The organism is Bacillus sp. MYb209 (assembly GCF_002975175.1).
Lineage (GTDB): Bacteria > Bacillota > Bacilli > Bacillales > Bacillaceae_G > Bacillus_A.
On sequence record NZ_PCNZ01000002.1, the window covers coordinates 279,244 to 390,892 of the forward strand.

At 36.1% G+C, this 111,649-nt stretch carries 135 protein-coding genes, 2 pseudogenes, 2 riboswitches and 1 other annotated feature (2 of these 140 running past the window's edge); of the genes and pseudogenes, 101 read left to right on the forward strand and 36 right to left on the reverse strand.

Features of this window, described 5'->3' with window-relative positions:
- From comGB to CQZ94_RS05040, 9 genes are all read left to right on the forward strand, one after another.
- Positions 1–59, forward strand: partial view of a competence type IV pilus assembly protein ComGB gene (gene comGB / locus CQZ94_RS05000; RefSeq protein ID WP_105584509.1) — the 3' portion only. The gene continues 979 nt to the left of window position 1, outside the view; the window shows 59 of its 1,038 coding nt (coding positions 980–1,038); its start codon lies beyond the left edge, outside the window; the stop codon is at positions 57–59.
- An 11-nt stretch (positions 60–70) separates the two neighbouring features.
- Complete coding sequence (gene comGC / locus CQZ94_RS05005; protein WP_002088623.1) at positions 71–370, forward strand: competence type IV pilus major pilin ComGC; 300 nt, start codon at positions 71–73, stop codon at positions 368–370.
- Positions 367–822: a competence type IV pilus minor pilin ComGD gene (comGD, locus tag CQZ94_RS05010; RefSeq protein ID WP_105584510.1), complete on the forward strand. Its 456-nt coding sequence runs from the start codon at positions 367–369 to the stop codon at positions 820–822. The genes comGC and comGD overlap by 4 nt, the downstream gene beginning before the upstream one ends.
- A complete protein-coding gene (locus CQZ94_RS05015; RefSeq protein WP_105584511.1) occupies positions 815–1,111 on the forward strand; it encodes a competence protein ComG in 297 nt (98 codons plus the stop codon). The genes comGD and CQZ94_RS05015 overlap by 8 nt, the downstream gene beginning before the upstream one ends.
- The gene (gene comGF, locus CQZ94_RS05020; RefSeq protein ID WP_105584512.1) at positions 1,095–1,556 is read left to right on the forward strand and encodes a competence type IV pilus minor pilin ComGF; all 462 of its coding nucleotides are present in this window, start codon (positions 1,095–1,097) and stop codon (positions 1,554–1,556) included. The genes CQZ94_RS05015 and comGF overlap by 17 nt, the downstream gene beginning before the upstream one ends.
- On the forward strand, positions 1,553–1,912 hold the full coding sequence (gene comGG / locus CQZ94_RS05025; RefSeq protein ID WP_105584513.1) for a competence type IV pilus minor pilin ComGG: 360 nt from the start codon (positions 1,553–1,555) through the stop codon (positions 1,910–1,912). The genes comGF and comGG overlap by 4 nt, the downstream gene beginning before the upstream one ends.
- A 184-nt stretch (positions 1,913–2,096) precedes the next feature.
- Complete coding sequence (locus CQZ94_RS05030) at positions 2,097–2,747, forward strand: 2OG-Fe(II) oxygenase (RefSeq protein WP_105584514.1); 651 nt, start codon at positions 2,097–2,099, stop codon at positions 2,745–2,747.
- Between the two features lie 151 nt (positions 2,748–2,898).
- On the forward strand, positions 2,899–3,396 hold the full coding sequence (locus CQZ94_RS05035; protein ID WP_105584515.1) for a shikimate kinase: 498 nt from the start codon (positions 2,899–2,901) through the stop codon (positions 3,394–3,396).
- A gap of 38 nt (positions 3,397–3,434) precedes the next feature.
- Positions 3,435–3,635 (forward strand): YqzE family protein, encoded by a 201-nt coding sequence (locus CQZ94_RS05040; protein WP_105584516.1) that lies wholly within the window; start codon positions 3,435–3,437, stop codon positions 3,633–3,635.
- Positions 3,636–3,701: 66 nt separating this feature from the next.
- Here the strand turns inward: CQZ94_RS05040 and CQZ94_RS05045 are convergent, their stop codons facing one another.
- Both CQZ94_RS05045 and CQZ94_RS05050 read right to left on the reverse strand, forming a co-directional pair.
- Positions 3,702–4,337 carry a VC0807 family protein gene (locus tag CQZ94_RS05045; protein ID WP_002015010.1) on the reverse strand — a complete coding sequence of 212 codons (636 nt, stop codon included), beginning with the start codon at positions 4,335–4,337 and terminating at the stop codon, positions 3,702–3,704.
- A gap of 128 nt (positions 4,338–4,465) precedes the next feature.
- The gene (locus CQZ94_RS05050; RefSeq protein ID WP_105584763.1) at positions 4,466–4,582 is read right to left on the reverse strand and encodes a GTP pyrophosphokinase; all 117 of its coding nucleotides are present in this window, start codon (positions 4,580–4,582) and stop codon (positions 4,466–4,468) included.
- Positions 4,583–4,654: 72 nt separating this feature from the next.
- On the opposite strand from CQZ94_RS05050, the gene CQZ94_RS05055 reads away from it, so the two are divergent.
- The gene (locus tag CQZ94_RS05055) at positions 4,655–4,882 is read left to right on the forward strand and encodes a hypothetical protein (RefSeq protein ID WP_105584517.1); all 228 of its coding nucleotides are present in this window, start codon (positions 4,655–4,657) and stop codon (positions 4,880–4,882) included.
- Between the two features lie 97 nt (positions 4,883–4,979).
- Positions 4,980–5,111 (forward strand): hypothetical protein, encoded by a 132-nt coding sequence (locus CQZ94_RS31630; RefSeq protein WP_000064671.1) that lies wholly within the window; start codon positions 4,980–4,982, stop codon positions 5,109–5,111.
- Between the two features lie 51 nt (positions 5,112–5,162).
- On the opposite strand, the gene CQZ94_RS05065 is transcribed toward CQZ94_RS31630, so the two are convergent.
- Together CQZ94_RS05065 and CQZ94_RS05070 are read right to left on the reverse strand one after the other, a co-directional pair.
- Complete coding sequence (locus CQZ94_RS05065; RefSeq protein ID WP_002088611.1) at positions 5,163–5,957, reverse strand: YqhG family protein; 795 nt, start codon at positions 5,955–5,957, stop codon at positions 5,163–5,165.
- Positions 5,944–7,626, reverse strand: coding sequence for a DEAD/DEAH box helicase (locus tag CQZ94_RS05070; protein ID WP_105584518.1), 1,683 nt, complete (start codon positions 7,624–7,626; stop codon positions 5,944–5,946). Before CQZ94_RS05070 ends, CQZ94_RS05065 begins: the two co-directional genes overlap by 14 nt.
- A gap of 543 nt (positions 7,627–8,169) precedes the next feature.
- Between CQZ94_RS05070 and gcvT the strand changes: the two genes are divergently transcribed.
- From gcvT to CQZ94_RS05135, 12 genes are all read left to right on the forward strand, one after another.
- Positions 8,170–9,270, forward strand: a complete 1,101-nt coding sequence (gene gcvT, locus CQZ94_RS05075; protein ID WP_105584519.1) for a glycine cleavage system aminomethyltransferase GcvT — start codon at positions 8,170–8,172, stop codon at positions 9,268–9,270.
- A gap of 20 nt (positions 9,271–9,290) precedes the next feature.
- Positions 9,291–10,634, forward strand: coding sequence for an aminomethyl-transferring glycine dehydrogenase subunit 1 (gene gcvPA / locus CQZ94_RS05080; RefSeq protein WP_105584520.1), 1,344 nt, complete (start codon positions 9,291–9,293; stop codon positions 10,632–10,634).
- Positions 10,631–12,106: an aminomethyl-transferring glycine dehydrogenase subunit 2 gene (gcvPB, locus tag CQZ94_RS05085; protein ID WP_002122485.1), complete on the forward strand. Its 1,476-nt coding sequence runs from the start codon at positions 10,631–10,633 to the stop codon at positions 12,104–12,106. The genes gcvPA and gcvPB overlap by 4 nt, the downstream gene beginning before the upstream one ends.
- Before the next feature lie 286 nt (positions 12,107–12,392).
- Positions 12,393–12,596 (forward strand): DUF3929 family protein, encoded by a 204-nt coding sequence (locus tag CQZ94_RS05090; protein WP_142395767.1) that lies wholly within the window; start codon positions 12,393–12,395, stop codon positions 12,594–12,596.
- Positions 12,597–12,666: 70 nt separating this feature from the next.
- The gene (locus CQZ94_RS05095) at positions 12,667–12,858 is read left to right on the forward strand and encodes a hypothetical protein (RefSeq protein ID WP_000535934.1); all 192 of its coding nucleotides are present in this window, start codon (positions 12,667–12,669) and stop codon (positions 12,856–12,858) included.
- 116 nt (positions 12,859–12,974) lie between these two features.
- Positions 12,975–13,349, forward strand: a complete 375-nt coding sequence (locus CQZ94_RS05100) for a GntR family transcriptional regulator (protein ID WP_078172820.1) — start codon at positions 12,975–12,977, stop codon at positions 13,347–13,349.
- Positions 13,350–13,354: 5 nt separating this feature from the next.
- Positions 13,355–14,227 carry an ABC transporter ATP-binding protein gene (locus CQZ94_RS05105; RefSeq protein WP_105584522.1) on the forward strand — a complete coding sequence of 291 codons (873 nt, stop codon included), beginning with the start codon at positions 13,355–13,357 and terminating at the stop codon, positions 14,225–14,227.
- Positions 14,208–14,876, forward strand: coding sequence for an ABC-2 transporter permease (locus CQZ94_RS05110; protein ID WP_105584523.1), 669 nt, complete (start codon positions 14,208–14,210; stop codon positions 14,874–14,876). Before CQZ94_RS05105 ends, CQZ94_RS05110 begins: the two co-directional genes overlap by 20 nt.
- A 14-nt stretch (positions 14,877–14,890) precedes the next feature.
- Positions 14,891–15,529, forward strand: a complete 639-nt coding sequence (locus CQZ94_RS05115; protein WP_105584524.1) for an ABC-2 transporter permease — start codon at positions 14,891–14,893, stop codon at positions 15,527–15,529.
- Positions 15,530–15,562: 33 nt separating this feature from the next.
- Positions 15,563–16,186 carry an ABC-2 transporter permease gene (locus CQZ94_RS05120; RefSeq protein WP_105584525.1) on the forward strand — a complete coding sequence of 208 codons (624 nt, stop codon included), beginning with the start codon at positions 15,563–15,565 and terminating at the stop codon, positions 16,184–16,186.
- A gap of 13 nt (positions 16,187–16,199) precedes the next feature.
- Complete coding sequence (locus CQZ94_RS05125; protein WP_142395751.1) at positions 16,200–16,796, forward strand: ABC-2 transporter permease; 597 nt, start codon at positions 16,200–16,202, stop codon at positions 16,794–16,796.
- A 247-nt stretch (positions 16,797–17,043) separates the two neighbouring features.
- A complete protein-coding gene (locus CQZ94_RS05135) occupies positions 17,044–17,229 on the forward strand; it encodes a hypothetical protein (protein ID WP_105584528.1) in 186 nt (61 codons plus the stop codon).
- Positions 17,230–17,244: 15 nt separating this feature from the next.
- Here the strand turns inward: CQZ94_RS05135 and CQZ94_RS05140 are convergent, their stop codons facing one another.
- The 5 genes from CQZ94_RS05140 to CQZ94_RS05160 all read right to left on the reverse strand — a co-directional run bounded on the left by CQZ94_RS05140 (position 17,245) and on the right by CQZ94_RS05160 (position 19,896).
- Positions 17,245–17,502, reverse strand: coding sequence for a DUF3975 family protein (locus CQZ94_RS05140; protein WP_105584529.1), 258 nt, complete (start codon positions 17,500–17,502; stop codon positions 17,245–17,247).
- 15 nt (positions 17,503–17,517) lie between these two features.
- On the reverse strand, positions 17,518–17,832 hold the full coding sequence (locus tag CQZ94_RS05145) for a DMT family transporter (RefSeq protein ID WP_105584530.1): 315 nt from the start codon (positions 17,830–17,832) through the stop codon (positions 17,518–17,520).
- Position 17,833: 1 nt separating this feature from the next.
- Entirely contained in the window at positions 17,834–18,166 is a 333-nt protein-coding gene (locus CQZ94_RS05150; protein ID WP_105584531.1) for a DMT family transporter, read from the reverse strand.
- Between the two features lie 71 nt (positions 18,167–18,237).
- The gene (locus CQZ94_RS05155; RefSeq protein ID WP_142395752.1) at positions 18,238–18,819 is read right to left on the reverse strand and encodes a TetR/AcrR family transcriptional regulator; all 582 of its coding nucleotides are present in this window, start codon (positions 18,817–18,819) and stop codon (positions 18,238–18,240) included.
- Between the two features lie 99 nt (positions 18,820–18,918).
- A complete protein-coding gene (locus CQZ94_RS05160) occupies positions 18,919–19,896 on the reverse strand; it encodes a LacI family DNA-binding transcriptional regulator (protein WP_105584533.1) in 978 nt (325 codons plus the stop codon).
- 317 nt (positions 19,897–20,213) lie between these two features.
- Between CQZ94_RS05160 and CQZ94_RS05165 the strand changes: the two genes are divergently transcribed.
- A complete protein-coding gene (locus tag CQZ94_RS05165; RefSeq protein WP_078181004.1) occupies positions 20,214–20,750 on the forward strand; it encodes a DNA polymerase III subunit delta in 537 nt (178 codons plus the stop codon).
- A gap of 35 nt (positions 20,751–20,785) precedes the next feature.
- Here the strand turns inward: CQZ94_RS05165 and CQZ94_RS05170 are convergent, their stop codons facing one another.
- Positions 20,786–21,169 (reverse strand): rhodanese-like domain-containing protein, encoded by a 384-nt coding sequence (locus tag CQZ94_RS05170; protein WP_071747101.1) that lies wholly within the window; start codon positions 21,167–21,169, stop codon positions 20,786–20,788.
- A 170-nt stretch (positions 21,170–21,339) separates the two neighbouring features.
- Between CQZ94_RS05170 and CQZ94_RS05175 the strand changes: the two genes are divergently transcribed.
- Complete coding sequence (locus CQZ94_RS05175) at positions 21,340–22,176, forward strand: lipoate--protein ligase family protein (protein ID WP_105584534.1); 837 nt, start codon at positions 21,340–21,342, stop codon at positions 22,174–22,176.
- Between the two features lie 28 nt (positions 22,177–22,204).
- Here CQZ94_RS05175 and CQZ94_RS05180 read toward each other — a convergent pair whose 3' ends face one another.
- From CQZ94_RS05180 to CQZ94_RS05195, 4 genes and pseudogenes are all read right to left on the reverse strand, one after another.
- Positions 22,205–23,047 (reverse strand): hypothetical protein, encoded by an 843-nt coding sequence (locus tag CQZ94_RS05180; RefSeq protein ID WP_105584535.1) that lies wholly within the window; start codon positions 23,045–23,047, stop codon positions 22,205–22,207.
- 200 nt (positions 23,048–23,247) lie between these two features.
- Entirely contained in the window at positions 23,248–23,916 is a 669-nt protein-coding gene (locus CQZ94_RS05185) for a DUF1048 domain-containing protein (RefSeq protein WP_105584536.1), read from the reverse strand.
- A gap of 7 nt (positions 23,917–23,923) precedes the next feature.
- Positions 23,924–24,082: pseudogene (locus CQZ94_RS05190) on the reverse strand (DUF1129 family protein); the annotation flags it as partial.
- On the reverse strand, positions 24,082–24,399 hold the full coding sequence (locus CQZ94_RS05195; RefSeq protein WP_000556081.1) for a PadR family transcriptional regulator: 318 nt from the start codon (positions 24,397–24,399) through the stop codon (positions 24,082–24,084). The gene CQZ94_RS05195 and the pseudogene CQZ94_RS05190, both read right to left, overlap by 1 nt.
- A 156-nt stretch (positions 24,400–24,555) precedes the next feature.
- Between CQZ94_RS05195 and splB the strand changes: the two genes are divergently transcribed.
- From splB to CQZ94_RS05210, 3 genes are all read left to right on the forward strand, one after another.
- Entirely contained in the window at positions 24,556–25,581 is a 1,026-nt protein-coding gene (gene splB / locus CQZ94_RS05200) for a spore photoproduct lyase (RefSeq protein ID WP_255832958.1), read from the forward strand.
- A gap of 133 nt (positions 25,582–25,714) precedes the next feature.
- Complete coding sequence (gene mntR, locus CQZ94_RS05205; RefSeq protein ID WP_001143080.1) at positions 25,715–26,143, forward strand: transcriptional regulator MntR; 429 nt, start codon at positions 25,715–25,717, stop codon at positions 26,141–26,143.
- Positions 26,144–26,196: 53 nt separating this feature from the next.
- On the forward strand, positions 26,197–26,844 hold the full coding sequence (locus CQZ94_RS05210; protein WP_142395753.1) for an HAD family hydrolase: 648 nt from the start codon (positions 26,197–26,199) through the stop codon (positions 26,842–26,844).
- Between the two features lie 80 nt (positions 26,845–26,924).
- Here CQZ94_RS05210 and CQZ94_RS05215 read toward each other — a convergent pair whose 3' ends face one another.
- Positions 26,925–27,326: an SA1362 family protein gene (locus CQZ94_RS05215; RefSeq protein ID WP_105584539.1), complete on the reverse strand. Its 402-nt coding sequence runs from the start codon at positions 27,324–27,326 to the stop codon at positions 26,925–26,927.
- A 79-nt stretch (positions 27,327–27,405) separates the two neighbouring features.
- A complete protein-coding gene (locus tag CQZ94_RS05220) occupies positions 27,406–28,326 on the reverse strand; it encodes a DUF1385 domain-containing protein (RefSeq protein WP_105584540.1) in 921 nt (306 codons plus the stop codon).
- A 244-nt stretch (positions 28,327–28,570) separates the two neighbouring features.
- Between CQZ94_RS05220 and CQZ94_RS05225 the strand changes: the two genes are divergently transcribed.
- Genes CQZ94_RS05225 through efp form a run of 4 tightly spaced genes read left to right on the forward strand, consistent with a single transcriptional unit; the run spans position 28,571 to position 31,197 of the window.
- The gene (locus CQZ94_RS05225) at positions 28,571–29,056 is read left to right on the forward strand and encodes a YqhR family membrane protein (protein WP_002122457.1); all 486 of its coding nucleotides are present in this window, start codon (positions 28,571–28,573) and stop codon (positions 29,054–29,056) included.
- Positions 29,057–29,111: 55 nt separating this feature from the next.
- A complete protein-coding gene (aroQ, locus tag CQZ94_RS05230; protein ID WP_105584541.1) occupies positions 29,112–29,552 on the forward strand; it encodes a type II 3-dehydroquinate dehydratase in 441 nt (146 codons plus the stop codon).
- 4 nt (positions 29,553–29,556) lie between these two features.
- Positions 29,557–30,618 carry a Xaa-Pro dipeptidase gene (pepQ, locus tag CQZ94_RS05235; protein WP_105584542.1) on the forward strand — a complete coding sequence of 354 codons (1,062 nt, stop codon included), beginning with the start codon at positions 29,557–29,559 and terminating at the stop codon, positions 30,616–30,618.
- Between the two features lie 21 nt (positions 30,619–30,639).
- Positions 30,640–31,197, forward strand: coding sequence for an elongation factor P (gene efp / locus CQZ94_RS05240; RefSeq protein WP_105584543.1), 558 nt, complete (start codon positions 30,640–30,642; stop codon positions 31,195–31,197).
- A gap of 184 nt (positions 31,198–31,381) precedes the next feature.
- Here the strand turns inward: efp and CQZ94_RS05245 are convergent, their stop codons facing one another.
- Both CQZ94_RS05245 and CQZ94_RS05250 read right to left on the reverse strand, forming a co-directional pair.
- Positions 31,382–31,702, reverse strand: a complete 321-nt coding sequence (locus tag CQZ94_RS05245; RefSeq protein ID WP_105584544.1) for a hypothetical protein — start codon at positions 31,700–31,702, stop codon at positions 31,382–31,384.
- Positions 31,683–32,261 carry a GNAT family N-acetyltransferase gene (locus CQZ94_RS05250; protein WP_105584545.1) on the reverse strand — a complete coding sequence of 193 codons (579 nt, stop codon included), beginning with the start codon at positions 32,259–32,261 and terminating at the stop codon, positions 31,683–31,685. Before CQZ94_RS05250 ends, CQZ94_RS05245 begins: the two co-directional genes overlap by 20 nt.
- A gap of 181 nt (positions 32,262–32,442) precedes the next feature.
- On the opposite strand from CQZ94_RS05250, the gene CQZ94_RS05255 reads away from it, so the two are divergent.
- The 9 genes from CQZ94_RS05255 to CQZ94_RS05295 are packed head-to-tail and all read left to right on the forward strand — an operon-like array spanning position 32,443 to position 37,964.
- On the forward strand, positions 32,443–32,724 hold the full coding sequence (locus CQZ94_RS05255; RefSeq protein ID WP_000816054.1) for a YqhV family protein: 282 nt from the start codon (positions 32,443–32,445) through the stop codon (positions 32,722–32,724).
- A gap of 27 nt (positions 32,725–32,751) precedes the next feature.
- Positions 32,752–33,678, forward strand: coding sequence for a stage III sporulation protein AA (gene spoIIIAA, locus CQZ94_RS05260; RefSeq protein WP_105584546.1), 927 nt, complete (start codon positions 32,752–32,754; stop codon positions 33,676–33,678).
- Positions 33,672–34,187: a stage III sporulation protein SpoIIIAB gene (gene spoIIIAB / locus CQZ94_RS05265; protein WP_002088574.1), complete on the forward strand. Its 516-nt coding sequence runs from the start codon at positions 33,672–33,674 to the stop codon at positions 34,185–34,187. Before spoIIIAA ends, spoIIIAB begins: the two co-directional genes overlap by 7 nt.
- A 14-nt stretch (positions 34,188–34,201) precedes the next feature.
- Positions 34,202–34,405, forward strand: coding sequence for a stage III sporulation protein AC (spoIIIAC, locus tag CQZ94_RS05270; RefSeq protein ID WP_000020914.1), 204 nt, complete (start codon positions 34,202–34,204; stop codon positions 34,403–34,405).
- A 23-nt stretch (positions 34,406–34,428) separates the two neighbouring features.
- The gene (gene spoIIIAD / locus CQZ94_RS05275; protein WP_078172833.1) at positions 34,429–34,812 is read left to right on the forward strand and encodes a stage III sporulation protein AD; all 384 of its coding nucleotides are present in this window, start codon (positions 34,429–34,431) and stop codon (positions 34,810–34,812) included.
- 10 nt (positions 34,813–34,822) lie between these two features.
- Entirely contained in the window at positions 34,823–35,995 is a 1,173-nt protein-coding gene (gene spoIIIAE / locus CQZ94_RS05280; RefSeq protein ID WP_105584547.1) for a stage III sporulation protein AE, read from the forward strand.
- Positions 35,996–36,007: 12 nt separating this feature from the next.
- The gene (gene spoIIIAF, locus CQZ94_RS05285) at positions 36,008–36,640 is read left to right on the forward strand and encodes a stage III sporulation protein AF (RefSeq protein WP_002015059.1); all 633 of its coding nucleotides are present in this window, start codon (positions 36,008–36,010) and stop codon (positions 36,638–36,640) included.
- A complete protein-coding gene (gene spoIIIAG, locus CQZ94_RS05290) occupies positions 36,630–37,292 on the forward strand; it encodes a stage III sporulation protein AG (protein ID WP_002088572.1) in 663 nt (220 codons plus the stop codon). The genes spoIIIAF and spoIIIAG overlap by 11 nt, the downstream gene beginning before the upstream one ends.
- A 15-nt stretch (positions 37,293–37,307) precedes the next feature.
- On the forward strand, positions 37,308–37,964 hold the full coding sequence (locus tag CQZ94_RS05295; RefSeq protein WP_105584548.1) for a SpoIIIAH-like family protein: 657 nt from the start codon (positions 37,308–37,310) through the stop codon (positions 37,962–37,964).
- 64 nt (positions 37,965–38,028) lie between these two features.
- Here CQZ94_RS05295 and CQZ94_RS05300 read toward each other — a convergent pair whose 3' ends face one another.
- Positions 38,029–38,226, reverse strand: a complete 198-nt coding sequence (locus tag CQZ94_RS05300) for a DNA recombination protein RecO (protein ID WP_105584549.1) — start codon at positions 38,224–38,226, stop codon at positions 38,029–38,031.
- A gap of 471 nt (positions 38,227–38,697) precedes the next feature.
- Here CQZ94_RS05300 and accB point away from each other — a divergent pair, with 471 nt between their 5' ends.
- From accB to spo0A, 14 genes are all read left to right on the forward strand, one after another.
- A complete protein-coding gene (gene accB, locus CQZ94_RS05305; protein WP_002199386.1) occupies positions 38,698–39,186 on the forward strand; it encodes an acetyl-CoA carboxylase biotin carboxyl carrier protein in 489 nt (162 codons plus the stop codon).
- Between the two features lie 16 nt (positions 39,187–39,202).
- A complete protein-coding gene (gene accC / locus CQZ94_RS05310; RefSeq protein WP_002122429.1) occupies positions 39,203–40,555 on the forward strand; it encodes an acetyl-CoA carboxylase biotin carboxylase subunit in 1,353 nt (450 codons plus the stop codon).
- A 22-nt stretch (positions 40,556–40,577) separates the two neighbouring features.
- On the forward strand, positions 40,578–40,970 hold the full coding sequence (locus tag CQZ94_RS05315) for an Asp23/Gls24 family envelope stress response protein (protein WP_000807630.1): 393 nt from the start codon (positions 40,578–40,580) through the stop codon (positions 40,968–40,970).
- A 349-nt stretch (positions 40,971–41,319) separates the two neighbouring features.
- The gene (gene nusB, locus CQZ94_RS05320) at positions 41,320–41,712 is read left to right on the forward strand and encodes a N utilization substance protein NusB (protein ID WP_002067080.1); all 393 of its coding nucleotides are present in this window, start codon (positions 41,320–41,322) and stop codon (positions 41,710–41,712) included.
- 23 nt (positions 41,713–41,735) lie between these two features.
- Entirely contained in the window at positions 41,736–42,596 is an 861-nt protein-coding gene (gene folD / locus CQZ94_RS05325; RefSeq protein ID WP_105584550.1) for a bifunctional methylenetetrahydrofolate dehydrogenase/methenyltetrahydrofolate cyclohydrolase FolD, read from the forward strand.
- A gap of 26 nt (positions 42,597–42,622) precedes the next feature.
- Positions 42,623–43,981: an exodeoxyribonuclease VII large subunit gene (gene xseA, locus CQZ94_RS05330; protein ID WP_002122424.1), complete on the forward strand. Its 1,359-nt coding sequence runs from the start codon at positions 42,623–42,625 to the stop codon at positions 43,979–43,981.
- A complete protein-coding gene (gene xseB / locus CQZ94_RS05335) occupies positions 43,971–44,201 on the forward strand; it encodes an exodeoxyribonuclease VII small subunit (protein WP_000428422.1) in 231 nt (76 codons plus the stop codon). The genes xseA and xseB overlap by 11 nt, the downstream gene beginning before the upstream one ends.
- Positions 44,201–45,094: a (2E,6E)-farnesyl diphosphate synthase gene (gene ispA, locus CQZ94_RS05340; RefSeq protein ID WP_105584551.1), complete on the forward strand. Its 894-nt coding sequence runs from the start codon at positions 44,201–44,203 to the stop codon at positions 45,092–45,094. The genes xseB and ispA overlap by 1 nt, the downstream gene beginning before the upstream one ends.
- A gap of 308 nt (positions 45,095–45,402) precedes the next feature.
- Positions 45,403–47,295 carry a 1-deoxy-D-xylulose-5-phosphate synthase gene (dxs, locus tag CQZ94_RS05345; protein ID WP_105584552.1) on the forward strand — a complete coding sequence of 631 codons (1,893 nt, stop codon included), beginning with the start codon at positions 45,403–45,405 and terminating at the stop codon, positions 47,293–47,295.
- A gap of 3 nt (positions 47,296–47,298) precedes the next feature.
- Positions 47,299–48,138, forward strand: coding sequence for a TlyA family RNA methyltransferase (locus CQZ94_RS05350; RefSeq protein ID WP_105584553.1), 840 nt, complete (start codon positions 47,299–47,301; stop codon positions 48,136–48,138).
- Between the two features lie 154 nt (positions 48,139–48,292).
- Positions 48,293–48,742, forward strand: coding sequence for an arginine repressor ArgR (gene argR, locus CQZ94_RS05355; RefSeq protein WP_002015076.1), 450 nt, complete (start codon positions 48,293–48,295; stop codon positions 48,740–48,742).
- 270 nt (positions 48,743–49,012) lie between these two features.
- Positions 49,013–50,752, forward strand: a complete 1,740-nt coding sequence (gene recN, locus CQZ94_RS05360; RefSeq protein ID WP_105584554.1) for a DNA repair protein RecN — start codon at positions 49,013–49,015, stop codon at positions 50,750–50,752.
- A 118-nt stretch (positions 50,753–50,870) separates the two neighbouring features.
- Positions 50,871–52,163 carry a SpoIVB peptidase gene (spoIVB, locus tag CQZ94_RS05365; RefSeq protein WP_105584555.1) on the forward strand — a complete coding sequence of 431 codons (1,293 nt, stop codon included), beginning with the start codon at positions 50,871–50,873 and terminating at the stop codon, positions 52,161–52,163.
- A gap of 286 nt (positions 52,164–52,449) precedes the next feature.
- Positions 52,450–53,244 (forward strand): sporulation transcription factor Spo0A, encoded by a 795-nt coding sequence (gene spo0A, locus CQZ94_RS05375; protein WP_105584556.1) that lies wholly within the window; start codon positions 52,450–52,452, stop codon positions 53,242–53,244.
- 158 nt (positions 53,245–53,402) lie between these two features.
- Here spo0A and CQZ94_RS05380 read toward each other — a convergent pair whose 3' ends face one another.
- Positions 53,403–53,549 carry a YycC family protein gene (locus tag CQZ94_RS05380; protein ID WP_001247671.1) on the reverse strand — a complete coding sequence of 49 codons (147 nt, stop codon included), beginning with the start codon at positions 53,547–53,549 and terminating at the stop codon, positions 53,403–53,405.
- A gap of 50 nt (positions 53,550–53,599) precedes the next feature.
- Between CQZ94_RS05380 and CQZ94_RS05385 the strand changes: the two genes are divergently transcribed.
- Positions 53,600–54,334, forward strand: a complete 735-nt coding sequence (locus CQZ94_RS05385) for a glycerophosphodiester phosphodiesterase (RefSeq protein WP_105584557.1) — start codon at positions 53,600–53,602, stop codon at positions 54,332–54,334.
- A gap of 42 nt (positions 54,335–54,376) precedes the next feature.
- Here CQZ94_RS05385 and CQZ94_RS05390 read toward each other — a convergent pair whose 3' ends face one another.
- Complete coding sequence (locus tag CQZ94_RS05390) at positions 54,377–54,610, reverse strand: DUF2627 domain-containing protein (RefSeq protein WP_001190193.1); 234 nt, start codon at positions 54,608–54,610, stop codon at positions 54,377–54,379.
- A gap of 137 nt (positions 54,611–54,747) precedes the next feature.
- Between CQZ94_RS05390 and CQZ94_RS05395 the strand changes: the two genes are divergently transcribed.
- The 19 genes from CQZ94_RS05395 to CQZ94_RS05495 all read left to right on the forward strand — a co-directional run bounded on the left by CQZ94_RS05395 (position 54,748) and on the right by CQZ94_RS05495 (position 73,366).
- Positions 54,748–56,820: a sigma-54 interaction domain-containing protein gene (locus CQZ94_RS05395; RefSeq protein ID WP_105584558.1), complete on the forward strand. Its 2,073-nt coding sequence runs from the start codon at positions 54,748–54,750 to the stop codon at positions 56,818–56,820.
- A 195-nt stretch (positions 56,821–57,015) separates the two neighbouring features.
- Complete coding sequence (gene yqiS / locus CQZ94_RS05405) at positions 57,016–57,915, forward strand: phosphate butyryltransferase (protein ID WP_105584560.1); 900 nt, start codon at positions 57,016–57,018, stop codon at positions 57,913–57,915.
- 35 nt (positions 57,916–57,950) lie between these two features.
- The gene (locus CQZ94_RS05410) at positions 57,951–59,051 is read left to right on the forward strand and encodes a leucine dehydrogenase (RefSeq protein ID WP_002145827.1); all 1,101 of its coding nucleotides are present in this window, start codon (positions 57,951–57,953) and stop codon (positions 59,049–59,051) included.
- Between the two features lie 87 nt (positions 59,052–59,138).
- Positions 59,139–60,242: a butyrate kinase gene (gene buk, locus CQZ94_RS05415; RefSeq protein WP_105584561.1), complete on the forward strand. Its 1,104-nt coding sequence runs from the start codon at positions 59,139–59,141 to the stop codon at positions 60,240–60,242.
- Positions 60,243–60,246: 4 nt separating this feature from the next.
- A complete protein-coding gene (lpdA, locus tag CQZ94_RS05420) occupies positions 60,247–61,668 on the forward strand; it encodes a dihydrolipoyl dehydrogenase (RefSeq protein WP_105584562.1) in 1,422 nt (473 codons plus the stop codon).
- Between the two features lie 27 nt (positions 61,669–61,695).
- Positions 61,696–62,697: a 3-methyl-2-oxobutanoate dehydrogenase subunit alpha gene (gene bfmBAA, locus CQZ94_RS05425; RefSeq protein ID WP_000852549.1), complete on the forward strand. Its 1,002-nt coding sequence runs from the start codon at positions 61,696–61,698 to the stop codon at positions 62,695–62,697.
- Between the two features lie 13 nt (positions 62,698–62,710).
- Positions 62,711–63,694, forward strand: a complete 984-nt coding sequence (gene bfmBAB / locus CQZ94_RS05430) for a 3-methyl-2-oxobutanoate dehydrogenase subunit beta (RefSeq protein WP_000290071.1) — start codon at positions 62,711–62,713, stop codon at positions 63,692–63,694.
- A 15-nt stretch (positions 63,695–63,709) separates the two neighbouring features.
- Positions 63,710–65,029: a dihydrolipoamide acetyltransferase family protein gene (locus CQZ94_RS05435; RefSeq protein ID WP_105584563.1), complete on the forward strand. Its 1,320-nt coding sequence runs from the start codon at positions 63,710–63,712 to the stop codon at positions 65,027–65,029.
- A 340-nt stretch (positions 65,030–65,369) separates the two neighbouring features.
- Positions 65,370–66,548 carry an FtsW/RodA/SpoVE family cell cycle protein gene (locus CQZ94_RS05445; RefSeq protein WP_105584565.1) on the forward strand — a complete coding sequence of 393 codons (1,179 nt, stop codon included), beginning with the start codon at positions 65,370–65,372 and terminating at the stop codon, positions 66,546–66,548.
- 108 nt (positions 66,549–66,656) lie between these two features.
- The gene (locus CQZ94_RS05450; RefSeq protein ID WP_105584566.1) at positions 66,657–67,355 is read left to right on the forward strand and encodes a DUF421 domain-containing protein; all 699 of its coding nucleotides are present in this window, start codon (positions 66,657–66,659) and stop codon (positions 67,353–67,355) included.
- A gap of 70 nt (positions 67,356–67,425) precedes the next feature.
- Complete coding sequence (locus tag CQZ94_RS05455; protein ID WP_105584567.1) at positions 67,426–67,884, forward strand: NUDIX hydrolase; 459 nt, start codon at positions 67,426–67,428, stop codon at positions 67,882–67,884.
- 126 nt (positions 67,885–68,010) lie between these two features.
- The gene (locus tag CQZ94_RS05460) at positions 68,011–68,418 is read left to right on the forward strand and encodes a YjdF family protein (protein ID WP_105584568.1); all 408 of its coding nucleotides are present in this window, start codon (positions 68,011–68,013) and stop codon (positions 68,416–68,418) included.
- Positions 68,419–68,561: 143 nt separating this feature from the next.
- A complete protein-coding gene (locus CQZ94_RS05465; RefSeq protein WP_002015097.1) occupies positions 68,562–68,975 on the forward strand; it encodes a BrxA/BrxB family bacilliredoxin in 414 nt (137 codons plus the stop codon).
- Positions 68,976–69,225: 250 nt separating this feature from the next.
- Positions 69,226–70,005, forward strand: a complete 780-nt coding sequence (locus CQZ94_RS05470; protein ID WP_105584569.1) for a transporter substrate-binding domain-containing protein — start codon at positions 69,226–69,228, stop codon at positions 70,003–70,005.
- Positions 70,006–70,041: 36 nt separating this feature from the next.
- On the forward strand, positions 70,042–70,701 hold the full coding sequence (locus CQZ94_RS05475; protein ID WP_105584570.1) for an amino acid ABC transporter permease: 660 nt from the start codon (positions 70,042–70,044) through the stop codon (positions 70,699–70,701).
- A complete protein-coding gene (locus CQZ94_RS05480; protein ID WP_002160561.1) occupies positions 70,694–71,416 on the forward strand; it encodes an amino acid ABC transporter ATP-binding protein in 723 nt (240 codons plus the stop codon). Before CQZ94_RS05475 ends, CQZ94_RS05480 begins: the two co-directional genes overlap by 8 nt.
- Positions 71,417–71,516: 100 nt before the next feature.
- Complete coding sequence (locus tag CQZ94_RS05485; protein ID WP_002111713.1) at positions 71,517–72,485, forward strand: aromatic acid exporter family protein; 969 nt, start codon at positions 71,517–71,519, stop codon at positions 72,483–72,485.
- Between the two features lie 16 nt (positions 72,486–72,501).
- Positions 72,502–73,062: a L,D-transpeptidase gene (locus CQZ94_RS05490; protein ID WP_105584571.1), complete on the forward strand. Its 561-nt coding sequence runs from the start codon at positions 72,502–72,504 to the stop codon at positions 73,060–73,062.
- Between the two features lie 64 nt (positions 73,063–73,126).
- Entirely contained in the window at positions 73,127–73,366 is a 240-nt protein-coding gene (locus CQZ94_RS05495; RefSeq protein ID WP_002088543.1) for a DUF3894 domain-containing protein, read from the forward strand.
- 90 nt (positions 73,367–73,456) lie between these two features.
- Here the strand turns inward: CQZ94_RS05495 and prli42 are convergent, their stop codons facing one another.
- A complete protein-coding gene (gene prli42 / locus CQZ94_RS31110) occupies positions 73,457–73,549 on the reverse strand; it encodes a stressosome-associated protein Prli42 (protein ID WP_000549036.1) in 93 nt (30 codons plus the stop codon).
- 188 nt (positions 73,550–73,737) lie between these two features.
- On the opposite strand from prli42, the gene CQZ94_RS05505 reads away from it, so the two are divergent.
- Both CQZ94_RS05505 and CQZ94_RS05510 read left to right on the forward strand, forming a co-directional pair.
- On the forward strand, positions 73,738–74,283 hold the full coding sequence (locus CQZ94_RS05505) for a GNAT family N-acetyltransferase (protein ID WP_142395768.1): 546 nt from the start codon (positions 73,738–73,740) through the stop codon (positions 74,281–74,283).
- Positions 74,284–74,410: 127 nt separating this feature from the next.
- Positions 74,411–75,529: a tripeptidase T gene (locus CQZ94_RS05510; RefSeq protein ID WP_105584573.1), complete on the forward strand. Its 1,119-nt coding sequence runs from the start codon at positions 74,411–74,413 to the stop codon at positions 75,527–75,529.
- A 51-nt stretch (positions 75,530–75,580) separates the two neighbouring features.
- Here CQZ94_RS05510 and CQZ94_RS05515 read toward each other — a convergent pair whose 3' ends face one another.
- Positions 75,581–75,781 (reverse strand): hypothetical protein, encoded by a 201-nt coding sequence (locus CQZ94_RS05515; protein ID WP_105584574.1) that lies wholly within the window; start codon positions 75,779–75,781, stop codon positions 75,581–75,583.
- 142 nt (positions 75,782–75,923) lie between these two features.
- On the opposite strand from CQZ94_RS05515, the gene CQZ94_RS05520 reads away from it, so the two are divergent.
- Complete coding sequence (locus tag CQZ94_RS05520; RefSeq protein ID WP_105584575.1) at positions 75,924–77,162, forward strand: DNA polymerase IV; 1,239 nt, start codon at positions 75,924–75,926, stop codon at positions 77,160–77,162.
- Positions 77,163–77,203: 41 nt separating this feature from the next.
- On the opposite strand, the gene CQZ94_RS05525 is transcribed toward CQZ94_RS05520, so the two are convergent.
- From CQZ94_RS05525 to CQZ94_RS05535, 3 genes are all read right to left on the reverse strand, one after another.
- A complete protein-coding gene (locus CQZ94_RS05525; RefSeq protein WP_142395754.1) occupies positions 77,204–77,905 on the reverse strand; it encodes an MgtC/SapB family protein in 702 nt (233 codons plus the stop codon).
- Positions 77,906–77,981: 76 nt separating this feature from the next.
- Positions 77,982–80,687 (reverse strand): magnesium-translocating P-type ATPase, encoded by a 2,706-nt coding sequence (gene mgtA, locus CQZ94_RS05530; RefSeq protein ID WP_142395755.1) that lies wholly within the window; start codon positions 80,685–80,687, stop codon positions 77,982–77,984.
- Positions 80,688–81,018: 331 nt separating this feature from the next.
- A riboswitch (M-box (ykoK) riboswitch) is annotated at positions 81,019–81,186 on the reverse strand.
- A gap of 195 nt (positions 81,187–81,381) precedes the next feature.
- Complete coding sequence (locus tag CQZ94_RS05535; RefSeq protein WP_002111702.1) at positions 81,382–81,633, reverse strand: DUF3932 family protein; 252 nt, start codon at positions 81,631–81,633, stop codon at positions 81,382–81,384.
- 188 nt (positions 81,634–81,821) lie between these two features.
- Here CQZ94_RS05535 and rnz point away from each other — a divergent pair, with 188 nt between their 5' ends.
- From rnz to sdaAA, 5 genes and pseudogenes are all read left to right on the forward strand, one after another.
- Positions 81,822–82,745 (forward strand): ribonuclease Z, encoded by a 924-nt coding sequence (rnz, locus tag CQZ94_RS05540; protein WP_105584578.1) that lies wholly within the window; start codon positions 81,822–81,824, stop codon positions 82,743–82,745.
- A 364-nt stretch (positions 82,746–83,109) separates the two neighbouring features.
- Positions 83,110–83,456, forward strand: a pseudogene (locus tag CQZ94_RS32340) (PTS sugar transporter subunit IIC); the annotation flags it as partial.
- A gap of 12 nt (positions 83,457–83,468) precedes the next feature.
- Positions 83,469–83,606 carry a hypothetical protein gene (locus tag CQZ94_RS31635; RefSeq protein ID WP_181149437.1) on the forward strand — a complete coding sequence of 46 codons (138 nt, stop codon included), beginning with the start codon at positions 83,469–83,471 and terminating at the stop codon, positions 83,604–83,606.
- Between the two features lie 47 nt (positions 83,607–83,653).
- Positions 83,654–84,313 (forward strand): L-serine ammonia-lyase, iron-sulfur-dependent subunit beta, encoded by a 660-nt coding sequence (sdaAB, locus tag CQZ94_RS05550; protein ID WP_105584580.1) that lies wholly within the window; start codon positions 83,654–83,656, stop codon positions 84,311–84,313.
- A gap of 18 nt (positions 84,314–84,331) precedes the next feature.
- Positions 84,332–85,210, forward strand: a complete 879-nt coding sequence (sdaAA, locus tag CQZ94_RS05555; RefSeq protein WP_105584581.1) for an L-serine ammonia-lyase, iron-sulfur-dependent, subunit alpha — start codon at positions 84,332–84,334, stop codon at positions 85,208–85,210.
- Between the two features lie 57 nt (positions 85,211–85,267).
- On the opposite strand, the gene proI is transcribed toward sdaAA, so the two are convergent.
- Positions 85,268–86,107: a pyrroline-5-carboxylate reductase ProI gene (proI, locus tag CQZ94_RS05560; protein WP_105584582.1), complete on the reverse strand. Its 840-nt coding sequence runs from the start codon at positions 86,105–86,107 to the stop codon at positions 85,268–85,270.
- A gap of 167 nt (positions 86,108–86,274) precedes the next feature.
- On the opposite strand from proI, the gene CQZ94_RS05565 reads away from it, so the two are divergent.
- Both CQZ94_RS05565 and CQZ94_RS05570 read left to right on the forward strand, forming a co-directional pair.
- On the forward strand, positions 86,275–87,228 hold the full coding sequence (locus CQZ94_RS05565; protein WP_105584583.1) for an MBL fold metallo-hydrolase: 954 nt from the start codon (positions 86,275–86,277) through the stop codon (positions 87,226–87,228).
- Between the two features lie 9 nt (positions 87,229–87,237).
- Positions 87,238–88,032 (forward strand): SDR family oxidoreductase, encoded by a 795-nt coding sequence (locus CQZ94_RS05570; RefSeq protein ID WP_070144786.1) that lies wholly within the window; start codon positions 87,238–87,240, stop codon positions 88,030–88,032.
- Positions 88,033–88,063: 31 nt separating this feature from the next.
- On the opposite strand, the gene CQZ94_RS05575 is transcribed toward CQZ94_RS05570, so the two are convergent.
- Entirely contained in the window at positions 88,064–88,249 is a 186-nt protein-coding gene (locus CQZ94_RS05575; RefSeq protein ID WP_002160569.1) for a YqzH family protein, read from the reverse strand.
- Positions 88,250–88,566: 317 nt separating this feature from the next.
- Here CQZ94_RS05575 and argC point away from each other — a divergent pair, with 317 nt between their 5' ends.
- From argC to CQZ94_RS05610, 7 genes are all read left to right on the forward strand, one after another.
- Positions 88,567–89,604: an N-acetyl-gamma-glutamyl-phosphate reductase gene (argC, locus tag CQZ94_RS05580; protein WP_105584584.1), complete on the forward strand. Its 1,038-nt coding sequence runs from the start codon at positions 88,567–88,569 to the stop codon at positions 89,602–89,604.
- Positions 89,605–89,614: 10 nt separating this feature from the next.
- Complete coding sequence (argJ, locus tag CQZ94_RS05585) at positions 89,615–90,838, forward strand: bifunctional glutamate N-acetyltransferase/amino-acid acetyltransferase ArgJ (protein ID WP_142395756.1); 1,224 nt, start codon at positions 89,615–89,617, stop codon at positions 90,836–90,838.
- A gap of 11 nt (positions 90,839–90,849) precedes the next feature.
- Entirely contained in the window at positions 90,850–91,617 is a 768-nt protein-coding gene (argB, locus tag CQZ94_RS05590; protein ID WP_105584586.1) for an acetylglutamate kinase, read from the forward strand.
- Entirely contained in the window at positions 91,614–92,774 is a 1,161-nt protein-coding gene (locus CQZ94_RS05595; protein ID WP_105584587.1) for an acetylornithine transaminase, read from the forward strand. Before argB ends, CQZ94_RS05595 begins: the two co-directional genes overlap by 4 nt.
- A gap of 12 nt (positions 92,775–92,786) precedes the next feature.
- Entirely contained in the window at positions 92,787–93,737 is a 951-nt protein-coding gene (argF, locus tag CQZ94_RS05600; protein ID WP_105584588.1) for an ornithine carbamoyltransferase, read from the forward strand.
- 150 nt (positions 93,738–93,887) lie between these two features.
- Entirely contained in the window at positions 93,888–94,439 is a 552-nt protein-coding gene (locus CQZ94_RS05605) for a DUF2062 domain-containing protein (RefSeq protein ID WP_105584764.1), read from the forward strand.
- A 57-nt stretch (positions 94,440–94,496) separates the two neighbouring features.
- Entirely contained in the window at positions 94,497–94,703 is a 207-nt protein-coding gene (locus tag CQZ94_RS05610; protein WP_105584589.1) for a hypothetical protein, read from the forward strand.
- 24 nt (positions 94,704–94,727) lie between these two features.
- On the opposite strand, the gene CQZ94_RS05615 is transcribed toward CQZ94_RS05610, so the two are convergent.
- Complete coding sequence (locus tag CQZ94_RS05615) at positions 94,728–95,174, reverse strand: MarR family winged helix-turn-helix transcriptional regulator (RefSeq protein ID WP_105584590.1); 447 nt, start codon at positions 95,172–95,174, stop codon at positions 94,728–94,730.
- Between the two features lie 72 nt (positions 95,175–95,246).
- Complete coding sequence (locus tag CQZ94_RS05620; protein WP_105584591.1) at positions 95,247–96,026, reverse strand: GDSL-type esterase/lipase family protein; 780 nt, start codon at positions 96,024–96,026, stop codon at positions 95,247–95,249.
- Positions 96,027–96,297: 271 nt separating this feature from the next.
- Between CQZ94_RS05620 and cpdB the strand changes: the two genes are divergently transcribed.
- On the forward strand, positions 96,298–98,700 hold the full coding sequence (gene cpdB / locus CQZ94_RS05625) for a bifunctional 2',3'-cyclic-nucleotide 2'-phosphodiesterase/3'-nucleotidase (protein WP_105584592.1): 2,403 nt from the start codon (positions 96,298–96,300) through the stop codon (positions 98,698–98,700).
- 57 nt (positions 98,701–98,757) lie between these two features.
- On the opposite strand, the gene nhaC is transcribed toward cpdB, so the two are convergent.
- On the reverse strand, positions 98,758–100,131 hold the full coding sequence (gene nhaC, locus CQZ94_RS05630; protein ID WP_105584593.1) for a Na+/H+ antiporter NhaC: 1,374 nt from the start codon (positions 100,129–100,131) through the stop codon (positions 98,758–98,760).
- A 276-nt stretch (positions 100,132–100,407) separates the two neighbouring features.
- Positions 100,408–100,628, reverse strand: a binding site (T-box leader).
- Positions 100,629–100,769: 141 nt separating this feature from the next.
- Between nhaC and CQZ94_RS05640 the strand changes: the two genes are divergently transcribed.
- From CQZ94_RS05640 to CQZ94_RS05675, 8 genes are all read left to right on the forward strand, one after another.
- Positions 100,770–101,126, forward strand: a complete 357-nt coding sequence (locus CQZ94_RS05640) for a hypothetical protein (RefSeq protein WP_142395757.1) — start codon at positions 100,770–100,772, stop codon at positions 101,124–101,126.
- 122 nt (positions 101,127–101,248) lie between these two features.
- On the forward strand, positions 101,249–102,637 hold the full coding sequence (gene bioA / locus CQZ94_RS05645) for an adenosylmethionine--8-amino-7-oxononanoate transaminase (RefSeq protein ID WP_105584595.1): 1,389 nt from the start codon (positions 101,249–101,251) through the stop codon (positions 102,635–102,637).
- Positions 102,637–103,365: a dethiobiotin synthase gene (gene bioD, locus CQZ94_RS05650; protein WP_105584596.1), complete on the forward strand. Its 729-nt coding sequence runs from the start codon at positions 102,637–102,639 to the stop codon at positions 103,363–103,365. Before bioA ends, bioD begins: the two co-directional genes overlap by 1 nt.
- A complete protein-coding gene (gene bioF / locus CQZ94_RS05655) occupies positions 103,331–104,518 on the forward strand; it encodes an 8-amino-7-oxononanoate synthase (RefSeq protein ID WP_105584597.1) in 1,188 nt (395 codons plus the stop codon). Before bioD ends, bioF begins: the two co-directional genes overlap by 35 nt.
- A complete protein-coding gene (locus CQZ94_RS05660) occupies positions 104,515–105,255 on the forward strand; it encodes an alpha/beta fold hydrolase (protein ID WP_105584598.1) in 741 nt (246 codons plus the stop codon). Before bioF ends, CQZ94_RS05660 begins: the two co-directional genes overlap by 4 nt.
- The gene (gene bioC / locus CQZ94_RS05665; RefSeq protein ID WP_105584599.1) at positions 105,221–106,030 is read left to right on the forward strand and encodes a malonyl-ACP O-methyltransferase BioC; all 810 of its coding nucleotides are present in this window, start codon (positions 105,221–105,223) and stop codon (positions 106,028–106,030) included. Before CQZ94_RS05660 ends, bioC begins: the two co-directional genes overlap by 35 nt.
- Position 106,031: 1 nt before the next feature.
- Positions 106,032–107,030 carry a biotin synthase gene (gene bioB, locus CQZ94_RS05670; protein WP_105584600.1) on the forward strand — a complete coding sequence of 333 codons (999 nt, stop codon included), beginning with the start codon at positions 106,032–106,034 and terminating at the stop codon, positions 107,028–107,030.
- Between the two features lie 179 nt (positions 107,031–107,209).
- Entirely contained in the window at positions 107,210–107,530 is a 321-nt protein-coding gene (locus CQZ94_RS05675; RefSeq protein ID WP_105584601.1) for a hypothetical protein, read from the forward strand.
- A 26-nt stretch (positions 107,531–107,556) separates the two neighbouring features.
- On the opposite strand, the gene ribH is transcribed toward CQZ94_RS05675, so the two are convergent.
- The 5 genes from ribH to CQZ94_RS30840 form a co-directional block, all read right to left on the reverse strand.
- Complete coding sequence (gene ribH, locus CQZ94_RS05680; protein WP_000230892.1) at positions 107,557–108,018, reverse strand: 6,7-dimethyl-8-ribityllumazine synthase; 462 nt, start codon at positions 108,016–108,018, stop codon at positions 107,557–107,559.
- Positions 108,019–108,036: 18 nt separating this feature from the next.
- Complete coding sequence (gene ribBA, locus CQZ94_RS05685; protein WP_105584602.1) at positions 108,037–109,230, reverse strand: bifunctional 3,4-dihydroxy-2-butanone 4-phosphate synthase/GTP cyclohydrolase II; 1,194 nt, start codon at positions 109,228–109,230, stop codon at positions 108,037–108,039.
- A 12-nt stretch (positions 109,231–109,242) separates the two neighbouring features.
- On the reverse strand, positions 109,243–109,887 hold the full coding sequence (ribE, locus tag CQZ94_RS05690; protein WP_105584603.1) for a riboflavin synthase: 645 nt from the start codon (positions 109,885–109,887) through the stop codon (positions 109,243–109,245).
- The gene (gene ribD, locus CQZ94_RS05695) at positions 109,869–110,981 is read right to left on the reverse strand and encodes a bifunctional diaminohydroxyphosphoribosylaminopyrimidine deaminase/5-amino-6-(5-phosphoribosylamino)uracil reductase RibD (RefSeq protein ID WP_105584604.1); all 1,113 of its coding nucleotides are present in this window, start codon (positions 110,979–110,981) and stop codon (positions 109,869–109,871) included. The genes ribE and ribD overlap by 19 nt, the downstream gene beginning before the upstream one ends.
- Positions 110,982–111,290: 309 nt before the next feature.
- A riboswitch (FMN riboswitch) is annotated at positions 111,291–111,434 on the reverse strand.
- A gap of 190 nt (positions 111,435–111,624) precedes the next feature.
- Positions 111,625–111,649: the 3' end of a CDGSH iron-sulfur domain-containing protein gene (locus CQZ94_RS30840; protein ID WP_001151582.1), read on the reverse strand. The gene runs 182 nt beyond the window's last position; the window shows 25 of its 207 coding nt (coding positions 183–207); its start codon lies off the right edge, out of view; it ends in the stop codon at positions 111,625–111,627.

Here is a 111,649-nt window from a genome sequence, read left to right on the forward strand (position 1 = left end):
TCATTTTGATGTACTTAGCGATGATTATGCCGATGTTTCAAATGATGAATTCTATTTAGGGGGCATTTACATGCAGAATGAGGAGGGTTTTACTCTTTTAGAAATGTTATTAGTTATGGTTGTCATAACTGTATTATTACTATTAATTATTCCAAATGTAGTTACACAGCGCTCATCCGTCCAAGGAAAAGGATGTGCAGCCTATGTGAAATCTATAGAAGCACAAATACAAGCATATCACTTGCAACATAATAAGATTCCATCAATAGAGGAACTTGAAACAGGAAAGTATATTACTTCTAAAACTTGCCCGAAAGGTGAACCAATCCATATTTCCGATGATGGTACGGTATCAGCTGGGAAATCGTGAAGCAAAAAGGTTTTACACTTTTAGAAATGCTACTTGTCTTATTTGCTATTTCTGTACTGAGTGTTGTTACGCATTTTAACGTTACTTCATTACATGAAAAGCAAAAAGTTGAGCAGCTTTTGAAACAGTTTTCAAATGATATTTTATATATGCAGCAGTTAGCGATTAAGCGTCAAAAACATTATACGTTACGCTGGCTTAAAGAAAAACATATGTATTATATCTCGGAATCGGAGACCGGATTTTTAATTGCTAAGAGAGAATATGATAAAGATTTCCAAATTGATCTGCATACCTTTCCAAATCCAATGACATATAATCCGAGTGGAAATATTAATAGAGGTGGTACGATTTTACTTTCTTATCGGGGGTATAAATATGAGATTGTATTTCAGCTTGGAAGAGGGAGATTTACGTATCGTGAAGTGTCAAAAAGGATCAGTAATGGTTGAAATGGTTGTAGCGTTAAGTTTAATAATGATGGCGGTATCGTTATTGCTCCCGCAAACATTATTAATTATGCAAGAAAGAAAAAATATAAAAATGAGCTATAAAGCATTAATATTATTAAAAAAAGAAGCGGCCGTATTTATGTATGAGAATGAGGAAAAGCGAGTAAAAGAGCAAGTCATAAAAGGAATTGTATATTACACATATTGGAGAGGAGATGAAGTTTGTACGATGTGGAAAGATATGAGAGGAAAAGCGATGGAGCAATGCCTTTATGCAAAGGAAAAATAAAAAAGAAGCGGGATTTACATTAATAGAAATGATTGCATGTTTGTTGCTTTTATCAATGTTCTTTTTACTTTTACCACGTCTTCATATTATGGGGATAGAAAATACACATTCAAAAGGGTTAAATGACTGGGAGTGGGATGTGTTTTTAGGACAAATGCAATTAGAGTTTCGTGAAGTATCAAGTGGGAGGAAGATAGCACTAGAAAATGGTGGGAATATTTTGCGCTTCCAACTTCGTAATGGTGATCAGGTGACGTATGAAAAGGTGAATAGTAATTTAATAAGAAAAGTAAATATACGCGGAAGGGAATTTATATTACAAAGGATTGAAGCGATTTCGTATAAATTAACACCTCATTTGTTATATATATATGTGAAAGATATAAGTGGTGAAATATATGAAGGCGTGGCTGTGCGCTATAGTGAAATTGAGATAGAAACATGAGAAAACAAGATGGATTTGCAATGCCAGGAACAATTATTTTTCTTATTTTATTCATTTCTTTTTTGATGTACGAAACGAATATGTTACTTTCGGATAAAAAATTTTATTCTGAAATAGAACAAAGTTTTTTCATGGAGGAACTTGTTGATCGAGCTATTTCAGATATAAAAAGAGACTTACAGCAAAAAGAAAAAGAGGATGTTTTTTTATTTCAGTATGAAAGAGGAGAAGTGAGTGGAAAGTACGTCTTTGCAAATGATGGTATTATCATTTCGTTGCAATGTGTTACAAAAAAGAGAGTTTTCTACACAGTGAGCTTTCGCTATAGGAAACAGGATAATAAAATATTGGATTAGGTAGAAGGATAATGTGTAAAATAAGCGGGAGAAAACCATTAATTCCCATTGTGGAGTGAGTCAATTTCTTTGTGGAAAGGGATAAAAAGGATGAATAAAAGTTTGAATTTTCTCAAAAAGATAAAGGTTGAAAGAATATGATATATTCATGCTATCCAAACATTTTTTCTAGGGAGATTAGGAAATGACAAATAACAATCAAATAGGTGAAAATAAGGAACAAACTATTTTTGATCATAAAGGAAATACGATTATGACAGAGGATAGGGAAATACAAATTATTTCAAAATTCGAAGAACCTCTTATTGTCGTATTAGCAAATGTATTAAGTGATGAAGAGTGCGATGAATTGATTGAATTGTCTAAAGATAATATGAAACGTTCTAAAGTTGGTTCATCACGTGATGTAAATGATATTCGAACAAGTAGTGGTGCATTTTTGGAAGAGAATGAACTTACTTCGAAGGTTGAAAAACGAATTTCATCTATCACGAATGTTCCTGTAGCGCATGGAGAAGGATTGCACATTTTAAATTATGAAGTGGATCAAGAATATAAAGCGCACTATGATTATTTTGCAGAACATAGCAGGTCAGCTGCTAATAATCGTATAAGTACTCTTGTGATGTACTTAAATGATGTAGAAGAAGGCGGGGAAACATTCTTTCCGAAATTAAATCTTTCTGTACACCCTAGAAAGGGAATGGCAGTATACTTTGAGTATTTTTATCAAGATCAATCACTAAATGAGCTTACGTTACATGGAGGAGCACCTGTAACGAAAGGTGAGAAATGGATTGCAACGCAGTGGGTGAGAAGAGGTACTTATAAGTAAAAGTGAGCCAGCTTGTTTGATTGCGAGAAAATAGTGAGTATGTTACGTTTTGTTCTTCATAGCATAAGAAGAACAAAACGTTTTTTTATTAAATAAAGTAACATCTTTCGTTATAATAACAAATAATAACGGATGATTGAGAGGAACGAAAATGAAATCTATATACATAACCGGCTATATGGGAGCTGGGAAAACAACAATTGGAAAAGCGTTAAGTAAAGAACTTTATATGGAAGTTGTAGATACAGATCAAAAAATCGAAGAGCAGAAAGAGAAAGCGATTCGGAATATTTTTGCAGAAGAAGGCGAAATGGTTTTTCGGGAATATGAAAGTGAAATGTTACGTTCACTACCGGTTCAGAATGTAATTATTACAACTGGTGGAGGGATTATTGAACGAGAGGAAAATCGAAAGTGGATGAGGGAAAATGGAACTGTTGTGTATTTATATTGTGATCCGCATGTAATTGCAGACAGGCTTCGTGAAGATACGACACGTCCACTATTTCAGAAGAAAGATATAGATGAATTTGTAACGAAATTTGAATTGCGCCGAGCTTATTATGAAGAGGCTGATATTCATATCGATACGACAAATAAGTCGGTAAAGCAGATTATGAATGAATTAAAGCAAAAGATTAATGAATAAAAAAGTGGACATACTAATCAAGTAGAGGTGATGATAATATGTCTACTAATGATTATGTACGCTTTGTGACACAGCAATTTGTGTCATATATGGATGCTCCAAAAGAGGATCGAAAACAACAGAAACAACAACGTCGTGCGGAGAAAGAGCCATTCTTAAATAAATGGTTTGGTGTTATGCCACTGAGCGCTACTTTGTTTTATCGAAATGTAAAAAATAAAAGAAAAAAATCAAGCTAACTTTTTGGTAGTATGTCTAGCAAAATAAAGATCCCCTAGTGCAACAAGCTGCTAGGGGATCTTTATTTATTGTTGCACAGATTCTTTTTCTTCAGTAACCGCATGTATCTTATTATTTACCCATACAAACCCTATTCCGATACAAATAGAAATCCCCCAGCCAACAGCGGTCATAATAGCTCTCATTTCACCATATCCATCTACACCGAAAACAGAGATGAAATAGATTTTCAAGAAGCTTTTTAATATAAATTGAAGACCGAAAAATAGTGTTAAATATTGCAGTGCTGGATATATACGACTATCACGATAAAGTTCACGACTTTTATCACGATCATGACCTTGCAGTGCTGAAATGTCCGCTGCGAAATATAACATGAGTGGCTTTTTTATAAAGATTGTACATATAACGATGCAGCCAAGTACGATATGATAATATGCATCATTCCATAGCATTCGTTCCGCTGATCCAGATATTAAGTCTACCGTTGTATTAGAAATGAGTGTAATTAAAATAAAGAACCCTGTAACGTTAAACTGTTTTTCTTTTTTAAAGGTATACAGTGTATAAATAATTCCCGGAACAGAGGAAATTAACATTGCGTAATAAGGATCGATATAAGGCTTTGCAAATTTCCAAATGAGGAATGGGAATACGAGATAAAAGACAAGATCTAATATAGCTTTTTTATTTTGATTCATACAAATCCTCCTTAAGTCATACATATATTTTATAATATAATTTCTGAAAATTGTATAAGGTTTAATAAAAAAAAGAAAAGTAGATGATTAGTAGATTAAAAAAATTGTCCCTAGCGTAGTAAGTTTTTTTAGTGTACAATAAAGGAAACGCTTTCATTTTTGGTTTGTTCACAAAATGGACGGAAAATCACATATTTACTATTGATATGTTGCTTTATAATGAAACTAATTAAATATACATGCATACAATATTGTGAAATAAATAACATAAATAATCTATATAAATGTAAACGTTATCAAAGAGAGAGGTGGAGACAATGAGTAAATTTTTCTTCAATCATAATCCAGCAACATTAGAGGATGGAAGACTTGTTAAGTATGCTGAAACTATTTATGGAGAAGGTGGCCGTTCTGTATTAGAAAATTTAATGGTGAAGGCATCTATCAGATTGCGTGATCGTTATCCAAATAAATCTGACGAACAGATCTCGAACCTCGTAAATCAAGGCATCCATGATATGTTTCAAAAATACGTGAATGAGTAAGAGCAGCTAATGGCTGCTCTTATTTTTTTGTATAAGGATTGTGCTTTTAGCTGAAAATAAAGGTGCATTTTGAAGTGTGTAAAAAGGAGGGAAAAAGATGAGCAATGGAATTGGTCGTTCAAAAGAAAATCTTCCAACTGATGCAAATCATGTAAGCGCGAAGGATCGTGCATATCAAAAACGTATGACAGAGAAAAAACAACAAGAGCGTAATGACGATAGAGAATAGGATGGAAAAACATCTTAAAGAAAGCTCCTTCAACAGTTGAAGGAGCTTTCTTTAAGATAGAAAATGATTTGCGGTAACATAAAAGAGACCGCCGTTTATAATTTGTATTGTAATGCGTGGTTCGTATTGTTCTTGTAATGCTTGCTTTTCAATTTCATAGCTTTCTGGAAGTTCATCGCTATCTTCGTAAAAGCGATTTAAAAGGTCTAAATCGTGATTCCAACGCACTCTCGCTTCTTTTGCCCACGTGTGGTCATCTTCAGCGATTATACTTTTTAAAGCATCCTCTATACGTTGTAAGCCACTTTGTGGCTTAATGATAGGTGAGAGCGTAAAACAAAAATCAGGTATTTTCGGTGTGAGTTTGATCTCTGCTAAAGTGTCATGAAAGTTTGCAATCATTGTCCCGGAAATAAGATGAATACCGATGGAATGAAGTATGTCTTTTTTTCGATCGCATTGATAAGATACTTTTATATTTACACCAAGCCAAGGATGAAGGGGGGTATGAGTTGCCCCGCTATGTTTCACTTCCTCATATAAACGTATATATGAGCCTAGTTCTTTTGTCGTTTCAAATATTTGATGCAAACGTGGTGAACCGTAATGAATAAGTTCACCGTCGTTTTCTTCGTTTTCTGGATTTGTAATAAGAGTAAGGCGCATCGGGTTCGGAACGCCTCCTGTTTTTTCAAGATAGTGCCAATAGAAAGGGCGGTTCATTAATAATTTATCCATTTCAATTGTTAACTGCACGTCTAATAGGTGGGGGGAACGTTCTAAAATTTCGCAGTTATTCGCCTCAAAAAAGTTGTATAAGTAATTATGAATTTCATTTTGCTGCATAGTCCTGCACCTCTGCTTCATTGCGCTTCGCAAAATCGATAATAGATGTTAAATTTTCCATCTTGATTCGAATTTCACCTTCGCTTTTTGACTGAGCGAAAATTTCTTGAATATGCGCATCAATATTTTTCATGTTGATTCTCGTTAAAATTTCATCGAGTTCACCGATTACACGTTCAAATAAATTAATTTTTTCATATAGTAGTTTTAAAATGTGCTCTTCAACAGTATGCTTTGTTGCTAAGTTATAAATATGAACATCATTTTTTTGTCCAAGGCGGTGAATACGTCCAATCCTTTGCTCAAGTCGCATTGGATTCCACGGTAAGTCGTAATTAATCATATGGCTACAAAATTGTAAGTTAATTCCTTCACCACCAGCTTCGGTCGCAATTAATACTTGGGCATGAGTTTGGAAAAGCTCCTTCATCCAATCTTTTTTTCCGCGCTTAAATCCACCGCGAAATGGGACAGAGGAAATGCCATGTTGTTGTAAGAACCATTGTAAATACATTTGTGAAGCTCTATATTCAGTGAAAATAATGACTTTATCGTCAATTTCTTTTATAAGCTCTAGTGCTTTATTTGCTTTGGAGTTGAACGGAATATGATTAACTTTATCCATAAGCACATCAATATGTGGGTCCTTTATGTAATGCTCATTTTCTTTCTGCCGTTTTTCTACATGTTTTTTTAATGAATAGTAAACAGCTTCACGACTACTACATGCTTCCCGTTTTAAAGTTAAGGATGAGAAAGCAGATGTGAAGGCATTTTGTCCACGCCAATTTTCAATTTCATTATACAAAGCTTGTTCTTCTTCATTAAATTCAATGAAGATTGTTCGTACATGCCTCTTCGGCCAATCAATTCCAGTGTTATGGCGTCTATTTCGAACCATTACTTTATTGATAAGAGCTTTTAAATCTTCATCGGATTCAGTGGAACGATTTTTGGAAGCATAATATTCTTCAAAATTAGATTGATTGCCTAAATGACCTGGTTTTAATAAAGAAACGAGGTTGAAGATTTCATCAATTTTATTTTGAACAGGAGTTGCAGTTAGTAATAAACAAAACTTCTTTTTTAATCGCTGTGCAAATTCATAGTTTTTTGTTTTATTATTTTTTAGTTTATGTGCTTCATCGATAATAATAAGGTCATACTCTAGGTTTAAAACGATATCGCGATGCGGTGAACGTTTCGCAGTATCAATTGATGAAACGATGACATCAGCTTGTTCCCAAGAATAACTTTTCTTTTGAGCGACCGCAGGAATAAAAAATTTTGTGTTTAGTTCATACGCCCACTGAGATACGAGAGAAGCTGGAACGAGAATGAGTACCTTTTTTACAAGTCCTCGAACCATATATTCTTTTAAAATAAGTCCAGCTTCAATCGTTTTTCCAAGTCCAACTTCATCTGCTAGAATCGCTTTACCATTCATTTGTTCAATGACATTTTGAGCAACCTCTAATTGATGTGGAAGCGGCGTGAAATGTGATAAATGTTTCGGTGCTTGCAATCCATCAAAAGTAGGGACGAGTAATGATTTCTCTGTTTTATAAGCTAAATGATATAAATCCCAATTTGTCCAAGGACCATCTTCATCAATTCTTTTTAAAAAATTGTTTTGCCACGTTCGATCTACGGAAATATCGACATTCATTAAGACTCTCCCACCTTTTATAAACTAAAGTGATTATTTAAAAAATCTTTATTACAAGCCTCGTAATAAGGCACTATCACAATTACTAAAAGTTAAAGAATAAGCAATGATAAAGTGAAACTTTAATCATTGGGGGTTTTGTCCATCCCAAAATGATTATTAGCCTTCACCAATCGGGCATTAACGGGCAGTTATCTCCCACCTAACTTCCTCGCATTCGCTGAATTTTGAAGTGGGAGTTTTACTGCCCGTTAATGCGGGATAAAGGGCTAAATTTCAAAAGTTGTATTTAATAAGATTAAGAATAAAAAATTCTAAATTATTTTTTATGCTAGAATATTGATGAAATATAGCGAATGATGTTAGGATAATGGTGTGAAATGTGTGGAATCTTTCGTATTTTATCCAAGAAAGTAACTTTTTATTTACGCTTTCATAAAAAAATATACTGAGATTCCGTATAACCTTATCTTTTCAGAATGAAAATGTTTAGATATGGGAAGCAACTTTTATTGATTTGTCAGAGCATAAGGGGGAAAGAGCATGATTACATTACAACGTACACCGTTATTTGATGTATACGCGAAGTATGGTGGGAAAACAATCGACTTCGGTGGTTGGGAATTACCAGTTCAATTTTCAAGCATTAAAGAAGAGCATGAAGCTGTACGTACAGAAGCAGGTTTGTTCGATGTATCTCATATGGGAGAAGTAGAGGTAAAGGGTGTAGATAGTTTAGCATTTTTACAACGTGTTGTTACAAATGACGTTTCTACCTTAAAGGTAGGAGGCGCACAATATACAGCTATGTGCTATGAAAATGGTGGCACAGTAGATGATTTATTAATCTACAAACGTGGTGAAGAAGACTATTTATTAGTAATCAATGCATCAAATATCGAGAAAGATTACGAATGGTTAGCAAGTCATGTAATAGGCGATGCAAAGGTAGTCAATGTTTCTAGTGAAATTGCGCAACTTGCAATTCAAGGACCAAAAGCACAAGACATTTTACAAAAAGTTGTGTCAGAAGATTTGAAAGAAATTAAGTTCTTTAAATTTAAAAACGATATTCATGTAGATGGAATTCCTGCACTTGTATCTCGTACAGGTTATACAGGTGAAGATGGATTCGAAATTTACTGTAAGAGTGAAGATGCTGCAAAACTTTGGGTGAAACTTCTTGAAGTTGGAGAAGAAGAGGGGTTAAAACCATGTGGCTTAGGTGCTCGTGATACACTTCGCTTCGAAGCAACACTTCCGTTATACGGACAAGAGTTATCAAAAGATATTACACCGATTGAAGCGGGAATTGGCTTTGCGGTAAAACCAAATAAAGAAGCAGATTTCTTTGGAAAAGAAACGTTAAAAGAGCAAAAAGAAAACGGTGCATCTCGTAAATTAGTCGGCATCGAAGTAATCGAACGCGGTATTCCTCGTACGCATTACCCTGTATTTATAGGAGAAGAAAAAATCGGGGAAGTAACGAGTGGTACACAATCTCCAACGTTAAAGAAAAGCATTGGTTTAGCACTAATTGATGTAAAATACGCAGCAGTTGATACAGAAGTAGAAATTGAAATTCGTAATAAACGCGTCAAAGCAGTAGTTGTTCCAACACCATTTTATAAACGTTCAAAGTAACGGGGAGAGGGGTAGATTTCATGTTGCATCGTTATCTTCCAATGACAGAAGAAGACAAAAAAGAAATGTTACAAACAATCGGTGTTCAAACGATTGATGAATTATTCTCTGATATTCCAGAGAGTATTCGTTTTAAAGGGGATTTAAAAATTAAAGAAGCAAAATCAGAGCCAGAGCTTTTAAAAGAGCTATCTCAAATGGCTAGCAAAAATGCGAACTTAAAAGAATATGCTTCTTTCTTAGGAGCAGGTGTATACGATCATTACGCTCCAGTAATTGTTGATCATGTTATTTCTCGTTCAGAATTTTATACAGCTTACACACCATACCAACCAGAAATTTCACAAGGGGAATTACAAGCAATTTTTGAATTTCAAACAATGATTTGTGAATTAACAGGAATGGACGTAGCAAACTCTTCTATGTATGACGGAGGTACAGCTTTGGCTGAAGCGGCAATGCTAGCGGCTGGTCATACTCGCAAAAAGAAAATTCTTGTGTCTAATGCAGTTCATCCAGAATCAAGAGCAGTACTTGAAACATATGCAAAAGGTCAAAATCTTGAAGTTGTTGAAATTGATCATAAAAACGGTGTAACAGATTTAGATGTATTACAAAGTGAAGTAGATGATACAGTTGCTTGCGTAATCGTTCAATATCCAAACTTCTTCGGACAAGTGGAAAAGTTAGCTGATATCGAAAAAATCGTTCATCAACAAAAATCATTATTTATCGTTTCTTCAAATCCATTATCATTAGGCGCATTAACACCGCCAGGAAAATTTGGCGCTGATATTGTAATCGGTGATGCACAACCATTTGGTATCCCAACGCAGTTTGGTGGACCTCATTGTGGTTACTTTGCAACAACGAAAGCATTTATGCGTAAAATTCCAGGACGTCTTGTCGGACAAACTGTAGATTCAGATGGTAAACGTGGATTTGTATTAACGTTACAAGCACGTGAACAGCATATTCGCCGTGATAAAGCGACGTCTAACATTTGTTCAAACCAAGCGTTAAATGCATTAGCAGCATCAGTTGCAATGACTGCACTTGGAAAACAAGGTGTGAAAGATATGGCACGTCAAAATATTTCTAAAGCACAATATGCAAAACGTCAATTCGAAGCGAAAGGCTTCACTGTAACGTTCACTGGACCATTCTTTAATGAATTTGTTGTAGATTGCAAACGTCCAGTTAAAGAAATAAATGATGTATTAATACAAAAGAATATTATCGGTGGTTACGACCTAGGCCGTGATTATAAAGAGCATGAAAATCATATGCTTGTAGCAGTAACAGAGCTTCGTACAAAAGAAGAAATTGACACACTTGTAAACGAAATGGGGGCTATCCAATGAAGAACCAAGACCAAGCACTTATTTTTGAAGTGACTAAAGAAGGACGCGTAGGATATAGCTTACCCAAATTAGATGTAGAAGAAGTAAAATTAGAAGATGTATTTGAGAGCGATTATATTCGCGTTGAAGATGCAGAGCTTCCAGAAGTATCTGAACTTGATATTATGCGCCATTACACAGCGCTTTCAAACCGTAACCACGGCGTGGATTCTGGATTCTACCCACTTGGATCTTGTACGATGAAATATAATCCGAAAATTAATGAAAACGTAGCTCGCTTCGCAGGCTTTGCAAATATTCATCCACTTCAAGATGAAAAAACAGTGCAAGGTGCAATGGAATTAATGTACGATTTACAAGAACATTTAATTGAAATTACAGGTATGGATACTGTTACATTACAACCAGCAGCTGGTGCACACGGAGAATGGACAGGTTTAATGTTAATTCGTGCATACCATGAAGCAAATGGTGACTTTAACCGTACGAAAGTAATTGTTCCTGACTCTGCCCACGGAACAAACCCAGCATCTGCAACAGTAGCTGGTTTTGAAACAATTACGGTAAAATCAAATGAACATGGTCTTGTTGACTTAGATGATTTAAAACGTGTTGTAAACGAAGAAACAGCAGCACTTATGTTAACAAATCCAAATACATTAGGTCTATTCGAAGAAAATATTTTAGAAATGGCAGAAATTGTCCATAACGCAGGCGGTAAATTATACTATGATGGTGCAAACTTAAATGCTGTATTAAGCCAAGCACGCCCAGGAGATATGGGATTTGACGTTGTGCATTTAAACCTTCATAAAACATTTACAGGTCCGCATGGCGGCGGTGGCCCAGGTTCTGGTCCAGTAGGTGTGAAAGCTGATTTAATTCCGTACTTACCAAAACCGATTTTAGAGAAAACGGAAAATGGCTATCACTTCAACTATGATCGTCCAGAAGCAATTGGGCGTGTGAAACCATTCTATGGTAACTTCGGAATTAACGTTCGTGCATACACATATATTCGTTCTATGGGTCCAGATGGACTACGTGCAGTAACTGAGTACGCTGTATTAAATGCGAACTATATGATGAGAAGATTAGCACCATTCTATGATCTTCCGTTCGACAGACATTGCAAGCATGAATTTGTATTATCAGGTCGTCGTCAAAAGAAACTTGGTGTGCGTACATTAGATATTGCAAAACGTCTGCTTGATTTCGGTTACCATCCACCAACAATTTACTTCCCATTAAATGTGGAAGAATGTATTATGATTGAGCCAACAGAAACAGAATCAAAAGAAACATTAGATGGTTTCATTGATAAGATGATTCAAATTGCTAAAGAGGTAGAAGAAAACCCAGAAGTTGTACAAGAAGCACCACATACAACGGTAATAAAACGTTTGGATGAAACATTGGCTGCTCGTAAACCAGTTTTACGTTATGAAAAGCTAGCACCTGTACAAGTGTGATTGGAATAAAAAGAACTCGCTACATGCGAGTTCTTTTTTTTTTGCAACATTGGTGCGGATAGAATGAAAAAAATGTTATAAATTTTTATTTTTTGTTTCATATTGCTGTAATGATGCAGTTTCATAGGTGATTTTGTTGGAAAAGTCGGTTTGATAAAAGTATTTATTTTTGTTAGAATTTTATTGAAATTAAGAAGATGTGATGAGGCAAAAATTACTCATTTTTATGTATATGTGAAAAAACGAGCAAGACGGGGGTGGAAGTGTGGGATATCGATGTTATAGAATGGTATACCATTTAGAAAACGGAGAAACAATTAAAGATGTAAAAGAATTTTGTTATCGAGACCAAGGAAAAGTGTTAGAAAGAGTAGCACATCGTGTAATGGACAATAGAGAATTGACGGCGATTGATAAACAAGGAACGATCATTTCAATAGCGTGTGAGGACATTGTAAAGGTAGAACTTGATTACATAACAGAAAGTTAGCCTTGAGTCATATCGAATTATTCGATAAAATATACTGTTGAATGGTGAAGAGAGCAGAGAGGAGTTTATCATGGGTAGTACAAGACACTTTTATATGTTTATTTTAGCGTTTGTTCTTGTTGTGGCGTTAACAATTTATTTAATTGTTGATAGCAGCTGGTACAATACAGTTCATCCAGCATTCCTTCTATTTATGTATGTAGGAATTGCGGTTGTGAGTTTCGGAATGAGAGACGAAATGTTAGATCGCTTTGAAAAGTGATACATATACGAAAGACCAACAGGAAAATGTTGGTCTTTTTTTCTTGCCAAAAATAGGGAGTTGTGTATATACTGTGCATATAAGGTATACACAGTATATACACACTGGAGGGAAACATGAATATTATTATTTCGAATTCTTCCCAAGACCCTATTTATGTGCAAATAAGGAAACAATTAAGCCAGCTTATTTTAAATGGTGGTTTAAAGGGGGGAGACCAATTACCGTCAATTCGTAGCTTAGCGAAGGAGTTACAAATTAGTGTAATTACAACGAAGCGTGCGTACGAGGAGCTTGAAAAAGAAGGATATATAGAAACTGTTGCTGGGAAGGGGACTTATGTTTCACGTAAAAATAATGAACTATTAAAAGAACAGCGGCTACGTCTATTGGAAAGTAAAGCTGAAGAGATTGTGAATGAAAGTAAAGTGTTACAGCTTTCACTTGAAGATTTGCAACAGATGATTGCGTGTTTATACGAGGGGGAATGAGAAAGATGTTGGAGCTAAAAAACGTTTGTAAAACTTATCAAGATTTCTCAGTGAAAAATATAAGTTTTATATTGCCACGTGGATATATTATGGGATTTATCGGACCGAATGGAGCCGGGAAAAGTACGACAATCAAAATGATTATGAATTTAATTAGAAAAGATAGTGGAGATATAAAAATTTTTGGTAAGGACAATAAGAAAGCCGAAAAGGAAATAAAACAAAATATTGGTTTTGTATATGATGAAAATCATTATTACGAAGATTTAACGTGTGAGCAAATGAAGCGTATAATTGCACCGTTATATAAAAAGTGGGATGAAAATCAGTATCAATCGTATATGCAGAGATTACAAGTTCCAAAGTATAAAAAGATTAAAGAGTTATCCAAAGGGATGAAAATGAAGTTTGCGATTGCAATCGCACTTTCACATCATGCGGAATTCATTATTATGGATGAACCGACAGCAGGATTAGATCCGGTTGTTCGAAGTGAATTACTTGATATGTTGCAAGAAATTGTAATGGAAGATGAAGTGTCTGTCTTATTTTCCACACACATTACTACAGACTTAGAACGCATCGCAGATTATATTACGTTCATCAATGATGGAGAAATTATATTTACTGGTGAGAAAGACGAATTAATGGAGAACTACGTAATCGTAAAGGGAAGTAATGATTTATTAGATCAAGAAGGAAAAGAGCTATTTGTTGGATTACGAAAAAATAAGTTTGGTTTCGGAGGTTTAGCGAAGGATAAAAACGCAATTATAGATTGGTTTGGAAATGAGGTCGTACTAGAAAATCCTAAATTAGATGATATCATCGTATACACTGCGAAAGGGAGAGGTGCCTATGCGTCAGCTCGTATATAAAGATTTATTCTTTTTTCGGGTAACTTGGTTAGTGAATTTTGTTGTGCCTCTTGTGTTATTTATGTTAGATCCAAGTGGTGAATTGTTATTTTCGATGAGTTGTCTATTTATAACCCTTTCCTCCGTTATGACGTTAATCTTTATGGATGAAAGGAATAAAAGTGACATTATTATAAATAGTTTACCGGTAAGTCGAAAGGATATCATAATTGCTAGATATATTTCCTGTGCAATATTTATTGTAGGTGGCATGCTCTCTACGATGTTAGTTGTTTTTCTTATAAGAGGCATTGTGGTCATTGGTGATATCGGTGCATATCATCCTAATCTATATATTGAAATTCCATGGTATGAAGTAATAAATGGAGTTGTTTACGCCGTATTTTTGGTTGTCACGTTTTTCCCTAGTTATTATGGTACAAAATCGAAGGTAGTAAGAAGTATAGTATCAGCAGCATCAATAGGAGTGGGGGGAATCCTTTGGATATTTATTAGTGATGGGCTGAATGAAACAACACCTTCATTCATTGGTTGGCTTATGAATCCAATGCATATTGGTGTATTTATAGTTGGAGGAATTATATTAGCTAGTGTCTATATCATTTCTATGTTTCTTACAATTAAAATTTATGAAACGCGTGATTTATAGAGAGGAGAATTCATATGCAACAGTTGATTTTGAAGGAGTTTTTCTTACAGAAGAAGATGCTTCCTTTCTATTTTTTAATACCTATTTTATCTATTTTTAGGAATTCCGTAGAACCAATGGGGATTGCAATAGGATTATTTATAACATGTAGTATGATTATATATATTTCTTTTTATTATGAAGAGAAAAGTAAAACAGAAAAAGTATTAGTGAGTTTGCCTATAACGAGAAAAGAGATAGTTATAGCTAAATATATTTCAACCACATTATTTATTATAGTCGGTTTGAGTGCAACTTTTATAGTCGTAATATTAGGAAATATTTTGTTGAACAGAGATATAGTTATTCCTGGATATGCAATGTTTTCAGCAATATTAGCAACTTTGATTTATTGTGCAGTAACGATACCTACTAATTACATCGGAGGATATAAAGCTACTACTGTCTTGAATGTTATAATGATTTTTCCTTTAATGAGTATGATTGGCCTTATGTGCAATGTTTTTGGTGATAAAACAATTATGTTAAAAGTACTTCACTCTGAGGATGCTACATTTTCGATGAGTGTTCTTGGTATCGGGTCGCTAGTAGTTATAGTTATAGTTATATCCATGTTTTTCTCAATAAAAATGTTTCAGAAGGCAGAATTATAGAAGAGGATCTTTTAATACTAGGAGGTGTAACAAATGATCAAGCAACTAGTCTTAAAAGATATGATGTTGCAAAGAAAGTTAGGATTTGTGTATCTTATATCTTTGTTTTTTCTTGTCATTGTTGATTTCCGTAGCGATAGCTTCCTTATGACTTTTAGCATATCTATACCTATTCTTGGCATGATACTGTCAATGAGTTATGAGGGGAAAAATAAAAGTGAAATGATAGTAAATAGTTTACCGTTTCGGCGTAAAGAAATTGTCATAGCAAAATACATATTTGTAAGCATTTTAATTGCTTTAGGTGGCATTTTCTCACTTGTAGTTGGTTTAATCCAGTTACAAAATGAACATATAACTGTATTTATGCTGTGGGGAGCGATTCTCGGAGGAATAACAGGTGGTTTTGTTTATAGCGTAATCGTACTTCCGATTGAATTTTCAGTAGGGTATAGCAGTGCAAAACAAATTGCTCCTTTTATCGGAATTGCATTTGGATATTTAAGTGGACTGATTGTAAGTAACGTATGGTTAGATGTAGAGAATGCTTGGAACACGAGTATAGTCATAAATATTTGTTTCATAGCCGGGCTGCTTCTTTTATATGTCATGTCGATGGTACTCTCAATTAATTTGTATAATGAGCGTGATTTGTGAGGGGAGGGGAATGTTGTTGAAACAACTAATTTTAAAAGATTTCATCGTCCATTGGAAATTTTTAATTTGGTACATGCTGTATCCTATTTTCTTTTATATGGCTTTAACAGATACGAAAAATTTATTCATAATTATGTCAGTCATTTTTACAGTCGGGGCAACAGTAAAAATATTTGAAGCAGATAGTAAAAATGAGAGTGAAGTTATATTAAATAGTTTACCAATATTGAGAAAACAAATTGTGTTTGCGAAATATATAGTGGCAATTATTATTCTTTTCATAAGCGTAACGATTGGTTGTTTCACGATGGGAATGAAGAATGGAGCTAATGTATTTGAATTTATTGAAACGACAGTGGTTGCTAGTATTAGCTTTACTTTAGTGTATTTAAGCTTTGTTTTACCGATATCATTTTGGCTAGCATATAAAAAAACTGTTTTTATTACGATATTCATATTTATAGCACCGATTGTTATTGTAGAGACGTTCTTTCAAATCAACCTGGAACAAATTCAACTATATAATAGCATATTGTTCGTTAGTTCAATATGCATGTTCACAGTATCGGTCTTCATTTCAGTAAGAGTATATGAAAAAAGAGAATTTTAAAAGGTGCCTCGTAAAAGGCACCTTCTTCAATAACGACAATACGAGAGCAAAAGTTTATACAAAGAAACGCTATTAGGTACATCTTTCGGAGTATGTAATATAAAGCTGAAAACGATAACGAGAATGAGAAAGAGGAAAAATAAAAATAGGATTTGCTTATGTATAGAATTCTGCATACTATCCACTCCTTTTTTAGGTAGTATGTCCAAAAGAAAAAAGGGTATGAAAAATTTTAGGAGGGAGAATGATGAAAAAAAGAAAATGGTTATATAGAATAGGAGTACTTTTATTTTCAATTGGTCTCATATTAGCAAATTTTTACTCGGATATACCACCGCTATTTCCTAATTTGCATAAAGGGCTTGGTATGAGTGTTGTCATAGTTGGTCTGTTTTGTCTTATCACATCAAATTTCTATAGAAAATCTAAATAAATATAAAAAGGACAGTTACTTCTTTTCAGAAGAACTGTCCTTTTTATATAGTTTGTTCCAAAGCTTGGCGATACTCCATATAATTACGATTGCAATGGAGGCAATAATTGACCAAGCGATAGATGCAATTTCAAGTGCCATGTTGGGAAGGAATGTAAGAATGGATATTACTTTATGAAACAACCATTCTATTATATGAAAACTTATTTGCAATAGAATGACGATCCCAAGTGTGATCCATGTTAAGATTTGTTTTCCTTTTTCTTTCCACATGACATTCACCTCACGTTAGCCTAATAGTTTTAAGCCAACAGCGCCGCATAGAATGCAGCTTAAGAAGGCAAGGCGGCGCCAATCCGCTGATTCACGGAAAATAAGAATACCTAGAAGTGCACTTCCGGCAGTTCCGATTCCAGTCCAAATTGCGTAAGCAGTTCCCATCGGTAATGTATCCATTGCAAGAGATAAGAAGAAGAAGCTTACGCCGAAGTTAGCGATTAAAATAACTTTTGGTGCCCAGCCTTTCTTTTCAGTGGCTACTTTCATAAAGAGTACACCAATAATTTCACAAATACCAGCTAGAATTAAAAATACCCAAGCCATTTTATGCAGCCTCCTTCGCTTCTTTTTCTTCTGTTACTCGTTTTAAACCAATTACTCCGAAGAAGATTAAACCGATTAATAATACTTTTACGATAGAGAAAGGTTCTCCGAAGACGAAAATCTCTGTCAGAACGATACCACCTGCACCGATTCCAGTAAAGACTGCGTACACAGTACCGACAGGTAAATCTTTATAAGCTCTAAATAATAAGACGAAACTTACTGTAATTAATAGAGCGACACCTAGCCACTCGAGTGGTGTCTCCGCGTGTTTTAGTCCAATCACCCAAAAAATTTCAATAATACCAGCTAAGATAACATAAATCCATGCCATATGTTATTTCTCCTTCCTACCAGTCGTTAGGTAAAGGGCTTAAAAACGACGCATTGCAAAGGAGCAATCCGTCAGTTTGAAAGTCCGCGCCAAAATACTTTCCAAGAAGCTTCTAAACGTGTCTCAAAACGATTTAAACCTGCGTATAGTAGTTCAACCATAAGGCCGTCAAGTAAGCATAAAAAAGCCTCCAAAGCGTCTTTTACTTCAATGTTATGCAGTTCATCTTGTTCGCTTGCTCTTTTAAACACAGGGAATAAAAGTTTTCCGACATTTTCAATGTGTACATTCGCTTTATCAATAATTTGTTCGCGAAATGCATCCGGCGGAAAATAAGAAGTTCGTAACCAAAACATTGATTCTTCACTTTCACCAAATCGTTTTGCATAGCCTTTTAATAAATGTAAGAGCAATTCTTCAGTAGACGATTTTGAAAAAAATTCGATATCGTCTGTGAAGCTCTGCAAATCTTTTTGAAGAGCGGATTCCAAGCATGTAAAATATAGCTCTTCTTTTCCTTTAAAGTGTGCGTAAATCGATGGTTTTTTAATCCCAACTTCTTGAGCAATATTTGCTAATGAAGTTCCTTCGTAGCCGTAACGTGCGAAATGAGAAAGTGCTACAGCTTTAATGCGGTTTGCTGTCATTTTCATCCCCTACCTACCGTTCGTTAGGTTAATTGTATGGGATGAAAAATATAAAGTCAATAGGTGAAGAGTTGAAAAAAGAGCGCTGTAATTAACGCTCCTTTTTCAGACTGTTTTTCGCTCAATTAAATGGAATGAAAGTTCTTCTGAGTTCCCAATAATTTGTTCGTTTTGCATCTGTTTATGGAATAAAGAAAAAGCACGTGATCCCATCGTGAGACCGGGATGTTCAATAGTTGTAATTTCTAATGCTTTTGAAATTTCGTGGTTATCAAATCCCAGGATAGCGAGGTCTTCAGGTATGCGAATGCCATGTTTTTTTGCCTCTGTTAATAAACCAGCAGCTACTTGATCGTTCGCTGTGAAAATAGCGGTTGGACGATTTTTCATGTTTAAAATACGATGAAGTATTTTTGCCCCGTCCTGCATCGTATAACATTGATGGAAAATCCAATCAGGGTGCACTGTTTTTCCTTCGTGACGAAGAGTATCGGCGAAAGCTTTTTCACGCTCGATTGAATTAACACTTGTTTTTCTTGCTAAACAAATGCCGATTTTTTCATGACCTTTACTTAGTAAAAATGCAGTACCGAGACGGAATCCTTCATAATGATCTACATAGACAGATGAAATGAGGGGATGGTTCATTTTTTCACATGAAATAATAGGGGCGAATTTTGCGAATGGTTCAATTTGTTCCCATGAACTCGTTCGAGAGCAAATAATCATCCCGTCGAATTGTTTCATTTTCATCATTTCAAGAACGCGAATTTCTTCAATACTATCGTAATTCGTTTGGCATAAATTAATATGATATCCAGCTAATAATGCTTCGTTTCCGATTCCTTCAATGATTGTGCTAAAGTACGGAAGATTAATAAAAGGTAGCATAACGCCAATTGTATATGTTTTGCCTTTTATTAAATGGATAGCATTAATATTTTTTGCATAGTTCAATTCTTCAACTGCATCTAGAACACGCTTACGTTTTTCTTCTTTTACGTAAGGATGATTATTAAGGACACGGGAAACCGTTGATATGGATACACCAGCAGTTTTTGCAATTTGTTTTATATTGGCCATATGTATCACCTCTTTACTTAATTATAGGGGGAAAATAATAAGAATGAAAAAATCTTGACCTGAAAAGCTTTTCACAATCTATGTTATAAGCATGACTTTTGTTATTCGCGTAACCTTTTTATTTGGGCGTAAGAATAGCGGGGTCTTTTTTTATATGTCTGCAAAGAATTTTTGTCAAAATGTGTGAGAATAACGTGGAAAGTTTTCGGAGGAGGCGTTTGATAACGAAGCGAATAGAAGAGAGTATAAACGCTTCGCTCGTTAAGAGAGCGGTATGAAAGGGCGGAAACAAATTGAAAAAAGGAATCATTTGTTTCGTGTTTTCTAGTGTAATACTTAGCTCATGTTCATTTCAGCAAACGATGCAAGAAGAAAAAACATTTGTAGGAACAACAGGAGGGGCTAAGGACCGTGTTACTGATCCGATTCCCCTAAAGGAACTTCCAAAATATTTTCCAGCGAAGTTTAAAGTTCCAACATTTTTACCTTATGACATTACGAGTGATGTGAAGGGAGAGGTAAGAACGATGGGAAAGAAGAATGCTGTCTTAACGATCAAATATAAGCAACAAGAGAAAGGAAGGCACGATTATATAGAATTAACAGTGGCCAACTTTTCTTACAGTTTTCCATACCTCGTAGAAGAGAATCGATTTCAAGAACAAATGAAATTGAATAATGGAGCACCTGCTTATTTTAAAAATAAGGATGATTACGAGCGAGGGGACGAATTTGCTACGCTTATATGGAAAGAGAAGGGGATTGAATATCAGCTATTATATCGTAATGTGGATGAGAAAGATGAAGATGTGATTAAACAAAATCTACTGTACATTGCGAACAATATGGAATAAAAAACTAGCTGAATTATACAGCTAGTTTTTGTATGTTATTTCTTTTTAATTTTGCCTGACCAAGATTTAAATCCACCTTTTAATTGGTAGAAATCTTTGTAGCCTTGTTTTTTTAAGTATTGAGCTGCACGACCTGTACGGAATCCGCTTTGGCAATATAAATAAACAGGTTGATCTTCGCGAAGTTCTTTGTAGCGAAGGCGAATTTGTGATAATGGAATGTTACGCGCACCTAAAATATGTCCCGCGTTAAATTCATCTGCTTCGCGAATATCGATAAGCTGTGCTTTACGGTAGCCAGCGCGAAATTCTTCTTCTGAAAGTGTTTTAATTAATTTTTTCTGATAGAAATACATCCATACAGTGTAGCCGATGAATGCTGCAATTGCGGCTAGTATAATAATCAAGTTTGTTGACACGATTCTATCGCTCCCTTTTTTCTTATCCTACTTTCAATATTATAATGCCCATATGTATTTATGCAACAGATTCGTTTGTATATAAGAAGAAATTTCGTATTCTTTCACAAATTTTGTCGAATTTGGTAGACTAGAGAATGTGAAAAATAATTGGTTATATGAGGTGTAGGATGGGAAAAGAAAAATGGTGTTATATTAACTCTGGTCAATGTTCACCAGCATTTAATATGGCGTTAGATGAATGTTTATTAAATTGGCAAAGTGAAAAGAAAATGCCACCAACAATTCGTTTTTATGAATGGGAAGTACCAACATTAACAGTCGGGTATTTCCAGCGTGTTGAAAAAGATATAAATATGGATGTAGTTAACGAAAAGAAATATGGATTCGTTCGTCGTCAAACAGGCGGCAGGGGTGTACTACATGACAAAGAATTAACGTACAGTGTTATTGTGTCTGAAGATCATCCGGAAATGCCAAAAACAGTTACAGAAGCATACCGCGTTATTTCGCAAGGCTTATTAGACGGTTTTAAGGCATTAGGATTAGAAGCGTATTATGCAGTTCCGAAAACAGAAGCGGATCGTGAGAATTTAAAAAATCCGCGTTCAGGAGTATGTTTTGATGCACCATCTTGGTATGAAATTGTAGTTGAAGGAAGAAAAATCGCAGGTAGTGCTCAAACACGTCAAAAAGGTGTTATCTTACAGCACGGTTCTATTCCGTTAGAAATAGATTTAGATGAGTTATACGATCTATTTTTATTCCCGAATGAACGTGTAAAAGAGCGTATGAAAAACATGTTTTCTTCTAAAGCGGTAGCGATTAATGAGTTGACAGACCGTACATTTACGATTGAACAGTTAATTAAAGCGTTTGAAACTGGATTTGAAAAAGGTTTAGATATAGAGCTTGTGCCGTATGAGCTAACAGAAGAACAGCTTCATGAAGTTCAAACTTTAGCAAAAGAGAAGTATGAAAGTAATGAATGGAATTATAAAAAATAAGGAGATGGCGACCGCCATCTCCTTATTTTTATAGTAAATTAAGTACTTTTTCTACTTTGATTCCTTTATCTTGTAAAGAACGAAGGCGATTTACAACGTCCATAATTTCTTTGTCGAATGTAACGCTAATACCTTGGCTTTGTAGCTCTTTTTTTAATCCTTCAATAGAATCATCTATGTCGATGCCAAGCTCGTAATCTTGACAAACTTCAATTGTCTTTTTCACAAGTTTAACATAATTTTCTTGTAGTTTTGTATTTGTTTCAGTCAAAGCAGGTTGCTTCGGTTTTGTAGGAGTAACCGGTGCTGTCTCTTGCTTTGTAACTGGAGTAGGTACTGCTTTTTTCACAGGTGCTGGAGTAGATAGTTCTACAGCTGCTTCAACACTTACTGACTTCGGCGTTGGTACCGGAGTAGGCTTAGGTGCTATAGCAGGTGTTTCTACACGCATAACAGGTTTTGGAGCGGGTGTAACTGCTTTAGGAGCTTCTACAACTACTTCTTTTTTAGGAGTAGCTTCTACAACTGTTTCTTCTTGCTCAGCAGCTTCTTTATTTTCTTTGCTCCACATAACGCGTTCAATCTCTAGAGAAACATTGTTTTTATTCATCGCTGTTAATGTAACTTTACCAACTTCCGCGTTCCCAGTGAAATCAACAATTTTATAAATAACACTCTTGTTCCAATCCACGTTTCCGCTCAAAAATAATTCTTCGTTACATTTCGGCGTTAAGCCCTCGATTTTAATTTCTGCGTTTACACCGTTTTCACTATATACCATAATTAGCGAAGCATTTACATCTTCGTCTGCTAACATTAGTTCACGTACCATTTTGCCGGTGCGTACTTGCGTTTTCTTCTTAACTGACATCAAATTTCTCCTCTCAAAAACTCAGTAATAATAAAAAAATCGTATAACGAAAAATAATTGCTCACGAAGATTTATGATACCGATAATAAAAGCATCACGTCAACAATTAACTTTAATTATTTTGCATTTTTCTTATTTTCTTTATGAAATTTTTCAATTTGTAAAATTAGACAGAAGAAAAACAGCCTTTTGAAAGGCTGTTAAAATTTAGATGTTTTATATAAAAATTTGTATAGGATATAAAAAGAAAGTGTGACAAGAGCACCTTGCCAAATAGATAAATTATAAAATAAGTACGGTTGTGTTTTGAAAAATACGTTTGAAAAAACTGATAAGACAAAAGGTATGAACACTGATAGTATGAGGAGTACTTTTTGTTGCCAAGATACTAGTATTGTAAAAGAAAAACGTCTGAATAACGAGAAGGTTATGAAAGAACCAATTGTTAAAACGATAGCAGATAATATTGTTCCAGGAATACTAAATGGAATTCCTAAGTGATTTGTATCTGTAAATAGTTTTTGCATAAGAGTAGTAAATGTATCGTATCCAATTTGAATAGCTAACAATAAACTAACTGCAAATCCAATAACGGCGGCTTGTTGGAAAGAATTTTGATGTTCTGAAGAGGTAATTAATTCATCACAGTAAGCTTTTAAATCTTCTCCGAAAATATCATGTGCATTTTTACCATCTTCTTGTGCTTCTAAAAGATGGTCTAATATCTCTAATAGCAGTTCTTCCATTTGCTTTTGCGGAACGCTAGTAAAGCGTAAATAAATAAGCATATCACCGTAAGCAGATTCGTTTTCAGGTGTTAATAACTTTCGTTTTTTATTGTTTAACTTAACCATTTCTTTTTCGGTCATAACCTCATTACTCCTTTTTAAATTCTAGGTATTCTTTTTTGAAAAAAATTTTATATAGTGCATAGCAAGAGACGGCGAGTAAAGTGCCAATCCAAGGTGAGATTTGTAAAGTAGTATAGGGCTTTTTTATAAATAAAAAGGAAATGCCGATTAGTAGTATCCCTATCACTCCCCTTGTAATAAGTTGTTTACCGTCGTTGAAACCATTCCCCAGCTTTTTTTAAATTCTTCAAGTTGTTCTAATCCTTTATCGGTTACGTGATAATATTTTCGCTTTGGTCCGAGAGAAGAAGCTTTTAACGTTCCTTCAATCAGCTTTTCTTTCTGCATGCGTAACAATAAAGGATATATGCTGCCTTCACTTACAAATGTAAAGCCGTGTTTATTTAATTTTGTACTTAGTTCATATCCGTACACTTCTTCTTGTGAAATGATGTATAGAATGCAACCTTCTAGTACGCCTTTTAACATTTGGCTGTGCATGATTTCACCACCTTTTATTCAGGTAACTTGCCTTGCAAGGTAGCTGATATCCAAATTATAACATTCAGTAACTTGCTTTACAAGTTACTGAAGTGGAAAACTTTAATCTGTGTTAATTTTTTTGTGCTTCCCATACTAACGAGAGGAGGGAAGCACATGAAACCATTTATGCCAAAACTCGTTTACTTTGAACCGAGGGCACTCGAATATCCGCTTGGAAAAGAGCTTTATGAGAAGTTTACGAAGATAGGATTAGAAATTCGTGAAACGACATCACACAATCAAATTAGAAATTTGCCAGGCGAAAATGAATTGCAAAAGTATCGTAATGCAAAAGCGACACTTGTCGTTGGGGTGAGGAAGACGTTAAAGTTCGATACATCAAAGCCATCAGCTGAATATGCAATCCCGCTTGCAACAGGGTGTATGGGACATTGTCATTATTGTTATTTGCAAACGACACTGGGGAGTAAACCTTACGTAAGGGTGTATGTGAATCTAGATGAAATATTTGAGAAGGCAAAGCAATATATGGATGAAAGGGCACCTGAAATAACAAGATTTGAAGCGGCGTGTACATCAGACATCGTTGGAATTGATCATTTAACACATGCATTAAAGCGGGCGATAGAGTTTATCGGAGAAAGTGAACATGGACGTTTACGTTTCGTTACGAAATATTCGCACGTTGATCATTTATTAGATGCAAAGCATAATGGGAAAACGCGTTTTCGATTTAGCATTAATTCACGTTATGTAATTAAAAATTTTGAACCAGGGACATCGCCGTTTGAAGAGCGAATTAAGGCTGCTCGTAAAGTAGCGGGGGCTAATTATCCGCTTGGCTTTATAGTTGCGCCAATTTATATGCATGAAGGGTGGGAAGAAGGATACCGCGAATTATTTGAGCGATTGTACAATGCGTTGAAAGATATGGCGATACCAAATTTAACATTTGAATTAATTCAACATCGCTTTACGAAACCGGCAAAAAAGGTCATTCAAGAGCGTTATCCAAATACAAAGCTTGAAATGGATGAAGAGAAGCGTAAATATAAATGGGGACGATACGGGATTGGTAAATATGTATATCAAAAGGATGATGCAGAAACATTGGAAGAAACAATACGAGGTTATATATATGAGTATTTTCCTGATGCAGAAATTCAATATTTTACATAAAGGGAATCTGTATTCTTTTTTTGTTTTATATATTTAGGCTCGTTTCCACCTTGTCACGTTATTCTTTCTGGTGTATCATTTTATTGATTGCTTCGTACGGAATAAGCAAAATGAAATTGGATGGAGGAAACCGATGCCTACCCCTAGTATGGAAGATTATATTGAACAAATTTATTTGTTGATTGATGAAAAGGGTTATGCCCGTGTATCTGATATTGCTGAAGCGCTTAGTGTACATCCATCCTCTGTAACAAAAATGGTACAAAAATTAGACAAAGACGAATATCTAATTTATGAAAAATATAGAGGGCTTGTATTAACATCAAAAGGTAAAAAAATCGGAGAACGTCTCGTATATCGTCATGAATTGTTAGAACAGTTTATGCGCATTATCGGTGTGGATGAAAGCAAAATTTATAATGATGTAGAAGGAATTGAACATCATTTAAGTTGGGAATCAATTGACCGTATCGGTGATTTAGTACAATACTTTGAACAAGATGAAGTTCGAGTAGAAACACTTCGTGGTGTTCAAAAAGCAAATGAAGAGAAAAGTAATTAAGGGGAACGTTTGGCGTTTCCTTTTTTAGTTAAATCGAAAAGGGCGGGAGAATAATGAAAGCCATTATTTTTGATTTTGATGGATTAATTGTGGACACAGAAACAATATGGTTTCACTCTTTCAGAGATGCTGTTCGTGAATACGGCGGAGAGTTACCTTTAGAGGGATTTGCAAAATGTATTGGAACGACAGATGAAGTGCTTTATGCATATTTAAAAGAGCAATTAAAAGAAAAATTTAACGAGCATGCATTAAAGGAAAAAGTAACAACTTTACATAAAGAGAAAATGAAAATACCAAAAGCGCGTGACGGGGTAAAAGAATATTTAGAAGAAGCGAAAGAACTTGGATTGAAAATCGCATTAGCCTCTAGCTCATCTAGGGAGTGGGTCGTTCGTTTTTTAGAAGAGCTACAAATTAGAGATTATTTTGAAGTGATTAAAACGAGAGAAGATGTAGAGAAGGTAAAACCAGATCCAGCTCTTTATAAAGTTGCGATAGAAGAATTAGGAATTGAACTGTCAGAAGCTGTTGTATTTGAAGATTCATTAAATGGATTGAAAGCAGCGGTTGCAGCAGGATTAAAATGTGTCGTCGTGCCTAATGATGTGACAAGAAATTTGCAATTTGAAAACCATCACCTTCGTATCGAAAGTATGAAAGAAAAAAGTTTGAAAGAAGTGCTTCAACATATAAAGTGAAACTTTAATCAGTAGGGTTTTTCTCATCTTCCACTGATTATTAGCACCGCACCAACCGGGATAAAAAAAGGCCGTATTTCCTAAAAGGAAGCACGGTCTTTCTTTTTGTTTTTTTTACCTTCAATGACAGTTAAATGAGATTGTTTTCTTTTTCTTTTCAACGATGGAGAATTACCCTTTTTCCCCTTGTCATCAGAAGCATTTCGTTTCACGAAAGAATTGCTTAGGGGTGCTACATTTTGTTTCCCGTGTTTGCGGTTCGATTGTTTCGCTGCACGCTTATATGAGCTTTGCGAATTTGCAGAACCACTAGAGTTTGTAAACATTTTGTAGAGTAAGTAAAAGATACCGACGACAGCCAACATGATACCAATGTTTTTCAATACTCCCATTGGATCTGTAATAACAGATGAAACAAGGCCGAATATTGCTAATCCGATAATAAGCACAAATATAGCGAATGTAAACGAACGACCGTTCATAAGGGACACCTCCTAAAAACATATATTAAAATTAGTATATTAACGATGAGGAAAGGAGTTGAACACCATTTTTAAATAATTATTGTTTGTTTTCTAAACGTAATAATTCTTCAAACGATGCGATTGCAACTTCCGCTTGATCATCTGTTGGTTCTTTCGTTGTTAATAGTTGCAGCCATAATCCTGGATATCCAAGTACTCGTAAAACAGGGACATCTCGTAATCGATTGGTAAATTGTAATACTTCAAAAGAAATACCGAGAACAACTGGAATTAATAAAATTCGGTTTACTACCCTTGCCCAAAGCGGATCTGTAGGGACGAGGAAATAAACAAACATTCCAATAATGACCGTAAATATAATAAAGCTACTGCCACAGCGATAATGGAGGCGAGTTTGCTTTTGAACATTTTCTACAGTCAGTGGAAGATTATTCTCATAAGCATTGATTACTTTATGTTCCGCACCGTGGTACTGAAATACCCGCTTAATAAGTGGGGTTAAAGAAATGAAGTATATATAGCTCAATAATAGCATGAGCTTAATGACACTTTCGACAATGATTTGCCCTGTATGAGATGGGAAAATCGGTCTCGTTAATTCAGCTAAAAGTGCAGGAACTGCTGTGAAAATTACTTTACCGAATATGAACGATAAAACACCAACTGCTGCAACTCCTAATACCATCGTTAATTTTGAATGTTCTTCTTTTTTATTTGCAAATTGTTCATCTTCTTCTGGGTGGACATCAAATCGTTCTGAAGCAAAGTTTAAATGTTTCGCTCCATTCGCACTTGCATCCACAATAGCGGCAATACCTCGTAAAACTGGAATTTTTTTTAGTAGAGACAATGCTTTATTACGAACGCGTGGTAAACGATAAAATTCAATCGATTTATCTTTACGACGAACCGCTGTAACAGTATATTCTCTACCGCCAAACATAACTCCTTCTATGACTGCCTGCCCGCCATATATTTGTTTTGACTCTTCTGCCATGTTAACACCAACCTGTATTTGTTTCTCTCTTATGTAGAAAAAGAGGCAATTGTCATACTTGGTTTTGTCATCTTGAAATAAGACAATCACCGAGTTTCCTTTATTTTATCGACAAATACAGGCAGATGACAAGGGAAAATGTTACGAGAGTCGGACATTTCTTATTCTTTTTATAGACAAATTTTGCAGGATTTAAACATGCTTCAAAATAGTTTCGGGCATACTATTGAGCGGAGGTGTCAATGTGAATCAAGAACAATCAACAATAAGAAACTTTGTACAAATTGGTTTATTTGGTGGCTTATTTTGGGGAGGTATATGGTATTTCCTTCATATATTCTCATTTACAGAAGCTGGCCCTAACTATTTACTTTTACCGTTTGCATTTGGAGATTGGAAAGAAGGGGTTTGGGGAAATGTACTAGGTATCGTTTGTATGGGACTTCTTTCAATTTTAGTGGCATTTCTCTATAAAGCTCTTTTTAAAAAGTTTGAAGGAGTATTACCTGGCGTACTATACGGTTTATTTTGGTGGGCATTATTATTTTTGGGGATGGGGCTAATGGCACCTGTTATTAAAAGTGCACTCCATTTACCGAAAGAAACAATTGTAACGACAGTATGTATCTTTATATTATATGGTGTTTTTATTTCGTATTCTGTAGCATTCGAATCGAATAATACAAATAGAGGAGAAGGGCTCGAGAAGACAAACTATTCAAATAAGTGATTCCTATGTTAAAATGTCGTATAGACATTCTTTAATATTAAGGAGTTTTAAGAAAATGAAAAAGTTACTCCTCGTAAACGGTCCTAACCTAAATCGCCTTGGCGTTAGGGAAGTAAATGTATACGGAAAAGGAACGTTAGAGACGCTTGAAACAGATATGAAACAAGAAGCAGAGAAAATGGGAGTGGAGTTAGAATGTTTTCAATCGAATCATGAAGGAGCTATTATTGATATTATTCATGAGGCTGATGACATATATGAAGGAATCATTCTAAATCCGGGTGCATTTACGCATTATAGCTACGCGATTCGGGATGCTATCGCAAGTGTTTCGATTCCAGTTATTGAAGTACATATTTCTAACATTCACGGGCGTGAGTCGTTTCGTCATGAATCTGTGACAGCGGCTGTTTGTGCGGGACAAATTGTTGGATTTGGTTTTTATGGTTATAAGCTAGCGTTATTTGCATTAATGGAGAAATTGAGGGAGGCATAAAGTAATGGAAAAGATCGAGAGATTAAGAAGTGCGTTTGATGAGGCTGGTATTGACGGTATCGTATTAACGAATGAACATAGCCGTAGATATATGGCGAATTTCACAGGAACAGCTGGTGTTGTACTAATTTCAAAAGAGCGTGCTCTATTTATTACAGATTTCCGTTATGTAGAGCAAGCTAGTAAACAAGCGGTTGGATACGAAATAGTGCAGCATTCAGGATTAATTCTTGATGAAGTTGCGAAACAAGTTAAAGAACTTGGAATTCAAAAGCTAGGCTTTGAGCAAGATACTCTTACATATAGCTCTTACGTAACGCATAATGAAGCGATCGAAGCTGAATTCATCCCAACTTCTGGGCTTGTAGAAAAGTTACGCTTGATAAAGACTGATTCAGAGATTAAGATATTAAAGGAAGCTGCACAGATTGCAGATGCTGCCTTTGAGCATATTCTATCATTCATTCGCCCGGGAGTATCTGAAATTGAAGTGTCAAATGAACTTGAATTTTTCATGAGAAAACAAGGAGCAACATCTTCTTCGTTTGATATTATCGTTGCTTCAGGTCTTCGTTCGGCATTACCGCACGGCGTGGCATCTGAAAAAGTGATAGAAAAAGGAGATTTCGTTACATTAGACTTCGGCGCTTATTACAAAGGATATTGCTCTGATATTACTCGTACGATTGCAGTCGGTGAACCATCTGATAAATTAAAAGAAATTTATAATATCGTTTTAGAAGCACAACTACGTGGTGTGAACGGTATTAAAGCTGGTTTAACGGGTCGTGAGGCTGATGCATTAACGCGTGATTACATAACGGAAAAAGGATATGGTGAATACTTCGGACACTCTACTGGTCATGGAATCGGTCTTGAAATCCATGAAGCACCAGGTTTAGCGTTCCGTTCTGATACAGTACTTGAACCAGGTATGGCTGTAACAGTAGAACCAGGTATTTATATTCCAGGTGTTGGCGGGGTACGTATTGAAGATGATATCATTGTAACAAGTGAAGGTAATGAAGTAATAACGAAATCACCAAAAGAACTTATTATTTTGTAATACACAGGAGGATTTTTTTACATGATTTCAGTAAACGATTTTCGTACAGGTTTAACAATTTCAGTGGACAATGCCCTTTGGCAAGTAATGGATTTCCAACACGTAAAGCCAGGTAAAGGTGCTGCATTCGTTCGCTCTAAACTACGTAACCTTCGCACAGGATCTGTTCAAGAGAAAACATTCCGTGCAGGTGAAAAAGTAGAAAAAGCACACATCGAAAACCGTCGTATGCAATACTTATACGCGAGCGGTGAGTCTCACGTATTTATGGATAACGAAACTTATGAGCAAATCGAACTTGGCGAAAACCAAATCGAGCGCGAATTAAAATTCTTAAAAGAAAACATGGGAGTATCTATTATGACATACCAAGATGAAGTACTTGGTGTTGAACTTCCGAACACAGTTGAATTAAAAGTATCAGAAACAGAGCCAGGTATTAAAGGTGACACAGCTTCTAACGTAACAAAACCAGCTACATTAGAAACTGGTCTTGTTGTACAAGTACCAATCTTCATCAACGAAAGCGAAATGCTTATCATCAACACTGGTGAAGGTAAATACGTTTCTCGTGCATAGTAGAAAAGCACTCGTGATTATCACGAGTGCTTTTTTTATCCCGCTATTTGCGGGCAGTAAAACTCCCACCTCAAAATTCGGCTGGAGCAAAGAAGTTAGGTGGGAGATAAACTGCCCGTAAACGCCCGATTGGTTCAACTAATAATCAGTGGGGGGATGCCCCCACACTGATTATAGTTTCACTTTATAGGAAATAGGGAAGATAGTAAATTGCGGTTATAACAAAACTAACTGTGACGAGTGAAAGGGTACCCATAATATATGGAGTCAAAACAATTTGAAACGGGCGTATTTCACCAGTTCCAACACCGGTAAAAGTTTTATTCGTTACATGATCCATATTGTTATTTCTAAAGTTACTCATAATAATTAACCACGTAATTGCAAATATTGCTAGACTGCCAAGGAAAAAGCTCTCCATAAATGACCAGCCGACCATTTTTGAAAAAAGATAAATAATAGCTAATTCTACTACAATTGTTAAACTAATTTTCAATCCCTTCATATTTTCCCCCCTCATTTTGTACTTCCAACCAATTTGAAAATTTTTCGCATGATACAACATGCAGTACGCAAGGTGATTTTACTTCTTTCTCCAAAGCGACATGTTCGTCTGGAAATTGTTTTTCCACATGTAATGAAATGTAAGGTAGTTTCTCTTGTGCTTTTAAAGAGCGAATGTTATTCGTTTTAGCACCGGCAAATACGTATGTAAGTTGCAAGTCTAAAAAAGCGATTTTAAAGATCTCTTTTTTAGCAGCTTCGTTATATCCTCTTCCCCAATATTGATAGCCGAGCCAACTTCCAATATGTGAGTGCTTTTGTTCGTAATTAATATGTTTAAGTGTCGTGAGGCCAATTATTTCATTTTCCTCACTTACAATCACTCTTGATAAGGAGTGTTTTTTTCGTTCCTCTCCAATTGCAAAAAGAATGAATGCCTTTGTATCTTCCACTGATTCTACTTTTATCCCCAATGCATTTTTTACATGTGGATTGCTTGATAGTTCAAAAATCACATTTGCATATCGTAAATCGAGCGGTAATAAAGTAACTTGCTTCATCGTCTATGCTCCTTTTCTATTAAATATATCATAAATTAATGAGAATATTCAGATCTTAATAAAGTCGATAGAGAAAAATTATGTTTTTACTTCTGAAATAGACAACCCCTGCATATGGTTGTACAAATATATTCTTTTTCAGAATAAGGAAATAGTAACTGTTACGGGAGAAGGTGGGAGAATGAAACAGTGGCTAGCGGCAATGGAAACATCCGTGCTTGTGATGGGGTTACTTCGGTTGTTTTCAGGTAGCGCGGAAATATTCGCCGCTTTGCTTATGCTTTACGTGAATGATGCGAAGAAAGCATTGTTTATAAATGGTATGTTGGCGTTTGTTGGACCGACCGTATTAATTTTAACAATGACAATTGGCATAGCGAGTGTAGCAAGTGAGATTTCTTTCTTGAAACTCTTTTTTCTAGCACTTGGAATCGGCTGTATTTTTATCGCGTTGTTGAAATAGTAAGTCGAGTATAGTGGGGAGAAGCATATGAAAGAAGTATTAGAAGTTTTACCGAAAACGATGAAACAGTTAGTGGAAGGTTGTAAGCAATACGATACTTTAGAGGAAATTCGTGTTCGAATTGGAAGACCGCTAGAGTGTATTGCGCATGGAGAAGTGTTTTTTTATGACTATATTGCTACAGCGGAAGATGCAATCCATTTATTGAATAAATTAAGTCAATTCTCAATTTACACGATGGAAGAAGAATTGAAACGTGGATATGTGACATTACGAGGGGGACATAGAATTGGCCTGGCGGGAAAAGTCATTACAGAAAAAAGTGAAGTGAAAATGATTCGAGATGTCTCTTCTTTTAATATTCGTATTGCCCGTCAAAAAATAGGGATTGCTGAGCCGCTTCTGCCATATCTTTATGAATCACGATGGTTAAACACGATGGTAATTGGCCCACCGCAAACTGGGAAAACAACACTTTTAAGAGATGTAGCACGCTGTATGAGTCAAGGAGTAAGTGCTTCGAAAATTCCTTCATGTAAAGTGGGGATTGTTGATGAACGATCAGAAATTGCGGGCTGTGTGAAAGGAATCCCGCAATATGACTTTGGCGTGCGAGTAGATGTATTAGACGCTTGCCCAAAAGCTGAAGGAATGATGATGATGATTCGTTCTATGAGCCCAGATATTTTGATCGTAGATGAAATTGGACGTAAAGAAGATAGTGAAGCGATTATGGAGGCGGTGCATGCAGGCGTTCAGCTTTTTATAAGTGCACACGGATTTTCTTATGATGATGTTGTGAAACGTCCATCGCTGCAGGCGGTGTTGGAACTTGGTGTATTTGATAGGTTTGTGGAATTGTCAAAGGCGAGAGGACCAGGAACGGTTATGCAAGTGAAAGATAAATATGGCAAGCCAGTATTACCGCATAGAAAGGCTCAAGGCGTATGGTGAAAATATTTGGTGCGGTATTAATAGTTGCGGTCAGCACCTTTTTCGGATTTTCATACGCTAAAAGGTACAGTGAGAGACCGCGGCAGCTTAGGTTATTGAAGGCTGCATTGCAATCATTAGAAGCTGAAATTATGTATGGACACACGCCGTTATCTGAGGCTGCAGAGCGTTTAGTCAAACAAATGCCGAAGCCGTTAAATTGGATATTTCAAAGCTTTTCGAAACGGCTAGAGGACGGGGAGCAAACAGTTAGAGAAGCTTGGATTGATAGTTTGAAGGAGAACTGGACGTTAACGGCATTTAAACAAACCGAGTATGAAATACTACAACAATTTGGTGAAACACTTGGACAACATGATCGTGAATCACAGCAAAAACATATTCGCTTATGTATTACACATTTGGAGAGAGAAGAAGGAGAAGCGAAAGCATTACAACTACAATATGAAAAAATGATAAAGAGTTTAGGGGTACTAGCAGGGCTACTTATCGTAATTTTACTGCTATAGGGGGGAGAAAGGCGATGTCCATTGATGTTGGATTAATATTTCAAATCGCCGGAATCGGCATTGTTTTAGCTTTCATTCATACTGTACTAAAAGAATTAAAGCGAGAGGATATTGCAAATTGGGTTATCCTTGTCGGTTTTGTCGTTATTTTGTTTCATGTTGCATTTTTAATTAATACTCTATTCGACAAGATTAAAAGTGTCTTTCTCTTTCAGTAAAGGAGGCGGTTCGAATCGAAATTATACAAATTGTCGGATTAGGCCTCGTTGCTACATTTTTAGCTGCTGTTTTAAATCAGCATAAGTCTAGTATTACATCGTTATTTATTGTGTTCATTGGTAGCATGATGTTTCTTCTCTTAATCGATCAAATTCATTCTATTTTACAAATGATTGAGAGAGTGGCGAGTGAAGCGAAGGTTAGCAACGTATATGTAGAAACGTTATTGAAAATTATAGGGATTGCTTATATCGCTGAGTTTGGTGCGCAAATTACAAAGGATGCTGGTCAAGGTGCAATCGCTTCGAAAATTGAATTAGCTGGGAAAATCTTAATTCTCGTCATGGCAATTCCTATTTTGACGGTTGTAATTGAAACAATTCTCGGTTTTTTACCTACGGGATAAGGGGGAGTGAATGTTGAGGAAGTTTGGAGCTAAGCTATTATTTGCTTGCTTCCTTTTCTTTTCTTTACCGATTGTTGTACAAGCTTCTCCTATAGAAACAAACGTCGTTGATCAACAATTGGATAAGCTCGGAATTGAAGATGTGAAGCAATTTTGGGACGGGCTTGTTACAAAGTATGGAGGCTATTTACCAGAGAGTCAAAAAGGAAGCTTTATGGAGTTTGTAAAGGGAGAAAAAGAGTTCTCCATAAAAGAGTGGATGATAGGTCTACTAAAATATTTATTTCACGAGCTTGTTGCAAATGGAAAGTTACTTGGAACGCTCATTATGCTAACGATTTTCAGTGCATTGTTGCAATCGTTGCAATCTGCTTTTTCAAAGAGTAGCGTGGGTAAAATCGCTGATGCAGTCGTATACATGGTACTTATTATTTTCGCTTTAAATAGTTTTTATGTCGTCATGACATATGCAAGAGAGACGATACAAACAATGGTAGATTTCATACTAGCGTTATTACCAATATTACTTGCACTCATAGCAACAGGCGGCGGTGTTGTTTCTGTATCGTTTTTTCACCCAATCATCATTTTCTTAATGAATACGAGTGGGCTTCTTATGAACTATATCGTTTTACCACTTTTATTACTTGCAACTATATTAAGTATTGTAAGCACGATGAGTGATCAATATAAAGTTACGAAATTGTCCAAGCTTTTGCAAAACGTTAGTGTTGGGATTATTGGTATCTTTTTGACGATTTTTTTAGGCGTATTATCTGTACAGGGAACAGCGTCAGCCGTTGCTGATGGGATAGCTGTGAAAACGGCTAAATTTGTAACAGGAAACTTCATTCCTGTAGTAGGAAGGATGTTTACTGAGGCAGCGGATACTGTTATTAGTGCATCTGGATTATTAAAAAACACAGTGGGAATTATCGGGCTCGTTATTTTATGCTTAATTGTCGCTTTCCCAGCGATTCAAATTTTTTGTATCGCGTTTATTTATAAATTCGCAGCAGCAGTATTGCAACCAGTAGGCGGAGGAGCAATTATTCAATGTTTAGATATCATTGGACGAAGTATCATTTACGTATTTGCTTGCTTAGCTATCGTATCATTTATGTTCTTTTTAAGTATCACAATTATTATTGCTGCCGGGAACATTACTCTCATGATGCGGTAGGAGGTGAAGAGTGTGCAATTTGTTACAGAGTGGATTAGAAATATTATCGTTTTTTTACTCTTAGCGACAATGCTTCATCTTATTCTTCCAAATTCAAATTTGCAAAAGTACGTTAAATTCGTTGTAAGTCTACTGTTAGTCGTATTAATTTTAACGCCTCTATTTAAGTTATTACAAACAGATGTAAATGAAGTTATCGCAAATTTCAATGAAGAAAAGTACGTAGCAGATGGATCTGTAAAAAATTCGATAGATTCGAAGAAAAAAGAAATACAAGCTCTAACACGTGCATATAGTTTAGAAGAGATGGCTACCAAAATGAAAAAAGACGTGGGAAAAGAGTTTGAGAAAAAGTATGGTATGACAGTCTCTGAAATACAAATAGTTGCAGTGGAACATGCAGAAGAAGTAAAGTCAGCGAAAGATATTCAATCTGTTGTTGTGACGTTGAAAGAAAAAGAACGCAGTAAAAATGATGCAATCGAAACAGTAAAGCCAATTGAAATTAATATGAAAGAACCTCCAAAAAAAATAGAAGAAACGAATGTAGAAATGAAAGATTTCTTTTCAAGCAGGTGGCAACTAGAGGATAAACAAATCCAAGTTCAGATGGAAGGGAGGACAGGTAGCGTAAATGGACAATAAAGATAAAAATTCGAGGTTCTCATTTTTTCGAAACCTATTAAATGGGGATGGAAAAGAAAGTAATGAGAAGGGGAAAAAGGTAACACCTAAGTTTTTGCTTGTCCTACTCATACTTGGAATTGCGCTTATGTTTTCTAGTAATTTCTTATCACCTAAAAAAGAAGAAGTGCCTGTGTTTAAAGAAAAGACAAGTCAAAGCCAGGATAAAGATGTACCAACTTTCGGTCAAAAAAACAATGATAATATGTCAAATGTAGAAAAATACGAAAAAGCGTATGAACAAGAATTGAAAGCTTCTTTAGAAGAGATAGCCGGAGTAAAAGACGTAACTATTAAAGTGAACTTAGATTCATCTGAAGAAAAAATACTCGAGAAAAATACAGTAAAACGTTCACAAACGACAGGTGAAACTGATAAAGCAGGCGGTAAAAGGGAAGTAGAAGACGAGTCTCTTGATGAAAAGACAGTCATTATACGTGAAGGTGATAAAGAAACTCCAATTGTTTTGCGAACAGAGAAACCGAAAGTACGGGGTGTTCTGGTCGTAGCAAAGGGAGTGGATAATATACAAATAAAAGCAATGGTAAAAGAAGCTGTGACGCGATTATTAGATGTACCAGCTCATCGCGTTTCAGTATCACCGAAAAATTGATAGGGAGGAAATAAAGTGTTAAAAAAACAAACGGTTTGGCTATTAACGATGTTAAGTTTAGTGGTTGTACTATCTGTTTATTACGTAACAACTCCTGATAAAATGAATACAGCAGCACCGGCAACGAGTGAAAAGATGGGACAAGAAAAGCAAGGTGCTGATAAAGCAGTTACAAAAGAAACAACGAAAGAAACTACAAATAAAGAGACAACAAAAGAAAATACAAGCAAGGAAACTACAAATAAAGAAACAGACAAAAAAGAGAATGACAAAAAAGAAACAAGTAAAAAAGAGGCTAGCGTAACAGTTCAATCAAGCGATGAGAATTTCACAGCGTTACGTATGCAAATGGAAGATCAGCGTAGTGTAGAGAAAGAAAAGTTACAAAATGTAATGAAGTCATCAAAATCTTCAGCAGTAGAAAAGAGTAAAGCGAAAGATAATCTGGATGCAATCACTACAATGGAAACGAAGCAACAATTACTTGAGACAGTGATTAAATCTCAAGGTGGATATAAGGATGCTCTTGTAAGAGCTGATGGAACGGACATTAAAGTAACGGTTAAATCGGCAAAGCATTCACAAAAAGAAGCGAATAAAATTATTCAGCTCGTAAGAAGTGAAGGTGGTTCAAAAGATGTAGGTGTGAAATTTGATCCATCAGTAAAATAAAGTGGTATATTCATTATAATGGGTGTTTTTGCGTCAAATTAGATAAAAGAATAATAGAAAAAAGCTATCGTTTTCGATAGCTTTTTTCTATTTCATCTTTGCAGTTGTATTTAGTATTTTCAATTGGAAACGGGGAAATACGCTGTGAGTAAAAGATTAATGGTTCATGATGATGGTGATTACTTTTTCCAGATTTGACGTGAATGAAGAGGACCAATGCCCAAATCACTACGGCAGGCAAGAACAGGATGAGCCATATCATATGTCCGCACCTCACTACAATAAATTTTCTACACTTTGAACATACTATTCTTTTATGAAGGAAGAATGAACGGCACGTAAACAAAAAAATAATATTTGGTAAAAATATGTTTTTTCAACGTAGATAAAATGAAGAATGCTGAGGGAATTACGTTTTTACACTTTACAGTTTTGAAAAAGTAAAGAATGTTTTTTAGGAAGTGGTCTTGCCAATTTTGTGTGAAACTTGGTATTATTACTAGGTAATAATTTTTTGGTGGAATAATATTTTTACAGGAATTTCGATTTATAATAGAGAAATATAAATTGGAATGTTTAAAAAATTTAGCGTAAGATGGAAATAGTAAATATTTCTATTAGTAAATGTCATAGGAATAAATTTTCTAATAGAATACATCGTATTTTTACAGTAAATCAGTTTGATGCCAATCTGTAAAAACGGGACAAACAAGAGTATGGGAGTGGATTTTACATGTTTAAAATTCAAGAAGTTCGTGAATTAATTAAATTAATTGATAGCTCTAATATTGATGAATTTGAATACAAAAAAGACGGTACAACAATCAAAATGAAAAAACGTGGTAATGAAGTTGTTGCTGTGCAAGCACCGGTAACGAAACAGGTAGTACAACCAGCAGCATCTGTTGAAGTAGAAACAACAGTAGCGGCAGCGCAAGTAGAAGTGCAAAAACAAGAAGAGAAGAAAGCTGTTCAAAATGAAAACCTACATAAAATCACATCACCGATGGTAGGGACATTTTATTCCTCTTCTTCGCCTGATACACCTCAATATGTAAGTGTTGGGGACAGAGTATCGAAAGATTCTATCGTATGTATTGTTGAAGCTATGAAATTATTTAACGAAATTGACGCAGATGTAGAGGGCGAAATTGTTGAAATTCTTGTTAATAACGGACAGCTTGTTGAGTATGGACAACCGCTATTTCTTGTAAAAGCGTAATAAGGGAGTCTTTGTGATGATAAAAAAAGTATTAATAGCCAATCGTGGGGAAATAGCTGTACGAATTATTCGTGCTTGTAAAGAAATGGATATTGAAACAGTTGCAATTTATTCAGAAGCAGACAAAGAGTCACTTCATGTGCAAATTGCAGATGAAGCGTATTGTGTTGGACCAACGATTTCAAAAGAAAGCTATTTAAATTTGACGAACATTATTAGTGTTGCGAAATTAACAGGTTGTGATGCAATTCATCCGGGCTATGGATTTTTAGCAGAGAATGCAGATTTTGCAGAATTATGCCGAGAGTGTAACTTGATTTTTATCGGTCCAAGCCCAGAAGCGATTTCAAAGATGGGCACAAAAGACGTTGCACGTGATACAATGAAAGAAGCAGGGGTTCCGATTGTACCAGGTTCACAAGGGATTATTAAAAATACCGAAGAAGCGATCGAGCTTGCTAATCAAATTGGATATCCCGTTATCATTAAAGCGACTGCAGGTGGCGGCGGAAAAGGTATTCGAGTTGCGCGCCATGAAGAAGAGCTTGTAAAAGGAATTCAAATTACACAGCAAGAAGCCAGTACCGCTTTCGGGAACCCTGGTGTATACTTGGAGAAGTACGTTGAAGATTTCCGCCATGTTGAGATTCAAATAATGGCAGATACACATGGAAATGCCATTCATTTAGGAGAGCGTGATTGTACAATTCAGCGCCGTCTGCAAAAACTATTAGAAGAAAGTCCATCACCTGCACTTGATGAGAATATTCGCAAGCAAATGGGTGACGCAGCAGTTAAAGCGGCGGTAGCGGTTGATTATACAGGTGCTGGTACGGTTGAGTTTATTTATGAATATAAAACGAAAAGCTTTTATTTCATGGAGATGAATACGAGAATCCAAGTTGAACATCCGGTTACTGAAATGGTAACAGGGATGGATTTAATTAAAGAACAAATTCTTGTTGCTTCTGGAGAAAAGTTATCGTTACAGCAAGAAGAAGTACAATTTAATGGTTGGGCAATGGAATGTCGAATTAATGCGGAAAACCCTGCCAAAAAATTTATGCCATCTCCAGGTAAAGTAGAAATGTACTTACCACCAGGCGGATTTGGTATTCGCGTCGATTCAGCTGTATATCCGGGATATTCAATACCACCTTTCTATGATTCGATGGTTGCTAAATTAATTGTTCACGGAAAAACACGTGAAGAGGCAATTGCAAAAATGAAGCGAGCGCTCAGTGAGTTTGTCATTGAAGGCGTACATACAACAATCCCGTTCCATTTGCAATTGCTAGATCATCCTGATTTTGTAAAAGGTGAGTTTAACACGAAATTTTTGGAAGAGCATGAACTTGTGACGCAGTGATACATTAAAGGAGGTTTTTTTCATGGCTGAACATATGTTAGATATGGGTCAAGATACAACTCTTGGAAAAGTAGAAATTGCACCAGAAGTAATCGAAGTAATTGCAGGTATTGCAGCTGCTGAAGTAGAAGGTGTAGCGGCAATGCGTGGTAATTTTGCTACAGATGTTGTTGAGAAGTTAGGTAAGAAAAATCATGGTAAAGGTGTAAAGGTTGAATTAGCAAACGAAGATATTATTGTTGACCTTTATGTTGTGATGTATTTTGGTGTAGCAATTCCGGTTGTTGCACAAAAAATTCAAGACAATATTCGCCAAGCGCTCTTTACAATGACAGGACTTGAGCCAAAAGAAGTGAACGTTCACATCGTTGGCGTAACATTCGAAACACAAAAAACAGAAATCGAACCAGTGTAAGGGTGAAAAAAAGGTGCCTAGTAAAATAGGCATCTTTTTTATCGTTTCATTTCTTCACAAATTAAAACCCTCTAATTATTATACTATTTCAAAAAATGAGAAACATAAAAGAGAATGTTTCATTTTTCCAAAAAACGTACATTGTGATAAGATATGGAACTTGAAGTTAATCTTTTTATTATTTTTCAGCCTTGTACCCCGTGTGTGAAACGATAAATTGTGTTATTATCATTGTATTATAAGGTTGGAAAATCAATGAAAACTGCAAGAGTAAGTGAATTGACGGCTTATAAATTATAATAATATAACAAAGCATAAGGAAAGACTTGAAGTATAAAGGAGAGTTACAATGAAACGTAGGACGGCTAGAGAAAGAGCAATGCAAGCATTATATCAAATGGATATTACAGGAGAATTAGAACCGAAAGTAGCGGTGGAAAATACGCTAGATGAAGGTGAAGAAACAAATGAGTTTCTAGAATCACTTGTTGTAGGATTTGTAGACAACAAAGAAGAGATTGACGCAGCAATTCGTCAAAATTTAAAAAAGTGGAAGTTGGAACGTATTAGTATTGTTGATCGCAGTATTTTACGTGTAGCTGTGTGTGAGATGAAATACATGGAAGAAATTCCGCACAATGTAACAATTAACGAAGCAATTGAAATCGCAAAAACATTTGGGGATGAGGAATCTCGTCGTTTTATTAACGGCGTTTTATCTAATATAAAAGATACACTGTAATTTCTTTAAGGGGGAAACTTAAAATGGTAGCAGTAATCATCAAAGGAAATGAAGTTGCGGAGAAAAAACGAGCACAATTAAAAGAAGAAGTTGTGAAGTTAAAAGAGCAAGGGATTGTACCAGGATTAGCAGTTATTTTAGTTGGAGAAGATCCAGCATCGCGTTCTTATGTAAAAGGAAAAGAAAAAGGCTGTGAGCAAGTGGGAATCTATTCAGAGCTAATTGAACTTCCTGAAACGATTACTGAGGAGCGTTTGGTTGCTGAAATCGATCGCTTAAATGGAGACGACCGCATTAATGGCATATTGGTACAATTACCTTTACCAAAACATATTGAAGAAAAAGCTATCATTGAAAGAATTTCACCGGAAAAGGATGTAGATGGATTTCACCCAATCAGCGTAGGACGTATGATGACGGGACAAGACACATTCCTTCCATGTACACCGCATGGCATTTTAGAATTAGTAAAAGAAACGAATCTTGATATTTCTGGAAAGCATGTTGTTGTAATTGGAAGAAGTAATATTGTTGGTAAACCAGTGGGACAACTGTTTTTAAATGAAAATGCAACTGTCACATATTGTCATTCTAAGACGCAAAATATAAAAGAATTATCGAAGTTAGCTGATATTTTAATCGTAGCCGTTGGACGACCGAAAATGGTAACAGCTGACTATATTAAAGAAGGTGCGGTTGTAATTGATGTTGGTGTTAACCGTTTAGAAACAGGCAAACTTTGTGGTGATGTTGATTTTGACAATGTATTAGACGTTGCAGGTTACATTACGCCTGTGCCAAAAGGGGTCGGCCCAATGACTATTACAATGCTTCTTCACAACACTGTGGAGTCTGCAAAGCGTGCAGGTGTTGTTTGTCAATAATTTGAATCGGCTATGAGGAGAGAGAAATGGAGAAACAATATTTAACCGTTACAGCATTAACACGCTATATTAAAACAAAAATAGAGTATGATCCGCATTTACAGTCTGTTTGGTTAAAAGGAGAAATTTCCAACTTTAAATATCATAGTCGTGGTCATATGTATTTTACATTGAAAGATGAAAATGCAAGAATTGCAGCGGTTATGTTTGCGGGTCATAATCGTAACATTAAATTCAGACCGGAAAATGGAATGAAAGTACTTGTAAAAGGAAAGATTTCTGTTTACGAGGCGAGTGGTTCTTATCAAATTTATATTCAAGACATGCAGCCTGATGGAATTGGAAACTTACATTTAGCTTATGAGCAATTAAAAGTTCGTTTAGAGGAAGAGGGCTTGTTTTCTCAAGTTTATAAAAAAATAATTCCTCCGTATGCTAAAACAATAGGTGTAATCACGTCGCCAACAGGAGCAGCAATTCGCGATATTATAACAACAATTAAACGTCGTTATCCAATTGGAAATGTTATTGTGTTTCCTGTACTTGTACAAGGGGAGTCAGCAGCTCCCTCGATTGTACAAGCAATTCGTACAGCGAATGAAATGGGAGATATTGATGTTTTAATTGTTGGACGTGGTGGAGGCTCTATTGAAGAATTATGGGCCTTTAATGAGGAAGTAGTTGCAAGAGCAATTTTTACAAGTGAGATTCCGATTATTTCGGCTGTAGGCCATGAAACAGATTTTACAATCGCAGATTTTGTCGCGGATTTACGTGCACCAACACCGACTGCAGCAGCTGAGCTGGCGGTACCTAATACTATAGAGTTACAAGAAAAGGTATTACAAAGAACTCTGAGATTGCAAAGAGCAATGAGAGAGAGAGTACATAAAAAAGAAGAAAAACTGCAAGTGTTACAAAAATCTTACGCGTTCCGTTATCCAAGGCAAGTGTACGAGCAAAAAGAAGAGCAGTTAGACAGGGCTCTTGAACAACTTGTTTTAGCGAAAGAGCGTTATATAGATAAAAAAGTAAATCAATTAAAGCAACTTTCATTTTATTTAGAAAAGCACCACCCATCTCAAAAAATTATACAAACGAAAACGGCAATTGAAACGTTGCAAAAGCAGTTGCAACGTGAAATGCAAACATTACTTCAAACGAAGGAGTTCGTATTTGTGAGAGCGGCTCAAAAGCTTGAGGTATTAAGCCCGCTTAAAGTAATGATGAGAGGGTATGGGCTTGTATACGATGAAGAGAAACAAGTATTAAAAAGCGTGAAAGATGTTAGCCTTGGAGATGCTGTTTCGGTTCAATTACAAGATGGAATACTAGATTGTAGCGTATCAAGCATAGAGGAGCGTGAATTGAATAATGGAAAATAAGTTAAGCTTTGAAGAAGCAATTTCGCAGCTTGAGCATCTCGTTTCTAAGCTTGAACAAGGTGATGTACCTTTAGAGGAAGCGATTTCTTACTTTAAGGAAGGCATGGAATTATCTAAGCTTTGTGATGAGAAATTGAAAGATGTACAAGAACAAATGGCAGTTATCCTTGGGGAAGATGGAGAGCTTAAACCGTTTACTGCTTTAGGAGATGAAGCATAGTGACACATATAGCTTTTGATGCTTTTTTGAAAGAGAGTAAAACTTTCGTAGAAGAAAAGCTTGTAAGCTATGCAAATGAATTACAATGTCCAAATGTGCTTCGTGAAGCGATGGCATATTCTTTGGAAGCGGGTGGGAAACGTCTCCGCCCGTTACTTTTATTTGCAACGTTACAAGCGTTTGGGAAAGAAAGAAATCTTGGAGTGGGTGCAGCTTGTGCCCTTGAAATGATTCATACATATTCGTTAATTCATGATGATTTACCTTGTATGGATGATGATGATCTAAGACGAGGAATGCCTACAAATCATAAAGTATTTGGTGAAGCAATGGCAGTTTTAGCAGGAGATGGTTTGTTGACATATGCTTTTCAAGTTATTATGGCATATGAGCAAAAAGAAATCTCTGCTGAAAAAAAAGTAAGACTTGTACTTGAGCTTGCGAAAGCAGCAGGACCTGAAGGAATGGTTGCTGGACAAGTGGCAGATATGGAAGCTGAAGGAAAACGACTTACAATTAATAAATTAGAGTACATCCATAAGCATAAGACAGGTAAACTGCTTGAGTTTGCTGTACTTGCAGGAGCGATACTTTCTGATGCTACAGAAGAGCAAGAAGAGAAGTTACTTGCATTTGCGAAATATATCGGTCTAGCTTTCCAAATTAGAGATGATATTTTGGATGTAGAAGGAACAGAAGAAGAGATTGGAAAACCGATTGGTAGTGATGCTTCCAATGAAAAGAGCACATATACGACGTTATTTACTGTAGATAGAGCAAAATCTATTTTAGAGGAGAAAATTGCAAAAGCAAAAGATTCTATTAGCTCCTTACAATTACAAGATGAATATTTACTATCAATTTGTGATTTAATCGCAAAACGTAATAACTAATATAACAGCGTTTTCATTTGTTGAGTCATTCATCATTTTATGATATAAATGTAGGAAAAGGTTTTTCTTTTCTTGTTATTGGCAAAAATATATGTAGATTACATTGCCGTTATCACTTCGTGTTAGCGGCTGTTTTTTTCATCACGTAAAGAAATATGATGTATAATATGATAAGTGAAAAAATGGAAGTGTTTTCTGAAAGCAGGACAAGATAAGAAGAATAGAAAAGATAATTTCTTGTGTTGTTTAAATGTTTCTTATAATATTTGACATGTTGACAGATTATGAAATGAAAGTGAGTGATCCATGTGGATCTAACGCAAATTCAAAACCCTAGTTTTTTGAAAGATATGTCTATCAGTGAACTAGAGGGGTTGAGTGAGGATATTCGTAAGTTTTTAATTGAAGAGCTCTCTCAAACAGGTGGACATATTGCACCTAATTTAGGTGTAGTAGAACTCACAATTGCTCTGCATAAATTATTTGATAGTCCGAAAGATAAGTTTTTATGGGACGTAGGACATCAATCCTATGTACATAAAATTTTAACAGGGCGTGCGAAAGAATTCGGCACATTAAGGCAATACCAAGGTCTATGTGGTTTTCCAAAACGCTGCGAGAGTGAGCATGATGTTTGGGAAACTGGTCATAGTTCGACGTCGTTATCTGCTGCAATGGGAATGGCTCTAGCACGTGATTTAAAGAAAACGGAAGAATACGTTATACCAATCATTGGCGATGGTGCATTAACAGGCGGAATGGCTTTAGAGGCATTGAACCATATTGGGCATGAAAAAACGGACATGATTGTTATTTTGAATGACAATGAAATGTCAATTGCACCAAACGTCGGTGCACTTCATAATGTACTTGGTCGTTTACGTACCGCAGGGAAGTACCATTGGGTAAAAGATGAACTAGAGTATATATTGAAGAAAATCCCAGCAGTCGGCGGGAAAGTTGCTGCGACAGCAGAGAAAATAAAAGATAGTCTAAAATATTTACTAGTATCAGGCGTCTTTTTTGAAGAATTAGGCTTTACATATTTAGGTCCGGTCGATGGGCATGATTATGAAAAGTTATTCGAAACGTTGCAATATGCAAAGAAAACAAAAGGCCCAGTACTTGTTCATGTTATTACGAAAAAAGGAAAAGGTTATAAACCAGCTGAGAGTGACGTTATTGGAACTTGGCATGGAACAGGACCGTATAAAATTGAGTCAGGTGACTTCGTTAAACCGAAGGAAGTTGCACCAGCATGGAGTGCTGTTGTTAGTGAAACAGTGCTTAAGCTAGCGAGAACGGATGAACGTATCGTTGCAATTACGCCTGCAATGCCTGTTGGATCGAAACTTGAGAAATTCCAAAAAGAATTTCCGAATCGTATGATTGATGTAGGTATTGCAGAGCAGCATGCTACAACAATGGCTGCTGGTATGGCAACGCAAGGAATGAAGCCATTCTTAGCAATTTATTCAACGTTTTTACAAAGAGCATATGACCAAGTTGTTCATGATATTTGTCGCCAAAATTTAAATGTTTTCATTGGAATAGATCGTTCTGGATTAGTTGGAGCAGACGGTGAAACGCATCAAGGTGTATTTGACATCTCGTTTTTACGTCATTTGCCGAATATGGTACTTATGATGCCGAAAGATGAAAATGAAGGACAACATTTAGTATATACAGCGATGCAATACGAAGATGGACCGATTGCTTTACGTTATGCACGCGGCAATGGACTTGGAGTTCAAATGGATGAAGAATTAAAGGCGATTCCAATTGGTACATGGGAAACGTTAAAAGAAGGCACACAAGCAGCAATTTTAACGTTTGGTACGACAATCTCGATGGCAATGGAAGCAGCTGAGCGTCTTGAACAAGCTGGAGTATCAGTGAAAGTAGTGAATGCTCGCTTTATTAAGCCGATGGACGAAGCATACTTACATGAGCTTTTAGGGAAAAATATACCGATTTTAACGATTGAAGAGGCTTGTTTAATCGGTGGCTTTGGAACGGGAGTAGTTGAATTTGCTTCTGAGAACGGATACCATAGTGCTTTAATTGAACGAATGGGTATTCCTGATCGCTTCATAGAGCATGGTAGTGTAACAAAACTGTTAGAAGAAATTGGTTTAACGACAGATGCTGTTGTAGACCGTATTCATACAATGATTCCATCAAAACAAAAAAGGGCGTAACAAATGAGCGTAAAAAAAGAAAGAGTAGATGTACTATTAGTAGAGCGAGGACTTATAGAAACGCGTGAGAAGGCTAAACGTGCTGTTATGGCAGGTCTTGTATATGCGAATGAAATGAGACTCGATAAGCCAGGGGAGAAAATCTCGCAAGATACGGAGATTACGGTGAAAGGGCAAGTTATGCCGTATGTAAGCCGTGGTGGTTATAAGCTTGAAAAGGCATTAGAAACATTTCAACTTGATTTACAAGATAAAGTTATGATAGATATTGGTTCATCAACTGGTGGTTTTACAGACTGTGCGCTTCAAAATGGGGCGAAGTTATCCTACGCATTAGATGTAGGATATAATCAACTTGCGTGGAAATTGCGTCAAGATGAGCGTGTTGTTGTGATGGAACGAACGAACTTCCGTTACGTGACACCGGCAGATTTAGAGCGTGGTTTACCGCAGTTTGCAAGTATTGATGTTTCATTTATATCATTAAGGCTTATATTGCCGGTTTTAAAAACAATGCTTATGCCAAATGGTGATGTAGCTGCATTGATTAAACCTCAGTTTGAAGCTGGACGAGAACAAGTCGGGAAAAAAGGCATTGTTCGTGATAGAAAGGTACATGAAGCTGTCGTGGAAATGATTGTCGATTTTGCTCTTAAGGAAGGCTATAATGTCGAAGGTTTAACATTCTCACCAATTACGGGTGGAGATGGAAATATTGAATTTTTAATTCATCTAAAGTGGCACGGTGAGCGTGAGAATGGCGAAAATCATTCTCCAGTTTCTATTGAGCAAGTTGTTACAGAAGCGCATGATGTTCTAAAACAAAAAGGGAAAGGGGAATAACATATGTTGTTCCTCTTTTTGTTGTAATCCTATAATGATTGTTTTTATAATTGTAAAAACAATTGTGTACAAGTAACGGATTATACGTTAACATAAATAAATGAAGTATACCAATGTTTAAACTATGGTAAGAGATAGTGTGAGGTGCAAATGTATGAATAAAGGTCAGCGCCATATTAAAATCAGGGAAATTATTGCGAACAAAGAAATTGAAACACAAGATGAACTAGTTGATATTTTACGTAATGTGGGGTTTAATGTAACGCAAGCAACAGTATCGCGCGATATTAAAGAACTGCACTTAGTGAAGGTGCCGTTACATGATGGTCGCTATAAATATAGCTTGCCAGCAGATCAACGATTTAATCCGTTGCAAAAATTAAAACGAAATCTAGTGGATTCATTTGTAAAATTAGACACGGCAGGACATATGCTTGTGCTAAAAACATTGCCTGGTAACGCTCATTCACTTGGTGCACTTATTGATCATTTAGAGTGGGATGAGATCGTCGGAACCATTTGTGGTGATGATACTTGCTTAATTATTTGCCGTACACCTGAAGATACAGGTGTTGTCTCTGATCGTTTCTTAAATATGCTGTAACAGAAAAATCTTGTTTACTTTCCTCTGTAAAGTGGAAAGTAAACAAGATATTTTTATTGGCGAAAAATACGGATTTTCAAATACAATACAGTATTTTTTTTGAATGAAGTTAGAAAATAGGTGGATTGACCCGTAAAACGAATGTTTGGTACAATGGAGCGGGTTAGAAGAGTAATTTATACATACAAACATACAGTATAACTATTTGAATGAAGAATACTGAGAAAAGCCCTTAATAGGGGATTAGTTTATAACGAGGTGAATGGGGCATTGTTATCGGAATTATCGATCAGAAACTTTGCTATTATTGAGGCATTAAATATTTCTTTTCAAAAAGGTTTAACCGTTTTAAGTGGTGAAACAGGAGCTGGAAAATCTATTATTATTGATGCAATTAGTTTGCTTGTTGGTGGCCGTGGTTCAGCAGAATTTGTTCGATATGGAACAGAAAAGGCTGAGATAGAAGGATTATTCTATGTAGAAGATGACAAGCATCCATGTATCGCAAAGGCAGAAGAGTTAGATATAGAAATAGAAGATGGCATGATTATTTTGAAGCGTGACATCGCTGCGAACGGAAAAAGTGTCTGTCGTGTAAATGGGAAACTTGTTACACTCAGCATATTAAAAGAGATTGGAAAAACGCTAGTTGATATTCATGGGCAGCATGAAACACAAGATTTAATGAATGAAGAGCGTCATATGTTTATGCTTGATCATTTTGATGGAAATCGCATTGTTAAACAATTGAACATATATCAAAATGTATATACAGACTATGAGAAGTTAAAAAAACAGCTGAAATCTTTAAGTGAAAATGAACAACAAATGGCCCATCGTCTAGATTTAATTCAATTCCAACATGAAGAAATTCGTAAGGCAGATTTAAAAATGGATGAAGAATATGAATTGACTGAGGAACGATTAAAAATCTCCAATTTTGAAAAGATTTATAAAGCATTAGGAGATGCGTATCGTTCGTTAAGTGGAGACGGACAGGGATTAGATCACGTAAGAAATGCAATGGGACAAATGGAGAGTATTACGCACTTAGATGAAGCGTATCAAGAAAATCATGATTCAATTGCAAATAGTTATTACTTATTAGAAGAAGTTGCATACCAGCTTAGAGAAAAGTTAGATATGATGGAATATGATCCGAAACGTCTAGATGAAATTGAAACACGTTTGAATGAAATCCGTATGTTAAAGAGAAAGTATGGAAATACTGTAGAAGAGATTTTAGCGTATGCTGATAAAATCGAACAAGAAATTTTTACGATTGAAAATAAAGACGTACATATTGAAACGACGAGAAAGCAATTAACGAAATTAGAAGGTGTTATTGTAAAAGAAGCAACGTTGTTAAGTACTATGCGTCATGAGCTTGCAGATCATCTTACAAGCGCTATTCATAAAGAATTAAAAGAACTATATATGGAAAAAACGAAATTTGAAGTGAGAATTATGAAGAGGGTAGGAAATGTAGAAGAACCCCTCGTGGAAGGAACACCGGTAAAACTTACGGCGGATGGCTACGATCATGTGGAATTTTATATTTCAACGAATCCGGGTGAACCGTTAAAGCCACTTTCAAAGGTCGCTTCTGGCGGAGAGTTATCTCGTATTATTTTAGCTTTAAAAAGCATTTTTTCTAAGCATCAAGGTGTTGCATCTGTTATTTTTGATGAAGTGGATACGGGTGTGAGTGGTCGGGTTGCACAGGCTATTGCGGAAAAAATTTATCGTGTATCAGTAAACTCGCAAGTACTTTGTATTACGCACTTACCTCAAGTAGCTTCAATGGCGGACTCGCATTTATTTATTAGAAAACAAGTGGCTAATGATCGGACGATTACATCGGTTACTGTGTTAAGTACGGATGAAAAAGTAACAGAAATTGCTCGAATGATTTCTGGTGTTGAAATTACAGATTTAACGACAGAGCATGCGAAAGAGCTACTTACGCAAGCGCATCATTTCAAACAGACAGCAGAGGCTATCCAGTAATGGATAGCTTTTTTTCTCAAATGACGATTTCTTAATTCTTCCGGTTATAAATAAAGCACTGCAAGGAGAGATTAAAAAGTGAAGCCAAGAGGCTGAATGTGGGGTAGGAGCGAGGAGAGTGAACAAATTGAAATTAGAAAGATTTCGAAAAATAATAGGTCTTTGTCTCCTTGTTTCTCTAGTTTTTATTGGATGTTTTAAACCGCTTCGAACGTTTATTTCATCGCCGAAGCAACTTGTTGTTTTTGAAGGACAACAATCAGAAATAGCATCATTACCAGTTTTTAAGGCTGCATCTACAAATCGTAATGTATTTACTGTAAGTTCAAATGAACAAGAACTTATGGTAAATTCTCACCAAAATGGTGAAGCTGATATGGTGTTTCAACTTGCTGGTTTTCCAGTGAAAAAAGTAAATGTGAAAGTATTAAAAGATTTTAAAGTTATTCCAGGTGGACAATCAATTGGTGTAAAATTGAACACAAAAGGTGTACTTGTTGTAGGCCATCATTTAATTCAAACTGAAAAGGGTAAAGTATCTCCTGGTGAAACAGCTGGTGTACAGATTGGAGATATGATTACTGAAATCAATGGTAAAACAATTGAAAGAATGAGTGATGTAGCACCATTTATTCATAATAGTGGAGAAACAGGTGAACCGCTTAATCTTGTTTTATTAAGAGATGGAAAATATATTCGTGCTAAGCTAACACCACAAAAAGACAATGGTGAATCCTCTTACCGAATTGGACTGTATATTCGTGATTCAGCAGCTGGTATCGGAACGATGACATTTGTACATCCAGATTCTATGAAATATGGAGCGCTTGGTCATGTAATTTCCGATAATGATACAAAAAAGCCAATTCAAGTAGAAGATGGACAAATTATGCGTTCGACAGTAACGTCTATTGAAAGAGGAAGTCACGGGAACCCGGGAGAAAAATTAGCAAGATTTTCACCGGATCGTGAAGTGATTGGTAATATTACAATAAATAGCCCGTATGGTATTTTTGGGAAATTAAACACAAATATGACAAACGGCATAATGGATAAAGCAATGCCTATCGCCTTATCCCATCAAGTAAAAGAAGGGCCAGCGAAAATATTAACAGTTATTGATCAAGATAAGGTGGAAGCGTTTGATATTGAAGTTGTTAGTACGGTACCACAAAAGTTCCCGGCAACAAAAGGTATGGTTATAAAAGTGACAGATAAACGTTTACTAGCAAAAACGGGTGGTATTGTACAAGGAATGAGTGGAAGTCCGATTGTACAAAATGGGAAAGTAATTGGTGCGGTTACACATGTATTTATAAATGATCCAACGTCAGGATACGGTGTTCATATTGAATGGATGTTACATGAGGCTGGAATTAATATTTATGATCAAGAGAAAAAAGCGAGCTAATACATATTAGCTCGCTTTTCTTTTGAAAAATTCGTTGAAATTTTGTAAAAGCTCCGCAAGAGCTGTTTTTTGTTGTAAGATATAAGCAAAGGGTTGAACGTTTCGCTGTAATTCTATGATGGAATGTGTTGCGAAAGTAAAAAAATGAACGATAAACATATTTTTTTGTGATTTTATCGGAAAGTAAGAAACTTTAAAGGGAATTTTCACACAATTGTCGAACAATTCATGTAGCCTAGAAGCTTACACATGTCGGAAGAATCGATTCGGTAAGGGAGGAAAAACTGTGGAGAAAATTAAAGTATGTCTTGTGGATGATAATAAAGAATTGGTATCGATGCTAGAGAGTTATGTTGCTGCCCAAGATGATATGGAAGTTATCGGAACTGCTTACAATGGTCAAGAATGTTTAAACTTATTGAAAGAAAAGCAGCCGGATATACTCGTTTTAGACATTATTATGCCACATCTAGATGGTCTAGCTGTGCTAGAGAAAATGCGACATATTGAAAGGTTAAGACAACCTAGCGTTATTATGTTGACAGCATTCGGACAAGAAGATGTGACGAAAAAAGCGGTTGATTTAGGGGCATCATATTTCATATTAAAACCATTTGATATGGAGAATTTAACAAGTCATATTCGTCAAGTTAGTGGTAAGGAAAGTGCTACTATTAAACGTCCATTACCATCTTTCCGATCAGCAACAACGATCGATGGAAAACCGAAAAACTTAGATGCGAGTATTACAAGTATCATTCATGAAATTGGTGTACCAGCTCATATTAAAGGGTACATGTACTTACGAGAAGCAATCTCTATGGTGTACAATGATATCGAATTACTAGGATCTATTACGAAAGTATTATATCCAGATATCGCAAAGAAATATAATACAACAGCAAGTCGTGTCGAGCGCGCAATCCGTCACGCAATTGAAGTAGCTTGGAGCCGTGGGAATATTGATTCTATTTCGTCCTTATTTGGTTATACTGTATCGATGTCCAAAGCAAAACCTACGAATTCCGAGTTCATCGCAATGGTTGCGGATAAGCTAAGACTTGAACATAAGGCTAGCTGAGATTAGTATATTCAAAATAAATTTTTTTATAAAAGATCAATGAGTTTAAAACACTCGTTGATCTTTTATTTTGTTGTTCCATGCATTCATAATTTTAGTGGGTAAGTTATCCGTGATATAATGGGTGATAATAAAAAGCCCTGCAAAACAGGACTATATTATTCTTCGTCTTTATTTTGTTTTTCTAATTCAACTAACTTTTGTATTAAAATATGCTGTGGCATATGCATAAGTTGTTCAAGTGGAACACCTAACGCTTTTGATAGGCGGACTGCAGTGTCTGGAGAAATTTGTAATGGTCTCATAGAAGTACCTCCTTTTTCGTATAGTATAGCATAAGATTGGGGGAGTGAGGATGACTCTTATATTTGCACATCGTGGTGCGGCGGGAACGTATCCGGAAAATACAATGATTTCATTTGAAGCAGCGGAGGCTTTCGGGGCAGACGGAATTGAACTCGATGTTCAATTAACGAAAGATGGAAAAGTTGTCGTCATTCATGATGAAACTGTGAATCGAACGACGAATGGAAAAGGTGCTGTTCGAAATTATTTATACGAAGATTTATGTAAGTTAGATGCAAGTTATAAATTTAGTGAAAAAGTAGGTTTTTGTAAAATCCCTCTTTTAGAAGAGGTACTGGAATGGCTTGGAAAAACGCAATTGCTACTTAATATTGAACTGAAAAATAATATAATTCCATATAGAGGCTTAGAGGAAGAAGTAATAACGCTTGTACGTAAGTTTAGTTTAGAGAATCGGACTATTTTTTCTTCCTTTAATCACTACAGTATGAAGAGGTGCCATATGATAGCTCCTGATATTCAAACAGCTATTTTGTATCGTGAAGGTTTGCATAGCCCGTGGGCATATGCAAAAAAGATGGGTGCTACTGCAGTTCATCCGAATTATCGTTATCTTCAAGATGCCATCGCTGAATTAACGATGGAAAGTGGTGTAGAGGTTCGTCCTTACACGATAAATGAAGAAACGCTTATGCGTAAATATTTTGATATGAACATATCGGCGATTATTACTGATTATCCTGAAACAGCAAGAACTTTATTACCGATAAAAAATGAGACCTAATATAATGGTCTCATTTTTTTATCGGTATGTGAAAACTTTGTTCTATCTTCTGAAGCGGGCTTGTACTTTATTTCTCTTACGATCTCTGTGTAAGACGAAGCCGCCGAAAATATAAAACCCGAGTGCAAAGCAAAGAGCGCCGATTAAAAATTGTAACCATAATATAGGGATTGGGGAGAATAAAATCCCAAATACAGTATCTCTCATTAGTTTAATACCAAGCACGGCTAATGAAATCGGGATGAGTGCTAATAATAGAGCGAGGTAACGCTGCATACATAACGCTCCTTTTCAGATTATTTTGTTTATTTTAATGATGTTATATGAAAAGGGGGTTTGTCAAGAGGTTGTTGAACGAGTAAGATAAGGATGTGAAAAATTTTGCAGAGATACTTCGAGAGGAAGTGTAATGTATGAAACAAAAAGTTTTAATTGTTGGAGCGGGTGAAGGTGGAAGTACACTGCTGAGTCTGTTACAAAATTCGAATATATTTCAAATTATAGGGATTATTGATAGTAATCCAATGGCGAAAGGACTACAAATTGCAAAGGAATATGGGATTCTGATTGGTGATAGTGTAACTCCGTTTCTTTCTATGCATATTGATGTAATGTTTGATATGACAGGTGATTATGATTTACATAAAGTTTTATTGGGAAGCAAGCATAAAGACACCCTTCTTATACCAGGGGATATTGCAAAAATTGTTACGAGACTAGCGCATGAGAAGGAAAGCTTAATTGGGAAGCTAGAAGAACAGACACAACAAGGGAATTTAATTTTAAATTCAACGCATGACGGTATGATTGTTATAGATCAAGAGGGACAAGTTCGTCTGTTTAATAAAAGTGCAGAGCGTATTATCGGATATAAGAAAGAAGAGGCGATAGGAAAATATATTTTAGAAGTTATTCCAACGAGTAAGTTGCTTCGTATTATACGCACGAAAAAAATAGAAGTGAATCATGAACTGACGTTAGAGAATGAAAATAAGATCATTACAACGCGTATCCCGATATTAAAAGAAGATGGAGAAGTTCAAGGCGCATTTGCGATTTTTAAAGACATTACAGAAGTTGTAGATTTAGCGGAAGAAGTTACAGATTTAAAAGAAATTCAAACGCTACTTGAGGCGATTATTAACTCATCTGAGGAAGCGATTTCGGTTGTTGATGAGAAAGGAAGAGGATTAGTTATAAACCCTGCTTATACGAAGTTAACGGGTTTAACCGAAGAGGATATTATAGGAAAGCCGGCTACAACTGATATTGTAGAAGGTGAAAGTATGCATATGAAAGTACTTCGGACGCGCCGAGCGGTACGAGGAATACATATGAAGATTGGGCAAAAGAAGCGGGATGTAATTGTAAATGTAGCACCAGTTATTGTTGATGGAATATTGAAAGGAAGCGTAGGGGTAATTCGCGATGTATCAGAAATTCAAAAGTTAACAAATGAATTGAATAGGGCAAGACAAATCATTCGAACGTTAGAAGCGAAATATTCATTTGATGATATTGTTGGCGATTCAGATGAAACGACGGCAGCTATTGAACAGGCAAAACTTGGAGCGAATACACCAGCCACAGTATTACTTAGAGGCGAATCTGGTACGGGGAAAGAGTTATTTGCGCACGCTATTCATAACAGTAGTAATCGAAAATACAATAAGTTTGTACGAGTAAACTGTGCTGCTATTTCTGAGACCTTATTAGAAAGTGAATTATTCGGTTATGAGGAAGGCGCGTTTTCTGGAGCGAAAAGAGGCGGGAAACGAGGATTCTTTGAAGAAGCGAATAATGGAAGTGTTTTTTTAGATGAAATCGGAGAGTTATCTGCAAATACGCAAGCGAAGCTCCTTCGTGTATTACAAGAAAAAGAAATTGTGAAAGTAGGGGGAACGAAAGCGATACCTATTAATGTTCGAGTGATTGCTGCGACGCATGTGAATTTAGAAAAAGCTATTTTAGAAGGGAAGTTCAGAGAGGACTTATATTATCGTTTAAATAAAATCCCGATTCAAATTCCTTCCCTTCGTCAGCGTAAAGGAGATATACCAGCGATTGCAGAAAGGTTAATTCAAAAAATTAATCAAGATTATGGTCGTAATGTAGAAGGACTCACCGATTCAGCCGTTTCGTATTTACAATCATATGAATGGACAGGAAATGTTAGGGAACTTGAAAATATTTTAGGACGAGCTATTATCTTTATGAATTATAACGAGATATATATTGATGTACATCATTTACCGCCTTTGCATAAAGAAGAACAAGTAGAGACGAAACAAAATAATTTATTACCTGAATTAGAAGAGAAGGCCCTTGAACACCTGGTGACAGAATTTGAGGGGAATATTATCCGTGAATATTTAGAGAAATTTGATGGGAACAAAACGAAGACTGCAAAAGCGTTAGGAATTTCAGTTCGAAACTTATATTACAAGCTAGAAAAGTACGACTGTGCAAAAAATAGCATGCAATAAATTGCGTACCGTGCAATTTATTGCATGGTATACAAAAAATGACAAAACGAGACAGAATATTTCGTTGTTTTCCAAAGTATTGATTTTACTGCGTTTTGAATGCGTTTTCATTATTGGTAGGACCACTTTCGGAAGTTGGCACGATATTTGCTTAATGAATAGACAAGGGACGACGGAAAGGGTTGATTACAAAATATGAAGTTAGAACACTTAATTGATCAAGCAGCAGGACAGCCTAAAAAAACTGTGGCTGTAGCAGTAGCTGAAGATCATGAAGTAATTGAAGCTGTAGCGAAAGCAATCCAATTACAGCTAGCTCAATTTCGTCTATATGGAAATCAAGAGAAAATAATAGGGATGCTACAAGAGCATGGGTTACAAACTTCAGAATATATTGAAGTGATTGCAGCAACGTCAAGTGCTGAGGCTGCAGAACTTTCTGTTAAAGCTGTAAAAAATGGCGAAGCAGATGTGCTAATGAAGGGGAACATCCCAACAGCAAATATTTTGAAAGCTGTATTAAATAAAGAGTGGGGACTTCGTAAGGGCAGCGTACTTTCACATGTTGCAGCGTTTGAAGTTCCAAATTACGATCGTCTTATTTTTGTTACAGACGCAGCGATGAACATTGCACCTGATGTAACACAAAAAGCTGCTATTATACAAAATACTGTAGAAGTTGCCCAGGCAATAGGAATTGATTTGCCAAAGGTAGCGCCAATTGCAGCGGTAGAGGTTGTTAATCCTGCGATGCAAGCGACAATTGATGCAGCGATGTTAACTCAAATGAATCGCCGCGGACAAATTAAAAATTGTGTCGTTGATGGACCACTTGCTTTAGATAATGCAGTATCACAAATTGCAGCAGAACATAAAGGCATAGTAAGTGATGTAGCAGGTAAGGCAGACATTTTACTCGTCCCAACGATTGAAGCTGGAAATGTGCTATATAAATCACTCGTTTATTTTGCAAATGCAAAGGTAGGAGCGATGATTGCTGGCGCTAAAGCACCGATTGTTTTAACATCACGTGCTGATTCAGCAGAAACAAAAGTATATTCATTAGCATTGGCAGTTGCGACTGCTTCAAAATAAACCAAATAGGGTAAAACAATTAGGGGGAAACGACAATGACATTAGAAATCTTCGAATACTTAGAAAAATATGATTATGAGCAAGTGGTATTTTGTCAAGATAAAGAATCTGGTTTAAAAGCAATCATTGCAATCCATGATACAACACTTGGACCAGCCCTTGGTGGAACAAGAATGTGGACATATGATTCTGAAGAAGCGGCGATTGAAGATGCATTGCGTCTTGCAAAAGGGATGACATACAAAAATGCAGCAGCTGGTTTAAACTTAGGTGGTGCAAAAACAGTAATTATCGGTGATCCACGTAAAGATAAAAGCGAAGCGATGTTCCGTGCATTAGGACGCTACATTCAAGGACTAAACGGACGATACATTACAGCTGAAGATGTTGGTACAACAGTAGATGATATGGATATTATCCATGAAGAAACTGATTTTGTAACAGGGATTTCACCATCATTCGGTTCTTCTGGTAACCCATCTCCAGTAACTGCATACGGTGTTTACCGTGGTATGAAAGCAGCTGCAAAAGAAGCATTTGGTACAGATAACCTAGAAGGAAGAGTAATTTCTATTCAAGGTGTTGGTAACGTAGCGTATCACCTATGCAAACATTTACACGCTGAAGGAGCAAAATTAATCGTTACAGATATTAATAAAGAAGCTGTACAACGTGCAGTAGAAGAATTCGGTGCAACAGCAGTTGAGCCAAATGAAATTTACGGTGTTGAATGTGATATTTACGCACCATGTGCATTAGGCGCAACAGTTAATGATGAAACTATTCCACAACTTAAAGCAAAAGTAATCGCAGGTTCTGCAAATAACCAATTAAAAGAAGATCGTCACGGTGACATCATTCATGAAATGGGTATTGTATACGCACCAGACTATGTTATTAATGCAGGTGGCGTAATTAACGTAGCAGACGAATTATATGGATACAATAGAGAACGTGCATTAAAACGTGTTGAGTCTATTTATGACACAATTGCAAAAGTAATCGAAATTTCAAAACGCGATGGCATAGCAACTTATGTAGCGGCAGATCGTCTAGCTGAAGAGCGCATTGCAAGCTTGAAAAACACTCGTAGCACATACTTACGCAACGGTCACGACATTATTAGCCGTCGCTAATCATTCATATACAACTTTTACGAAAGGTGTGGTTACCTCTTATGAGGTTTCCACTTCCTTTTAAATTTATTAGTGGAGGTAGCAACATTGTCCTTAAATCGAATTCTTGTTATTAATCCGGGTAGTACATCCACAAAAATTGGTGTTTTTGATAATGAAAGACCCGTTTTAGAAGAAACAATTCGTCATGATGAAGAACAAATCGGAAAATATAAGCGAATTATCGATCAATACGAGTTTCGAAAAGAAACAATTTTAGAAGTTTTACATTCCCACGGTATTAACATTTCAAAATTGAACGCTGTTTGTGGGCGTGGTGGATTACTTCGTCCAATCGAAGGTGGCACGTACACAGTAAACGATGCAATGTTAGAAGATTTAAAAAACGGATTTAGCGGTCATCACGCTTCAAATCTCGGAGGCATTCTAGCTTATGAAATCGCTTCTGGATTAAATATTCCTGCATTCATTGTGGATCCTGTCGTTGTAGATGAAATGGAACCGATTGCTCGTATTAGCGGTATTGCTGGTATGGAACGTAAAAGTATTTTCCACGCATTAAACCAAAAAGCGGTTGCTCGTAAAGTAGCAGATGAATTAAATCACAAATATGAGGATTTAAATTTATTAGTTACACATATGGGCGGTGGTATTACAGTTGGTGCTCATAAAAAAGGAAAAGTTATCGATGTTAATAATGGCTTAAACGGAGAAGGACCATTTAGTCCAGAGCGTGCTGGTACAGTACCAGTAGGACAATTAGTTGAAATGTGTTTCTCTGGTGAGTATTACCGAGACGAAATGGTTAAAAAACTTGTCGGACAAGGTGGACTTGTAAGTCTTATCGGTACAAACGATGCAATTAAAGTAGAACAGATGGTTGAAAAAGGTGATCCTAAAGCAACTCTTATTTATAAAGCAATGGCATATCAAGTTGCAAAAGAGATTGGCGGAGCTAGTGCTGTACTTCACGGGAAAATCGATGCAATCGTATTAACTGGTGGACTTGCGTACAGTAAAATTCTTGTCGATGAAATAAAAGAACGTGTTCACTGGATTGCAGATGTTATCGTACATCCAGGAGAAGATGAATTACAAGCGTTAGCAGAAGGAGCACTTCGTGTATTACGTGAAGAAGAAGCGCCGAAAGAGTATGTTGTACGAGAAAAACAAACAGTAGCTAGGGGTTGAGATAATGGCAAGAGAATATGATTTAGTCATCGTTGGCGGGGGTACTGGTGGATACGTTGCTGCTATTCGTGCATCACAACTAGGGTTAAAAACTGCACTTGTTGAAAAAGAAAATCTTGGTGGTACTTGTTTACACAAAGGGTGTATTCCTAGTAAAGCTCTTTTACGTAGTGCGGAAGTATACGCAACTGCTAAAAAAGGAGAAGAGTTCGGAGTTATTGCAAGTAATGTAGAACTAAACTTTGCTAAAGTACAAGAGCGTAAAGAGAAGATTGTAACGCAGCTTCATAAAGGCGTTCAGCATTTAATGAAACAAGGTAAAATTGATGTGTTTGAAGGTATTGGCCGTATTCTTGGCCCATCTATTTTCTCTCCAATGCCAGGTACAATCTCAGTTGAACTTGCAAGTGGAGAAGAGAATGAAATGTTAATTCCAAAAAATGTACTTGTTGCAACAGGCTCTCGTCCAAATTCATTACCAGGATTAGAGTTAGACGGAGAGTATGTAATGTCTTCGGATCATGCCCTAAAAATGGAAACGCTTCCTAGTTCGATCATTATCGTTGGTGGCGGTGTAATCGGTATTGAGTGGGCATCTATGCTTGCCGACTTCGGTGTAGAAGTTACAGTATTAGAGTATGCGAAAAACATATTACCACTAGAGGATAATGACGTTTCAAAAGAAATGCAGCGTTTATTCAAGAAAAAAGGTATTAAAGTGGTAACTGGTGCAAAAGTATTACCAGAAACATTGGTAAAAGATAATGGAGTAACAATTCAAGCTGAACATAACGGTGAGAATAAAGCATTTAAAGCAGAAAAAATGCTTGTATCTGTAGGAAGACAAGCGAATACGCAAAATATGGGCTTAGAGAACACAGATATTGTTGTGGAAAAAGGATACATTCAAACAAATGAGTTTTATCAAACGAAGGAATCTCATATTTACGCAATTGGAGATGTAATCGGTGGCCTACAACTTGCTCACGTTGCTTCGCATGAAGGAATTGTTGCTGTAGAACATATTGCTGGTAAAGAAGTTACACCAATTGATTATTCTATGGTATCGAAATGCGTATATAGCAGTCCAGAAGTTGCTTCTGTCGGTTTGACAGAACGAGAAGCAAAAGAAAAAGGCTATAAGTTAAAAGTAGGTAAATTCTCATTCCGTGCAATCGGAAAGGCACTTGTATACGGAGAATCAGATGGATTTGTAAAACTTGTAGTTGATGAAGAAACAAATGACATTCTTGGTGTTCATATGATTGGACCACATGTAACAGATATGATTTCTGAAGCTGGTCTTGCAAGAGTACTTGATGCAACACCTTGGGAAGTAGCACATACAATTCATCCGCATCCATCATTATCTGAGGCGATTGGTGAAGCAGCACTAGCTGTAGATGGAAAAGCGTTACACGCATAAAAATGTGGATTTAGGAGGTTATGAAAAATGGCAGAAGTAAAAGAAAAGCGCCATGAAGAGCTTGGCTTAAGTGATGAGCAAGTATTAGAAATGTTCCGTACGATGTTACTTGCACGTAAAATTGACGAACGTATGTGGTTATTAAACCGTGCAGGTAAAATTCCATTCGTAATTTCTTGTCAAGGACAAGAGGCTGCACAAGTTGGAGCGGCGTTCGCTCTTGATAGAGAGAAAGATTATGCATTACCATACTACCGTGATATGGGTGTTGTACTAGCGTTTGGTATGACAGCTAAAGAGCTTATGTTGTCTGCTTTCGCGAAAGCTGGAGATCCAAACTCTGGTGGTCGTCAAATGCCTGGTCACTTCGGTCAAAAGAAAAACCGTATTGTGACAGGATCATCTCCAGTAACAACACAAGTACCACATGCAGTTGGTATTGCACTAGCTGGAAAAATGGAGAAGAAAGATTTAGTAACGTTTGTTACATTCGGAGAAGGTTCTTCAAACCAAGGTGACTTCCATGAAGGTGCAAACTTTGCTGGTGTACACAAACTACCTGTTATTTTTATGTGTGAAAATAACAAATATGCAATCTCTATTCCGGTTGAAAAACAATTAGCATGTAAAAACGTATCAGATCGTGCAATTGGTTACGGTATGCCTGGATATACAATAGACGGAAACGATCCACTTGCAGTATACAAAGCTGTAAAAGAAGCAGCAGACCGCGGCCGTCGTGGTGAAGGCCCGACTTTAATTGAAACAGTATCATATCGTTTAACAGCACATTCTAGTGACGACGATGATCGTGTTTATCGTGATAAAGAAGAAGTAGAAGAAGCAAAGAAAAAAGATTCAATTATAACATTTGCAGCTTATTTAAAAGAAGCTGGCGTGTTAACTGAGGAATTTGAAAAACAAATGTTAGATGAAATTATGCATATCGTAAATGAAGCAACAGAATATGCAGAAAATGCTCCGTATGCAGCACCTGAAGATGCATTGAAGCACGTATACGCAGAATAGGGGGGAACGTTTCATGGCTGTAATGTCTTATATTGATGCTATTACATTAGCAATGCGCGAAGAAATGGAACGCGATGAGAAAGTATTCGTTTTAGGAGAAGATGTTGGTAAAAAAGGTGGCGTGTTTAAAGCGACACACGGTTTATATGATCAATTTGGTGAAGATCGTGCGCTTGATGCACCGCTTGCAGAATCTGCAATCGCTGGGGTAGCAATTGGTGCGGCAATGTATGGTATGCGTCCAATCGCTGAAATGCAGTTTGCTGATTTCATCATGCCAGCAGTAAACCAAATTGTTTCTGAGGCAGCAAAAATTCGTTATCGTTCTAACAACGATTGGACTTGTCCAGTTACAATTCGTGCGCCATTTGGTGGCGGTGTTCACGGTGCATTGTATCATTCACAATCTGTAGAAGCGATGTTTGCAAACCAACCAGGTTTAAAAATTGTTATCCCTTCTACACCATATGATGCAAAAGGCTTATTAAAAGCAGCAATCCGTGATGAAGATCCAGTATTATTCTTCGAACATAAACGTGCATATCGCTTAATTAAAGGTGAAGTGCCAGAAGATGACTATGTATTACCAATCGGAAAAGCAGATGTAAAACGTGAAGGTGATGATATTACTGTTATCACGTACGGATTATGTGTTCACTTTGCTCTTCAAGCAGCTGAGAAATTAGCGCAAGATGGTATCTCTGCACACATTCTTGATTTACGTACTGTGTATCCATTAGATAAAGAAGCAATCATTGAAGCTGCTTCAAAAACTGGTAAAGTTCTTCTTGTAACAGAAGACAATAAAGAAGGAAGTATTATGAGTGAAGTGGCAGCTATTATCGCTGAAAATTGCCTGTTTGATTTAGATGCACCAATTGCCCGTCTTGCAGGTCCAGACGTTCCAGCAATGCCATATGCACCAACAATGGAAAAATTCTTTATGGTAAATCCAGATAAAGTTGAAAAAGCAATGCGTGAACTTGCGGAATTTTAATCGGGGGGACTATACATGGCTGTAGAAAATATTACAATGCCTCAGCTCGGAGAGAGCGTTACAGAGGGTACAATTAGCAAATGGCTCGTTAATGTTGGCGATCACGTAAATAAATATGATCCGCTTGCAGAAGTAATGACTGATAAAGTAAATGCAGAAGTACCATCTTCTTTCACTGGTATTGTGAAAGAGTTAATCGCTGGTGAAGGTGATACGTTAGCTGTAGGTGAGGTTGTTTGTGTCATTCAAGTAGAAGGCGCAGATGAAGTAGCTGCAACAGCTGTAGAGGAAAAAACGAAAGAAGAACCAAAGGCAGAAGCAACTACGCCTGAGAAAGCACCGAAAGCGAAACAACCAACTGATGGAAAACCACGTTTTTCACCAGCTGTGTTAAAACTTGCGAGTGAGCATAATGTTGATTTAGATCTAGTAGAAGGTACAGGATCAAATGGTCGTATTACTCGTAAAGATATTTTAAAGCTAGTGGAATCTGGAAATATTCCGCAAGCAGGTGCGAAGAAAGAGGAAGTTGTTGCAGTAGCAGAGCGTCCAGAAGCACCAAAATCAGCGGCAGTAGCACCGGTAGCGCAAAAAGTAGAAGCTGCAAAACCAGTTTCTGTGCCGACAATGCCTGGAGATATCGAGATTCCGGTAACAGGTGTACGAAAAGCAATTGCAGCAAATATGTTACGCAGTAAACACGAGGCACCTCATGCTTGGATGATGATTGAAGTAGATGTGACAAACCTTGTGTCATACCGTAACTCAATTAAAGGCGATTTCAAAAAGCGTGAAGGCTTTAACTTAACGTTCTTTGCTTTCTTCGTAAAAGCAGTAGCACAAGCGTTAAAAGAATATCCTCAAATTAACTCAATGTGGGCTGGCGATAAAATCGTTCAGAAGAAAGACATTAATCTTTCTATCGCTGTTGCAACAGAGGAAGAACTATTTGTACCAGTAATTAAGCAAGCGGACGAAAAAACAATTAAAGGTATCGCTCGCGAAATTACAGAACTTGCAGGAAAAGTACGCACGAAATCATTAAAAGCTGATGAAATGCAAGGCGGAACATTTACAATTAATAACACAGGATCATTCGGTTCTGTTCAATCTATGGGTATTATTAATTACCCACAAGCGGCTATTTTACAAGTTGAATCAATTGTAAAACGCCCAGTAATTATGGATAATGGTATGTTCGGTGCTCGTGACATGGTTAACTTATGTTTATCACTTGATCACCGTGTACTTGATGGTTTAATTTGTGGTAAATTCTTAGGACGTGTAAAAGAAATTTTAGAAAACGTGTCAGAGAACAATACATCTGTATATTAATAAAAAGCTCGCATTTGCGAGCTTTTTATCATTTCATTTCTTCATTTGTATCCTACTATATGTACAAACCTTTCCCAGTAATCTTACAATGAATGATCATGTATTAGGAATTTGCGAAAATACATTGCTGATATATGGTATATAGATATAAAATAAGAAAAGAATAATTTTTTTGGCAAATCTTACTGACGAAACTGTAGTATAATATATTGTATTGTATGAAAAAGAGAGTTATTCTATATAAGTGTTTTATAGATAATGTGTAATCAGTCGTCAAAACATAAAGAGTATTGACTCCTGGTTTTTTTATTTTGCCGTAACAATGTTTCAGGAGGATGTCATGAAAAGAAGTACCGATTTTCTAAAAAGTTTAGATGTAAAACTAATTTTAATTTTGTTTGCATTTTGTGTTACGAGTATAGCCGCAATATATAGCAGTCAGCAAACCGGACAGTATGGAGATGCAAACTTTGCTTTGAAACAAGGTGTTAACTACGTAATTGGGGTTGTATTGTTACTTCTTGTTGCAAGCATTGACTTAGACCAATGGCAAAAGTTGTCTTGGCCACTTTATATCGCTGGGTTTGGTTCACTTATTCTTTTGAAAATACTGCCGGTTTCCAGTTTCACACCTGAAAAATTAGGTGCAAAAAGATGGTTTGTTTTTCCAGTAGCTGGACAAATTCAGCCATCGGAGTTTTTCAAAATTTCATTGCTTCTCATAATAGCCACTTTAGCAGTGAAACATAATGCTCAATATATGGCGCGGACATTCCAGACTGATTTGAAATTAGTCGGAAAGATAATGTTAGTATCTCTTCCACCTATGGCCGTTGTATATAGCCAACCAGATACAGGTATGGTGTTCTTATATGCAGCAGCTATCGCATGTATTTTATTTATGTCAGGAATTCAAAAGAAATTAATTGCGTTATGTACAGTCATTCCGGTGACAATATTGTCTACATTAATATTTATATTTTTAAAATACCCAGACTTCTTTTTTAATAAACTGGTTACTTTACTAAAACCTCACCAACAATCACGTATTTTAGGTTGGTTAGATCCATTTGATAATGTAGATCAAGGCTATCAAACACAGCAATCGATTTTAGCTGTAGGTAGTGGAGGTATGGAAGGGAAAGGATTCGGTGAAGGGAACGTCTATATTCCAGAGAAACACACTGACTTTATTTTCGCTACAATTGCCGAAGAAGGTGGATTTATAGTAGCAGCGCTAGTTGTGTTCTTGTTCCTATTACTACTATATCGAACAATTATTATCGGTTATTCTGCTGATAATTTATTTGGTACATTATTATGTGCTGGATCAATAGGAATACTAACGGTTCAAATATTCCAAAATATTGGTATGATCGTTGGATTAATGCCTGTAAAAGGTATCGCATTACCTTTCTTATCATATGGGGGAAGTTCCTTATTCTCGAATATGATTATGATGGGGCTCATATTATCGGTACGGAAAACGTATAAAAAATATATGTTTTCAGTTAAGTAAAAAAAGCTGGTTCGTTTAAAAACGAATCAGCTTTTTTTACATATATGCCCTTAAACGTTGCAAACTAAGACAGAATTGTAGTTTGCGACGTTTAAGGAGTGCAAAGTTATGGATATTTTTGAAGGAGCACGGCATCTTTCTAATGGCGAATGGGTTATCCGAGCGATTATAGCTTATATATTTTTAATTCTTGTTGCGAAAGCGATGGGGCAAAGGTCTATTGCGCAACTAAGATTTTTAGACGTCGTATTAGTGCTATTGTTAGGGGGAAACATTTCTAATGCACTATCTGATGAAAAAGTTGGGTTACTTGGTTCCATGATTACAACCTTTATACTAGTTGTACTTCATATTGTAAGCTCAGTTTTAATGTTGAAATGGGATAGGTGGAGACGTTTTTTAGAGCCTGCACCTATTATTCTTATACATAATGGTTCCATTGATTTTAGTAATTTAAAAAAAGCAAGAATTACGGTGGAATATTTATTTTCGGAGCTTCGTTTGCAAAATGTGAGCGATATTGCCACAATTAAATTGGCATTGTGGGAAGCAAGCGGTGTTGTTTCTGTATTTCAGTATCCAGAATATGAAACAGTTTCTCGTCTTGATCTTAAAGTGGCGGGGAGAAAATCTCCAGTTGCTTTTATTTTAGTGAAGGATGGTAGAATTCAGCAAGATGTTCTCGCTTTATTAGGAAAAACGGAAGAGTGGGCGAAAGAATTTTTAGAGAAGGGTACGGAAATCGAATCCATTATGTTAGCTACGGTAGATGAAGCATATAAAATAAATATTTTGTTAAAAAAATGAAAAACATACGCATTTTGTCGTTTCATACATATGATACAATAGTGTCGACAACAAAAAGGGAGGTGTTTCCATGGGATATGTAGAGGAATTAAGAAAAGTAGTTGGTCATCGCCCTTTAATCTTAGTTGGTGCTGTTGTACTCGTTATAAATGAAAGTGGATATGTATTATTACAGCAAAGAACAGAGCCGTACGGAAAATGGGGGCTGCCTGGCGGGCTAATGGAGCTTGGTGAATCACCAGAAGAAACAGCTTACCGTGAAGTATATGAAGAGACAGGAATAGAAGTAAAGAACCTCCGATTAATCAATGTATTTTCTGGAGCGAACTATTTTACAAAATTAACAAACGGTGATGAGTTTCAATCCGTAACGACAGCCTATTATACCGATCAATATGAAGGGAATTTTGTTATGAATAAAGAAGAAGCGGTTCAGCTTAAATTCTTCCCGGTAACAGAGCTACCTGATTATATTGTAGGATCGCATAAAAAAATGATTGTGGAATATATGAAAATTATGGAAAAATAAGATATAATAGTAGTGAAAGAAATACAAAAACACTGATCTGGTTGGTAGTCCAGACGCATGATTTCATGTCAGTAACCTTCCCCTCCGGGATGTCCAGTATTTCTAATTTTTTAGGGGGGGCTGTCAATGGAGTTGACAGTATATTATGATGGTCAATTTTTTGCAGGAATTATTACGCACAAAGAAAAAGGAAAGTTGTATGGAGCAAGGTATATTTTTGGAACGGAACCATCAGATGAAGAAGTATTTATATTTGTAAATGGTCCAATGTTAGCGCATTTCCAGCACTTTGCAAGATGTGGTGTGGAATTTAAAGAAAAGCAGCGTCCGAAAAATATAAAGCGTATCATACGGCAAGCCGCAAAAGAAGTAAATATAAAACGTTGTACAAAGGCGCAAGAGGCAATTAGTTTATCCTATGAGTTGCATAAACAAGAAAAGAAAGTGCAATCCAAAGTGAAGCGAGAGGCAGAAAAGAAGCGAAAACGTTTTATAAAAGTACAAAAGGCAAAGCAAAAACATCGAGGTCATTAAGAAAAGGTGTTAGAGCAAGAGCTCTAACACCTTTTCTATGCTGAAATACAAGTAAACTTACTTGTATTCTCTAAACATTAACTGGTAAGATACAAATAGGTAGAATTAGAGGAGGGAAAAGATTGATTAACTTTAACTTTTTTATGAATGATGTTGTCCGTCAAGCGCGTGAAGAGATTGTCTCTGCGGGATATACAGAATTGACGACACCAGAAGCAGTCGAAGAAGCATTTAAAAGAAATGGTACAACACTTGTAATGGTAAACTCTGTATGTGGTTGTGCAGGTGGCATTGCTCGTCCTGCTGCTGCACATTCCGTACATTATGATAAACGCCCTAACCACCTTGTAACGGTATTTGCGGGTCAAGATAAAGAAGCAACAGCAAGAGCTCGTGAATATTTTGAAGGATATCCACCTTCATCTCCATCATTTGCTTTATTGAAAGATGGAAAAATTGTAACGATGGTAGAACGTCATGAAATTGAAGGTCATGAACCAATGCAAGTAATTGCAAAACTACAATCTTATTTCGAAGATAATTGCGAAGAACTATAGGGAAGAGAAAAGACGGTACGTCCACGATCAAGTGGGTGTACCGTCTTTTTTATTTAGTTTTTAACATAATTAAACATGAATGATGTTATTATTTTATGCATGTTTTTATGCATCTAAAATGACTTTAATATTGTTTTTTGTATTTATTTTTATTTTGAATGTTGCATAAAAATGAAAGTGTTGATACAATACAAACATCGAATAAATATTCTATTTAACTTTTAAATATACATTATTAGGGGGAAGAAAGATGAAGAAGTTATTATCAATATCATTTGCACTTATTTTAATTGTAAGTATGTTCAGTGCTTGTAGTAATGGGGAAGAAAAGGCGAAGAGTGAGAATAAAAAAGTACTTGTTATGGGGACTTCAGCAGACTATAAACCGTATGAATACGTGGAAGCATCAAAAAGTGATGAAATTATCGGTTTTGATGTTGATATTGCAAAATATATCGGAAAAGAACTTGGGTATGAAGTAAAAGTGAAAGATATGGATTTTGGAGGATTATTAGCATCTCTTAGCTCAGGAAAAGTTGATTTCGTTATGGCAGGTATGACGCCAACTGCAGAACGTAAAAATAATGCTGATTTCACAGATATTTATTTTGTTGCTAAAAATATGATTGTTTCAAAAAAAGGCTCTAATATTAAATCATTAGAAGATTTAAAAGGAAAAAAAGTAGGGGTACAAACAGGATCAATCCAAGAAGAAAAAGCAGAAGAATTTAAAAAACAAGTCGATTTCAAAGCTGAGGGACGTGACCGTATACCAGAAATCGTACAAGAAATTAAAGCTGGTCGTTTTGACGCTGCAATTATAGAAGACACAGTTGCAAAAAATTATTTAGAAAAAATGAAAGAACTACAAGGAATTGAAATTCAAGAAGCACCAGAAGAAGTAGGTGCAGCAATTGCTCTTCCGAAAAACAGTGATAAAACAGAAGAATTTAATAAAGTAATTAAGAAAATGCAAGAAAATGGAGAAATGGATAAATTAGTGAAGAAATGGTTTGGCAGCGGAAAATAAGCTGCCTTTCACTTTTCTGTGAGGGGAATGAAAAGGATGAATCTAGATTTTTCGGCAATTACGCCTTCAATACCATATATATTAAAGGGCTTAGAAGTTACATTGAAAATTGTAGCTGCATCAGCTGTGGTAGGATTTATTTTAGGAACGTTATTAGCACTTTGCAAAATTGCTAGAATACGAGTATTAAATATTGCAGCAGATATTTATACGTCAATATTTCGTGGCACACCGCTAGTATTGCAATTAATGATTATTTATTTCGGTGTTCCGCAAATGATGGATTATGAGATACCAGCCTTTTTAGCAGCTGTACTTGCATTTAGCTTAAACTCAGGTGCATATATGTCAGAAGTGATTCGTGCCGGCATTCAAGCAGTCGATAAAGGACAAACAGAAGCAGCAATGGCTTTAGGTATTCCGTACAGTAAAATGATGAGAAATATTATTTTTCCTCAAGCTTTAAAAAATATATTACCAGCGCTTGTGAATGAGTTTGCGACACTTACGAAAGAGTCGGCTGTAGTAACTGTAATAGGAGCGACTGATTTAATGCGCCGTGCTTATATTGTAGGCGGTGAAACATTTAAATATCTTGAGCCATTACTGTTTGTTGGACTTATTTATTATATATTAGTAATTATTCTTACATTAGTCGGGAAGGCAATTGAAGGGAGAATGAAGAAAAGTGATTAAAATTGACAACCTTCATAAATCATTTGGAAAAAATGAAGTATTAAAAGGAATTACAACAACGATTGAAAAAGGAGAAGTTGTTGCAATTATCGGACCGTCTGGATCTGGAAAGTCAACGTTTTTACGCTGTATGAATGTACTAGAAGCACCGACAGCTGGTCACATTTGGATTGGAACGGAAGAAGTAACGAATCCGAAAACAAATATTATGCATGTTCGTGAAAATGTCGGAATGGTATTTCAACATTTTCACTTATTCCCTCATATGACTGTATTAGAAAATATTACGTATGCTCCTATCAATGTAAAAGGAGTAACGAAGCAAGAGGCTGAAAAAAAAGCTGAGAAACTTCTAGAAAAAGTGGGGTTATTAGATAAGAAAGATGCATATCCAAATCGCCTTTCAGGTGGACAAAAGCAACGTGTAGCAATTGCAAGAGCATTAGCGATGGAACCGGAAGTTATGTTATTTGATGAACCGACCTCTGCGCTAGATCCAGAAATGGTGAAAGAAGTGTTAGAAGTTATGAAATCATTAGTTACGACAGGAATGACGATGGCAATCGTTACACATGAAATGGGATTTGCAAAAGAAGTAGCAGACCGCGTTCTCTTTCTAGATGGTGGAAAGCTCGTAGAAGATAGTAATCCGGAAGAGTTTTTTACAGCACCAAAAAGTGACCGTGCAAAAGAATTTTTGCAAAAAATATTGTAATATGTAAAGGTTAAGTGAACAATAGATAGAAAAGGATGACATTGCGTCATCCTTTTTTTATAATATTTTTAAAGACATTTATACATATAGGAGTAATGATATGTTTAAAATTGGATATAGAACAGTGAAAACAGCGCTTGGAACGGGTGCGGCAGTTTTTATTGCTCAGTTATTAGGATTAGAATTTTATAGTTCAGCTGGTATTTTAGTCATTTTATGCGTGCAAAATACGAAACGGAAATCCGTTCAAGTATCGTTGCACCGTTTTTTAGCTTGTGTATTATCGATGGTATTTGCGTTTTGTATTTTTGAAACGATTGGTTATACACCACTTGCGATTAGCGTATTGCTGCTTACCTTTATTCCGACTGCAGTTATGTGCAAAATTCAAGAAGGGATTGTCACGAGTTCGGTTATCGTTATGCATCTGTATTCATTAAAGCAAATTACATGGTCTATAGTTGGTAATGAAATTGCTATATTAACGATTGGAATTAGTGTCGCTTTATTAGTAAACATGTACATGCCAAGCAGTGAGAATAAACTGAAAGAGTATCAAGGGAAAATAGAAGACCATTTCAGAACGATTTTGTTTGAAATGGTCGTTTATTTACGAAATCGAGATAGTAATTGGAGTGGGGCCGAATTAATTGAAACAGAAATGATGCTGAAAGAAGCAAAAGATTTATCATTTAAAAAACTTGAGAATGAATTTATGCGTGAAGATGACTATTATTATCGGTATTTTGATATGCGTATGCAGCAATTTGAAATTTTGGAGCGAATGATACCATTAGCTGCATCACTATCTTGGACGTATGAACAAGCTGATATGATTGCAGACGTAATTGAAAATATAGGGAATTCTATTCGTCCTGAAAGTACAGGGGTCATTTCGTTAAGACAACTTCAAGAAATGCGAGAAGTATTTAGAGAAATGCCTTTACCAGTCTCGCGAGAAGAATTTGAAATACGTGCAAAACTCGTTCAACTTGTTTATGAAATGGAGCAATATTTACTCATTAAAAGTCGTTTTAAGGGAAAGGATAATATAAAAGAACTTATTTAGAAGGTAGGAATTATGTATGCCGTATCTTCTTTCTTTATTATTATGTCTTTCTTTATCACCAATCTGGCCTCTTGGTGATAACCCACGTGCTGGAGATCCTTTTATAATTGTAAATAAAGCAACGAATAAACTAGCTTACATTGATGATGGGAAGATCCAAAAGGTTTTTCCAGTAGCGACAGGGAAAACAAATGAATTAACCCCAGAAGGAACCTTTGACATTGTATTGAAGGCGAAGGATCCATATTATATTGCGAAGGATATTCCTGGGGGCTCTCCAAAAAATCCACTTGGATCGAGATGGATGGGATTTAATGCAAGAGGAACGGATGGAAGTAAGTATGGGATACACGGGACAAACCAGCCTAGTTCAATTGGAAAATATATTTCGCAAGGATGTATAAGAATGAAGAAATATGATGTGGAATATTTGTTTGATCGTATTCCACTTGGAACGAAAGTATCGATTGTGAAATCGAAAAAAACATTTCAGCAATTGGCGAAGGAAAAAGGGGCCATAGTATTTGGAAAAGTCAACGAAACGGTTGGCTTTTCTCTTTTCTATAAGTTGTCTTGACATGTGTACATAACCATGCGTTAATGAGAATATATAAAGATAATTGAGTAAAGGGGTTGCTCATATGTATTTAAATCCAAAAATTTCTTACATGCAGTTTTGTGTTGGTTTTCTATTTGTTATTACATTCATATTGGCAACTTTTAATATATGTTCTTACGTTGTAGCGATTGTATTTATGGCATTACTCAATCTTACTTTTGTTATTGGGGCATTTCAGCAGAAACAATATACAAGTTTTGTAATAGCACTTGTAATGGCCTTTTCCTTTAGTATTGTAGCAATTGTTATATATATAAAATAAAATGTTCATTATAAGATAGACTATCTCGATTTCGAGATGGTCTATTTTGTATGTGTAAGCAGTAAAAAAAGGACGAGTGAATCGTCCTTTTTACCAAAACATACTTGCGCCAGTAAGTAATGTTGTTACAAGCATAGAAATTAGCATTATATAAACCATAATTTTTTGAGCTTTTTTATGCATCGTTAAACCTCCTTGCAAATCAGTACAATTTCATTGTAACGAGAAATGAAATTGTGGACAAGGGGAGAGAAATGACAAATTTCGAGAAGTGTGTGTAAAGTATAACAGGAAATTTGCGTGCACGTGGAGAATATATTAGAAGATGGAGTGCAATTTTTTTGTTATGCAAGCTGAAGAATGGAGATACGATGATGAAAATATACGAAACAGATCGCTTACATTTAAGGGAAATTGATGAGTCGTATGCGGAAAAAGTTCTTCAATATTACGACAGAAATCGTGAGTTTTTAAAAGCATGGGAAGAGTATAGGCCAGATGATTTTTTCACGTTAGATTATCAAAAAAAAAGGTTACAAAAGGATAGAAGAGAGTTCGCGGAAGGTAAGATTATCAGGCTATGGATTTTTAAAAAGGGTGATGATACGAAAATTATTGGGTGTATTTCATTTAACCTAATCGTTCGCGGAATTTATCAGTCTTGTGTACTTGGTTATAAATTAGATAAGGAAGAGTTAAATAAAGGTTATACAACAGAAGCACTTAGAAAAGCAATTCAAGTTACCTTTGGAGAATTTCATTTACATCGTATAGAAGCACCGATTATGCCACGAAACTTAGCATCTATACAAGTAGTGACAAAGATAGGGTTTCAATATGAAGGTGTATCTCGCAAAATGTTGATGGTAAATGGAGTTTGGGAAGATCATATGCGTTGGGTGTTATTAAACGAGTAATAGAAAGCAGATGGATATCTAGATGTGTTAACCATCTGTTTTTTGTCTTGTATTTCGAAACTTTTGCGAAATTCTGTTATAATTAATGTTGTTACATACATAATGGTAGTGCAGGAGGCGCAGTCTTATGATTAATCAAGAACGTTTAGTAAATGAATTTATGGAGTTAGTACAAGTAGATTCTGAAACAAAATTTGAAGCAGAAATTTGCAAAGTGTTAACAGAGAAATTTACTGCTTTAGGTGTAGAAGTATTTGAAGATGACACAATGGCTGAAACTGGTCATGGTGCAGGTAACTTAATTTGTACTTTACCAGCAACAAAAGACGGTGTTGATACAATTTATTTCACTTCTCATATGGATACAGTAGTTCCTGGTAATGGAATTAAGCCTTCTATTAAAGATGGATATATCGTATCAGATGGTACTACAATTTTAGGAGCCGATGACAAAGCTGGATTAGCATCTATGTTTGAAGCGATTCGTGTCTTAAAAGAGAAAAACATTCCGCATGGTAAAATTGAATTTATTATTACAGTTGGAGAAGAATCTGGTCTTATTGGTGCAAAAGCGTTAGACCGTGAGCGTATTACAGCAAAATATGGTTATGCATTAGATAGTGATGGAAAAGTTGGTGAAATTGTAGTTGCAGCGCCAACACAAGCGAAAGTGAATGCGATTATTCGTGGGAAAACAGCTCATGCTGGCGTAGCACCAGAAAAGGGTGTATCTGCAATTACTATCGCAGCAAAAGCAATCGCAAAGATGCCACTTGGTCGTATCGATTCTGAAACAACTGCAAATATTGGACGTTTTGAAGGTGGTACACAAACAAATATCGTTTGCGATCATGTTCAAATCTTTGCAGAAGCTCGTTCTTTAATAAATGAGAAAATGGAAGCACAAGTTGCAAAAATGAAAGAAGCATTTGAAACAACTGCAAAAGAAATGGGTGGTCATGCAGACGTTGAAGTAAACGTTATGTATCCAGGATTTAAGTTTGCTGCTGGCGATCACGTTGTAGAAGTTGCGAAACGTGCAGCTGAAAACATCGGTCGTACGCCTTCTCTTCACCAAAGTGGTGGTGGAAGTGATGCGAACGTAATCGCAGGACATGGTATCCCAACAGTTAACTTAGCAGTTGGTTATGAAGAAATTCATACAACAAATGAAAAAATTCCTGTTGAAGAATTAGCGAAAACAGCAGAATTAGTTGTAGCTATTATCGAAGAAGTAGCGAAGTAAGTAATAAAGTCAAAAAGACGTGTGAACCAATTATGGTTTACACGTCTTTTTTTATTTTGATTCAATGGCTTTCACAAGGCGGATAAGCCAATATAGGAAAATCCATGGCAGTATATAGGTTGTTACGATACTTATTAAACGTGGAAGGAGCCCTGCTACGTTTATATCAAAAATAGGAAGTAATAAATAATTAATTAAGATGATTAATATAATAATGGGAAAGGTATAGTTAAGTTTACTATTTGATTTCATAATAAGTCACTCCTTTTACAATAATATCCATATTTCGTATTAAGTATAGCAAAAATAAGGATAAAAAGAATAAGTAATTATTATATTGTACATGAATTTGATATAATAAAAGAACGAACGTTCTTTGAAGGGGGTGAGTATTATGCGAGAAATGTATCCGAAAAATGGACGTGTTATTTTACATGTAGATATGAATTGTTTTTTCGCATCTGTTGAAATTGCTCACGACCCATCATTACAAGGAAAGCCATTAGCGATTGCGGGGAATGAAAAAGAGAGAAAAGGGATTATCATAACATGTAGTTATGAGGCGAGAGAATATGGAATACGTACGACGATGCCTCTATGGGAAGCGAAGCGATTATGCCCACAATTAGTTGTGAAGCACCCTAATTTTACATTATATCGAGAAGCTTCATTTCAAATGTTTCAAATTCTTTCCCGTTTTACAGAAAAAATACAACCGTTTTCTATAGATGAAGGGTATTTAGATATTACAGATTGCTATGCGCTCGGTTCGCCTCTTGAAATAGCGAAGATGATTCAACAAGCGTTAGTAACAGAGTTACAGCTTCCATGTAGCATTGGGATTGCCCCAAACCTTTTCCTAGCAAAGACTGCTTCAGATATGAAAAAACCTCTTGGTATTACAGTACTTCGAAAACGTGATATCCCAGAAATTATTTGGCCACGATCAGTTGCAGAGATGCATGGAATCGGAGAGAAAACAGCTGAAAAACTAAAAGACATTCATATACATACAATTGAACAGTTAGCAAAAGGAGACGAACATATCATTCGCGCTAAAATTGGAAAGCACGGTGTTGATTTACAAAGGCGTGCAAAAGGTATGGATGACAGGGAAGTTGATCCGAATCAAATGGGGCAACATAAAAGCGTTGGAAATTCGATGACTTTCTCAAAGGATATGGACGAAGAAAAAGAATTACTTGATATGTTAGAAAGATTATCGAAATCTGTAAGCAAAAGGCTACAAAAACGAACTCTCGTTAGTTATAACATTCAAATTATGATTAAATACCATGATCGTCGCACAGTAACACGGAGTAAACAATTGAAAAATGCAATATGGGAAGAACGGGTTATTTTCCAAGCAGCATCACGTTTATGGAAGCAACACTGGGATGGTGATTCTGTTCGTCTGTTAGGTGTTACAGCTACTGAATTAGAGTGGAAGACAGAATCGGTGAAACAGTTAGATTTGTTTTCGTTTGAAGAAGATGCGAAAGAAGAGCCGTTACTTGCTGTTATTGATCAGATTAATGAAAAGTATGGAACACCTCTTTTACAGCGAGGTAGTCAATTATTACGTAAGCAAGAAAAGTCGTTTCAGCAAAAATTAGAAAATAAGTTTATGTAAAAGGTGTCATGAGGTAGTAAACATCATGACACCTTTAATTATTAACTTGCCTCTAAATCTAAAGACGTCTTCCACCCAGCGGCAGTAACGCCGGATTCTAAAAGCATTCTACTTACTATTTTTTCAATTAAGACAGCTGCATTTGTATTGCAATGTAATGTAGCTTGTATACATACTTTTTGGTTAGAATCAACGTCTTCACTGTACAATTCTTTTAAACCGATACCTTCTGAACTTACCATGTGCATGAGAAGAAAACGAATATGTGCTTCATTCTCTTCTGAACAAGTAAGAGAAAGTAAATAGTTTGTTTGCTCGGGTAAATCTTCTTTTGATTTATTATTCATAAATAGAGCGATCGGGCGTAGTAGTATATTTGCTAGTAAGACGCCGGCTGCACCTAACATAGCTGCAACGAGGAAGCCAGCACCTGTAAGAGTACCGACAGCAGCTGCACACCATAAAGTTGCTGCTGTATTTAACCCTCTAATACTAAAACCGTCACGAATAATAACACCGCCTCCTAAAAAGCCAATACCACTAACAACTTGAGCGGCGATGCGTGATGGACTAGCATCATGATCAAGCATGACGGATAATAAAACAAATATACAGGCGCCAAGTGATACGAGAGCATTTGTCCGTAGCCCAGCCATTCGATGTCTCCATTGTCTTTCCATTCCGATGCAAGCTCCTACAATAATTGCTATAAATAACCTTAATACGATGTCATACCATATCATCATGGTCACCTCCATACATATAAGTACATGTTATATTTTTTGAGAATGAGTGAGAAATACCCACTCATTCTCATTTTTACAACCAGCTATGAAATTTTTTAATATAAATTTTTTTCAGGAATTGTGTTAAGAAAGCATAACCTAATAATATTCCTACTAACCAAGGGAAGTAGCTTAGTGGTAATGCTTGTAAACCAATTGCTGTACCAAGTGGTGAGAATGGAATATAAATTCCGATTGCCATAATACAAGCGGTTAACAAAAGAACTGGTATTGCTGCTGTACTTTGAATAAATGGAATTTTCTGTGTTCTAATCATATGGACAATTAATGTTTGCGTTAGCAACCCAACGACAAACCAACCAGATTGGAATAGCGATTGTTCTCCAGGTGTATTTGCACCGAATACATTCCACATGACAACGAATGTGATAATATCGAATATAGAGCTAATTGGACCGATGCAAATAATGAAGTTACGCAAGTTTGCAGTATCCCATTTTCTAGGCTTCTCTAAAAATTCCTTATCCATTTTATCCCATGGAATTGAAAGCTGTGAAATATCATAAAGTAAGTTTTGAATTAAGAGATGAATTGCAAGCATCGGTAAAAATGGAATGAAAGCACTTGCCACTAATACACTAAATACATTTCCAAAGTTAGAGCTAGCTGTCATTTTTATATATTTTAAAATATTGCCGAAAGTAGTGCGCCCTTCTAAAATACCTGCTTCTAATATAGTTAAACTTTTTTCAAGTAGAATAATATCGGAAGATTCTTTTGCAATGTCAGTAGCAGTATCAACAGATATTCCAACATCAGCATCACGTAGTGCAACGGCATCGTTAATACCATCCCCCATATAACCTACAGTATGACCATTACCTTGCAATACGCGAATGATGCGGGATTTTTGCATTGGATTTAGTTTTGCGAACACTGTTGTTTCTTCTGCCAGTTTCGCTAATGCTTTATCTGGTAAAGAATCAATTTCGTAACCGAGGACAGGCTCACCTATATTTAATCCCACTTCTTTACAAACTTTTCTTGTAACAATTTCGTTATCGCCCGTTAAGATTTTCACTTGTACGCCGTGTTTATGCAATGCTTGAATTGCAGAAGCAGCAGATGGTTTAGGCGGATCTAAAAAGCCGATATATCCAGTAAGGATCATAGCGGATTCATCTTGTACTGCATAAGCTTTATGATAAGGTTTGTTATCTTTCTTGTATGCTACAGCAATGACACGCATTCCTTCACTGTTTAAAGTTTCGCTAAGATGTTTTACATTTGCTCTCATTTCTTCAGTAAGAGGGACAATTTGTCCATCCACTTCAGTGTAATTACAAATTGATAAAATTTCTTCTACGGCACCTTTACAAACCATTGTATGTTCACCTGAAATATCTTTCACAATAACAGACATGCGACGACGAGCGAAATCGAATGGAATTTCATCTAGCTTTTGAAAAATTGATGGATCAAACTTATGGTTTTCCTCTGTATGTTCAATGACAGCTTTATCTATTAAATTTTTCAATCCAGTTTGATAGAAGCTATTTAAATATGCAAATTGTAAGACGCGATTGCATTCATTTCCATTAGGATCTAAATGACGAACAAGGACGACTTTATCTTCTGTTAAAGTTCCAGTTTTATCCGTGCAAAGGATGTTCATAGCACCTAAGTTTTGAATAGAGTTTAGCTGTTTTACAATTACTTTTTGTTTAGACATGTTCACGGCGCCTTTAGCTAAATTAGCAGTTACAATCATTGGTAACATTTCAGGTGTAAGACCAACTGCAACGGCAATAGCAAAGAAGAAAGCTTCTTGCCAATCTCCTTTTGTGAATCCATTAATGAGAAGGACGATGGGCGTCATAATAAGCATGAATGTGATTAAGAGCCAACTTACTTTGTTTACGCCTTTATCAAAGCTTGTTTCTGCACGTTTTCCGATAACCTTTTTTGCTAAAGAGCCGAAATACGTATCCGTACTAGTTGAAACAACAACAGCTTTTGCGCTACCGCTAACAATATTTGTACCCATAAAGCAAAGGTTTTCCATATCGAGCGGATTGTAATTTTTTTTCATGTTTTTCGGTAATATATGTTTATTTTCCGTATGGTAGCAGTTCTCGTATTTTTCTACAGGAAGTGCTTCTCCTGTTAAAGAAGATTGATTAACAAATAAATCTTTAGCGGATAAAATACGCACATCAGCTGGAACGATATCACCGGCTGAAAGTGAAATAATATCGCCAGGCACAAGTTCTTCAATTGGAATTTCCATTGTATGATTACGGTTTAAATTGGTTACGTTTTTTGTTTCATGTATAAATCCATCTATTCTAAAGACGCTCGCGGTTGTTCGAACCATAGCCTTTAACTTATCTGCCGCTTTCTGAGAGCGAAATTCTTGTAGAAAGCGAATCGTTGCACTTAGCAGTACCATTACAGATACGACAATTGTTCCTTGTATGTCATCTGTGAAAAAAGAGAGTGCTCCAAGAGCTAATAAAACAAAAATAAATGGATTTTTAAATGCCAGCAGAAATTGAATGTACCACGGCAATGCTTTATTATGAGCGATTTCGTTCGGACCATATAAAGAAAGTCTACGAGACGCTTCTTGTTTAGAGAGTCCATCTTGTGTTGTTTCTAAGAGTTTTAACGCGGAGTGTACATCCTGTGTTGCAACTTCCACTAATAATTCGTTATTTGCTTGCATGCTATCTTGATCGTAAGCATGCTTTGTTTCTTGTCTTTGTAAATTTAACATCGGTAGTTCCTCCTCTTTCATGAAGGAGGAAACAATCTGTTACTCGACTATTTAAAATTGGGAGGAACAGCTTCTTTCCTACCTACATGATAAAATATAAGTGTAAAACATATGGGTATCTGGGCCGAATCATCACTTGCCACTGTTCCTCACCTCCGTACAATTTAATAGTTTCTGAATATGCTATGTTTGTTTCATAGTAAGGTGCATAAAGACGTAAAAAGACCTTTACTCACAACGAGTAAAGGTCTGAATTCGCAGTCAAAAAGAGTCAACAACAAAGACTGTTATTAAACATAGATAAAAACAGTTTTTGTGTATGACAAAACATACGCACCTCTCCCTCGTTGAGTTTTAGCACTGTATAGCATAGGTACTGAAACCAGCTACGTTAAGAAAGGCCTTCATTCCGACCTTTCCTGTTGACCCATTGGCGTCTCTCGACATTTTTGGGCAGCAGCGTTTCTCTATACAGGAGCCTCACCTAACAGAGACCATATTCAATTACATGTTGAATGTTAGCACTGAAATTTTATAGTGTCAATATCTATTTAATCTGTTTTTTTGAAAAATTAAATAGATTCGTGATGACTATATAGTATGAAATAAGATGTGTTTTTTTGTAAATAAGGTGGGAAAATAATTTAATGAATATAAATAAAAAGCACTGATTATACAGTGCTTTTATTATAGATTATGAGATTGTAGGATTTTCAAAAATAACAATCTCTGAGCTATTTGTTGTTGAAACGCGTTGTGCGTAATATGTTAAAGCTGAAGAAATATATGTTGGTAACGTCTCATTTGTATGTGATGTTGTATATTCATGAATTAATTCTTTTAAAGTCGTCCACTCTAGTTGTGCTGGGTGATCAGAAACGAAAGAACTTACCCAGCGATCAAATGAAGATGAAAAATCAGTTTGTAAACGAAATACTTCTTTCATAATAAAACGCTCCCTTTATATGTGATATAGTTATATTACTACAAAACGCGAACGATTGTTAAGTTTTTATTTTGAATGTTCGTGTTGTATAGTTGTCTAGATGATTGGTTATGTAAATTCAATTTGCCATTTGAAATAACATTCCGTAAGATGAAAGATAGATTATATAAAGAGCTGGAGGAAAGAAAGTGGAATTTGTATTTTTAGGAACTGGTGCAGGTGTTCCTTCAAAAGGAAGGAACGTTTCAGCAATTGCCTTACAATTGTTAGAAGAACGAGGGCAAACGTGGCTATTTGACTGTGGTGAAGCGACTCAGCATCAAATTTTACATACATCTGTACGCCCAAGACGCATTGAAAAAATATTTATTACTCATTTACATGGAGATCACATTTTTGGTTTGCCGGGTTTATTAGGGAGCCGTTCTTTCCAAGGGGGAACGACGCCGTTAACAGTGTACGGCCCAAAAGGAATTAAACAATTTATTGAAGTAGCATTATTAGTAAGTACGACACATGTTAAATATCCACTTGAAATCGTTGAGATCACGGAAGAAGGTATTGTGTTTGAGGATCATGAATTCGGTGTAGAAACAAAAAGGTTATCACACGGAATCGAATGTTTCGGATATCGAATTGTAGAGAAAGATATACAGGGAGCTCTTTTAGTGGATAAGTTGCTGGGAATGGGTGTGAAACCTGGTCCAGTTTTTAAACGCTTAAAAGATGGTGAAGTAGTTGAATTAGAGAATGGCACAGTGTTAAATGGAAAAGATTTTATCGGCCCGCCTCAAAAAGGAAGAGTTATTACAATTTTAGGCGATACACGATATTGCGAAGCGAGTAGAGAGCTTGCGCAAGATGCTGATGTACTTGTTCATGAAGCGACTTTTGCGGCAGAAGATGAACAGCAAGCACACGACTATTTCCATTCAACAACAGAACAAGCTGCGCGTGTTGCATTAAATGCAAATGTAAAGCGATTAATATTGACTCATATTAGTTCTCGTTATCAAGGAGATACATATAAGGAATTGCTGAAAGAAGCAAGAGAGTTATTTTCTAATACAGAAATCGCGATGGATTTGAAATCATTTCCAGTAGAAAAGTAATATTCAAAAAAATGGTAACATATGTTTGCCATTTTTTTATTTATAATAAAAATTTTTTTTACTAAAACTGTTATCATTTTATATTTATATTGGATAACACAGAAAGTTGTAATGGTTTAGAGATATAGGATAAAAATATATAATATCGATTATTTAGAAAAACTGTTATATAAGTAGGACGACATACAAGTGATACAAATAGGGAAAATAGATTTTTATTCAGAAATTTTAAAATTCAACAAAAGTAAGCGTTTTATAAAAAACAAGCTATAATGAGGGCACATTATAATTTATCATAATTTACATCAAGCGTGTTAGCCATTTTTTGTAACAAACGAAATTGACTAAACAGTGAGAGGGCAACATGGAGATTATGAAAGGAAAGATATTACTATTATTTGTACTATATCTTTTTTCACTCTTTAGTTTTAAAGCGCCAAACGGTATGAAAGCAATAGGAGCCTTAGCAAGTGTAGCCGTTGCAAGTTCCTTAGTAGAAGCCTTTCAATTATACGTTGGTGGAGATTTAATGGGTATACCATTCTTTAAAAGAAGTCGGAAAATCAGTAGGTAGCCTAAGCGGAGTAGTGGGTGCAACTTTAGTTGCATTAGCGATGGGTGTATTACCTGGTTTATGCTATGCTTGTAGGGGCTTCTGTGTTAAACTTTGGATTGCTACCAGGATTTATTGCTGGTTATCTTATATCATTTTAAATGAAAGTAATGCTATATTTCTTATGTATTATGGTATCTGGCATTATTTCAGGATATATTGGTTCACTTTTATTCAAAAACTATCCAATTCGTACAGCGGAACAGATTCGTGGTACAACTGAAAAAGCAACAGATGCGGTAGCTTAATAAAATAGTAGAATAAATTTTTTCATAGAGATTTAGGGGGAGTTATAATGAAGTACCGCTCAGTGTTTGATATTATTGGTCCGGTTATGATTGGTCCATCAAGTTCACATACAGCAGGCGCGGCAAGAATGGGGCAAGTTGCTCGTCAGCTGTTTCGTCATGAGCCAGAGAGAGTTAGCATTTCATTATATGGTTCATTTGCAAAAACATACCGTGGTCACGGTACGGATGTAGCGCTAATCGGTGGAATACTAGGATTTGAAACAGATGATTTACGTATTCCAAGTGCGTTAGATATTGCAAAAGAACGCGGGATTGAAGTGGAATTCATTGAAGAAGATGCAAATGCTCCGCATCCAAATACAGCGAAAATTCGTCTGTATAAAGATGAAGAGGAAATTGAAGTTGTTGCTTGCTCAATTGGTGGCGGTAAAATTGAAGTTGTAGAATTAAACGGATTCGATCTTCAATTAACAGGCACGAGTCCAGCACTACTTATTGTAAATAACGATCGCTTTGGTGCTATCGCAGCTGTAGCTTCAATCCTTGCTAAGCATGAGATTAACATTAGTACAATGAGTGTTTCTCGTAAAGAAAAAGGAAGAAGGGCGCTTATGGTCATTGAAACAGATGAATTATTAGCAGATGAAGTAATCGCGGAAATAAATGGGCAACAAAATATTTGTCAAGTAACTATTATGGATTAATTGCAGGGGGGACACACCATGTTTCGGAACGCAGCGGAACTAGTGGCGCAAGCTAAAGAGCAAAATGTAAAAATCGCAGAAATTATGATTCAATGTGAAATGGAAACAAGAAATATCTCACGTGAAGAAGTAATTGCTGGAATGGAAAAGAACTTAGTCGTGATGGAACAAGCAGTAGAACGCGGTATTCGTGGTGTGAAATCACCGACTGGTTTAACTGGCGGGGATGCTGTGAAAGTCCAAGTGTATCTAAAGAGTGGAAAAGGCTTATCTGGAGATACAATTTTGGACGCAGTGAGTAAAGCTGTCGCAACAAATGAAGTAAACGCGGCGATGGGAATCATTTGTGCAACACCAACAGCAGGATCTGCTGGAACAGTGCCAGGTGTACTCTTTGCACTGCAAGAAAAATTACAGCCGACACGCGAAGAAATGATTGAATTTTTATTTACAGCAGGAGCTTTCGGTATGGTTGTTGCGAATAATGCTTGTATTTCCGGCGCGGCAGGAGGTTGCCAAGCTGAAGTAGGTTCAGCAAGTGGAATGGCAGCAGCAGCAGCAGTTGAGATGGCTGGTGGAACACAAGATCAAGCTGCTACAGCGATGGCGATTTCATTAAAGAATATGCTTGGTTTAGTATGTGATCCTGTTGCAGGGCTTGTAGAAGTACCTTGTGTAAAACGTAATGCAGCAGGAGCTGCGAATGCCATGATTTCAGCTGATTTATCACTAGCTGGTGTAACTAGTACAATTCCATGTGATGAAGTCATTGAGGCGATGTTTAGAATTGGACAAACGATGCCAGTAGCACTTCGTGAAACAGCAGAAGGTGGACTTGCAGCAACACCAACAGGTCGTCGTCTGCAAGAAGAGATTTTTGGTAAGAGTAATAACTAAAAGCATATCATATGATTAAAGTAAAAACGGAGCTCAAATAAAGTTGAGCTCCGTTTTTTATTTTTCTTTTGCTATTTTTTCTAATGTTTTTCCAAGATCGTGTGATCGTTTCGTTGCTTGTGTAATACATGAGATTAATGCTTGTTGAAAATTATGCTCCTGTAATACTTCAATACCTGCTTCAGTTGTTCCACCAGGAGAAGTAATTTCTTTTCGCAAAATAGAAGGGTGTTTTTCACTTGCTTTTAGCATTTCAGCAGCACCAATCATCGTCTGAAGAATAAGAGATTTTGCAACATCTTCTTTTAAACCAATTTTTTTTGCTGCCTCTTCCATTGCCTCTACCACGTAATAAATATAAGCTGGTCCACTTCCGGATAATGCAGTGATAGCATGCATATCTTCTTCTTCTACAACAGAGACGAGACCAATCGTTTCAAATAACGATGTTGCAATGCGAATATGTTCCTCCGTTGTATGTTCTGAAGGTGAGATAGCGGTAGCGGATTTTAAAATGGCCGCAGATGTATTTGGCATTGCACGAATAATCGGCACGTCTTTTTGAAGTAGGTTTCTAATTGAATGAGTAGAAACACCTGCTAATAACGAAATAATAAGCAAGTCTTTATTTATGTATTCTTTAAGAGGAATAACCGCTTCTGCGACATCTTTTGGTTTCATAGCTAGAAAAAGAATATTTGCATCAGCAAGTAATTCCTTTTTATTATGTGTACCTTTGACACCGTATTTTTTATGTAACTCCTGTAATCTTGTCTCGTTAGAACGATTACTTACAGTGACATGTTCTCCCTTAACAACATTTGAGTTTAATAAACCACCAATAATCGCTTCGGCAATAGAGCCTGCACCGAGAAAGGAAATGTTTTGCATAGACATGATGTTCCTCCTTTAAATTTGGTTAGAAATACTTATAAATGTACATACATTCGTTTTTTTATGGAAAACACCTCTTTTTATCTGAAAATAATGACAAATTTATAGGGAAGTTGTAAACTGAAGAGGTATTCATTTTTGAACCGGAAAAAGACAGGGGGGGGCTAAGCATGACGGCGATTCATCGAATGGAGATTCCTGTTCCATTTGCAGTTGAGACAGTGAATGTGTTTTTAGTTGAGGGAGAAACATTAACGTTAATTGATACAGGGACAAATACAGAAGAAGCAAAGAAGGCACTAGAAAGTCAATTAGGTGCATTAGGGTATAAGATAGAAGATATTGAAACGGTAGTGATTACGCATCACCATGCGGATCATTGCGGACTTTTAAATATATTTTCTGAAAAAGTAAAGATTATCGGACATCCTTGGAATGAACCGTGGATTACACAGAATGCTGAATTTTTAAAGAGGTATCATGAATTCTTTAAAGAGACAGCCTTACAGTTCGGCGTTCCAGCAGTATTTCTGAATGGTGAGGCGTTATTGACGACGAAGATACTTAAATATTCTTGTAATAGATCGTTAACACATACCGTGAGAGAGGGAGATCGTATAGATTCGTTACCTGGATTTACAGTGATTGAAACCCCGGGTCATGCTTCCACGCATATTTCATTATATAGAGAATCTGATGGAATATTAATTGGTGGGGATGCTCTCATTAGTCATATTTCTTCAAATCCAATATTAGAACCACCATATGAAGGGCAAACAGAAAGAGCGCGTCCTTTATTGCAGTACAATCAAACGTTAAAACGTTTAAGTGAAATGAATATTTCACGGATTTTATCAGGGCATGGGGAAGATGTTCTGAATGTGAAACAACTTATTGAAACAAGATTGCAAAAGCAAGAGACACGTGCTTTTAAAGTGCTTGAACTATTAAAGGAAAAGCCAATGACAGCATTTGAAGTATGTGTAAAACTATTTCCGGTATTATATAAAGAGCAATTGCCACTTACTATCTCAGAAACTGTTGGACAATTAGACTTTTTAGCATATAATCAACAAGTGATGATTGATGAATCTTCACAACAATTGATTTATTATGCAAAGTAGGTGACAGCAATGACGGGACGTTTACAAGAAAAAGTAATCGTCATTACAGGTGCTTCTAGTGGAATTGGAGAGCAAGTTGCAATGCAGGTTGCAGAGCAAGGGGCGACGCCGGTATTAATGGCTCGAACAGAAGAGAAGCTACAAGCATTAGCAGACAAAATTAAAGTAACTTATAATACGCCTTGCTATTACTATGTATTAGATGTAAGTGAAGAAACGAAAGTACAATCTGTTTTTTCAAAGGTATTACAAGAAGTAGGACGTATTGATATATTGGTAAATAATGCTGGGTTTGGTATTTTTAAAACGTTTGAAGATGCTTCAATGGATGAAGTAAAGGATATGTTTCAAGTAAATGTATTTGGATTAGTAGCTTGTACGAAAGCGGTATTACCTTATATGGTAAAAAGGAACGAAGGACAAATTATTAATATTGCTTCATTGGCTGGAAAAATTGCAACTCCGAAGTCGAGTGCTTATGCAGCAACAAAACACGCTGTATTAGGATTTACGAATAGTTTGCGTATGGAGTTATCTAACACAAATGTGTATGTAACAGCAATTAACCCAGGACCGATAGATACGAACTTTTTTGAAATAGCCGATCAATCAGGTACATATGTGAAAAATATGGGACGTTACATGTTAAAACCAACATATGTAGCAGAACAAATCGTAAAGGCGATGCAAACGAAAAAACGTGAAGTAAACTTGCCGAAGTGGATGGGAATGGGGCCAAAGCTCTACGCATTATTCCCAGGTTTATTTGAACGTGTTGCAGGCAAATCATTAAGTAAAAAATAGAAGATTTCCATATGGAAATCTTCTATTTTTTTTATTTTCCAGTCACATAATCGTAAACGATATCCTCAACAGCCTCGTATACATCAATTTCAGTATTTGAATGAATTATCATTTGAATATGTTTAATTAGCATTTCCTGATCCTCTTTTGAAACAGGATTACATTGATATTGCCGAAAACTTTTTATAATCATTTTCTCAATTAATTTTTCATTCATGTTTTTCCCCGCCTGTATGTATACATGTATTGTTTTATCCCGCATTAACTGCCCGTAAAAGCCCGATAGGTGAAGGCTAATAATCAGAGGAGGATGGACAAAATCTCCTCTGATTAAAGTTTCACTTTATTGTACTTGAAGTGAAATGAAAATACTACCATGCACCGTTTTTTGTATAAAAATCCACTTATGTATATTGTTTTTCTAGTAAAATTAAGTTTTTAAAGTTTTTAAAATTTATAAATATTTAATTGACTCTATAAATATACAATATTATAATCATATTTAATTTAAAGAATCAATTTAAGGAGGAGCGTATGAAAGTCGCAATTATTGGAGCAACTGGATATGGAGGTATTGAATTAATTAGGTTATTAGAGCAACACCCATACTTCTCAATAGCATCTCTTCACTCCTTTTCGCAAGTTGGCGAGTGCATAGCGAATGCATATCCGCATTTGCGAAATGTTCTCGTTCATAAGTTGCAAGAAATTGATGTGGGTGAAATAAGGAAGGTAGCAGAGGTTGTGTTTTTAGCAACACCCGCAGGAGTATCGGCGGAGCTGACACCAAAATTATTAGAAGTCGATTTAAAAGTGATTGACCTATCTGGTGACTTTCGTATGATAGATCCTTCGTCATATGAAATGTGGTATAAAAAGCCAGCTGCAGAAGCAGAAATCCTTAGGAAAGCAGTATATGGATTAAGTGAATGGAAAAGGCCTGAGATTCAAAATACAAATTTAATTGCAAACCCAGGATGTTTTGCGACAGCCGCATTATTAGCGATAGCGCCGTTAGTACGTAGCGGAATGATTGAAGAAGATTCGATTATCATTGATGCAAAGTCAGGTGTATCTGGAGCAGGCAAAACTCCAACAACAATGACTCATTTTCCAGAGCTATATGATAACCTTCACATTTATAAAGTAAATCAGCATCAGCACGTTCCTGAGATTGAGCAAATGCTTGTAGAGTGGAATGATAAAGCGAAGCCAATCACATTTAGTACACATTTAATACCGATATCAAGAGGGATTATGGTTACACTCTATGCGAAAGTAAAACAAGAAATCAAAATGAAGCAACTTCAAGCGTTGTATGAAGAAACGTATCGCAACTCAGCTTTCATTCGAATTCGTTCTCAAGGAGAATTTCCGAGTCCGAAAGAAGTAAGAGGCTCAAATTATTGTGATATTGGGGTGGCTTACGATGAAAGAACAGAAAGAATTACAGTAGTTTCTGTAATAGACAATATGATGAAAGGCGCAGCAGGGCAAGCAGTTCAAAATGCAAATTTATTAGCGGGACTAGAAGAGACAACGGGTTTACAGCATATGCCGCTTTATCCATAAGGGGGAAATTATGATTAAAGCATCGTCTATTACAAAATTAGCAAATGGTTCAATTGTTACGCCGAAAGGCTTTTCGGCAATCGGTACTGCAAATGGTCTGAAAAAAGAGAAAAAGGATTTAGGTGCAATCGTTTGTGAGGTGCCAGCATCATGTGCCGCTGTGTATACAACAAATCAAATACAAGCAGCGCCGTTGCAAGTAACGAAGGATAGCATAGCAGCAGAAGGGAAATTACAAGCAATTGTTGTAAATAGCGGCATTGCAAATGCTTGTACGGGGATGAAAGGATTGCAAGATGCTTATGAGATGCGAACATTAGGAGCGGAACAATTTGGAATAAAAGAAAAATACGTCGCAGTCGCTTCAACAGGTGTAATTGGAGTACCTTTACCGATGGATATCATTCGAAAGGGAATTGAATCTCTTGTACCAACAAAGGAAGTAAGTGAAGCTCATTCTTTTTGTGAAGCAATTTTAACGACAGACCTTATAACGAAAGAAACTTGCTATGAGATGATAATTGATGGGAAAGAAGTGAAAATTGCTGGGGTCGCAAAAGGTTCAGGGATGATCAAACCGAATATGGCAACGATGCTTAGTTTTATTACAACAGACGCCAATATAGAGCATGAAGTATTGCAAACAGCATTATCACAAATTACGAATCATACGTTTAATCAAATTACGGTGGACGGAGATACTTCTACAAATGATATGGTCATCGTTATGGCAAGTGGATTATCAGAAATGAAAACGATGAATATGGAACATGAAGACTGGGAAACTTTCGTAGTTGCTTTACAAAAGGTATGTGAAGATTTAGCGAAAAAAATTGCACAAGATGGTGAAGGTGCTACGAAGTTAATAGAAGTAAACGTGTTAGGGGCTAGAACAAATGAAGAAGCAAAGAAAATTGCAAAACAAATAGTGGGTTCCAGTCTTGTGAAAACAGCGATATACGGTGAGGATCCAAATTGGGGACGAATTATTAGTAGCATTGGACAGAGTGAAGTAACTATTAACCCAAATGCAATTGATATCACTCTTCAATCTATCGCCGTATTAAAAAATAGTGAGCCTCAAATGTTTTCTGAAGAGGAAATGACAAAGAAATTACAAGAACATGAAATAAAAATTGATGTGTGTTTGCATTTAGGAGATGAAACGGGATCAGCTTGGGGCTGCGACTTAAGTTATGAATATGTGAAAATAAATGCTTGTTATCGTACATAAGGAGAGAGAAGATGAGTGATTATATTGTAGTTAAATGTGGCGGTAGCATGTTGAATCGAGTAAATAGTGTGTTTTTTGATTGCATAAAGAAATTGCAAAATAAGTATAAGGTTGTTATTGTCCATGGCGGTGGCACAGAAATTGATGCCAAGTTAGAAGACTCAAATATCAAGGTAGAAAAGAAGGATGGATTACGAGTAACGCCAAAAGAGGTTATGGATGTTGTTAAAATGGTACTATGCGGAAGTACGAATAAAAAATTCGTAATGAATTTACAAAAACATGATTTACTTGCGGTGGGGCTTTCAGGATGTGACGGTAATTTACTTCAAGTTCAACCTGTTGGCGAAGCGATAGGATATGTAGGAGAAGTAAGTTATGTAGAAACAGCCTTATTAAAAGGGTTGATTGATATGAATTATATTCCTGTCATTGCTCCAATCGGTATAAATGGTAATGAAGTTTATAACATAAATGCAGATACTGCTGCAGCTGGAATTGCATCCGCACTAGGAGCAAAAGAACTCATTTTTATAACGGACGTAGATGGAGTATTACACGAAGGAAGATTGGTAAAGAAAACGGATGAATATGAAATTCTTACTTTTATAGAACAAGGTGTCATTACAGGCGGGATGATTCCGAAAGTACAGGCGGCACTTACATCGTTAAAAATGGGAGTGAAAAAGGTTAGTATCGTAAATGGTACAAAGGATTTTACTAAGGTTACAGGAGAGTGTGTTGGAACTACGGTAACAAAAGGAGTGAGTATTATATGACAAGCCATCTTTTTCAAACGTATGGAAGAAGAAACATTGAATTACTAAGGGGCAATGGGGCGAAAGTTATCGATAAAAATGGTGAGCAATATTTAGATTTCACTTCTGGTATTGGCGTATGTAATTTAGGGCATTGTCATCCTACTGTTGTAAAGGCAGTAGAAAAACAACTTGGAAACATATGGCATATATCTAACTTATTTACGAGCTCCTTACAAGAAGGGGTCGCATCGTTATTAACAGAAGATACAGCGTTAGATTATGTGTTTTTTTGTAATAGCGGGGCGGAGGCAAATGAAGCGGCTTTAAAGCTAGCACGTAAGCATACTGGAAAATCTCTCGTCGTAACATGTGAGCAATCTTTCCACGGCAGAACATTTGGAACGATGAGTGCAACAGGGCAAGATAAAGTGAAAGAAGGATTCGGTCCATTACTTCCGTCTTTTTTACATACACCATTTAACGACAAACAAGCATTAGAGGAAGTAATGAATGAAGAAGTTGCGGCGGTAATGGTAGAAGTTGTTCAAGGAGAAGGAGGAGTAATATTAGCTGATCCATCCTTTTTGAAGGAAATTGAAAAACTATGTAATCAGTACAATGCTCTTTTTATTATAGATGAAGTACAAACTGGAATAGGCAGAACAGGAACACTATTCGCTTATGAGCAAATGGGAATAGGTCCTGATATCGTTACCATCGCAAAGGCGCTTGGGAATGGTATTCCAGTTGGAGCGATGATTGGCCGGAAAGAACTAGCTTCTTCTTTTACTGCAGGGTCACACGGTTCAACTTTCGGCGGGAATTATATTGCTATGACTGCAGCGAAAGAAGTATTGCAATTCATTAAGGAACAATCGTTTTTAAAAGAAGTACAGGAAAAGGGCGAGTACGTATTAAAGAAATTGCAAGAAGAATTACGACACGTTGAATGTGTTCAAAGTATTCGTGGTAAGGGACTTATGATTGGAATCGAATGTAAGCATGAGGTTGCAAATTTCATAGAACAATTAGAAAAAGCAGGACTTCTCGTATTACAAGCAGGGCCTAATGTTATAAGACTATTACCACCACTTATTGTAACGAATGAAGAGCTAGAACAGGCAGTATATATGATAAAAAAAGTGGTTTGTACAAAAAATGCATCAATAATATAAGGGGGAAATTTCATGTCAACTGTACAAGTACCGAAATTAAATACGAAAGATCTTTTAACGTTAGAAGAATTGACGCAAGAAGAAATCATTTCTTTAATTGAGTTTGCTATATATTTAAAAAAGAATAAGCAGGAGCCTTTATTACAAGGGAAAATATTAGGGCTCATTTTTGATAAACATTCAACTCGTACTCGCGTTTCTTTTGAGGCAGGAATGGTACAGCTCGGAGGGCATGGAATGTTTTTAAGTGGGAAAGAGATGCAAATTGGAAGAGGAGAGACGGTTTCAGATACAGCGAAAGTATTATCTCATTATATTGATGGGATTATGATACGTACATTCCCACACGCGGATGTGGAAGAGCTTGCGAAAGAATCGAGCATACCTGTTATTAACGGTTTAACTGATGATCATCACCCTTGCCAAGCGTTAGCAGATTTAATGACGATATATGAAGAAGTTCATACGTTTAAAGGAATTAAATTAGCTTACGTAGGTGACGGGAATAATGTATGTCATTCACTATTGTTAGCAAGTGCAAAAGTAGGAATGAATATGACTGTTGCGACTCCCGTAGGGTATGAGCCGAATGAAGAAATTGTAAAAAAAGCGTTAGCGATTGCAGATGAAACAGGGGCTGAAATTGAAATTTTGCATAACCCTGAATTAGCAGTAAGTGAAGCGGATTTTATATATACTGACGTTTGGATGAGTATGGGGCAAGAAGGAGAAGAAGAGAAATATACTTTATTCCAGCCATTCCAAGTAAATAAAGAGCTTGTTATAAATGCGAAACAAACATATCGTTTCTTGCACTGTTTGCCTGCTCATCGTGAAGAAGAAGTAACTGGAGAGATTATAGATGGGCCACAGTCTATCGTTTTTGAGCAAGCTGGTAATCGATTGCACGCTCAAAAAGCGTTATTAGTGAGTTTGTTTCAAACTACTGGAAAACCTTCCTAAAAAGGAAGGTTTTTTTATATTGAAATGTCGGATGTATATTTGGTTAATCATCTCTATATCATTTATAATAAAAAGAGAAAACTAAATTTGTTTTTCATATCATGTAAGGACATACTAGATAGAAAAAATATAGTTAAAGAGATGATAATTGTGAAGACAACTAAGAAGACATATTCGTTTTTTCAGCGAATGTGGAGAATATTAAAGTTTCAATATTTTAAGTTGCTCCGATCACCAGAAGGAGCAAAAAAAGTATCATTAGGTTTTGCTATTGGATTTGGGCTAGAAATGTTAGTAATTTATACGGCATCGCTCGTATATTTAATATTTTATCCAATTGTCAGGTTAGCAAAGGGATCTTTTCCAGCCGCAGTCATTGGTAATATTATTGGGAAAATATCGTTTCTCCCAGTATTTTTGTTTCCGTTTGCTTATGCGTTAGGGAAAACGATTTATCCATTTGATGTACAGAAAATACATCATAAACCATTTACGATATCAGATTTGTTTTCGAGCCATATTTTTACGATGTTAAAGAGCTTATTACAGAGTGAAATATATGTATTAATTGGTATGACGATAATAGGAATTGTGTTTGGGGTAATTTCATATTTCGTTGTGCATTATTTATATGAAAAGAATCGTAAGTTACGTTTGAAGAAAAGAAAGAAACAAGTGAGAGAACCACTTGTGCAAATATAAAGAATGTCACATTCATTTTCTCCTTTGAATATGTTTAAGAAAAAGGGGAGAGAATGAATGTATTATTATTACGTATCTCAAGTATACTCGTATCCAACATATTATCCGATACATGATATGCGAAGACAATTTGGAGTGTATCAGCAACCACAGCAAGTGCCGCAACTACAACAACCTGAGCAACAGGTTACTCAAGAGAAAAAACCGTATTTAACGACATGGCCGTATTCAAATGTTTATTATGGTAATTATTACGAATCATAAAGCTGCTTCTATTTAGAAGCAGCTTTATGCGTTTGTTTTCAAAATTAAATTTTGAATGGTTTGAAGAGAATAAATGAGCTTTTCGCGCTCTTCCTCAGATAATGTTTGAAAATTTTCTTTTAGTTTGTCTAAAATGAATTGCTGATACTGACCTACTAGTAATTTCCCTTCAGCTGTTAGGGAAATTAAAATGACCCGTCGATCTTTTTCGCTATAATGACGCTCTATTAGTTCTTCTTGAATGAGTTTGTTTAATAGAGGGGTCATATTAGGCCGTGAAATCGCTAGCCGCTTGCCAATTTCTGAAACTGCTAATGTACCATTTTCATGCAAAAGCAGTAACACCTGTGTATGTGATGGCGGCATATGTCTTTGAGAAGAAAATTCTCCTGGAAGCATAAATTTGCGATAAAAAAGAGGCACTAGCGAAAGAAGATGATCAACAATACGTTCCCACTCGCGTGATTCCATATAACGGCCCCCTTCCACTATCATTGTAACAAAAAAGACAAGGTATAAAAATAGAATTGTTTCATGGCAGCCTTAATATTTGTAGGATAACACTTGCTTTGTAAATGAATTGGCAATAATCGCATAACCGCTATCATTTGGGTGTACTTGGTCAAATAGTAAATCTTTTTTATCATTCGATATTAATTTGCGAATTGGTAAAACGATCGACGGTTGATGTGCTTTTGAAATAGAATAAATAGAATCATTCCAACCATCTAAAAACATATCTGCATAACTTGCGATGGAGTCATCTAGTTGTAAAGGGTTATAGAGCTCAGAGAGAATGAGTAAAGCATCCGGATTTTGATCTCGAACGGTCTTTACAATAGTTTTTACATCCGTTTCAAAACGAGTTTTTTCTTTATTTAACATTTTAATACCATCAATAACACCTACATCACGATTTAAGCGAAATAAATTGTTTCCACCAATATTAATAGTAATGATATTGGCTTCCCTAATTTTTTGTTGTACTTCTTCTAACTGAACTTTTTTAACGAGACGATCTGTAGTGAGACCGTTTACACCGAGGTTTTCTACCGTAATTGGTTTATGAATTTGTCCTTCTAGTTGCTTAGAAGCTAATTCGGCAAATCCCCCTTGTGTAGACCCATATCCTTTGGCGAGTGAATCACCTAATACGAGATGATAAAAGGAGTCGTTCGTTTGCTTATCAATCCAACTCGGAGCAGATGTTTTTTCTGCTTTTCCTTCAGTTTCTTTTTGTTCTGTCTCATCGTTCTTTTCAAAATTAGAACAAGAAATGATTAGAAGGAGGAGACAAACAATTGTTAAGATGACTTTTTTCATAAATTCATCCTCCTTGTAATTGGTAATTGTATCATATTCAGCAGTATAAGCAATGTAAGGGCATATTATATATTTATGAAAAATTCACAATAACTTTACAGAAAATTTGTAGAAGTGTGTCAAAAAATATTGACGGTATGAAAGTACTTTAGATATGATAATGTCAGATAAGGTGAAAATCATCGCTCTAATAGAAGAAAAAGGTATGTGATTAGGGAATGATAGAGATTCATTTCATTATTTTGGGGTAATTGTATAAGGGGGATCTTTTGTGAAAAAGTCAAAAAAAATGCTAGCTGGAGCAACTCTTGCTATGGGCGTTATAGCGCCACAAGTCTTGCCAACAACAGTTCATGCGGAGGGAAAATCTGGGGAGAGTACAGTTAACTTACGAATTTTAGAAACATCAGATATTCACGTTAACTTAATGAATTACGATTATTATCAAACGAAAACAGATAATAAAGTGGGTCTCGTGCAAACTGCAACACTTGTTAATAAAGCACGTGAAGAAGCGAAGAACTCTGTCCTATTTGATGATGGGGATGCATTACAAGGAACGCCGCTTGGAGATTATGTGGCGAATAAAATAAACGATCCGAAGAATCCTGTTGATTCAAGTTATGTACATCCATTATATCGTTTAATGAATTTAATGAAGTATGACGTCATCTCTCTTGGGAATCATGAATTTAACTACGGTTTAGATTATTTAAACAAAGTGATTAGTAAAACGGAGTTCCCGGTTATTAACTCGAATGTTTATAAAGATGATCATGATGGTATTGAAGAGAACGACCAAAATTACTTTGAACCATATCATATTTTAGAAAAAGAAGTAGTGGATGAAGCAGGCCAAAAACAAACAGTGAAAATCGGTGTAATGGGATTTGTTCCACCTCAAGTTATGAACTGGGATAAAGCGAATTTAGAAGGAAAAGTAAAAGCGAAAGATATTGTTGAAACAGCGAAGAAAATGGTACCGAAAATGAAAGAAGAAGGTGCAGACGTTATCGTTGCATTAGCTCATTCAGGTGTTGATAAGAGTGGATACAATGTTGGCATGGAAAACGCATCGTTTTATTTAACAGAAGTTCCTGGTGTAGATGCAGTATTAATGGGACATTCACATACTGAAGTGAAGGATGTATTTAATGGGGTTCCGGTTGTAATGCCTGGCGTTTTTGGCAGTAACTTAGGTATTATCGATATGCAATTGAAAAAGGTAAACGGAAAATGGGAAGTACAAAAAGAGCAATCTAAGCCACAACTTCGTCCGATTGCTGATGGTAAGGGTAATCCATTAGTAGAATCTGATCAAAAATTAGTTAATGAAATTAAAGATGATCATAAAGCAACAATCGATTATGTAAATACAGCTGTAGGTAAAACGACAGCACCAATCAATAGTTATTTTTCACTAGTACAAGATGATCCTTCAGTACAACTTGTGACAAATGCACAAAAATGGTATGTAGAAAAGCTATTCGCTGAAAACGGGCAATATAGTAAATATAAAGGAATTCCAGTACTATCTGCAGGAGCACCATTTAAAGCAGGTGGCCGAAACGGTGCTTCATATTATACGGATATTCCAGCAGGGACGTTAGCAATTAAAAACGTAGCGGATTTATATGTATATCCAAATACATTATATGCTGTGAAAGTAAATGGAGCGCAAGTGAAAGAATGGCTTGAAATGTCTGCAGGTCAGTTTAATCAAATTGATCCAAAGAAAACAGATGAACAACAGCTGGTAAATATAGGATATCCTACATATAACTTTGATATTTTAGATGGTTTAAAATACGAAATTGATGTGACGCAACCGGCGAAATATGATAAAGATGGAAAAGTTGTAAATGCAAATACGAATCGTATTGTAAATATGACGTATGAAGGTAAGCCTGTAGCCGACACTCAAGAGTTCATCGTTGCTACAAATAACTATCGTGGAAGTAGCCAAACATTCCCTGGTGTAAGTAAAGGGGAGGTTGTATACCAATCGCAAGATGAAACACGTCAAATCATTGTGAAGTATATGCAAGAAACACCAGTTATTGATCCAGCAGCTGATCAAAATTGGACATTTAAACCAATTGTTGCAGATAAATTAAATACAACATTTGACTCTTCACCAAATGCGCAAAAGCATATAAAGAAAGATGGGAAAATATCATATGTTGGACCATCTGAAAATGAATTTGCTAAATATGCAATTGATATAACGAAAAAGAACGAAGATGATAAGGAAACTGGTGGAGAAAATCCAACGACACCGCCAACAGGTGATGGAGGCAATGGAGAAAATCCAACGACACCGCCAACAGGTGATGGAGGCAATGGAGAAAATCCAACGACACCGCCAACAGGTGATGGAGGCAATGGAGAAAATCCAACGACACCGCCAACAGGTGATGGAGGCAATGGAGAAAATCCAACGACACCGCCAACAGGTGATGGAGGCAATGGAGAAAATCCAACAACACCGCCAACAGGTGATGGAGGCAATGGAGAAAATCCAACAACTGTAAGTGAAAATAAAGAAGCTGAAAAAGATGAACGTGATTTACCGAAAACAGGTACAAGCGTCACTTCTACAATTGGAGCAGGACTTGCGTTTGTAGGAGCAGGTTTACTTATGTTATTTAGAAGAAAGAAAGCAAATAGATAGTAAAGTATTGTAAAAAAAAGGATTACCAATTATGGTAATCCTTTTTTTACGTATATATTATGAAACTGGTACTGCTTTTTCTTTCTTCCATGAAAGACCAAATCCAGTGAAACCAACAATAATTGTTACGACTGGACAAGCTAAACAGAAGATTGCGTATGGAACATAATCGATTGTTGGAACGCTAAGGACGTTTGTTAAGAATACGCCACTTACACCCCATGGTACGAGCGGATTAATTACTGTACCAGCATCTTCTAGTACTCGTGATAAATTACGACGTTCTAAACCGACTTCATCGTATTTGTTAGCGAATGCTTGTCCTGTTAAAACGATTGATAGGTATTGCTCGCCGAGTAAGAAGTTTACACCAATTGCAGTTGAAGCAGTAGAAATAATTAAGCGTGTACTATTTTTTACGAAGCTAGAGATGATATTCATCAGCTGCGTGATAATGCCCATTCCTTGTAGTAATCCCCCCATACAAAGAGCTAGGAAAATAAGAGCAATTGACATCATCATACTTTGTAAACCACCGCGAGATAATAAGCTATCAATATCTTTTATACCAGTTTTAGAAACGTAACCATCTTGCATAATTTTCATTAAATCAGCTAAAGAAGTACTAGGTTTAAAAATAAATAGAATGATGATCCCTACTACGATTCCAGCAAGTAATGTTGGAACTGCTGGAACCTTTTTAAATGCGAATAGGAACAGTAATAAAATCGGAATAAGTGTAACGATAGAAATCGTTGCATTTTTTTCTAACGTATTAATAAAAGTTGAGAAATCAACATCGCCTCCAGATCCACTTCCTAAAATGAAAAATGCAATAAAAGCAATAATGAAAGCTGGAACTGTCGTCCAAAGCATGTTACGAATATGTTCAAATAAATCTACACCCGTTACAGCTGGAGCTAAGTTTGTTGTATCAGATAAAGGAGACATTTTATCCCCAAAGAATGCACCAGAAATAATTGCACCAGCGATAAGAGCTGGATCGTATCCAAGAGCACTACCCATGCCCATAAAGGCAAGTCCTACAGTTGCAGCAGTTGTAAAAGCACTACCGATACTTGTTCCAACAATTGCACAAACAACAAAAACAGTTGGAACGAAAATTTTTGGAGATACAAGTTGGAAGCCGTATACCATTAAAGTTGGAATTGTTCCAGCTGCGATCCAAACACTGATTAATACGCCTACAAGTAAGAAAATAAATATAGATGGAATACCAGCTGAAATACTACTGATTATCCCTTTTTCCATAGTAGACCAAGAGATTTTTTTCATAAATCCAAACGCTAATAAAATAACGATACCGAATAAAATTGGGATATGCGGTGAAACTTCTAATTGAATAACACTAAAACCAATACAGAAAAAGATAAAAATTGTTAAAAGAACAGATTCAATTTTTGAAACCATTGTTTTCCCCTCCTAATTAATCGAAAATAGCCTTTTTTATATAAAATTCGCCAATATTATATATTTCCTTCTAAAATTTAGAATTTTTTGACAAATTACCGGTAAATTTTGACACTTCTATATGATACGGAAATGATTGGATAAAAAAACGTCCCTGCATATAATTATGCAGGGACGAAGAAATCGCGGTACCACCCTAGCTTGTGAAATGAATGTATCACAAAATAAAGGGTCGTATGGTATGCGCTAATAAAATAAAAACGCCCCTGCAATATATGCAGGGACGAAAAATTCGCGGTACCACCCTAAATTGTGAAACAGTGTCGTTTCACCACTCTTTAGACATAACGGTCTATAACCGTCTTTCACTACTCCTCACGTTTCGTAAAAGAAGCTCCAGGGGGTAATTCATAAATCGCTCTGTACTGGTTCGCACCGACCACCAGCTCTCTGAAATCAGAAAACGAAATACTACTAAATCCTATCAACGCCGATTCATATGATGTTAGTTAAATTTTTATCATATATTCGTCTTACATGTCAATAAAAATGTTCAATAATTTTTTAGGGAAATAAAGGAGAAAGGTTTTAATACTGTGAAAATGTGCGTTATAATGAATTTGAAAGGGGAGGAAAGAGTGAAGAAAAAAATAATTCTTTTTACCACCTTACTAGTCGTTGGCGGAAGTGCTGGAATTTACACAGCTTTTGCAGCTGAATCAGAGCAGTCGAAACAAAAGCAAATACAGCAGTCAGAAGTGAAGAAAGTGAAAGAAACTGAAGAGAAGAAATCGATGGAAAAAGCAGCTGCGAAACTAGGAGTTTCTACTGAGGGGAAAACAAAAGAAGAGATTGCGAAAGAAGTAGATACCGCTAGGTTTGAGCAGCGCCATGATTTATTAATTGAGCATGCTAAGCAACTTGGAATTGATACAGAAGGAAAAAAAGATGAAGAGATTATTTTAGAAATTGGGAAGATACAACATGGAAAGTAGAACAACTTATCTTATGATAAGTTGTTCTTTTTTAAGAACTATTTGATTTAAAAATAATTGACAGTCATTTAGATTTAATGTTAACTATATTTATAAACAAGTTAACATAAGGGGTGGCAATTGTGACTGTTAATAGTAATGCGACTGAAAAATCGTCTTATACATATGAAGAATTATCGAAGAAAAACAAAGCTTACGTATGGCATCCATTTACACAAATGAAAGATTATTTAGAAGAAGATCCTGTCATTATTGAACGTGGAGAGGGAAGAAAGCTATACGATGTAAATGGAAATGAATATTGGGACGGTGTTTCGTCTATTTGGTTAAATGTTCATGGGCATCAAGTACCGGAACTAGATGAGGCAATTCGTGAACAATTAAATAAAATCGCTCATTCTACTATGCTAGGACTTGCTAACGTTCCATCTATTTTATTAGCAGAAAAAATAATTGATGTTGTACCAGAAGGCTTGAAGAAAGTATTTTATTCAGACTCTGGTTCTACCGCTGTTGAAATTGCAATTAAGATGGCTTTTCAATATTGGCAGCATAAAGGAAAACCGAGAAAACAAAGATTTGTTACATTAAAAGAAGCATATCATGGTGATACAATAGGTGCTGTTTCAGTAGGAGCAATAGACTTGTTTCACCAAGTGTATAGTTCACTATTATTTGAGGCAATTAAAATGCCGTATCCATATACATATCGTTCTCCTTATGGAGATAATAAGGAACAAATTGTAAAGAAGCATTTAGAAGAAATGGAAGAATTGCTGAAAGAAAAACATGAAGAAGTAGCAGCTATCATTGTGGAGCCATTAATGCAAGGTGCTGGCGGGATGATTACAATGCCGAAAGGATATTTAAAAGGGCTTCGCGATTTATGTACAAAATACAATGTATTATTTATTACAGATGAGGTAGCGACGGGATTTGGACGTACGGGAAAAATGTTTGCATGTGAACATGAAAATGTGACCCCAGACATTTTAACTGCGGGAAAAGGTTTAACAGGTGGTTATTTACCATTGGCGATTACGGTAACGACAGATGAAATTTATAATGCCTTCTTAGGAGACTATGAAGAACAAAAAACGTTTTTCCATGGTCATAGTTATACAGGGAATCCGTTAGGGTGTGCTGTAGCAATTGCAAATTTAGAACTATATGAAAAAACTAATTTAATAGAAGATGTTGCGCATAAAACAGAATATGTAGCAAAACAATTAGAAGCACTTTATGAATATAAGCACGTAGGAGATATTCGTCAGTGCGGGCTAATGGTTGGTATTGAACTTGTTAAAAATAAGGAAACGAAAGAATCGTTTGAATGGACAGAAAGAGTCGGCGTTCAAGTGTGTAAACGCTCAAGAGAGTTAGGTATGATTTTACGTCCACTTGGTAACACCATTGTATTTATGCCTCCTCTTGCATCTACAATGGCTGAAATTGATGAGATGTTACGCATTTTATATAAAGCAATCTCAGATGTTACGGAGGAAGAATGATGAGTGGTTTCTTTATAACAGCAACAGATACGGAAGTTGGAAAAACTGTAGTGGCAGGGGCCTTAGTAGGTATATTTCGAGAGCGTGGGTATAATGTTGGTGTATATAAACCGTTGCAAAGTGGACATGTTTCGTCAAATCCAGATGGAGATGCAGCAAGATTAAAAGCGTTATCGGGCGTAAGGACAAAAGAAGATAAAATTTGTCCGTATTCTATTGAAGAACCACTCGCTCCGAGACTGGCTATGAAAAGGGCTGGAAGGACGGTAATGTTAAAAGAGATTACTGCTCATTATAATGAACTACTAAAAGAGTTTAATAGCCTATTGGTAGAAGGAGCTGGTGGGCTTGCCGTCCCATATACAGAAGACGCTTTAGTGATTGATTTTGCAAAAGAATTAGAGCTCCCTCTTATTGTAGTAGCGCGTCCGACACTAGGGACAGTTAATCATACTGTCTTAACAATTTCTTATGCAAAGGCACACGGTTTAACAGTAGCAGGTGTAATTTTGTCTGGCTGTAAAGAATGTGAAAAAGAAAGAGTGCAAGAAAACAAAGAAATGATTGAGGAGTTAAGTGGAGTACCTGTTTTAGGTTTATTACCATTCCTTGAAGGTGAGTTTACAAGGGAAGAATTATTAGAATCGGCAAAAGAACATATTATGATCTCAAAATTAGAGGAGTCCATCCAAAATGAATCAAACGTGGCGCGTGCACCTTCACTCTAAAATAGAACAATTAAAAGAGAAAGGGCAGTATCGTAATTTGCATGTAACAGAGAAAGCGGAAGAGACATGGCTTATTCGAAATAAGAAAAGGATGCTAAATTTAGCATCAAATAATTATTTAGGGTTAGCTGGAGATGAAAGGTTGAAAGAAGCTGCTATTGTCTGCACAAAAAAATATGGAACTGGAGCGACTGCCTCTCGTCTCGTTGTAGGAAATTATCCACTGTATGAAGAGGTTGAGAGAAGTATATGTGATTGGAAAGGTACTGAAAAAGCTTTAATTGTAAATAGCGGATATACCGCGAATGTTGGGGCAATTTCCTCGTTAGTTGGTCGTCACGATATTGTTTTTAGTGACAAATTAAATCACGCAAGTATCGTTGATGGGATAACGTTGAGCGGAGCAGAACATAAAAGGTATCGTCATAATGATTTAGAACATTTAGAGAAAATGTTACGTATGACATCATCAGCAAAAAGAAAGTTAATTGTTACAGATACTGTTTTTAGCATGGATGGTGATACCGCGAATTTACAAGCTTTAGTACAGCTGAAAGAAAGATATGGGGCACTTCTAATGGTGGATGAAGCGCACGCGAGTGGAATATTTGGAAAAGATGGTGCCGGATTATCCCATATTGAAAAAGACATTGCAAATAAAATTGATATACATATGGGGACGTTTAGTAAAGCACTAGGATGTTATGGTGCCTACTTGACAGGTAATTCAACTTGTATAGAGTATTTGCAAAATATGATGAGGGGCTTTATTTTTACTACTGCGTTACCGCCAGGGACATTAGGAGCGATAAAGAAGGCAATTGAAATAGTAAAAGAAGATAACGAAAGAAGAGAGAGACTCATAGAAAATGGTGCATACTTCAGGACTCATTTACGAGAAGCAGGTTTTGATATTGGAGATAGTTCAACGCATATAGTTCCAATTATAGTCGGTTCAAATGAAAATGCTATGCGCTTTAGTAGAGAATTGCAAGAGATAGGTATTGCAGCAATTGCAATTCGCCCACCAACTGTTCCGGTTGGTAGTTCTCGAATTCGCTTTGCAGTTACGTCACAACATACAAGAGCCGATTTAAAGTGGGCAACGCAGCATATTATTCGCATTGGTAAAGAAGAGGGGTTTTTAGTATGAAAGAGCTGAAGATTATTTTTATTCCTGGATGGGGAATGGAAGAAGAGGTTTGGACTTTAGTTCTGCCGTATTTTAAAGGATATTCTGTTCAATGTGTAGAGTGGCGTAATGTGAAAGAAAGTAGTGAATTTGCGGGACGTATTATAGATGCAGCAAATGATGAAAATGTGATTTTAGTTGGGTGGTCATTAGGAGCACTAGCAGCTATCCAATCTTATAAAAAGATTAAGGCAAAAGGTATAGTTTTAATAGGTGGTACTGCTAAATTTGCAATTACTAACGACTATACAAGTGGGTGGAATGCTTCATTTGTAGAACGTATGAAAAAGAATTTAGTAAGGCAGAAAGAAAGTACGCTACAGCGCTTCTATGAAAATATGTTTACGAAAAATGAGTTAAAAGAGAATAAGAATTTTGAAGAGATTACAATGCGATTTAAAGGCGACTCGATTCAGTCTTTGCAATTAGGTTTAGATTATTTAATAGAAACAGATATGAGAAATGAATTAATAGATATGAAAGTCCCATTGTTACTTCTCCATGGAGAGCAGGATGTAATATGTCCATTGTCTGCAGCCCATAGTATGGCGAATAATACGAATGCCAATCTAAAAGTAGTAAGCGGTGCTGGGCATGCATTATGTGTAATGAATTTTGAATATTGTGCAAATGAAATTATTCAATTTGTAGAGGGGATACGACATGATCAACAAAACGTTACTGCAAAAACGGTTTAACGGGGCGGCCGTATCTTACGATCAATATGCAAATGTACAAAAGAAGATGGCACATTCGTTACTTTCTATATTGAAAGAACGGTATAGTGAAGCATCATCGATACGTATTTTAGAACTTGGATGTGGAACTGGATATGTAACAGAGCAATTATCAAATTCATTTCCGAAAGCACATATTACAGCTGTTGATTTTGCTGATGAGATGATTGCAGTGGCGAAGGCTAGGAAACAAGTGGAGAATGTTGCATTTAGATGTGAAGATATTGAGAAATTAAAATTAGAAGATTCATATGATGTCATTATTTCAAACGCTACATTTCAATGGCTAAATGATTTAAAAGCGACAGTGAAAGATTTATTTAACCATTTGTCTGAAGAGGGAATATTATTATTTTCGACGTTTGGTAATACGACTTTCCAAGAATTACATACGTCTTTCCAACGTGCTAAGAAAGAAAAGGGGATACACAATTGTGCTTCAATTGGACAACGCTTCATTTCGAAAGAACAGTTAGTAAATATATGTGAAATGCCATTAGGAAATGTACATGTTTCTGAAACATGTTACATAGAAAAATTTACAGAAGTTAGGGAGTTTCTACATTCTATTCGAAAAGTAGGAGCGACCAATAGTAATGAAGAGTCGTATTGTCAAAGTCCTTCACTCTTTCGTGCGATGCTTCGAATATACGAAAGAGACTTCACGGAAAAAGAAGTGATAGTAGCAACATATCATGCTTTATTTACGTATATAACAAAAGAGGGGGAGAGATGAAATGAAACAAGTACAAACAAAAATAGATTGGAAAAAAATTGCATCTGAAGTAGTAGGGGGCAGACACATCACGAAAGAGGAAGCAAGAGCGATTTTAGAAGCTGATGATACAGAAGTTTTAGAAATTATGAATGCAGCTTACATCATTCGTCATCATCACTTTGGAAAGAAAGTAAAGCTGAATATGATTATTAATACGAAATCTGGATTATGTCCTGAAGATTGCGGGTATTGTTCACAGTCTATTATTTCAGAAGCACCGATTGATAAATATGCATGGTTAACACAAGAGAAAATTGTTGAAGGAGCGCACGAAGCGATTCGTCGTAAAGCAGGTACATATTGTATTGTTGCATCTGGTCGTCGTCCGACGGATAAAGAAGTAAATCACGTTATTGGAGCAGTTAAGGAAATTCGTGAAACGACAGATTTGAAAATTTGCTGTTGTTTAGGATTTTTAAATGAAGATCAAGCAGGTCAGTTAGCAGAAGCTGGTGTGCATCGTTATAACCACAACTTAAATACGCATGCTAACAATTATGATAGCATTTGTTCAACGCATACGTATGACGATCGTGTTGATACAGTTCAAAAAGCGAAGCAAGCTGGTATTTCTCCATGCTCTGGGGCAATTTTCGGAATGGGAGAAACGATTGAACAGCGTGCTGAAATTGCATTTGAATTACAACGTTTAGATGCAGATTCTATTCCATGTAATTTCCTTGTTGCTGTAAAGGGTACTCCGCTTGAAGGACAAAAGGAATTAACACCTGTAGAATGTTTAAAAGTGCTGGCAATGATGCGTTTTGTAAATCCAACAAAAGAAATTCGTATTTCAGGTGGCCGAGAACTTAATTTACGTTCTGTACAGCCAATGGGTTTATTTGCAGCAAACTCTATTTTTGTCGGGGATTATTTAACAACAGCAGGACAAGAGCCGACTGCGGACTGGGGTATGATTGAAGATTTAGGATTTGAGATTGAAGAATGTGCACTATAAGATAGATGAAAAGCAAACTCTTTAAAGGGTTTGCTTTTTGTAAATAAAATGTAATAAATAGCCATTAACGCTTGATACTATTGGTTTTTGATCGAGAAAAAGAATTTTTGTGGACGAATTTTCCAAGCCCAAATTGTACATAGTAAAAATGTAATTCATATTGGGTTGGAGGATTTTACATGCACAAATATATATTAGCTATTATGACTTGTCTTATTTTAATAAAAGCGATAAGTGCTGATCCGGTTAAGGCGGCTGAAAATCCTGAACAAAAAGAAATGCAACAAAGAATTGAACAACATTTTCGAACGAAAGCTGAACATTTTGGACTTGAAACAGAAGGAAAAGATTTAAAAGAAGTACGAAAAGAAATTACTATTATAGAAGAAGCGAAAAAAAGAGAGAATGTGTGGAGAACAGCACAAACTCTTCGTATAAAAACAGAAGGAAAAACGATGGATGAATTAATAGAGGATGTACGAAAAAAGGTGGAAAAATAAAAAAAGAGGCCGCAGCCTCTTTTTTTTTATGCCCATTGTTTTGATAAATGAGCCATTTCAATCGCAGCAACTGCTGATTCATATCCTTTATTACCAGCTTTTGTACCTGCACGTTCAATCGCTTGTTCGATTGTTTCTGTCGTTAATACACCGAAAATAACTGGAATGTCCGTTTGTAGTGATAAAGACGCAACGCCTTTTGCGACTTCATTACAAACGTAATCGTAATGCGTTGTAGCACCACGGATTACTGTACCTAATGTAATAACGGCATCATATTTTCCGCTATTGGCCATCTTTTTAGCGATTAAAGGAATTTCAAATGCGCCAGGAACCCATGCAACATCAATGTCATTCTCTTCTACACCGTGACGCTTTAATCCATCTAAAGCTCCGCCAAGTAACTTGCTTGTAATAAATTCATTAAAACGTCCAACAACAACCCCAACTTTTAATCCTGTACCAACTAAATGACCTTCGAATACCATAATTTATCTCTCCCTTAATTATAAGTTTAGTAAATGTCCTAATTTGTTTACTTTCGTTTGTAAATACGTTTTATTTTCTTCTTTTGTTGGCATTTGCAGCGGTACACGCTCGGTTACTTCTAAATCGTAACCTTGTAAGCCAGCAATTTTTCGTGGATTATTCGTTAATAATCGTAAACTTTGTAATCCTAAATCTTTTAAAATTTGAGCGCCAATACCGTAATCACGAAGATCAGCTGGGAACCCAAGTTTTTCATTTGCTTCTACAGTATCTAACCCTTCTTCTTGTAACTTATAAGCACGCAGCTTATTAAGAAGACCAATACCTCGTCCTTCTTGTCTCATATAGAGGAGAACACCTTTACCTTCACGCTCAATTTGAGCAAGTGCAGCATGTAGCTGTGGTCCGCAATCACAACGGCACGAACCGAATACATCGCCTGTTAAGCATTCTGAATGAACGCGTACAAGTACAGGTTCGCCTGTTGAAATATCACCTTTTACGAGTGCAATATGTTCTTTCGTATCTAATGAATTAGAATAGCCAATTGCATGAAAAGTACCGAATTCTGTAGGTAATGTAATTTCCACTTCTCTTGTAACAAGTGTTTCATGATGACGGCGATAAGCAATTAAATCTTCAATTGTAATCATTTTTATATCAAATTGTTTTGCACACTGCATTAAATCAGGTACACGTGCCATCGTCCCATCTTCATTTATAATCTCGCAAATGACTCCAGCTGGCTCAGCCCCGCATAGTTTTGCTAAATCAACAGCAGCTTCTGTATGACCTGCACGGCGAAGGACACCACCTTCTTTCGCAATTAATGGGAAGATATGTCCAGGACGGTTAAAATCATTTCCTTTAGATGCGGGATTTAATAATTCCTGTATTGTTGTAGCACGCTCATGAGCACTAATGCCTGTTGTTGTAGAAACGTGATCGATACTTACTGTAAACGCAGTATGATGCGAATCTGTATTATGAGAAACCATTGGCTCTAATTGTAGACGCTCTGCGTATTGCTCTGTAATCGGTACGCAAACGAGACCACGGCCGTGTGTAATCATAAAATTAATCGTTTCTGGTGTAATGTACTCTGCTAAAGCAATAAAGTCGCCTTCATTTTCTCGGTTTTCATCATCACATACGATAACGACTTTTCCTTGTTTTAAATCTTCTAGAGCCTCTTCAATACGATGAAACATTGTGCTTCCCCCTTATAGAAATCCGTTTTCTTGTAAAAAGTTTTCGGTCATTGAGTCTGTTCTTTTTACGGGCTTTGAAATAAAGCGTTCAATATATTTACCAATCATGTCACACTCAATGTTTACGATGTCCCCGGCTTTTTTTTCTCCGATGACAGATTCGCTTACGGTGTGTGGGATGAGTGAGATTGTAATTGAAGATTCGTCTATATCAAATATTGTTAAACTAGTGCCATCAACAGCAACGGATCCTTTATGCAAACAATAGCGTAGTAATTCATCAGAAATTGCTATTTTGTAATAGTTGGCATTGTAATGTTGTTTTTTAGTTAAAATCGTACCGATGCCATCGATATGTCCGGTGACGAAATGTCCACCGAATCGTCCGTTTGCAGCCATTGCCCGTTCTAAATTCACTTTAGCACTTGGCTTTAGCATACGAAGTGATGTTGCTTTCATCGTTTCAGGCATTGCATCGACAGTGAATGAAGTAGTCGTAAAATTAGTTACGGTTAAGCAAGTCCCGTTAACCGCGATACTATCACCTAACTTAACATCTGATAAAATTTGATTTGCGTTAATAGTTAGCTTCATTGCTTCCCCGCTTTGAGTCATGCTTGATATCGTTCCTAACTCTTCTACAATTCCTGTAAACATTCCGTCACCTCGCTTTTTAAGGTTGCAACAATTTTTATATCATTACCAATTTGCTTCATCTCTTGAATTGTTAAGGAAAGTGCATCTTGCAACTTTGAAAAACCAGCTCCGCCAAATAAAGTGGGTGCATCTTTTCCACCAATTAATTTCGGGCTTATATAGGTCACGATTTCATTAAAACTATTTGTTTTTAAGAAGCTTGCATGTACCGCTTGACCACCTTCAACAAATAGAGAAAGGATTTGTTTCTCACCGAGTAGGGATAGGACATCTTGTATTTCAATTTGCTTCGTTTTCATTTGGAATATAGTTATATTTTCAGATTCATAAGAAGCTATTTTCTCTTTATTTACATCCTTACCGACAATAATCCATGTCGGAGCTAAGCCATCTGTTATGACATGAGAAGATGGCGGCGTTCTTAAGTGGGTATCTAAAATAACGCGTATAGGATGTTTACCTCCGTTTGGAATTCTTGTCGTTAAATGTGGATTATCAGTTATAACAGTATTCACACCGACAAGAATCACATCATGAGTATGACGATACTGATGAACGTCTGCACGTGCTTTTTCTCCTGTAATCCACTTACTTTCCCCCGTTACAGTCGCTGTTTTTCCATCTAAGCTCATTGCTGTTTTTATTGTTACAAATGGCCGTTTCGTTTTCATATAGTGAAAAAAGTATCGATTTAATAAAGTTGCTTCCGCTTCAAGAACACCAGTAGTTACCTTTATCCCAGCTTTTTCCAATCTCCTTGTTCCATTACCAGAAACGAGTGGATTGCAATCAAGGGTAGCAATTACAACCTGCTGGACTCCTTTTTCAATGAGTAATTCACAGCAAGGTGGTGTTTTTCCAAAATGGCTACACGGTTCAAGTGTTACATAAACGGTAGCACCTTTTGCTTTTTCACCAGCCATATGAAGTGCATGAACTTCAGCATGTTCTTCACCAGCACGCAAGTGAGCTCCTATTCCTATGATGTTTCCATCTTTTACAACAACAGCACCAACCATAGGATTTGGACTTGTCTGTCCGGAGGTACCTTGTGCTAACTGCAAGGCAATCCTCATATATTCTTGATCTGTCATTCTCTTCACCTCTCCTGAAAAAATCAAAAAACCCCAAGGATTTTATATCCTTGGGGTTTGGGAGACGTGATTTCTAGAAATATAGTTCGAATACGAAAGTATAGGAAAGAAACCTAACGATGACTGATATTTTGGCATAAGGAAAAAACCTAGCAAAATATCGAATTTTTCAAACGCTAGTCGTATCTTTTTATTTCAGTATAGAAACATAAGTATACAAAATAAAACATATATAAAGATTCAAAATGAACCTTTAAAAATATGCATACTGAAATAAAAGTGTATTCGCTATATATAATTACTAGAAAACATATCCTTCTCCCATCCAGACTATACTGTCGGCCCTAGAGTTTCACTAGATCCACCGTTTTCGAGTTGAAAACGGGTCACGGACTTAGAAGCTTACGCTTCATCACCGCCGGTTGGGAATTTCACCCGACCCCGAAGGATGTTGTTTGCTCACATTATAGCACAAAAAAGAAAAAAGCATAGTAAAAAACATTCGAATGTGAAGAATTGTTTGAAAATAGATGTAGGTCTGAAGGGAGATAAACGTAATAGAAATGTTGTAAGGGAAAGGGCTATACAGGAGTTGATCAAAAGAAAAAACATGCACAAAAAAATGTGCATGTTACGTCCAAAATTACTCTGCCTCTGGTGCTCTAACA

Coding starts and splice junctions, on each gene's coding strand:
- xseA (WP_002122424.1), top strand. CDS start 42,623: ATGGAGAAACAATATTTAACCGTTACAGCATTAACACGCTATATTAAA.
- CQZ94_RS05445 (WP_105584565.1), top strand. CDS start 65,370: ATGAAAAGAAGTACCGATTTTCTAAAAAGTTTAGATGTAAAACTAATT.
- argJ (WP_142395756.1), top strand. CDS start 89,615: ATGATTAAAGCATCGTCTATTACAAAATTAGCAAATGGTTCAATTGTT.
- CQZ94_RS05615 (WP_105584590.1), bottom strand. CDS start 95,174: ATGGAATCACGCGAGTGGGAACGTATTGTTGATCATCTTCTTTCGCTA.
- CQZ94_RS05030 (WP_105584514.1), top strand. CDS start 2,097: ATGACAAATAACAATCAAATAGGTGAAAATAAGGAACAAACTATTTTT.
- CQZ94_RS31630 (WP_000064671.1), top strand. CDS start 4,980: ATGAGCAATGGAATTGGTCGTTCAAAAGAAAATCTTCCAACTGATGCA.
- folD (WP_105584550.1), top strand. CDS start 41,736: ATGGTAGCAGTAATCATCAAAGGAAATGAAGTTGCGGAGAAAAAACGA.
- CQZ94_RS05105 (WP_105584522.1), top strand. CDS start 13,355: ATGTTGGAGCTAAAAAACGTTTGTAAAACTTATCAAGATTTCTCAGTG.
- CQZ94_RS05050 (WP_105584763.1), bottom strand. CDS start 4,582: ATGCATGTATATTTAATTAGTTTCATTATAAAGCAACATATCAATAGT.
- sdaAB (WP_105584580.1), top strand. CDS start 83,654: ATGAAGTACCGCTCAGTGTTTGATATTATTGGTCCGGTTATGATTGGT.
- comGG (WP_105584513.1), top strand. CDS start 1,553: ATGAGAAAACAAGATGGATTTGCAATGCCAGGAACAATTATTTTTCTT.
- bioD (WP_105584596.1), top strand. CDS start 102,637: ATGAGTGGTTTCTTTATAACAGCAACAGATACGGAAGTTGGAAAAACT.
- argC (WP_105584584.1), top strand. CDS start 88,567: ATGAAAGTCGCAATTATTGGAGCAACTGGATATGGAGGTATTGAATTA.
- CQZ94_RS05595 (WP_105584587.1), top strand. CDS start 91,614: ATGACAAGCCATCTTTTTCAAACGTATGGAAGAAGAAACATTGAATTA.
- mgtA (WP_142395755.1), bottom strand. CDS start 80,687: ATGTTAAATTTACAAAGACAAGAAACAAAGCATGCTTACGATCAAGAT.
- bfmBAA (WP_000852549.1), top strand. CDS start 61,696: ATGGCAGAAGTAAAAGAAAAGCGCCATGAAGAGCTTGGCTTAAGTGAT.
- CQZ94_RS05150 (WP_105584531.1), bottom strand. CDS start 18,166: ATGGCATGGATTTATGTTATCTTAGCTGGTATTATTGAAATTTTTTGG.
- bioB (WP_105584600.1), top strand. CDS start 106,032: ATGAAACAAGTACAAACAAAAATAGATTGGAAAAAAATTGCATCTGAA.
- CQZ94_RS05215 (WP_105584539.1), bottom strand. CDS start 27,326: ATGAACGGTCGTTCGTTTACATTCGCTATATTTGTGCTTATTATCGGA.
- gcvT (WP_105584519.1), top strand. CDS start 8,170: ATGATTACATTACAACGTACACCGTTATTTGATGTATACGCGAAGTAT.
- CQZ94_RS05160 (WP_105584533.1), bottom strand. CDS start 19,896: ATGGCCAATATAAAACAAATTGCAAAAACTGCTGGTGTATCCATATCA.
- CQZ94_RS05055 (WP_105584517.1), top strand. CDS start 4,655: ATGAGTAAATTTTTCTTCAATCATAATCCAGCAACATTAGAGGATGGA.
- CQZ94_RS05185 (WP_105584536.1), bottom strand. CDS start 23,916: ATGACCGAAAAAGAAATGGTTAAGTTAAACAATAAAAAACGAAAGTTA.
- CQZ94_RS05510 (WP_105584573.1), top strand. CDS start 74,411: ATGATTAATCAAGAACGTTTAGTAAATGAATTTATGGAGTTAGTACAA.
- CQZ94_RS31635 (WP_181149437.1), top strand. CDS start 83,469: ATGCTATATTTCTTATGTATTATGGTATCTGGCATTATTTCAGGATAT.
- xseB (WP_000428422.1), top strand. CDS start 43,971: ATGGAAAATAAGTTAAGCTTTGAAGAAGCAATTTCGCAGCTTGAGCAT.
- CQZ94_RS05660 (WP_105584598.1), top strand. CDS start 104,515: ATGAAAGAGCTGAAGATTATTTTTATTCCTGGATGGGGAATGGAAGAA.
- aroQ (WP_105584541.1), top strand. CDS start 29,112: ATGAAAAAGTTACTCCTCGTAAACGGTCCTAACCTAAATCGCCTTGGC.
- CQZ94_RS05040 (WP_105584516.1), top strand. CDS start 3,435: ATGTCTACTAATGATTATGTACGCTTTGTGACACAGCAATTTGTGTCA.
- CQZ94_RS05565 (WP_105584583.1), top strand. CDS start 86,275: ATGACGGCGATTCATCGAATGGAGATTCCTGTTCCATTTGCAGTTGAG.
- CQZ94_RS05455 (WP_105584567.1), top strand. CDS start 67,426: ATGGGATATGTAGAGGAATTAAGAAAAGTAGTTGGTCATCGCCCTTTA.
- sdaAA (WP_105584581.1), top strand. CDS start 84,332: ATGTTTCGGAACGCAGCGGAACTAGTGGCGCAAGCTAAAGAGCAAAAT.
- CQZ94_RS05250 (WP_105584545.1), bottom strand. CDS start 32,261: ATGAAGCAAGTTACTTTATTACCGCTCGATTTACGATATGCAAATGTG.
- CQZ94_RS05410 (WP_002145827.1), top strand. CDS start 57,951: ATGACATTAGAAATCTTCGAATACTTAGAAAAATATGATTATGAGCAA.
- accB (WP_002199386.1), top strand. CDS start 38,698: ATGTTTAAAATTCAAGAAGTTCGTGAATTAATTAAATTAATTGATAGC.
- spoIIIAG (WP_002088572.1), top strand. CDS start 36,630: ATGGACAATAAAGATAAAAATTCGAGGTTCTCATTTTTTCGAAACCTA.
- CQZ94_RS05120 (WP_105584525.1), top strand. CDS start 15,563: ATGATCAAGCAACTAGTCTTAAAAGATATGATGTTGCAAAGAAAGTTA.
- CQZ94_RS05470 (WP_105584569.1), top strand. CDS start 69,226: ATGAAGAAGTTATTATCAATATCATTTGCACTTATTTTAATTGTAAGT.
- CQZ94_RS05140 (WP_105584529.1), bottom strand. CDS start 17,502: ATGTGGAAAGAAAAAGGAAAACAAATCTTAACATGGATCACACTTGGG.
- CQZ94_RS05065 (WP_002088611.1), bottom strand. CDS start 5,957: ATGCAGCAAAATGAAATTCATAATTACTTATACAACTTTTTTGAGGCG.
- ribH (WP_000230892.1), bottom strand. CDS start 108,018: ATGGTATTCGAAGGTCATTTAGTTGGTACAGGATTAAAAGTTGGGGTT.
- CQZ94_RS05195 (WP_000556081.1), bottom strand. CDS start 24,399: ATGCACAGCCAAATGTTAAAAGGCGTACTAGAAGGTTGCATTCTATAC.
- spoIIIAE (WP_105584547.1), top strand. CDS start 34,823: ATGTTGAGGAAGTTTGGAGCTAAGCTATTATTTGCTTGCTTCCTTTTC.
- CQZ94_RS05575 (WP_002160569.1), bottom strand. CDS start 88,249: ATGAATGAAAAATTAATTGAGAAAATGATTATAAAAAGTTTTCGGCAA.
- CQZ94_RS05350 (WP_105584553.1), top strand. CDS start 47,299: ATGAGCGTAAAAAAAGAAAGAGTAGATGTACTATTAGTAGAGCGAGGA.
- CQZ94_RS05385 (WP_105584557.1), top strand. CDS start 53,600: ATGACTCTTATATTTGCACATCGTGGTGCGGCGGGAACGTATCCGGAA.
- CQZ94_RS05015 (WP_105584511.1), top strand. CDS start 815: ATGGTTGAAATGGTTGTAGCGTTAAGTTTAATAATGATGGCGGTATCG.
- argB (WP_105584586.1), top strand. CDS start 90,850: ATGAGTGATTATATTGTAGTTAAATGTGGCGGTAGCATGTTGAATCGA.
- CQZ94_RS05390 (WP_001190193.1), bottom strand. CDS start 54,610: ATGCAGCGTTACCTCGCTCTATTATTAGCACTCATCCCGATTTCATTA.
- ribE (WP_105584603.1), bottom strand. CDS start 109,887: ATGTTTACAGGAATTGTAGAAGAGTTAGGAACGATATCAAGCATGACT.
- CQZ94_RS05465 (WP_002015097.1), top strand. CDS start 68,562: ATGAATGATGTTGTCCGTCAAGCGCGTGAAGAGATTGTCTCTGCGGGA.
- CQZ94_RS05115 (WP_105584524.1), top strand. CDS start 14,891: ATGCAACAGTTGATTTTGAAGGAGTTTTTCTTACAGAAGAAGATGCTT.
- CQZ94_RS05070 (WP_105584518.1), bottom strand. CDS start 7,626: ATGAATGTCGATATTTCCGTAGATCGAACGTGGCAAAACAATTTTTTA.
- ribD (WP_105584604.1), bottom strand. CDS start 110,981: ATGACAGATCAAGAATATATGAGGATTGCCTTGCAGTTAGCACAAGGT.
- CQZ94_RS05090 (WP_142395767.1), top strand. CDS start 12,393: ATGGTATACCATTTAGAAAACGGAGAAACAATTAAAGATGTAAAAGAA.
- proI (WP_105584582.1), bottom strand. CDS start 86,107: ATGTCTATGCAAAACATTTCCTTTCTCGGTGCAGGCTCTATTGCCGAA.
- CQZ94_RS05460 (WP_105584568.1), top strand. CDS start 68,011: ATGGAGTTGACAGTATATTATGATGGTCAATTTTTTGCAGGAATTATT.
- CQZ94_RS05620 (WP_105584591.1), bottom strand. CDS start 96,026: ATGAAAAAAGTCATCTTAACAATTGTTTGTCTCCTCCTTCTAATCATT.
- pepQ (WP_105584542.1), top strand. CDS start 29,557: ATGGAAAAGATCGAGAGATTAAGAAGTGCGTTTGATGAGGCTGGTATT.
- bfmBAB (WP_000290071.1), top strand. CDS start 62,711: ATGGCTGTAATGTCTTATATTGATGCTATTACATTAGCAATGCGCGAA.
- CQZ94_RS05045 (WP_002015010.1), bottom strand. CDS start 4,337: ATGAATCAAAATAAAAAAGCTATATTAGATCTTGTCTTTTATCTCGTA.
- gcvPB (WP_002122485.1), top strand. CDS start 10,631: ATGAAGAACCAAGACCAAGCACTTATTTTTGAAGTGACTAAAGAAGGA.
- CQZ94_RS05525 (WP_142395754.1), bottom strand. CDS start 77,905: ATGATATGGTATGACATCGTATTAAGGTTATTTATAGCAATTATTGTA.
- CQZ94_RS05245 (WP_105584544.1), bottom strand. CDS start 31,702: ATGAAGGGATTGAAAATTAGTTTAACAATTGTAGTAGAATTAGCTATT.
- CQZ94_RS05175 (WP_105584534.1), top strand. CDS start 21,340: ATGGGAAAAGAAAAATGGTGTTATATTAACTCTGGTCAATGTTCACCA.
- yqiS (WP_105584560.1), top strand. CDS start 57,016: ATGAAGTTAGAACACTTAATTGATCAAGCAGCAGGACAGCCTAAAAAA.
- CQZ94_RS05520 (WP_105584575.1), top strand. CDS start 75,924: ATGCGAGAAATGTATCCGAAAAATGGACGTGTTATTTTACATGTAGAT.
- nusB (WP_002067080.1), top strand. CDS start 41,320: ATGAAACGTAGGACGGCTAGAGAAAGAGCAATGCAAGCATTATATCAA.
- splB (WP_255832958.1), top strand. CDS start 24,556: ATGAAACCATTTATGCCAAAACTCGTTTACTTTGAACCGAGGGCACTC.
- CQZ94_RS05220 (WP_105584540.1), bottom strand. CDS start 28,326: ATGGCAGAAGAGTCAAAACAAATATATGGCGGGCAGGCAGTCATAGAA.
- efp (WP_105584543.1), top strand. CDS start 30,640: ATGATTTCAGTAAACGATTTTCGTACAGGTTTAACAATTTCAGTGGAC.
- argR (WP_002015076.1), top strand. CDS start 48,293: ATGAATAAAGGTCAGCGCCATATTAAAATCAGGGAAATTATTGCGAAC.
- CQZ94_RS05095 (WP_000535934.1), top strand. CDS start 12,667: ATGGGTAGTACAAGACACTTTTATATGTTTATTTTAGCGTTTGTTCTT.
- CQZ94_RS05315 (WP_000807630.1), top strand. CDS start 40,578: ATGGCTGAACATATGTTAGATATGGGTCAAGATACAACTCTTGGAAAA.
- nhaC (WP_105584593.1), bottom strand. CDS start 100,131: ATGGTTTCAAAAATTGAATCTGTTCTTTTAACAATTTTTATCTTTTTC.
- CQZ94_RS05485 (WP_002111713.1), top strand. CDS start 71,517: ATGTTTAAAATTGGATATAGAACAGTGAAAACAGCGCTTGGAACGGGT.
- CQZ94_RS05450 (WP_105584566.1), top strand. CDS start 66,657: ATGGATATTTTTGAAGGAGCACGGCATCTTTCTAATGGCGAATGGGTT.
- bioF (WP_105584597.1), top strand. CDS start 103,331: ATGAATCAAACGTGGCGCGTGCACCTTCACTCTAAAATAGAACAATTA.
- CQZ94_RS05380 (WP_001247671.1), bottom strand. CDS start 53,549: ATGAGACCATTACAAATTTCTCCAGACACTGCAGTCCGCCTATCAAAA.
- CQZ94_RS05135 (WP_105584528.1), top strand. CDS start 17,044: ATGAAAAAAAGAAAATGGTTATATAGAATAGGAGTACTTTTATTTTCA.
- ribBA (WP_105584602.1), bottom strand. CDS start 109,230: ATGTTTCATCGTATTGAAGAGGCTCTAGAAGATTTAAAACAAGGAAAA.
- comGC (WP_002088623.1), top strand. CDS start 71: ATGCAGAATGAGGAGGGTTTTACTCTTTTAGAAATGTTATTAGTTATG.
- prli42 (WP_000549036.1), bottom strand. CDS start 73,549: ATGCATAAAAAAGCTCAAAAAATTATGGTTTATATAATGCTAATTTCT.
- spoIIIAC (WP_000020914.1), top strand. CDS start 34,202: ATGTCCATTGATGTTGGATTAATATTTCAAATCGCCGGAATCGGCATT.
- CQZ94_RS05505 (WP_142395768.1), top strand. CDS start 73,738: ATGATGAAAATATACGAAACAGATCGCTTACATTTAAGGGAAATTGAT.
- CQZ94_RS05535 (WP_002111702.1), bottom strand. CDS start 81,633: ATGAAAGAAGTATTTCGTTTACAAACTGATTTTTCATCTTCATTTGAT.
- mntR (WP_001143080.1), top strand. CDS start 25,715: ATGCCTACCCCTAGTATGGAAGATTATATTGAACAAATTTATTTGTTG.
- CQZ94_RS05035 (WP_105584515.1), top strand. CDS start 2,899: ATGAAATCTATATACATAACCGGCTATATGGGAGCTGGGAAAACAACA.
- CQZ94_RS05300 (WP_105584549.1), bottom strand. CDS start 38,226: ATGATATGGCTCATCCTGTTCTTGCCTGCCGTAGTGATTTGGGCATTG.
- spoIIIAB (WP_002088574.1), top strand. CDS start 33,672: ATGGTGAAAATATTTGGTGCGGTATTAATAGTTGCGGTCAGCACCTTT.
- CQZ94_RS05395 (WP_105584558.1), top strand. CDS start 54,748: ATGAAACAAAAAGTTTTAATTGTTGGAGCGGGTGAAGGTGGAAGTACA.
- bioC (WP_105584599.1), top strand. CDS start 105,221: ATGATCAACAAAACGTTACTGCAAAAACGGTTTAACGGGGCGGCCGTA.
- CQZ94_RS05675 (WP_105584601.1), top strand. CDS start 107,210: ATGCACAAATATATATTAGCTATTATGACTTGTCTTATTTTAATAAAA.
- lpdA (WP_105584562.1), top strand. CDS start 60,247: ATGGCAAGAGAATATGATTTAGTCATCGTTGGCGGGGGTACTGGTGGA.
- comGF (WP_105584512.1), top strand. CDS start 1,095: ATGCAAAGGAAAAATAAAAAAGAAGCGGGATTTACATTAATAGAAATG.
- CQZ94_RS05610 (WP_105584589.1), top strand. CDS start 94,497: ATGTATTATTATTACGTATCTCAAGTATACTCGTATCCAACATATTAT.
- CQZ94_RS05210 (WP_142395753.1), top strand. CDS start 26,197: ATGAAAGCCATTATTTTTGATTTTGATGGATTAATTGTGGACACAGAA.
- argF (WP_105584588.1), top strand. CDS start 92,787: ATGTCAACTGTACAAGTACCGAAATTAAATACGAAAGATCTTTTAACG.
- CQZ94_RS05570 (WP_070144786.1), top strand. CDS start 87,238: ATGACGGGACGTTTACAAGAAAAAGTAATCGTCATTACAGGTGCTTCT.
- CQZ94_RS05495 (WP_002088543.1), top strand. CDS start 73,127: ATGTATTTAAATCCAAAAATTTCTTACATGCAGTTTTGTGTTGGTTTT.
- CQZ94_RS05255 (WP_000816054.1), top strand. CDS start 32,443: ATGAAACAGTGGCTAGCGGCAATGGAAACATCCGTGCTTGTGATGGGG.
- CQZ94_RS05145 (WP_105584530.1), bottom strand. CDS start 17,832: ATGGCTTGGGTATTTTTAATTCTAGCTGGTATTTGTGAAATTATTGGT.
- CQZ94_RS05435 (WP_105584563.1), top strand. CDS start 63,710: ATGGCTGTAGAAAATATTACAATGCCTCAGCTCGGAGAGAGCGTTACA.
- spoIIIAA (WP_105584546.1), top strand. CDS start 32,752: ATGAAAGAAGTATTAGAAGTTTTACCGAAAACGATGAAACAGTTAGTG.
- CQZ94_RS05515 (WP_105584574.1), bottom strand. CDS start 75,781: ATGAAATCAAATAGTAAACTTAACTATACCTTTCCCATTATTATATTA.
- gcvPA (WP_105584520.1), top strand. CDS start 9,291: ATGTTGCATCGTTATCTTCCAATGACAGAAGAAGACAAAAAAGAAATG.
- CQZ94_RS05490 (WP_105584571.1), top strand. CDS start 72,502: ATGCCGTATCTTCTTTCTTTATTATTATGTCTTTCTTTATCACCAATC.
- CQZ94_RS05475 (WP_105584570.1), top strand. CDS start 70,042: ATGAATCTAGATTTTTCGGCAATTACGCCTTCAATACCATATATATTA.
- CQZ94_RS05110 (WP_105584523.1), top strand. CDS start 14,208: ATGCGTCAGCTCGTATATAAAGATTTATTCTTTTTTCGGGTAACTTGG.
- CQZ94_RS05180 (WP_105584535.1), bottom strand. CDS start 23,047: ATGTCAGTTAAGAAGAAAACGCAAGTACGCACCGGCAAAATGGTACGT.
- CQZ94_RS05100 (WP_078172820.1), top strand. CDS start 12,975: ATGAATATTATTATTTCGAATTCTTCCCAAGACCCTATTTATGTGCAA.
- accC (WP_002122429.1), top strand. CDS start 39,203: ATGATAAAAAAAGTATTAATAGCCAATCGTGGGGAAATAGCTGTACGA.
- CQZ94_RS05155 (WP_142395752.1), bottom strand. CDS start 18,819: ATGAAAATGACAGCAAACCGCATTAAAGCTGTAGCACTTTCTCATTTC.